Consider the following 111,142-nt stretch of genomic DNA (forward strand, 5'->3'; position numbering starts at 1 on the left):
GCCAAGGTTATAGACGTAGCCGCTCATCGTCTGGATACCGTTGAGCACGAACACCTGCTGGTTCTCCTGCGACAGCATGCTGCGTCCGGTCGGGTACTTGATGCAGCAGGTTTCGCATTCGTCCTTTGGCCGGTCTTCCGAGCGGGCGGTAAAGCAGCGCGCGGAATAGGCCAGCGGCAGATGGCCGTAGCTCAGCACTTCCACTTCAAACTGGTTGCGAATACCCAGCTCTTCGCACTGGGTCAGTAAATTTGCCAGCCAGTCGCGGGAAAGCTCTACCGGCATGCACCAACGCATCATGCCTTGTTTCAGCAGCAGGCGCAGAGTGACGGCGTTATAGCAGTTCAGCGCATGCCCGGCAACGAACGGCAGCTTGCGTTCGGCGCAGAGGTTCACCACGCCAAGGTCGCTGGCCTCAATCAGGAACTCGCCGTTAGCGACATAGCGCTTCAGTTCGCCCAGTTCGGAAGAGGCCTGCACCAGCGCGAGGGTAGACAGCACCACCTGTTTGCCGCTACCGGCCAGCGCTTTTGCCATCTCGATCCAGTCGCCAACTTTGGTGGCGCGGCGTTTGCTGCACACGGCTTCGCCGAGATAAATGGTGTCGGCGCTGCTGTTTGCCGCCTGCTGGTAAAAATCTTCCAGCGTCTCTTTTGGCCAGTAGTACAGCACCGGCCCTAATGAATATTTCATGTTTCTCACTGCCATTTACGGTGATAGGCGCCAAGGGTGGTTTGCGTCCCTTCGGACATCGAACCAAGGGTTTCCATCCAGGCGGATTGCGGCACAAAATTCTGCGGATCGGCTTTGCAGCGGTCGATCGCCTGGCGCCAGACTTTCGCCACCTGGGTGACGTACGCCGGGCTGCGCTGACGGCCTTCGATTTTCACCGAGGCGATATTGGCGGCCATCAGCTCCGGCAACAGCTCCAGGGTGTTTAGGCTGGTGGGTTCTTCCAGTGCGTGATAGCGCTCGCCATCGACCAGATAGCGGCCTTTGCACAGCGTCGGATAGCCGGCGTTTTCGCCATCCTGATAGCGGTCGATCAGCACCTCATTAAGGCGAGATTCCAGCCCCTGCGGCGTTTGCTGCCAACGCACGAAGCGGGCAGGTGAACAGGCGCCGACGGTATTCGGCGATTCGCCGGTCAGGTAGGAAGAGAGATAGCAGCGGCCTTCCGCCATGATGCACAGGCTACCGAAGGCGAAGACTTCCAGCGGCACCGGCGTGGCACGGGCCAACTGCTTCACCTGGTGAATAGATAACACTCGTGGTAGTACGACGCGTGCCACGTCAAAGTTGCGATGATAGAAGCGAATGGCCTCTTCATTGGTGGCGGAAGCCTGCACCGAAACGTGACGCTCAATGTGTGGATAACGCTCCGCGGCATACTCCAGCATGGCGATATCGGCCAGGATCAGCGCATCGGCGCCCAACTGGGCGGCCATGTCCACCGCGCGCTGCCAGCGGGCGTAGCCGTCGGGATGGGCGAAGGTGTTGATCGCAATATGTAGCTTACGACGGTGCTGATGCACAAAGCTGACGGCTTCCTGCAGTTTCTTTTCGGTGAAATTAAGGCCGGCAAAGTGGCGGGCGTTGGTGTCATCTTTCAGCCCGATATAGACGGCATCGGCGCCGTTTTCGATGGCCGCCTTAAGCGCCGGAAGGTTACCGGCTGGGCAGAGCAGCTCCATAATTTTTCCTGAAAAATGCGGCCCGTCAGGGACGCTGAATGGTTAACGAGCAGGGATTTTAGTTAACCTTCTGGTGACAATTTTTGATTTGAGGCAGTTAAAAGTGTATTGGTGGCGCCAATAACTGGCGGCCGTCATCGCGTTTTTGTTGATTTACGCCGCTATGTTGTTTATGTGATATGGCACAATAGCGGAACAATTGCATTCATGGAGTAAAGCTTGTGTTGGATAAACTGCGTTCCCGGCTGGTCCACTTTGGCCCGTCTTTACTGAGCGTGCCGGTTAAGCTGGCGCCTTTTGCCCTCAAGCGCCAGGTGCTGGAGCAGGTGCTAAGCTGGCAGTTCCGTCAGGCGCTGGCAGAGGGAGAACTGGCGTTTCTCGAGGGGCGCTGGTTAAGTATTCATGTGCGTGACATCGGTCTGCTGTGGTATACCTCGGTAGTCGATGGTCGCCTGGTGGTCAGCCAGCAGGCCGACGCCGACGTCAACTTCAGCGCCGACGCCAGCGATCTGTTAATGATTGCCGCGCGCAAACAGGATCCGGATACGCTATTCTTCCAGCGTCGTCTGGTGATTGAAGGCGATACGGAGCTGGGGCTGTACGTAAAAAATTTGATGGACGCCATTGAGCTCGAGCAGATGCCAAAAGCGCTGCGCGTGATGTTGCTGCAACTGGCGGATTTTGTCGAAGCTGGACTGAAGAGCCCGCAGAAACCTGAACAGACATCGGTAGGTGAGGCATGCTGATTCGAGTGGAGATTGGGATTGATGCACCGGGAATCGACGCGCTGCTGCGTCGTACCTTCGGCCGCGATGCCGAAGCGCAGCTGGTGCACGATCTGCGTGAAGATGGACTGATCACGCTGGGGGTGGTGGCAACGGATGATGAAGGCCAGGTGATCGGCTACGTTGCCTTCAGCCCGGTTGCAGTGGAAGGTGAAGAGCTGCAGTGGGTCGGTCTGGCGCCGCTGGCGGTGGATGAACACTATCGTGGACAGGGCATTGGCCGGCAACTAGTCTATGAAGGGCTGGATTCGCTGAATGAGTTCGGCTATGCCGCGGTGGTGACGCTGGGCGACCCGGATTTATACCGTCGCTTCGGTTTTGAGCCGGCCGCGCGCTTCGATCTCCGCTGCCGCTGGCCGGACAGCGCGGAGGCGTTCCAGGTTCACCGTCTGGCGGATGACGCTCTCGAAGGCGTCCACGGCCAGGTAGAATACAGCGACCATTTTAATCATCTTTGAGCCTCTCCAGCAGGGTATCGAAGGCATCCTCTCCGGCAACGAGGCGCTCTTTTTCGCGCTTCGTTAGCTGCTTAACGCGATATTCCAGTCGCAATGCAAGTGAGTGTTCACCAACCTCGTGGCTAAAGGCCAGCAGCAGGTCGCCTTTACCGCGCAACGCCTTCGCGCCTTTTCCCGCCTGATGCTGGCGAAAGCGGCGCGGCACATCGGTGGTGATGCCGGTATAAAGGCGATTATCCGCGGTTCGAATGAGATACAGAAACCAGCACACGGTCACAAAGTCACTATGGTAAGGTGTGTGCACCATAGCATAATGGAGAAGAAAGATGGAAACCCTTGCTGCCATTGGTCGCTGGCTGAGTAAGCAGCACGTCGTCACCTGGTGCGTCTCCCGCGACGACGAGCTGTGGTGTGCGAATGCCTTTTACGTCTATGACCCGGATACCGTGGCCTTTTATCTGCTCAGCGATGAGCACACCCGCCACGGTCAGATGACCGGCGAACGGGCGAAAGTTGCCGGTACGGTTAATGGCCAGCCAAAAACCGTGGCCCTGATCCGCGGCGTGCAGTTCAAAGGCGAGATCCGTCGTCTGAGCGGTGACGAAGAGGCGCGGATGCGCCAGCGCTACGTCAAGCGCTTTCCAGTGGCCCGCATGCTGTCGGCGCCGGTATGGGAGATTCGTCCGGACGAAATCAAGTTTACCGATAACACGCTGGGCTTCGGGAAAAAGTTACACTGGCGGCGTGATGCCGGCGCCGAGCAGGCGTAGCGCTTCGCGATTGAAGGCCGGCAGATCGTCCGGCGTTCTGCTGGTGACCAGCTGTTCGTTATCGACCACCACCTCCTGGTCGTAAAACTCGCCCCCGGCGTTTTTCACATCCACCACGATAGGCTTCACCGCCGTGAGCTTACGCCCGCGGATCACATCGGCGCTGATCAGCAGCTGTGGGCCATGGCAGATGGCGAAGACCGGCTTCCCGCCGTTGACGAAATCGCGGGTAAAGGTGACGAAGCGTTCATCCCCGCGCAACTGATCAGGGGAATAGCCCCCGGGCAGCAGCAAGGCATCAAATTCGCCCGGTGTGACGTCATCAATGGCTCTGTCGATGGCCACCTCCGCTTCTCCCTGTTTACCCTTCACCGTCTTGCCAGCCTGCTTTTCGATCGTGACGACCTGATGCCCGGCGAGCTTGAACGCGTCGGCGGGAGAGGTAAATTCAGAATCTTCAAAGTCGTCGGTAATGAGCACGGCTATCTTTTTACTCATGCTTCCTCCGCTATCTGGATGGTCAATGAGGTAATTCCATGATGATGGTGGATACTTACCTTGTAAGGTATTAAGCCTGGAACATGAGCCCGAAAGTGCAAGGCGGAGAATTCTGTAAAGGAGAATCAATGAGTCAGGTATTATTAACCGGTGCGACCGGGTTAGTTGGCGGTCACTTACTCCGGCTGCTGCAGAATGAGCCGAGCATCAGCACCATCGCCGCGCCGACGCGTCGCCCTCTGGCGCCGGCGGAAGGTGTCTTTAATCCCCACGATCCCCAGCTGACCGATGCCCTAGCGCAGGTAGTCGACCCGGTCGATATCGTCTTCTGTTGCCTGGGGACGACGCGTCGGGAAGCGGGAAGCAAAGAGGCCTTTGTCCATGCTGACTACACGCTGGTGGTTGATACCGCGCTGACCGGCAAACGACTTGGTGCGCAACATATGCTGGTGGTTAGCGCGATGGGCGCCAATGCCCACTCGCCGTTTTTCTACAATCGGGTGAAGGGGGAAATGGAGGCGGCGTTGATTGAACAGGCCTGGCCGCGGCTGACCATCGCCCGGCCGTCGATGCTGTCAGGCGAGCGGGAAAAAAAACGGGCCAATGAGACTTTCCTCGAACCGCTGTTCCGGCTGCTGCCAGGAAACTGGAAAGCGATTCCGGCCCGTGACGTGGCGATTGCCCTGCTGGCGGAGGCGCTGTCGCCCTCCCAGGAAGGCGTGCAAATTCTGACGTCATCCCAGCTGCGGGAGCGCGCCGCGCAGCAGGCTGAATAGCGTTTTGCAAACGCAAATATCCGGCGTACTATTCACGGCTTCAATTCATATCCACATTTCTTGCTGGGGAATGCTATGACTGGTCAGTCTTCATCTCAGGCGGCGTCACCGTTTCAATGGTGGAAATCCGCGCTTTTCTTTCTCGTCGTGATTGTCGGCCTGTGGTTCGTCAAATGGCAGCCCTATTACGGGAAAGCCTTCACCGCCGCGGAAACCCACAGTATCGGTAAATCCATTCTCGCCCAGGCCGACGCCAATCCGCTGAAAGCCGCGTGGGACTATGCGATGGTTTACTTCCTCGCCGTCTGGAAAGCGGCAGTGCTCGGCGTGCTGCTCGGGTCGCTGATTCAGGTGCTCATCCCGCGCGATTGGCTGCTGCGCACCCTGGGACAATCGCGTTTTCAGGGCACGCTGCTGGGGGCGATTTTTTCACTGCCTGGCATGATGTGCACCTGCTGCGCCGCGCCGGTCGCGGCCGGCATGCGTAAACAACAGGTGTCGATGGGCGGGGCGCTGGCGTTCTGGATGGGTAACCCGCTGCTCAACCCGGCGACACTGGTGTTTATGGGCTTTGTCCTGGGCTGGCAGTTTGCGCTGGTTCGCCTGGTCGCTGGCCTGGCGACGGTGCTGATTGTTGCGACCCTGGTGCAGAAATGGGTGAAAGAGGCGGCGACGCAGCCGATAGCGGTGCCTGCTGCACCGTCTGAAGCGGCCAGAGACAGCTTCTTTAGCCGCTGGCTGCGGGCGCTGTGGACCCTGTTCTGGAACACGATCCCGGTTTATATCCTCGCGGTACTGGTGCTGGGAGCGGCGCGGGTCTGGCTGTTCCCGCACGCCGATGGCGCGGTGGATAACACGTTGTTCTGGGTCATCGCGATGGCGATCGCCGGCTGCCTGTTTGTGATCCCTACCGCGGCGGAAATTCCGATTGTGCAGACGATGATGCTGGCCGGCATGGGGACAGCGCCCGCGCTGGCGCTGCTCATCACTCTGCCGGCGGTGAGCGTGCCGTCGCTGATTATGCTGCGCAAAGCCTTCCCGGCCAAAGCGCTGTGGCTGACGGGCGAACTGGTGGCGCTGTGCGGGGCGATTGTCGGTGCGCTGGCGCTGGTGTAGTTTGCCGTAAACGTATGGATAGCCGGATTGGCTGCCGGGCGGCGGCTACGCCTTACCCGGCACACAACGGACAGGGGACGGTAGCCCGGCTAAGCGCAGCGCCAGCCGGGAGACTGCAGGTTTATTTGATGTAGGTAAAGGCGGTAGTCACCCGGGACACGCCGCTCACCCGGCTGGCAATATCCGCGGCAGCCCGGCCTTCGCGCTCGGTCACCAGCCCCATCAGGAAGACTTCGCTGTTTTCCGTGGTCACCTTCACGTTCGAGGATTTGACCTGATCGGTGCTCAGGAGCTGCGAACGCACCTTGGTGGTGATCCAGGTATCAGACGAGGCGGTCCCTAAACCAATCGGCTGGCCCTGGCGCACTTCATTAAACACTTCCGTGGTCCCTTCCACGCCCATGGCGATTTGCTTGGCGCGGGCGGAGAGGTCCGGCGTCGGCGACTGGCCGGTCAGCAGGACTTTGCCCTGATAAGCCGTGACGTTGATGCGGGCCTGTTTCTTAATCTGTTCATCTTTCGACAAGGCGCTATTGACGCGCAGTTCCAGGGTGCTGTCATCGACCTGGGTTCCCACCGTACGCGGGTCCGTTGCGGCTTTAGTGCCGACAGCTGCCGTTCCGACTACCGCGGCGGCAACGCAGCCCTGCAGCAATAGTGCAGAAAGCAGGATGGCGAGGGGCGAGAGAGCCTTCATGTGTTCTCCTTAATCGTCCTGGTGTGGAAAAAGGGTGTTATCTATCAAATCGCACAGACAGTTGACGGTTAGCATATGCATCTCCTGAATACGCGCGCTGCGATGCGAGGGGATGCGGATTTCGACATCCTGCTGACCTAAGAGGCCAGCCAGCTCACCGCCGTCATAGCCGGTTAACGCGACGATAGTCATGTCGCGAGTCACGGCGGCTTCCACCGCTTTGACGATATCCCGGCTGTTACCGCGCGTAGAGATCGCCAGCAGCACATCGCCGGCGTGTCCCAGGGCGCGCACCTGCTTGGCGTAGATCTCGTCATGCAGACGATCGTTGGCGATGGCGGTTAAGACCACATTATCGGTATTAAGTGCAATGGCGGGTAAACCAGGGCGTTCCGTTTCAAAACGATTAATCATGCTGGCAGCAAAATGCTGTGCGTTGGCGGCGGAGGTGCCATTACCACAACAGAGGATTTTGTTGCCGTTGAGCAGGGACTGCACGAGCGTCATCGCCGCCCGGGAGATGGCGTCCGGGAGTGCTTCCGCTGCGGCAATTTGGGTTTGAATGCTTTCGGTAAAGCAGGCTTTGATTCTGTCGAGCACGGGATCCCTTACTTCTGGTATTACGCTATTCGCCAAAGGCGTTTTTTAGCCATTGGATGTCGTTTCCGGTGAAGGCTACCACATCGAAACGGCAATCCACAGTCTCAAAGCTCCCATTCTGTCGGCAGAGCCACAAACGGGCGGCTTTAAGCAGTCGTTGTTGTTTTTGCGGGGTGACGCTGGCCGCCGCGTCACCGTACCGGGCGCTACGGCGGTAGCGCACCTCGACAAAAACGGTGACGGCGCCGTCGCGCATGATGAGGTCAATTTCGCCGCCACGCTCGCGGGCATTGGCGGCGATAAAACGCAGGCCCTGGCCTTCCAGCCAGCGGCGAGCCTGGTTTTCCCAGGCATCGCCAGTCTGTTTGCTTAGCTGGCCGGAACGATTTTTCCCTGCTGGTACTTGAGCCATGACAGTTTCCTGTTAATCACGCAGTCCTGGGTGGCCGTCAGATCGCCGGTATTGCCGTTCAGCTCGAAGCCCGGCGTTTGGCGCATTTGCGTGAAGTGGTTCGCCAGTGACCAGGCGTCAGCCCCCATGGCATACAGGCGCGCCAGCGAGTAGTCATTACGTACAGCGGACAGCGCCTGCTGCATCAGCGCCGGGTTGCTGCCGGCCAGCATCGGGATCTCACTATACTGCAGCCCTTCCATCTCCAGACGGAAATCCGGCCCTGCGGTGCCCTGGGCGCTGCGCGAGCTGGCGTACAGGGTGACATTGTTTTGACTGCCGTTGCGCATGGCGATCATGGGTTTGATATAGGCAATCTGTTCCGGGGTGGCGAGGATATAGGCGGCGTCCACGCTGCCGCCGCTGCTCACCGGCATCTCATCCGCACTGCCGAGGGAACTGTTCTGGGCCGAAGGCAGGGTGGAGACCGGGGTGCCGGTCAGCGCAATGCCCCCTCCGCCGTTGACGCCGGCGCGCAGCTCGGCCGTGGATCCAAAACGCTGCTGCAGGACGCTGGCGCCGCCCAGCTTCAGCCATTCGTCGGCAAACGCGCTAACCACGCGATCGCCCAGCGCACCGCGCGGAACCAGCAGCAGTGGCGTCTGTTTGCCCTGTTGGTGGATATGTCGGGCCGCGTCACGCGCTTCGTCTTCAGGGGAAAGCGCGAAATAGCAGAGGTTAGCGCGGCTTTCGACTTTCTCCGGCTGGTTGAGGGCCAGTACATTGAGCGGCGTGTTGCTCTTAATCACATCATCTACGTTCTCTTTCAGCAGCGGCCCGACGACTAAAGTGGCGCCGTCCTGTTGAGCCTGGGCAAGCAACTGACTGATGGGCTGGCTGGTGGTGTCGTAAATTTTTAGTTCCGCAGAGGGGTTGGCGGCGCTGGCGACTGCGGGCTGAGGCTGTGCGGTCGGGGCGGTGACCGGCTGAGTGACCGGGGAAGCGGTGGTCTGCGGCGTGGCGGACGCTGCCGGCGCCTGGGCTGTAGGTTCCGCGGCAGGCGCCGCCTGGTCTTGTGCCGGGGCTTGCACCGGTTCAGCGCGGCTTCCGGTGGCGGTTAGATCGCTGACTTCTGCCTGCGACGGACTCACTACATCATCATTACCGGAGACATTCGCCGCCTGGGCAACCTGCGCGGGAACGGCGCTACCCGTCACCGACGGCGCACCATTTTTGGCGGCTTCAAAGCCCTGCTGGATAGTGCGGCCGAAGATCGACGCCTGACCGTTCAGCGGCAGAAAAAGCGCAATCTTGTTGGTGGACGCGGGCTTATAGTTTTGCATGTTCACCAGCGCCGTCGGCAGCATTTTGGCGCCCGGATTTTGCGGATAGCGCGTCTGCCAGTCTTTAACGCCTGCTTTCAGCAGCGTCGGATCGTTGCGGTTGTCAAACCACATCCGCTGCAGATCCAGCCAGCCCTGGAGGGTATTTTCATCGGCGTTGATCACCAGCGCATTGGCCTGGTCCTGGGGCATCGAGGTGAGCGCTTGCCACGTCGCATCAATATTTTTCTGACGCTGTTTCGCGTCACTCAGCAGCGGCTGCTGGGCGATTAAGGCGCGCAGCAGGGTCAGCGATGGTTTGCCCTGGCTGGCATCGATTTGCGCCTGCCAGTAGCGCGCCTGCTGGGGTTGATCCAGGCTTGTCGGGTCGAGCTTTGCCAGCAGAGTACGAGCGCCCTGATAGTCGTTTTGCGCCAGCTTCACTTCCACCGCCAGCAGCGACTGTTCACGGGCCTGGGTGCTGTTCAGGTTCGACGGCAGCTGGTTGTACAGGTCGATGGCCTGCTGCTTCTTCCCTTCCTGCAGCAGTGCACGAATGGCGAGTAATTGCCAGTTGGTCTTGCTATCATTCGTGCTTTGCTGCATCTGCTGTAGGTAGAAACTGGAGTTGGCCTGCGATGTACCCTGCATAAACGCCGTGCTTTGATCCTGCGTGTGGGTGCCGCAGCCAGCAAAAAGAAGCGTCGCCAGCAATACGGGCAGACAGCGCGCGGGCTTAGAACGAAGAAATGTTGACGGTACCATAAGTGTCCAGTGATATTTTTTTGGCTCAATGCTCAATATTAAATCGGCAATACGGACGAGACAATGAAACAACACGAATCAGCGGATAATTCTCAGGGGCAGCTCTATATTGTGCCCACTCCGATAGGGAATCTGTCTGATATCACGCAGCGCGCACTGGAAGTGTTGCAAGCTGTTGATTTAATTGCTGCGGAAGATACCCGCCACACCGGTTTGCTGCTGCAACATTTTGCGATTAACGCCCGCTTATTTGCGCTTCACGACCATAACGAGCAGCAAAAGGCGGAAACACTTCTCGCTAAACTGAAAGAAGGGCAAAACATCGCGCTGGTCTCCGATGCCGGCACGCCGCTGATTAACGACCCTGGCTATCATCTGGTGCGCACCTGCCGAGAAGCGAATATTCGCGTGGTGCCGCTGCCGGGTCCCTGTGCGGCCATCGCCGCCCTGAGCGCCGCCGGTCTGCCTTCCGACCGTTTCTGCTATGAAGGCTTCCTGCCGGCGAAATCGAAAGGCCGCCGCGATACCCTGAAGGCGCTGGAAGAAGAACCGCGCACTCTCATCTTCTATGAGTCAACGCACCGTCTGGTGGAGAGTCTGGAAGATATCTGCGCGGTACTGGGAGAATCCCGCTACGTGGTGCTGGCCCGCGAGCTGACCAAAACCTGGGAGTCTATCCACGGCGCGCCGATTGGCGAGCTGGTGGCGTGGGTGAAGGAAGACGAAAACCGCCGCAAAGGCGAGATGGTGTTGATTGTCGAAGGCTTTAAGGCCCAGGAAGAGGCGCTGCCGGCAGCCGCGCTGCGTACCCTGGCGCTGCTGCAAGCGGAGCTGCCGCTGAAGAAAGCCGCCGCGCTGGCCGCGGAGATCCACGGCGTGAAGAAAAATGCGTTGTATAAGTACGCCCTGGAGCAGCAGGGGGAGTAAGCCTGTAAACTGACTTTGGGAGCAGCAAGCCGCTCTTCAGAAATTGAAGGGCGGCTTGAACGTCATTCGATATGTCGGAAGAAATGTCGGAAGAAATGTCGGAAGAAAAGGGCAGAATCGCTTTCCTTGCCGCACAGCATCCGTAACCAACAAGCCCGGATAAATCCGGGCTAAAAGTAGTTAAATTCTCACGCTCTCGATCAGGTCACCGGCGCCGGGTTAAACACCGCCAGCTGGTTGTGCAGGCCCCATTGATCGGAGAAGGTTTTCTTGCGTCCGCTGGCGACGTCGAGAATAAATTCGAACAGCTTCCGCCCGACATCCTCAATCGTCTCTTCGCCAGTGGCGATGGTCCCGGCGTTAATGTCCATTAAATCATACCAGCGGTTGGCCAGCTCGGTACGGGTCGCCATTTTTATTACGGGTACCGCCATCAGGCCATACGGCGTGCCGCGACCGGTGGTGAACACCTGCACGGTAATGCCAGAGGCGACCTGCTGGGTGCCGCAGACAAAATCGCTGGCGGGGGTAGCGGCATAAATCAGGCCGCGTTTGGTCGGGCGCTGGCCTGGAGAGAGCACCTCGACGATGGCGCTTTTCCCTGATTTAGCAATAGAACCCAGCGCTTTTTCCACCACGTTAGCCAGGCCGCCTTTTTTGTTGCCGGGGGAGGGGTTGGCGCTGCGGTCGGTTTTGCCCATGTCGAGATAGTTATCGTACCAGGCCATCTCTTCCAGCAGGCGTTTGCCGACCTCTTCGTTAATCGCCCGCGGGGTTAACAGATGGATGGCGTCGCGGACTTCGGTCACTTCCGAGAACATCACCGTCGCGCCGCAGCGCACCAGCAGGTCGGATGCATAGCCCACCGCCGGGTTGGCGGTCACACCGGAGAAGGCGTCGCTGCCGCCGCACTGCATGCCGACCACCAGCTCTGAAGCCGGACAGGTTTCCCGCTGGCGCTGGTTCAGTTTCACCAGGTGGCGCTCGGCGACCTGCAGAATGTCATCGACCATCGATTTAAAACCAACATGCTTTTCATCCTGCAGGCTGACGATGCTGGCGCTGTCCACCGGGATACTTTTGACGTCTTCCGTGCCCTGCAGCAGGCGTTCCGGCTGCAGCTTTTCACAGCCGAGGCCAATGACCATCACCTCACCGCCGAAATTCGGGTTGAGGGCGATATTGTGGATAGTGCGAATTGGCACTACCGCCGCCGGTGCATTAATCGCCACGCCGCAACCGTAGAGATGGTTCAGGCCTACCACGCCGTCGACGTTGGGGTATTTCGGCAGCAGGTCGCGTTCAATGATTTTCACCACATAATCAACCACGCCCGCAACACAGTGCACGCTGGTGGTGATGCCCAGCAGGTTCTTGGTGCCCACGCTGCCATCGGCATTGCGGTACCCTTCAAAGGTATAGCCTTCCAGAGGCGGTAGGGGTTCAGGCACTTTGGTCGCCAGCGGCAGGGTGTTCAACGGCGGGGCGGTGGGCAGTTCCACCAGCGATTCGTCAATCCAGCTTCCCTGTGGGATGTCGCGCACGGCGAAGCCAATCACTTCTCCGTAGCGGATGATTTCACCGCGGGCAGGGATATCCACCAGGGCTACTTTATGACCCTGTGGGATGTGTTCGACGAGCGTCAGGCCGTCCGGGAAACGTGTTCCGGCGGTCAATCCCCGATCGTTGACAATAATCGCCACGTTATCTGCCGGGTCAACTTTAATATAAAACGCGGTTGGCGATTGTTGTCGAATTGCAATGTCAGCCATTGTCCAGTCATCTCCAAAAAGGTGCTAAAAAAAGAATGAAATGGTCATTCTGGTGCTGTAGAAAAGAATAATGAAATAAAGAATGTCAGGAGTAATGGCTTTAAAATGTGATCTGTATCACCCCTCTTTGCGACGACGCTCACGCACCGACAGGCAATCATGAGAACTGTGGATTAGCGCCCATGACTTGTGGCATTTGCCTAACTAAAGCGTCAGATAAGACATTTATATTGTGATTATGCATGGTGTCTGGCGATGGCAGGCTGATTATACTGTGTCATGATTTTAAGGTAGCCGATAGGCAATAAGAGAGCGTTGATATCGTCTATTTAACAAATAAAGAACCCGATTAAAAAAATAATAAAAGGTGTTCTGTGTTTGATGAATATCTTCATGATCCTGGATGGGATGAGAAACAAGGAATACCAACTCGCTATTTTATTCTGCTGATTATATTTATGGTTCGCGAGATTAAACGCCTGGAATTGCAGAAGTAAGCAACGATTAACGCAAGGTAAACATCATGGATAACGCAATTTTCCCGAACAAATTTAAGGCCGCGCTGGCGGCTCATCAGGTGCAGATTGGCTGCTGGTGCGCGCTGGCTAACCCGATCAGCACTGAGGTGCTGGGTCTGGCCGGTTTCGACTGGCTGGTGCTGGATGCGGAACACGCGCCGAACGACGTGACCACGCTTATCCCACAGCTGATGGCGCTGAAGGGCAGCTCCAGCGCGCAGGTAGTCCGTGTGCCGACCAATGAGCCGATCATCATCAAGCGCATGCTGGACATCGGCTTCTATAACTTCCTGGTGCCGTTTGTCGAGACGGCTGAACAGGCGGCGCAGGCGGTGGCGTCGACCCGTTATCCGCCGGAAGGGATCCGCGGGGTCTCCGTTTCCCACCGCGGCAATATGTTCGGCACCGTGGCGGACTACTTCGCCCAGTCCAACAAGAACATTTCCATTCTGGTGCAGATTGAGAGCCAGACCGGGGTGGACAACGTCGAGGCGATTGCCGCGACCGACGGCGTCGACGGCCTGTTCGTCGGCCCGAGCGACCTGGCCGCGGCCTTAGGTCATCTGGGCAATGCCGCCCATCCTGAGGTGCAGCGCGCTATCCAGCATATCTTCGCCAGCGCGAAGAAGCACGGTAAGCCAAGTGGCATTCTGGCGCCGGTGGAAGCCGATGCGCGCCGCTATCTGGAATGGGGCGCGACTTTCGTCGCCGTCGGCAGCGATCTGGGCGTCTTCCGCTCAGCAACGCAGAAACTTGCTGATGCGTTTAAAAAATAATCACCAGGATGAAGAGAGAGAACATTATGACAATCAAAGTGGGTTTTATCGGTCTTGGCATTATGGGCAAACCGATGAGCAAAAATTTGCTGAAAGCAGGTTATTCGCTGGTGGTGTCCGACCGTAACCCGGAAGCGATTGCCGACGTGATTGCCGCGGGTGCTGAGACCGCCACGACGCCGAAGGCGATTGCTGAGCAATGTGACGTGATCATTACCATGCTGCCAAACTCTCCGCATGTGAAAGAGGTGGCGCTGGGTGAAAACGGCATTATCGAAGGCGCAAAGCCGGGCACCGTGGTGATTGATATGAGCTCTATCGCGCCGCTGGCGAGTCGGGAAATCAGCGAAGCGCTGAAAGCCAAGGGTATTGATATGCTGGATGCGCCGGTGAGCGGCGGCGAACCAAAAGCCATCGACGGCACCCTGTCGGTGATGGTCGGCGGCGATAAGGCGATCTTTGATAAATACTACGATCTGATGAAAGCGATGGCGGGCTCCGTGGTGCATACCGGCGACATCGGCGCGGGCAACGTCACCAAACTGGCTAACCAGGTGATTGTCGCCCTGAACATCGCGGCGATGTCTGAAGCGCTGACTCTGGCGACCAAAGCTGGCGTCAATCCGGATCTGGTATATCAGGCGATCCGTGGCGGCCTGGCGGGCAGTACCGTGCTGGATGCCAAAGCGCCGATGGTGATGGATCGTAACTTCAAGCCGGGATTCCGTATCGACCTGCATATTAAAGATCTGGCGAACGCCCTGGATACGTCCCATGGCGTGGGCGCTCAGCTACCGCTGACGGCGGCGGTAATGGAGATGATGCAGGCGCTGCGTGCGGACGGTCTGGGCACCGCGGACCATAGCGCGCTGGCGTGCTATTACGAAAAACTGGCGAAAGTGGAAGTCACTCGCTAACAAGAAGGGCGCACCACGCGCCCTGTTATTCTTGCCTTGCGCGGCACGGTCAGGCTACAAACTTATGAAAATCGTCATTGCCCCAGACTCTTACAAAGAAAGCCTGTCTGCCGCCGAGGTAGCTCAGGCGATAGAAAAAGGATTCCGTGAAATTTTCCCCGACGCGCAGTATGTTTCCATGCCCGTCGCCGACGGCGGCGAGGGAACGGTGGAGGCGATGATTGCCGCGACGCAGGGAACGGAACATTCCGCATGGGTGACTGGCCCGCTGGGCGAGAAAGTGGAGGCCTGCTGGGGCATGTCCGGCGATGGCGTTACCGCGTTTATTGAGATGGCGGCGGCCAGCGGCCTGGGACTCGTTCCGCCCGAAAAACGCAACCCTCTCATCACCACTTCACGCGGTACCGGCGAGCTGATATTACAGGCGCTGGAACATGGCGCGAAACGGATCATTATCGGTATCGGCGTCAGCGCGACCAACGACGGTGGGGCGGGCATGATGCAGGCGCTAGGCGCCCGCCTTTGCGACGCCGAGGGACAAGAGATCGGCCATGGCGGCGGTAGCCTGAGCCGTCTGAGCCGGATCGATCTTTCCGCCATCGATCCACGCTTACGTGACAGGATGATCCACGTGGCCTGCGACGTCACTAACCCGCTGGTGGGCGAGCGCGGCGCGTCGCGGATCTTTGGCCCGCAGAAAGGGGCGACCGAGGCGATGATCGTTGAGCTGGATCGTAATCTGGCGCACTTCGCCGACGTCATTAAGGCGTCGCTGCAGGTGGACGTTAAGCCGATCCCCGGGGCGGGGGCGGCCGGCGGCATGGGCGCGGCGCTGATGGCCTTTCTTAATGCGGAACTGCGTAGCGGGATTGAGATCGTTACCGAGGCGCTGAAGCTGGAAGAGCAGATCCATGACTGCTCGCTGGTGGTCACCGGAGAAGGGCGGATCGATAGCCAGTCCATTCACGGTAAGGTGCCGGTGGGGATAGCCCGGGTGGCGAAAAAATACCGTAAGCCGGTGATCGGTATTGCTGGCAGCCTGACCCACGACGTCGGCGTGGTTCACCAGCACGGTATCGATGCGGTTTTCAGCGTGTTAACCACAGTTTCGACGCTGGAAGAGGCATTTCGCGGGGCGTTTGATAACATTTACCGCGCGTCGCGCAATATCGCCGCCACCCTGCAGGTTGGGATGACGACAGAAGGATGACAACGGGCGGTAAACCCTCTATACTGCGCGCCGAAGCTGACCAGACAGTCGCCGCTTCGTCGTCGTCCTCCTTCGGGGGGAGACGGGCGGAGGGGAGGAAAGTCCGGGCTCCATAGGGCAAGGTGCCAGGTAACGCCTGGGGGGTGTCACAGCCCACGACCAGTGCAACAGAGAGCAAACCGCCGATGGCCCGCGCAAGCGGGATCAGGTAAGGGTGAAAGGGTGCGGTAAGAGCGCACCGCGCGGCTGGTAACAGTCCGCGGCACGGTAAACTCCACCCGGAGCAAGGCCAAATAGGGGTTCATAAGGTACGGCCCGTACTGAACCCGGGTAGGCTGCTTGAGCCAGTGAGCGATTGCTGGCCTAGATGAATGACTGTCCACGACAGAACCCGGCTTATCGGTCAGTTTCACCTCTTTATGCAAAAACCCCGCTCCGGCGGGGTTTTTGCTATCTGAATCCGTGACTCGGATGAATAACTGTCCACGACGCTATACCAAAAGAACGCGGCTTATCGGTCAGTTACCGTTATTTAACCACCTTAGGATTCTGTAGCGTCGGGATCGTGGAATCTTGCACCTGATGAACCTGACCGACGATCGTGGCGATGCTGCCGTTGCTTAACGCCTCAACGTCTGCGCTGTTATGTGAGCCAAAATTGAAGGTCAGACGTTTATCCGTTTTATTCTGCTCATCTCGCATGGTCACGGTAAAATAGTAGCTGCCGGCGATACCGCTCATTCGGCGAATATCGACAATCACGCCGCGTACCTTGACCCATTTGCCCAGATAATCGCTGCTGGCCTTCGCCGGGTTGAGGGTAAACGGCTGCAGGAACTGGGCGACTGAATACGTCTGCATCGAAGCGACGGCGTCATCTCCCGGTTGAAATAATTTGTCTCCCGCGGAATAAAAGGCTTTAGAAGCCAGGCCGCAGCCGCTTAACAGCGAGATGACAAAAACCAGCGGTAATACGCGAGTGCGTAATAACATAATTATCTCCTTATATATTTTAAAAATGATATCCCTGCTTTTATGTATGACATCTTTCTCGCTAATTAAATAAAGCAACCGTGGCTGCTGTCAATTAATTTCCGTGATAAGCGCTAAAGTCATTTTTTACAAATGTGGTATTCTTCATGTGAATTTATTTGGTGATAATGTTTGAATTTCTTATGTATTGAATAGTTTGTGATCAGGTGCACGCTGTGAATAATCTTTAGGTATTATTTTTTACATTTATTCACTACCAACTGTAAAATAATAAACCGCTATTTCAGACACTTTCACTTCAGGATAAAACAATGAAATTAATGACCCGTATTGCGTTTGCAGCCCTTCTGACTACCGGTTTCTCTCTGTCTGCGCAAGCCGCGGACGTGCAGGCGGCGCCAGCGCCGGCGCAGGACCCTATTGTCCAGCACTTAAAACTCACCAGCGATCAGGTTGCGAAAATTAAAAGCCTGCATCAGCAACTGGAAAATAATGTTCAACAGATTTCGCAGCAAGACATTAAAGATGGCGCCCTGATTAACGTGATTGATTCCGGAAAATGGGATGAAAAGGCAGTCAAGGATCAGCTGGCTGCCTTCAGTAAGATCGATCAGCAGGTGCGTTATTACCGCGTGAAGTATTATTTCGATGTGAATCAGGTCCTGACGCCGGAGCAGCGTACCCAGGTGAAAAAAGATCTTGCCGACGCGCTGAGCGAATAATGTCATCGGCCCCTTTCGGGGCCGATATTATCTTCAGGCTATAAACGAAAATCGAATCATTGATATTGCCTTTTCAGGCGAGACTTTCTTCATCCCGCAGACGAATCTCCGCTTCGACAACAATGGCTTCCAGTTCGCTCAGCATCTCATCATAACCAAAGCTGACGACGCCGGCGGTTTCCGGCTGCGTCGGGGCTGATGGCGTCGGGGACGCCTTTTTTCTGTTTTTCTTTTTACTCACTGACAGACTCCATCCCTTCCGTTGTTACACCGGTAAATCTATCAGCAAAGCGCGCAGCGGCGTATCGGCGACGAGGGTAATGTTAGCTTCGTCACGAATAAATGCGCCGTCACCACAGGTGAGAGCCTGTTTTTGTTGTTCCTGCGCGACGGCATGGACGGTGCCGTGGATTGACTGCAGGTAAGCGCGTGGGCCATGCAGCTGCACGCTAATCTGCTCTCCTTTCTCCAGTGCGATATGGTAGACCCAGGCCTGCTGGCGAAGCTGGAGACTGCCGTTCTCTCCCTCCGGCGAGGCCAGCAGCTGCAGCGGTGCGCTCACCACTTCGGTTTTCTGCTGTAGCGGGTTTTCCCGCTGCGGGCAAGCGTCGAGCCACAGCTGCATTCGCGTTAACGACTGCTCTTTGCTCAGATTATGCTCGCTATAGCTCACGCCAGGCTGGGTGGCGATAAGCAGCGCTTCACCGGCTTTGGCCTGCACGTGGTTGCCGTCGCTGTCGCGATATTCTGCTTCGCCTTCCAGAATCAGGTTCAGGATATCGACTTTTGGGTACGTCCTGGCCTGGAAGGAAGCGCCGGGCGCCAGCACTTCCTGGTTGAGGACGCGCAAGGACGCGAAGCCCAGTAATTTCGGGTCGAAGTAGTGGCCAAAGGAGAAGGTGTAGCGGGCCTGCAGCCAGCCGAAGTCTGCTTGTCCGCATTGTTTGGCTGTTCGGGTAGTAATCATGTTCTTGACCTCTCTTTACACTAAATCAATGGTAAAGGTATGGACGCTGTATTGTTAGCCAGATATTCTGCCCGGTATGTTCAAATTTCCTGAATGAGAAAGCGATGGCCAAAGAGAGAGCATTAACGCTGGAAGCGTTGCGTGTGATGGATGCGATCGACCGCCGTGGGAGCTTTGCTGCCGCGGCTGATGAGCTGGGACGCGTGCCTTCCGCCCTGAGCTATACCATGCAAAAACTGGAAGAGGAGCTGGACGTGGTGCTGTTTGACCGCTCAGGTCATCGCACGAAGTTCACCAACGTTGGACGGATGCTCCTGGAACGCGGGCGCGTGCTGCTCGAAGCGGCGGATAAACTCACCACCGATGCGGAAGCGTTGTCGCGCGGTTGGGAAACCCACCTGACGATCGTCACCGAAGCGCTGGTGCCCACCCCGGATCTGTTTCCGCTAATTGAAAAACTGGCGACCAAATCTAATACGCAGTTGTCGATTATCACCGAGGTGCTGGCCGGCGCCTGGGAGCGGCTGGAGCAGGGGCGGGCGGATATTGTTGTCGCGCCGGATATGCATTTTCGTTCCTCCTCGGAGATTAACTCGCGCAAACTCTATTCGGTGCTCAGTGTGTACGTCGCGGCGCCGGATCACCCGATCCACCAGGAGCCGGAACCGCTCTCGGAAGTGACCCGCGTGAAATACCGCGGCGTCGCAGTAGCGGATACCGCACGCGAGCGGCCCGTCCTTACCGTTCAGCTGCTGGATAAACAGCCGCGCTTAACGGTGAGTACCATTGAAGATAAGCGCCAGGCACTGCTGGCCGGGCTAGGCGTGGCGACCATGCCCTATCCGCTGGTGGAGAAGGATATTGCCGAAGGGCGTCTGCGGGTCGTCAGCCCGGAATACACCAATGAAATTGACATAATCATGGCCTGGCGGCGGGACAGTATGGGCGAGGCGAAGTCCTGGTGTCTGCGCGAAATCCCTAAGCTGTTTGCGGGACGCTAGTCGAGAAGACGCTCCTCCCGCTAGCGGGAGGAGCGGGAAGATTAATAGGAGAAGGGTTTCGGATCGGGTCCGAAGCGATTGTTGCCTTCGGTGCCGCGCTGGCAGTTAAAGATCAGGATCACCAGCCAGCCGATGACCGGGATCAACAGCAGCAGCAGCCACCAGGCTGAGCGGTCGGTGTCATGCAGACGCCGAAACTGCACCGCCCACCACGGTAAAAAGACCAGTACGCCATAGATGGTCGTCAGAATGCCTTCGCCGCCCGCCCGCTGCCAGCCCAGCATTTTATCGATGATGCTCAATACGCCGGTCAGGATGAGGTTGACCAGAATAAACATCCAGTACTCTTTGCGCCGCGCACGGCCGCCAAATCCTATATAGTTTTTTAATGCCTTGAGATACCAGTCCATTTCTACGCCTCAATTAACCGTCAATCACTTGTTTTTTAAGCGATCGCAATAAGAATAGACGTGAATGAATGGTGGGTAAATATCTGTTTTCTGAATTATTGGGCGCCATCACTGGCGCCCGAAAGATCAACGGAAGCGCTGATCGCGGCCGTGGGGTTCGTTGAGATCCTGTTGCGGTCCAATGGAGATAATGCCGGTTGGATTAATGGTTTTATGGCTGCGGTAATAGTGGTGGCGGATATGCGGAATACTCACCGTCTCCGCGATGCCGGGCATCTGGTAGATATCGCGCAGAAAACCGTACAGGTTGAGGTAATCGCTAATGCGCCGTTTGTCGCATTTAAAATGCGTCACATATACCGGGTCGAACCGTACCAGCGTGGTCCACAGGCGAATATCGGCTTCCGTCAGCTGATTTCCCGTCAGGTAACGATGCTGACCGAGGATCTGCTCCATCCGCTCCAGTGAAGTAAAGACCGCCTCGACCGCTTCGTCGTAAGCCTGCTGGCTGGTGGCAAAGCCGGCCTTATACACGCCGTTGTTGACGTTGTCGTAGATCCAGCCGTTCAGTTCATCGATTTTTTCCCGCAGCGCCGGCGGATAGTAATCCCCGGCTCTGGCGCCCAGACCATCGAAGGCGGTATTAAACATGCGGATGATTTCTGCCGACTCATTGCTGACGATGGTCTGCTGCTTTTTGTCCCACAATACCGGGACCGTGACGCGACCGGTATAGTGCGGGTCAGCCTGCAGATAGAGCTGATAGAGGAACTGATGATGATAGAGCTGGTCGCCGGTAGCACCAGGGAAATCATCGGCGAAGGTCCAGCCGTTTTCCAGCATCAGCGGATTGACCACGGAGACGGATATAAAGGGTTCCAGTCCTTTCAGCTTGCGCAGAATTAACGTGCGGTGCGCCCACGGGCAGGCTAAAGAAACATACAGATGATAACGGTCTTTTTCCGCGGCAAAGCCACCTTCGCCCGCAGGCCCCGGCGCGCCATCGGCCGTGAGCCAGTTACGGAAGGCCGAAACGGAACGCTTGAATCGTCCTCCGGTGGATTTGGTGTCATACCAGGTATCTTGCCAGACGCCGTCGACTAATTGTCCCATTACTTCCTCCTGCAGATAGCAAAAGCGAGGAGATATCCCCTCGCTTTTTTTAGATTTTTACTCAGTATAGTGCGCTTACCACTTTTTATTCAGTACGCGGTCGATGCTGAATGCGCCCGGTCCGGTAATGGCCAGCAGCAGATAACCGCCAGCAATGGTCAGGTTTTTCATGAACATCAGCGAGTTCACGCCTTCCGCAAAGTTGCTGTGGAACAGGAACGCGGTCAGCAGCGTAAAGCCTGCGGTGAACAACGCGGTGGTACGGGTCAGGAAACCGAACAGAATCGCCAGACCGCCGCCGAATTCAAGGAGAATGGTCAGCGGCAGCAGTGCTCCCGGCACGCCCATGGCTTCCATATACTGCTGGGTTCCGGCGTAACCAGTGATTTTGCCCCATCCAGCAGTGATAAACAGAATCGGCATCAGAATACGCGCTACCAGTACACCAACATCTTCTAATTTTTTCATTTCTTACTCCAGAAAACCCAAAGGGCGGCAGTTTTGTTTTTTAGCGCAATCCCGCGTGGTTACACGGTGTTGCTGTCGATGGAGAGGATAGTAACGAGGCGGAGAGGGAATTGTTAGCAAGGAAAACTGTAGATCTTCTTCAAAGTTTCTGAGCAATATGTGCGGTGAGGAGAAATTTTCTGGCGACGAGGGGAACTACCCGTCCCGATATCGGGTGGCTGAGCGGAATGAATTGAGATCTGAGGGGGGCTAACCGCGGGTTGCGGCGAAGGCCCCGTCTGCCGCGAACGGCGTATTGTATCGGACGGGGAAATGGCAGAGCGGGGCGCCGGGATAAGCGCCCGCGCTCCGGGCTGCTAGTGTGTTGACGACTGGCGCAGGATCCCGCGGACCATCCGCCAGGTGCTCCACAGCCCGAGACCGCGTTTGGTCCAGCGCATCAAAAAGTGCGGGTGTCGTATGGACCAGACGGCCATCAAACCGCTGCCAACCATCAGCCACGAACGTAAACTCAGCAGCGTATGCCAGCCGCGATCGAGGGGCGCTGTCGCCTCCAGCCAGTGGCGACGACAGGCGCTAAGCTCCAGTCGTTGCTGCTGGATCTGGCGCAGCAGCAGCGCCTTTTGCCGTTCACGCTCCTGTCGGCCATTCACGGTTTATCGTCCTCCAGAAGGGCACGGTCGTTCTCCAGCTCTTTACGCGTCAGGCGCAGCAGCGTGGAGCGGCGCGCCTTACGTAGGGTAAGGATACCCACGATCGCGGCGGCGAGGAGCAGAACGACGGTGGTGGCGATCATGACGTGCAGGCGGTACTGGGCGTCAACGGCCCAGATAACCAGCACCAGCAGACTCATGAGGCCAAACGCGGCAAACAGCAGCGTCAGTCCGGTCATGATCAGCAGCTGGAAGAGGTTGGCTTTCTCCTCCTCCAGCTCCACGACGACCAGGCGCAGCCGTGTTTCCACCATTTCGGCCAGCAGCGTGACGATACGCTGGCCAATGGAGAACACGCGCTGGCCTGGCCCCTGCGTGTGTTGAGTATTCGCCATAATCAGCGACGCGACAGCAGGACACCCAGCACCAGCCCGACGGCGGCACCAATCCCGACTCCTGTCCACGGATTTTCGCGAACATAATCATCCGCCCGCGCGGCGGTCTCGCGCGTTTGACGCAAAATCGCATCGCTGGTTTCACCCAGGCGGGCACGACTCTCTTTTAGCGCGCTCTCTGCTTTACTACGCAGTTTACCAATCTCTTCTTTCGACTTGTCCGCTGAGGAATTCAGAACTTCCTCCAGGGTATCCGCCAGCGTTTTCAGTTCTGCACGAAGGTCGTCAGTCACATTCTCTTTAGCCATGTCGTTCTCCTGTAGCGTGGTCCGTGTTGCGAAAGTTAACTGTTATTAGTAGTCCCGAGACTCCAGCGTTTTTAACTCCTGTTGCGCTTCATTGAGTTTATGCTGGCGTTTGTTGATTTTGTCCGCATCGCCTTTCTTCCGGGCTTCCTGCAGATCGCGCTGACGTTCAGCGATCTCTTCCCGCTGTTTGGCAATTTTTTGCTGATGATCGGCTTTGAGTTTACTGTCGCTGCAGTTTTCCCGTACCTGACGTAGCGCGGTATTTAGCCCATCAATGCGACTTTGATTATGATGCTTTTCGGCATAGCTGATCTCTCGTTGAATATCCTGCTCTTTTTCCTGGCAGGGAGAGGCTGCTATGGCGCTGGCGCTAAGTGAAGTCAGGGCCAGAAGCAGAGCGATGCGGTGTTTCATGGATAGTACCTTCCATTGTCTGAGGGTATACCCGGAGGATATACCCGTTCCCGATGGTGAACGGGAATGCGTTGATTCCCGCAGGTTTAAGCATAGTAACAAATGCAGGAAACCACCAGACTGCGTAAAAAACGCAGTAAGGCGGTAGTTTACCCGAGCCGGTGAGGCGCGTCGCGCAGACGGGATAACCAGGCGGTGGCCGAGTTATCGTCCTCCAGCAGGGCAATAATATAACCATGTGGCAGAGCGCGACCGAGAACCTCTTTCGCCGCCGCGCCCTGGGCGGTGGAGTCGAACTTAATCAGCAGGCCATCTTTTTGCGGCGTAATGCTCTTAAAGCGGATACCGTTGGCGTCGAGATGATGCCAGACGGAGAAGCCGTCCGGCATGCTGACGCCCTGGCCAACCGGACGGATCGCCAGCGTGGCCTCCTGCTGCTGCACTGCCAGCCAGAGCCAGAACAGCGCGCAGAGCACAAGAGAGCCACCCAGCAGCCAGCTCAGCTGGCGCAGGGAGGGGCGTTTAATGACCATCATTAGCCCCGGCTTCTGTATTTTTTCTTCCACAGCACCACCAGCGAGCCGATCAGTCCGAAGACCAGCAGCGCGACCGGAAGGAGCATCAGGCAGGACATCAGCTGATCTTCATACTTGAGGAATACCGGGGTTTTGCCCAGCAGATAGCCCAGCGAGGTCAGGATGAGCACCCACAGCAGGCCGCTCATCCAGTTAAAGAACTGAAAGCGAGCGTTATTGAGGCCTGAAAGGCCGGCAATCGTCGGCAACAGCGTACGCACGAAGGCGATAAAGCGGCCGATCAGCAGCGCGGAGAGCCCATGCTTATGAAACAGGTGATGCGCGCGTTGATGATAGTGAGAGGGCAGATGCGACAGCCAGTTTTGCACGATCCGCGTATTGCCCAGCCAGCGCCCCTGAATGTAGCTCAGCCAACAGCCGAGGCTGGCGGCGGCGGTAAGCAGCAGCAAGGTTTCCGGAAAGCCCATCGCCCCTTTGGCGATCAGCACGCCCACGAGCACAAGCAGACTATCCCCCGGTAAAAACGCGGCAGGCAGTAACCCGTTCTCAAGGAACAAAATCATAAACAAGACAAAATACAGCATGCCAATCATGGAGGGATTCGCGAGCGTTTCGTAATCCTGAGCCCACAAGGCATTCAATAACTGGGTTAAAAGTTCCATTCACGATTCCTGGTACATCGGTTAACGGCACGTCTGAGCGCGTGGCATGTTGGGCGACAAGATTTTTATGAGATTTTGGTCGCTGCTTAGGCGCTCTGAACGCTTCCCTGTATAAGACTGAAGTAAGTAAACACTTACCCCCAGAACGGCAAAATGCATCTAATTGTAACAAATCAGCTGACTTTACGTCAGAGAAATTGCAAGGTGTTGCTCGTTGATTTTGCTGATTGCGGCGGTGGGAGGCGAGAGGATTTACACAGGCTGACACTATATATGTTTTACTTACTCCAGCCGGCCTGGGGGGCAGGCGCGCAGGGGCCGCGCGCCGTCAGGATAAGCGCTTATTTCGCGCTGTTGGCCGCCGTATCGAGATGAACTACCGGATTATCGGCAAATAAGTAGCGATCGGCATTAAATTCAAAGTCATCGCTGGTTTCGTTAAACAGCATTTGCTTGGTATTTTCCAGATGCTGCCACATCGCCAGCTTGGCGGCGTTGGGATCTTTACGCAGCAGGGCTTTCAGGATCTGATCGTGATCGTCGCACCAGTTATCGACCGTGCGCAGGTCGATATGCTCATGCAGCTTTTTCCAGTACGGGTTATGCACGCGCTGGGTCCACATTTTTTCCACGATCGCCGCCAGCGCACTGTTCTGCGTGGCCAGCGCCACCTGGACGTGGAACTGGAGATCCCACTCGGAGTCGCGGAAACACTTCTCGTTGCGCGCTTTCTCCTGAATCTCCATCAGCTTCATGATGTCCTGTTTGGTCACCTGAGTCGCCGCGAATTCAGCAATATTGCTTTCAATTAGCTGCCGCGCCTGCAGGAGTTCAAAAGGGCCATAGTTGGCGAATTCAAGGCTTTCATCGGCCACCTGCTGGTACTTGGGATGGTTGGAGATGACATGAATACCCGACCCTTTGCGGACTTCGACATACCCTTCCACTTCCAGCATGATAATGGCTTCACGAACCACGGTGCGGCTGACGTTTTTTTCATCGGCGATAAAGCGCTCGGCGGGCAGCTTATCCCCTACAAGGTAGACACCTTGTTCGATGCGCGTCTTCAGCTCAGCGGCAAGCTGCTGATACAGACGGCGTGGTTCAATGATTTCCATATTCGCTCCCGCAAGATGGCGACAATATTCGATTTGTTATACCACTTTTACACGCTTTCCACCACTGGCAGGCATGAAAAAGCCGCCTGAGAAGGCGGCTCGATAAGCGGTCATATCAGCACATGATCTAACTCTGCGTGGCGGGTTTGCGGCTGCTAAGCGGCGTCGAGTCATCGTCAGCCGGTTTGTTTTTCAGCACCGTCCAGATAACCAACGCGCCCAGCAGGTCAAAGACGGCCAGTACCGCAAACAGCGGGCTGAAGCCGATGGTGTCTGCCAGCGCGCCGACAACCAGGGCGAACATGGTGCTCGCCAGCCAGGCGGCCATCCCGGTCAGACCGTTGGCGGTAGCGACTTCGTTACGGCCAAAGACGTCGGAAGAGAGGGTGATCAGCGCCCCGGACAGCGCCTGGTGAGCGAACCCGCCGATGCACAGCAGGGCAATCGCCACGTACGGGCTGGTGAACAGGCCGATCATCCCCGGGCCAATCATCAGCAGGGCGCCCATGGTGACCACCATTTTACGCGACACGATCAGGTTGACGCCAAACCAGCGCTGGAACAGCGGCGGCAGGTAACCGCCCACGATGCAGCCGAGGTCGGCGAACAGCATCGGCATCCAGGCGAACATCGCGATCTCTTTCAGGTTAAAGCCGTAAACCTTAAACATGAACAGCGGGATCCAGGCGTTAAAGGTCCCCCAGGCCGGCTCGGCGAGGAAGCGCGGCAGGGCGATACCCCAGAACTGACGGTTGCGCAGGATCTGCCACGGCGACATTTTCTTCGCGTTATTGGTCTGATGCTGAGACTCCTGACCGCCAATGATGTAGTCGCGTTCTTCGTCAGATAATTTTTTCTGGTCGCGCGGGTGTTTGTAGAAGATAAGCCAGGCGATGGCCCAGGCGAAGCTCAATACCCCGGAGATGATGAACGCCATCTGCCAGCTGTGCATGACAATCGCCCACACCACCAACGGCGGCGCGATCATGGCGCCAATAGAGGAACCGACGTTGAAGTAGCCCACCGCGATAGAGCGCTCTTTTGCCGGGAACCATTCAGAACTGGCTTTCAGCCCGGCAGGGATCATCGCGGCTTCCGCTGCGCCGACTGCGCCGCGAGCCAGCGCCAGGCCGCCCCAGCTGCCTGCCAGCGCGGTTGAGCCGCAGAATATCGCCCAGGCGATAGCAAAGAAGGCATAGCCGATTTTGGTCCCGAGAATATCGAGGACGTAACCCGCGACAGGCTGCATGACGGTGTAGGCAGCGGAATAGGCTGCAATGATATAGGAGTACTGTTGAGTCGAGATGTGTAACTCTTCCATCAGCGTCGGCGCGGCCGCCGCCACGGTGTTACGGGTCAGGTAGCCCAGCACGGTGCCTAGCGTCACCAGCGCAATCATGTACCAACGTAACCCTTTAATTTTACGCATGTAAACCTCATCGTCTGTTATCTTTCCGCATCAGGTGCGGCCTTTCCTGACGGCAATACGCGGTCGGGAAAGCGAAACGGAGGGTTCAGGAGGGGGGATCCCCCTCTGGCCCGAACCTTACCATCAGTTGTTATGTTGAAAGTCGGTGTCCATTCCGTATAAGCCGATGCCATAAACACCGGTAATGCATTCCGTCGGTTTATATGTTGCGACGGCAGAAAGATAACTTGTCATACAACTTTAAAAGTTGAGTGCTGTCACAAAAGTGGGAAAGTTAGTGTGGTCTTTAGCCCTTACCGGCAAAGCCAGAGATGGCGCGCCCTGCCGGGGTATTTTCCAATGAGACGGTCGTTTTTTTATCGACGTTTATTGATCTAACTCACGAAAAACAGCTCGGTCTGTAGAAATTGGTGTGATAACTTTGTCAGCATTGTAGTCAATCATCTGAAAGGCTCCCGCTACGGAGCGAAGAGGACACGCGAATGACACCGTTTATGACTGAAGATTTTCTACTCGATACCGAATTTGCTCGCCGTCTGTACCACGATTACGCCAAAGATCAGCCGATTTTCGACTACCATTGCCACCTTCCGCCGCAGCAGGTTGCCGAAAACTATCGCTTCAAAAATCTGTATGACATCTGGCTGAAAGGCGATCACTACAAATGGCGCGCAATGCGCACTAACGGCGTACCGGAGCGTCTGTGTACCGGTGATGCGTCCGATCGCGAGAAATTTGACGCCTGGGCGGCAACGGTGCCGCACACTATTGGCAACCCGTTATACCACTGGACCCATTTAGAGCTGCGTCGCCCTTTTGGTATTACAGGTAAGCTGTTGTCTCCATCCACCGCCGATGAGATCTGGGACCAGTGCAATGATTTACTGGCTCAGGACGCCTTCTCCGCCCGCGGGATCATGAAGCAGATGAATGTGAAGATGGTCGGTACCACCGACGATCCGATTGATTCTCTCGAGCACCATGCGGTTGTCGCCAAAGATACCTCCTTTGATATCAAAGTGCTGCCGAGCTGGCGCCCGGATAAAGCATTCAACATTGAACAGGCGACCTTTAATGACTACATGGCGAAGCTGGGTGAGGTGTCCGATACCGATATTCGCCGTTTTGCGGACCTGCAAAGCGCTCTGACCAAACGTCTGGACCACTTTGCCGCACACGGCTGCAAGGTCTCCGACCACGCGCTGGACGTGGTGCTGTTTGCGGAAGCGACCGACGCCGAGCTGGACGCCATTCTGGCGCGCCGTCTGGCTGGCGAGACCCTCAGCGCACACGAAGTGGCGCAGTTCAAAACCGCGGTGCTGGTGTTCCTCGGCGCAGAATATGCCCGTCGCGGTTGGGTACAGCAGTACCATATCGGTGCGCTGCGCAATAACAACCTGCGTCAGTTCAAACTGTTAGGCCCGGACGTGGGCTTCGACTCGATCAACGATCGCCCGATGGCTGAAGAGCTGTCTAAGCTGCTGAGCAAGCAGAACGAAGAGAACCTGCTACCGAAAACCATTCTCTACTGCCTGAACCCGCGCGATAACGAAGTGCTGGGCACCATGATCGGTAACTTCCAGGGTGAAGGCATGCCAGGCAAGATGCAGTTCGGCTCCGGCTGGTGGTTCAACGATCAGAAAGACGGCATGGAGCGGCAGATGACCCAGCTGGCGCAGCTCGGCCTGCTGAGCCGCTTCGTCGGGATGCTGACCGACAGCCGCAGCTTCCTCTCCTACACGCGCCACGAATACTTCCGCCGCATTCTGTGCCAGATGATCGGCCGCTGGGTGGCTGCCGGCGAAGCGCCTGCGGATATCGCGCTGCTGGGCGAGATGGTGAAAAACATTTGCTTTAACAATGCGCGTGACTATTTCGCCATTGAACTGAACTAAGGCCAGAGGTCGGTTGATATGCAATACATTAAAATCCATTCGCAGGATAACGTCGCGGTCGCGCTGGCGGATATCGCTGCCGGTAGTGTGGTGACGATTGATAAGGATTCGGTCACCCTCGGCCAGGATATCGTTCGCGGCCACAAGTTTGCACTGCGCGCTATCGCGAAAGGGGAAAACGTCGTTAAGTACGGGTTGCCGATTGGCCATGCGCTGGCGGATATCGCGCCGGGCGAGCATGTTCATGCGCACAATACGCGCACCAATCTCAGCGACCTTGACGCGTATCGCTATCAACCGGACCGGGTTGCCCAACCGCCACAGCCTGCGGATCGCGAAGTGCAGATTTATCGTCGCGCTAACGGTGACGTCGGCGTGCGCAATGAGCTGTGGATCCTGCCGACCGTCGGCTGCGTCAACGCGATGGCCAGACAAATGAAGAACCGTTTCCTGAAAGAGACGTATGGCGCTGAGGATATCGATGGGGTGCATCTCTTCAGCCACACCTATGGCTGCTCGCAGCTTGGGGATGACCACATCAACACTCGCACCGTGCTGCAAAATATGGTTCGTCACCCGAACGCCGGGGCGGTACTGGTGGTTGGCCTTGGCTGTGAAAACAACCAGGTGGATGCCTTTCGCGAAACGCTGGGCGAGTTTGACCCGCAGCGTGTGCACTTTATGGTTTGCCAGCACCAGGACGATGAAGTGGAAGCGGGGGTTGCGCATCTGCATCAGCTGTATGAAGTGATGCGTCAGGATAAACGCCAGCCGGGTAAATTGAGCGAGCTGAAGTTTGGTCTCGAGTGCGGGGGATCGGACGGCCTGTCGGGCATTACCGCTAACCCGATGCTGGGCCGCTTCTCAGACTATGTGATCGCCAACGGCGGCACCACCGTGCTGACCGAAGTGCCGGAGATGTTCGGTGCTGAACAGCTGCTGATGAGTCACTGCCGTGACGAAGCGACCTTCGACAAGCTGGTGACCATGGTCAATGACTTTAAGCAGTACTTTATCGCACACGACCAGCCTATTTACGAAAACCCTTCCCCGGGTAACAAAGCCGGGGGGATCACCACCCTGGAAGATAAGTCGCTGGGCTGTACTCAGAAAGCGGGTTCCAGCCAGGTGGTGGATGTCCTGCGCTACGGCGAGCGCCTGAAGGTTCATGGTCTGAATTTGCTGAGCGCGCCGGGCAACGATGCGGTCGCCACCAGCGCGCTGGCCGGCGCCGGCTGTCATATGGTGTTGTTTAGCACCGGACGCGGCACGCCGTACGGCGGCTTTGTGCCGACGGTGAAGATCGCCACCAACAGCGAACTGGCGGCGAAGAAAAAGCACTGGATCGACTTTGATGCCGGGCAGCTGATCCATGGCAAAGCGATGCCGCAGCTGCTGGAGGAGTTTGTGGATGCCATTGTGGCTTTCGCTAACGGTAAACCGACCTGTAATGAACAGAATGACTTCCGCGAACTGGCCATCTTTAAAAGCGGTGTTACCCTGTAAAGGTGTATTCACATTGGCGCCCAGGGGCGTAGAACGTGTATCGGCCTGATAGCGTAACGCCATCGGGCTCGTAACAGCGGCGTTTCAGCCAGTGAAGCGCCGTTTGTTTTTTTCAGTCAGGGAGCTTTCATGACCGCGTATTGGCTGGCCCAGGGGGTCGGCGTCATCGCCTTTCTTATCGGCATTACCACCTTTATCAACCGCGATGAACGTCGTTTCAGGCTACAGCTGGCGGTCTATAGCGCTATTATCGGCGTCCATTTTTTCCTGATGGGCGCCGGGTCGGCCGGAATGAGCGCCGGGCTCAATGCGCTACGTACGGTCATTTCCTTACGCACCCGTAGCCTGTGGGTGATGACCGTCTTTATCCTCCTGACGTTGATCCTCGGCCTGGGCAAACTGCAGCATGCCATGGAGCTGCTGCCGATCATTGGCACCGTCGCCAGCACCTGGGCGCTGTTTCGTTGCAAAGGGCTGACCGTCCGCTGCGTGATGTGGTGCTCGACCGCCTGCTGGGTCACGCATAATCTGTGGCTGGGTTCGATTGGTGGGACGCTGATTGAAGGCAGTTTTCTGATCGTCAACGGGCTGAATATCATTCGCTTCCGCCGGATGCAAAAGCGCGGTATCGATCCGTTTAAGGTTGAAAACGCAGTCCAGGAAGAGAGCCCCTCCGCCCGATAGCGGAGGGGAAAGGCATCAGCTGCGCAGGGCGTTTTTCGCCAGCTGGTCATCTTCTGCTATGCAGGCCGCGGCGGTAAACAGGGCGTCGGTTGAGGAGTTGAGCGCCGTTTCGCAGGAATCCTGCAGCACGCCGATAATAAAGCCGACGGCAACCACCTGCATCGCCACATCGTTCGGGATCCCAAACATATTACAGGCCAGCGGGATCAGCAGCAGCGAACCGCCCGCCACGCCGGAGGCGCCGCAGGCGCACAGCGAAGCGACCACGCTCAGCAGCAGCGCCGTCGGCAGATCCACCGGAATATTCAGCGTATGCACCGCCGCCAGCGTCAGCACGGTGATCGTGATCGCCGCGCCCGCCATATTGATGGTCGCCCCCAGTGGAATGGAGACCGAATAGGTATCGCGATCCAGATTCAGCTTTTCACACAGCGCCATATTCACCGGAATATTGGCGGCGGAGCTGCGGGTGAAGAACGCGTAGACGCCGCTTTCGCGCAGGCAGGTCAGCACCAGCGGATAGGGGTTACGGCGGATTTTCCAGAACACCAGCAGCGGGTTAATCACCAGCGCTACCAGCAGCATACAGCCGACCAGCACCAGCAGTAGCTGGGCGTAGCCCCACAGGGTCTCGAAACCGGTGGTCGCCAGGGTGGAAGAGACCAGACCGAAGATCCCCAGCGGTGCAAAACGGATCACCACTTTGACGATGAAGGTCACCGCATGGGAGACATCGTTGATCAGGTTTTTGGTGGTGTCATTACCGTGACGCAGGGCGAAGCCCAGCCCCACCGCCCACACCAGAATGCCGATATAGTTGGCGTTCAGCAGGGCGTCGATCGGGTTAGATACCATGCTCATCAGCAGGCCGCGCAGCACTTCGACAATCCCCGACGGCGGCGTGATGCTGTCGGCGGCGGTGGTTAAATGCAGAGTCGACGGAAAGACAAAACTAAACAACACCGCGGTCAGCGCCGCGCTGAAGGTGCCCAGCAGATAGAGAAACAGAATGGGGCGAATACTGGTTTTTTGTCCGTGCTGATGGTTAGCGATGGAGGCCATCACCAGCATCAATACCAGCACCGGTGCCACCGCCTTTAACGCGCCGACGAACAGGGTCCCCAGCAGACCGACGGCAATGGCCGTTGGCTTAGAGACCAGCGCCAGCAGCACGCCAAGCACCAGACCGATTAAAATTTGTTTCACCAGGCTGCCTTGCGCCAGGCGTGAGATCCACCCCGATGGGGGAGTGCGTGTGGTCATAATTCATTCCTTCCAGTGATGTAGCAAGCCATCCCAGCCACGTATTATTTGTTACGTTTATGTCAGGATGTAAGTAGATGTTTGCATAGTCGAGTATACGGAAAGAATGGCGGGCGGGAAGCGTAAAATGCTGTGATTTTAATCTGGATCTTGTTTTTTAACTATGTAGTAACATAACTGTGACATGAGCAGAGATTGCCGTCGGCGATGGCCGACGGCGCGTTGTGCAGATTACTCAGGCAGTTTGCGCTGCTTGTCGTGTTGCTTGTTGACCCAGGCGTTAATCAGCAGCGTGACGGCCAGGATGCCTCCTACTACGCCCAGCGAGATGGCGACCGGGATATGGTAGAAGTCGACGATCAGCATCTTCACGCCAATAAACACCAGGATCACCGACAGACCGTATTTGAGCATCGAGAAGCGCTCGGCGACCCCCGCCAGCAGGAAGTACATGGCGCGCAGGCCGAGGATCGCGAACAGGTTTGAGGTCAGGACGATAAACGGATCGGTGGTGACCGCGAAGATCGCCGGGATACTGTCGACGGCGAAAATCACATCGCTCAGTTCCACCAGGATCAGCACCAGCAGCAGCGGCGTGGCGAACAGCACCCCGTTTTTACGGGTGAAGAAGCGCTCGCTCTCGATTTTATCCGTCATTCGCAGATGGCTGCGGATCCAGCGCACCAGTGGTTTATCGCCGATGCCGGAGTCATCTTCTTTCGCCAGCGCCATCTTCACGCCGGTAAAAAGCAGGAAGGCGCCGAAGACGTACAGCAGCCAGTCAAACTGGGAAATCAGCCAGCTGCCGGCGAAGATCATGATGGTACGCAGAACAATCGCGCCCAGCACGCCATACACCAGTACCCGGCGCTGCAGAGCAGGCGGTACGGCGAAATAGCTGAACAGCATCAACCAGACGAAGACGTTATCGACCGCCAGCGCTTTCTCAATCAGATAACCGGTGAGGAAGGCTAAGGCCTGCGGGTCAGCGACGGCCCGGCCCTGGGTTTGTACCAGATACCACCAGAAGGCGGCGTTGAACAGCAGAGAAAGCGTGACCCAGAGGATTGACCAGCCCGCGGCCTGCTTCATGGTCATGCTATGCGAACCGCGTCGTCCCTGAAGCAGCAGATCGATTGCCAACATGATCGCGACGACGACAGCGAATCCACCCCATAGCAACGGCGTGCCGACAGTATTCATTTGATATTCCTTACATAAAAACAAAACGGCTGACGTCGGAAGACGGCAGCCGCTGCGCTTTTATGCATAGACCTCGCCTTCCGGCAAGGTCTCACTTACAACAACCAAAGTACATCGCGATGGGCTTTGGTTATTGCCCGGCGACCGGATGCGGTATTGCACGCATCGTAATGACGATCAACCGGCAAGGAAGTTACTCCCCTTTGCACGTAACAAAATATGTCACAGGGCGGTTTTCGTCAATGGCGGCCGGTCCGGCCTTTACACTCTTTTACGCCAGCGGCTGCGTATCGGCCGGGAAGATCACTCCGGTCTGGCGACGAATTTCGCTCGACAGTTTTGCCGTAATACGGCTCACGGTCAGACCCGGGTGATTGACGTCCTGTGTCTCCACCAGGCGCGCAAAGGTCTCCGCCTCATACAGCATAGTATTAATGTGCTGGGGCTGCGTCAGGTCCTGGGCTTTGCCGCCGCGCGGCACAAACGCCAGCTTCTGGCATTCGGAGATTTTTTCGATCACTAATGTGCCGTCTTCGCCCTGGATTTCACTGGGGATCGCGGAATCGCTAACTTTGGAGTGATGCAGCGTCACGTCGAAGTCGCCATAGCTCAGCACCACGGTGCCCTGGGCGTCTACGCCGCTGTCCAGCAGGCTGGCGGTGGCAAGAACGGCCCGCGGTTCGCCCCATAACGCCACAGCGGACGCCAGGCAATAGAAGCCGATATCCATAATCGAACCGTTAGAGAACGCCGGGTTAAAGGTGTTGGGGTTTTCGCCGTCAAGGTAGCGCTGATAGCGCGAGGAGTACTGACAGTAGTTGATGAAGGCTTTGCGCAGTTTGCCCGCTTTAGGAAGCGTCTCTTTGAGTAGCAGAAAGTTAGGCAGGCTGGCGGTTTTAAAGGCTTCAAACAGCACAACGTTATTTTCTTTCGCCAGCGCTATCGCCGCCTCGACTTCCTGCAGGTTCGATGCCAGCGGCTTTTCGCAAATGACGTGCTTTTTGTGGCTCAGGAACAGCCGGGTCTGCGGGAAGTGCAGCGAGTTCGGGCTGGCAATATAGACCGCGTCAACGTCAGGGCTCTGTGCCAGTTCATCGAGCGAGGTAAACAGATGCTCGACCGGATAGTCATTGGCGAAGGCTTGCGCCTGTTCGAGGCTGCGGGAGTAGATGGCGGTAAGTTTATATTTGCCGGTTTCATGGGCGGCATCGACAAACTGCTTGGTGATCCAGTTTGTGCCAACAACTGCGAAACGTATCATAAACGTTGACGAACTCCATTAAAGGGAACCTGTCGTCACTCTATCATGCCATCATGACAAAACCAGTGCGTCACTACGCAGAACGATTTAACGAAAGGTGCGTCAGCCACAGGCGGGTATCGAACTCCAGTTGATGGTACTGCGGCTCCATATGGCAGCACAGTTGATAAAAGGCTTTGTTGTGATCTTTCTCTTTCAAATGCGCCAGTTCATGGACCACGATCATCCGCAGAAAGGCCTCCGGCGCGTCGCGAAACACCGTCGCCACGCGAATTTCCGCTTTGGCTTTCAGCTTACCGCCCTGAACGCGGGAAATCGCGGTATGCAGGCCGAGCGCATTGTTCAGCACGTGGATTTTACTGTCGTACATCACTTTGTTGATCGGCGCCGCTCCGCGCAGAAAGCGGGCCTTCAGATCCTGGGTGTACTGATACAGCGCTTTATCGCTGTTAACGTCATGGCCCTGCGGATAACGCTTTTGCAGCACCTCGCCGAGGCGGTCTTGCTCGATTAAAGCCGTGACCTGCGACAGCAGCGATTCAGGGTAGCCCTGAAGGTAAGGTAGCGTGTTCATGGTGAAAAAAGTTTACTTCTCCGGAGAATTGAGCGATAACACGCGCGAATTTTAGCATTTCGGAGGGGCGATGAGCCAGGCAGAGTTAAACGGTGAGTTATTCACATTAGAGCGGTTCCCACCTAACGCTGAAGAAGAAGCGCTACAGGCATGGGAAGCGGCGGATGAATATCTGCTGCAACAGGTGAATGACGTCGACGGCCTGACGCTCATCTTCAACGACGGCTTCGGCGCGCTCGCCTGCGCGCTGGCGGCGCGCAACCCGGTCAGCATCAGCGACTCCTTTATTTCCGAGCTGGCGACCCGCCACAACCTGCGGATGAACGGTATCGATGAAGAGAGCGTGCGCTTTCAGGATAGCCTGAGCCCGTTACCGGCCGCGCCGGCGCTGGTGCTGATTAAGGTGCCAAAACAGCTGGCGCTGCTGGAACAGCAGCTGCGCGCCCTGCGCGAAGTGGTCACGCCGGAAACCCGCATTATCGCCGCGGCGAAAGCCCGTGATGTGCACAACTCGACGCTGGCGCTGTTTGAAAAAATCCTCGGCACCACCACCACCTCGCTGGCGTGGAAAAAAGCGCGTCTGATCCACTGCGTTTTCACCGCCCCCAAGCTTGCCGATGCGCCGCAAACCTACAGCTGGAAGCTGGACGGCACGCCGTGGACCATCCATAACCACGCCAACGTTTTTGCCCGCAGCGGACTGGATATCGGCGCGCGTTTCTTCCTGCAGCATTTACCGTCTAATTTAGAAGGCGAGATCGCCGATCTCGGCTGCGGCAATGGGGTGATTGGCCTGCAGGCGCTGGCGCAAAACCCGAACGCGCGGGTCATGTTTACCGATGAGTCGCACATGGCGGTGGCTTCCAGCCGGTTGAACGTCGAGCGCAACCTGCCGGACGATATCGCACGCTGTGAATTTATGGTCAATAACTCGCTCTCCGGCATTGAGCCGGATCGCTTTACGGCGATCCTGTGTAATCCGCCGTTCCATCAGCAGCACGCGATTACCGACCATATTGCCTGGCAGATGTTTAACGATGCCCGCCGCAGCCTGAAATATGGCGGCGAGCTGTACGTCGTCGGCAACCGCCACCTCGATTACTTCCGTAAGCTGAAGCGCGCTTTTGGTAATTGCACGACGATTGCGACGAACAATAAGTTTGTCATTTTGAAAGCAACGAAGGTGCGTAAGCAGCGCTGATTTTTGTCGCGGTTTCCCCCGGCTCGCGGCTGTCGCCTTAGCCGGGCTACCGACTGTCGCCTTAGCCGGGCTAGCGTACGGGATTATCGTGGTAGCCCGGGGAAGGCGCATCGCGCCGCCCCCGGGACACGGCTAAATCGCCAGCGCCAGTTTAGTGCCCTGGGCAATCGCCCGGCGCGCATCCAGCTCCGCCGCCACGTCGCAACCGCCGATGAGATGCACCGTTTTCCCTGCCGCGCGCAGCGGATCCGCCAGCTCGCGGCGCGGTTCCTGACCGGCGCAGATCACCACCTGATCGACCGCCAACAGCTGGCGCTCGCCGCCGATAGTGACATGTAACCCTTCATCATCGATCTTTTCATAGCTGACCGCGGGGATCATTTTCACGCCGCGCGCCAGCAGCGTCGCGCGGTGGATCCAGCCGGTGGTTTTGCCGAGCCCTTCGCCCGGTTTGCTGGCTTTGCGCTGCAGCATCACAATCTGTCGCGGGCTTTTACTCAGTTGCGGGCCTTCAGGATGCAGCCCTCCCGCCGTTTGCAGGCTGGTATCGATACCCCATTCGCGGCAGAACTCGCCGATATCCTGGCTGGTGGCCGCGCCCGACTGGCTTAAATACATCGCGGTGTCGAAGCCGATGCCGCCGCAGCCGATAATCGCCACCTTCGCGCCAACCGGTGCTTTATCGCTCAAGACATCCAGGTAGCTCAGCACTTTGGGATGATCGATCCCGTCGATCGCCGGCAGGCGCGGGGCGATACCGGTGGCGAGGATCGTCTCATCGAACGTCAGCAGATCGTCTGCCGTGACGCGGGTGTTCAGGCGTAGATCGACACCATGAAGATCGAGCATGGTGCGGTAGTAGCGCAACGTCTCGTGAAACTCCTCTTTGCCGGGGATCTGTTTAGCGATATTAAACTGGCCGCCGATCTCCGGGAGCGCATCGAACAACGTGACGTGATGACCGCGAGCGGCAGCGTTAACGGCAAAAGCCAGACCGGCAGGCCCGGCGCCGACCACCGCCAGCCGTTTAGGCGCGTTGGCCGGCAGGACCGGCATCAGGGTTTCATGACAGGCGCGCGGGTTGACCAGACAGGAGGTGACTTTGCCGGCGAAGATCCGATCGAGACACGCCTGGTTGCAACCGATGCAGGTATTGATCTCCCCGGCGCGATCGCGCTGCGCTTTCGACATAAATTCGGCGTCGGCGAGGAACGGGCGGGCCATCGATACCATATCGGCATCGCCGCGAGCGAGAATATCCTCCGCGACCTGCGGATCGTTGATGCGGTTGGTGGTGATCAACGGGATCGACACCGCGCCCTTCAGCTTGCGGGTGACCCAGCTGAACGCTCCGCGCGGTACCGGTGTGGCGATGGTCGGAATGCGCGCTTCGTGCCAGCCAATCCCGGTGTTGATAATTGTCGCTCCCGCCGCTTCAATCGCTTTGGCCAGTTCGGTGACTTCCGCCAGCGTGCTGCCGTCGTTGACCAGATCGAGCATCGACAGGCGGTAGATGATTATGAAATCGTGGCCGGCGCGCTGGCGCACCGCCTTAACCACTTCAATGGCGAAACGCATGCGCCTGGCATAATCGCCGCCCCATTGGTCGTCGCGCTGGTTGGTGCGCGCGGCGAGAAATTCGTTAATCAGATAGCCTTCTGAACCCATCACTTCGACGCCGTCATAGCCCGCTTCACGCGCCAGCTGGGCGCAGTGGGCAAAATCATCGATCAGCGTCAGGATCTCATCGTGGCTCAGTTCATGGGGCGTAAAACGGTTAATCGGCGCCTGTAGCGCCGAGGGGGCCACCAGCGCGGGCTGGTAGCTGTAACGGCCGGTATGCAGGATCTGCAGGGCGATTTTGCCGCCTTCCTGATGTACCGCGTCGGTAATATGGCGATGGTGCGCCAGATGGCTGGCATCGTTGAGTACCGCGCCGCCGGCCATGGTGACGCCAGAGGGCGCCGGAGCGATGCCGCCGGTGACGATCAGCGCCACGCCGTGGCGGGCGCGCTCGGCGTAAAAGGCCGCCAGCCGCTGCGCGCCGTCCGGCAGCTCTTCCAGCCCGGTGTGCATCGAGCCCATCAACACGCGGTTTTTGAGCGTTGTGAAGCCCAGCTCAAGCGGGGCGAAAAGCGACGGATAGCGGCTCATAGTGGCTTCCAATGTAAAATTATTGTTATGTGGTCGGATGAGTTACTAATTTAGCCGTCGCGAAGAAAAAGGGAAAAGGGGAGTGCGGTGATTGTGATGGGATTCAAAGAACGGAACTCGTTGTCCCTCACCCCGGCCCTCTCCCAAAGGGAGAGGGGGAAAGGCGGATCGGTACCGGTGGTTAGGGTGACGGGGAAGACGCTACGCGCTGGCGGCGCTCCAGGCCCGGTGCCTGCCACATCGACGTTGTCAGCCCGCTATCGACAAGGCCAAGCTGATCGGCATACACCGTCTGCCACTTGCTCATCATCTCCTGATACAGCTCGCGATGCTGCGGATTCGGGGTGAACTCCCGGTGCCAGCTCACTAACCGTTCTCCTGTACTGGCCATATCGCCATACAGTCCGGCGCCGGTTCCGGCGGCGATGGCGCAGCCCAGCGCGGTGGCTTCGCGAACCACCGGCACCCGCACCGGCAGGCCGGTGACGTCGCTGAGGATCTGGCTCCACAGCGCGCCTTTAGAGCCGCCGCCGGCAAACACCAGACTCTCGAATGTCACCCCGGAGAACTGGGAGATCTGCGCGAGGTTGCAGGCGGAGACAATCGCTGCGTTCTCCTCCAGCGCGCGGAACAGGGTCGCTTTGTTGCACTTCTCCGGATCGATGGAGAGGTTAATAAACGACGGCGCGGCGTGGTACCACTGCTTAAAGTGCATGGCGTCGGAAAAAATAGGCATCACGCCGTGGGAACCGGCGGGGACGCGGCTGGCCATCTCCTCCAGCAGCGAATAGGCATCGACGCCGAGCCGCTCGGCAATCAGTTTTTCTTCAGCGCAGAAGGCGTCACGAAACCAGCGCATGGTCAGGCCGGTAAAGAAGCTGATCGATTCCGCCTGCGCCATGCCGGGAATGACATGAGGATTAACACGAATATTCATCTGCGGATCGGTGCGCACCTGCGGCAGGTTGACCACCTGCTGCCAGAAAGTGCCGCCGAGTACCGCAGTTTGCCCGGCGCGCACCACCCCAAGGCCCAGGCAGCCGAGCTGGACGTCGCCGCCGCCCATCACCACCGGCGTCCCGGCGCGCAGGCCGCTCTCATGCGCCGCCGCTTCGGTGACGGCGCCCAGCAGGGTACCGGTCTCTTTGACCGGCGACAGCATATCGGCGCGCAGCCCGGCCATATCCAGCAGCGCCGGACGCCAGTCGCGGCTGAACAGGTCGAGCATGCCGGTGGTGCCGGCGTTTGACGGGTCGACCGCCAGCTCGCCGGATAGCTTCGCCGCCAGCCAGTCGCTGATCATGGTGATGGTTGCCGCTTTGCGGTAGATATCGGGGCGGTGGTGCGCCAGCCACAGCAGGCGCGGCATGGCGCTAAGCGCCAGGGTTTGTCCCGAGACCTCGTATACCTCGGATTCAAAACGATAGTCGTGGATCTCCTTAAGCTCCGCCACTTCGCGGCTGGCGCGGGCATCGACGTTGGCGCAGGCCCAGATGGCCTCGCCGTCGCGGTCATAGAGAACGATCCCTTCGCGCATCGAACAGCAGGCGACGGATTGAATATCGGCGGCAGAGAGCCCGGCGGCGTTGAGCGCCTGGCGAATACACTGGCAGGCCAGCTGCCAGTTGGTGGTAAGGTCGAACTCCATCGAGCCGGGGACGTTATCGACGCTCAGGTGTTTCCATTCGGCCTGGCCTACCGCCAGCTGGCGGCCATTAAGATCGAAAATGACCGCCCGAATGCTGCCGGTCCCGGCATCTAACGCTAACAGGTAACTCATGACATGCGCCTCGCTGTTGTCGCGCGGCGCCTGGCCGTCAGGAGGCCAGCGCGAGTACCGCGCGTGCTGTTGTCTCTTCCGTTACCAGGCCATTAATGCGCTTTCCAGTCAGAGCGGCATAAATCGCCTGCGCTTTTTCTTCTCCCCCGGCGACGCCGACGATGGTTGGCAGCTGCGCCAGCTCATCCAGGGTTACGCCGAGCAGTTCCCGATGGATCTCCAGTCCTTCTACCGGCCGGCCGTCGGCCTGCAGGAAATAACCTAAAATGTCGCCGACCGCGCCTTTGCGCGCGTACATCAGCTGTTCGCCCTCGCTGATATAGCCGGAGCGTAAAATCGTGGCGTCGCGCCGCTGATCGATGGCGCCAATGCCGACCACCGCCGCGTCCGCCGCCGTTGCCGCGAGGATCACGTCGCGCACGCTCGACTCACGGCGCAGGATCTCGGCGACCTCCGCTGAAGAGACCCGCAGCGGCGCCGGAATAATGCTGACGCTGCAGGCGGCATCAAGCTGGCCGATGCCGGTCATATAGGGGCCGACGCCGCCGGAGAGGGTCACCAGCCGCACCTGCTGCGAGCCGATAAAGCCGCTGAGATGCTGCAGGCAGCTCATGGTGGCCTCACCGAAGCCGACCGCCAGCAGCTGTCCCGGCTGCAGAATGCCCATCAGCGATTGCGCCGCGCCGATCCCCAACCGGGTATTCATCGGCGGGGTGTTGAGCGCCGGCAGCACGCGGGCAATCTTGAGGCCAAAGCGCTGCTGGAGTTCACTTTCCAGCGCCAGACAGCCCTCATAGCGCGAGTTGATCTGCACGCGGATCACCCCGGACTGGCGGCCTTTCTCCAGCAGACGGGAAATCTTCAGCCGCGGCAGCCCCAAACGCTCGCCGATGTCATTTTGCGTCAGGCCGTCGTGGTAGTAGCACCACGCCACCCGCGCCACCAGCTCTTCCTCGGCTAACGCCAGCCCGGCGTAGCGGTTCTCTTCCGTAATGCGTTTTTCGCTCATAAATTGAACTCTTATAAAAATTTAGATCATATGTTCGCTATTGCGCGGTCGGAAAGTGTGAGCCGACTGGCAAAACGGATCTTTCATCGCTGGCCCATTTTTTCCTGAGGATCTAAAGCGCCAAACTGTGATCTTCGCACGGTTGTAAATATAGTTCACCGTCTACGCTTTTGAACATTATTAAATTTAAAAATAATTTGTTCAATCGAGGCGCGATGATGAAGCCACTGCTTGAAGCTCGCCAGATTTGCAAACAGTTCTCCGGCGTTGCGGTGCTCAAGGGCATTGATTTCACGCTAGGCGCGGGCCAGGTGCATGCGCTGATGGGCGGCAACGGCGCGGGTAAATCGACGTTGATGAAGATCATCGCCGGCGTTGAAACGCCGGATAGCGGTGAACTGACGATCGGCGACCGCGCGTTTGCGCGTCTCAGCCCGGCGCTGGCGCACCAACTGGGCATCTATCTGGTGCCACAGGAGCCGATGCTGTTTCCCAACCTCAGCGTGCGCGAGAACATTCTCTTTCGTTTGCCGAAGCGGGCGGATACCGCCCCGCGGTTGCAGGAAAAACTGCGGCAGCTGAACTGCCAGATCAACCTCGATGCCAGCGCCAGCACGCTTGAAGTGGCCGATCAACAGATGGTCGAGATCCTGCGCGGGCTGATGCGCGAGGCCAAGATCCTGATCCTGGATGAGCCCACCGCCTCTTTAACGCCGGGTGAAACCGAGAGGCTCTTTAGCCAGATCCGCGCGTTACAGGCGCTGGACGTTGGGATCGTCTTTATCTCACACAAATTGCCCGAAATCTGCCAGCTTGCCAGCCATATTTCGGTGATGCGCGATGGCGCGGTGGTGCTGAGCGGCGAGACCGCGGCATACCGCGACGAGCAACTGATTAACGCGATGACGCCGGTCAGCCGCGACCATGCGCTGAGCGACACGCAAAAGCTGTGGCTGTCGCTACCGGGTAACCGCCGTACGCAACCGCAGGACTTTCCCGTGCTGCGGGTGGAGGATCTCACCGGAGAAGGTTTTATCGATCTCAATCTGGAGATCCGCGCCGGAGAGATCGTCGGTCTGGCCGGGCTGGTAGGATCCGGGCGCACCGAATTTGCCGAAACCCTATACGGCCTGCGTCCACCGCGCGCCGGGCGGATCTGGCTGGAGAACCGCGAGATTAGCCGCGACAGCACCCGCGCCAGGCTAGCCAGCGGGCTGGTCTATCTGCCGGAAGACCGCCAGGTCTCGGGGCTGTTTCTCGATGCGCCGGTGCGCTGGAACACGGTGATGTTCAATCAGCCGTCGTGGTGGCAGCAGGGGAAACGGGAGGCGGCGGTGGTTGAGCGCTATCACCGGGCGCTGGGGATCAAGCTGGCCGATGGCGATCAGCCGGTGCGCACTCTCTCTGGCGGCAACCAGCAGAAGGTGCTGCTGGCGCGCTGTCTGGAAGCTAATCCGTTGCTGCTGATTGTCGATGAGCCGACGCGCGGCGTGGATGTCTCCGCCCGCGCCGATATCTATCAACTGCTAAAAAGCGTTGCCGCGCAAAACGTGGCGGTGCTGATGATCTCCAGCGATCTGGATGAGTTCGTTGGCCTGGCCGACCGGGTGCTGGTGATGCATCAGGGCCGCTACAGCGGTGAGCTGGCGCGACAGGCGGTGACCGTCGATCGCATGATGACCCTGGCCTTCGGAGGGCAGGCATGAAAACGTTACTGAAGAATCGCGAACTGAGCGCCTTCTTTGCCATCGTGGCGCTCTTTGCCGTGCTGGTGGCGCTCAATCCAGCCTATTTCAGCCTGCAGACCCTGGCGATGATTTTCGCCAGCTCGCAGATCCTTTGCCTGCTGGCATTGGGCGCGACGCTGGTGATGCTGACCCGCAATATTGACGTGTCGGTAGGCTCCACCGTTGGGCTGTGCGCCATCGCCGTCGGCGTGGCGCTGAACAACGGTTACGGGCTGGCGACGGCTATCGCCTTTGCGCTGGCGATTGGCGCGCTGGCCGGGGCGTTTAACGGCCTGCTGGTAGTGGGACTGCGCATTCCGGCGATCGTCGCCACCCTCGGCACGCTGGGGTTGTATCGCGGGGTGATGCTGCTGTGGACCGGCGGGAAATGGATCGAGGGCTTGCCCGACAGCCTGAAGTCGCTCTCGGAGCCGGCGTTTATCGGCGTGTCGCCGCTGGGCTGGCTGGTGCTGGCGCTGCTGCTGGCGGGCGGCTGGCTGCTGTCGCGCACCGCCTTTGGTCGTGATTTTTACGCCGTCGGCGATAACCTCGCCGCCGCGCGCCAGTTGGGCGTGGCGGTCAATCGCACGCGGATGCTGGCCTTTACCCTCAACGGCATGCTGGCGGCCTGCGCCGGGATTGTCTTCGCCGCGCAGATTGGTTTTGTGCCTAATCAGACCGGCAGCGGGCTGGAGATGAAAGCCATCGCCGCCTGCGTACTGGGCGGGATCTCGCTGCTCGGCGGTACCGGCACGCTGCTCGGCGCGTTTCTCGGCGCCTTTTTCCTTACCCAAATCGACACCGTGCTGGTGCTGTTCCGCCTTCCCGCCTGGTGGAATGACTTTATCGCCGGCCTGGTGCTGCTCGGCGTGTTGGTGCTCGATGGCCGCCTGCGCCAGGCGCTGGCCCGCCATCAGCGGGCGCTAAAGTACAGCCGTTTCCAGCCCGGTAATAAAGGGGGCAAACAGGTTGCCCGCTTTCCCGAACGCAAAAGCAAAGAGGTGGCTTAAATGAAGCTGAAGCTTAACTGGGAAAGCGCGCTGCTGGCGTTGCTGATCGCGGAAATCCTGCTGTTCGGCGCCTTGAATCCGCGCATGCTGGATCTCAATATGCTGCTCTTTAGCACCAGCGACTTTATCTGCATCGGTATTGTCGCGCTGCCGCTGACGCTGGTGATCATCAGCGGCGGGATCGATATTTCGCTGGGCTCGACCATCGGCCTGTGCGCCATCGCCCTCGGAGTGATGACCCAGGCGGGCTGGCCGCTGTGGCTCGCGGTATCGCTGACGTTGCTGTTGGGGCTGCTGTGCGGGTTATTTAACGCCGCGCTGATCCACTACACCGGCATCAGCCCGCTGGTGATCACGCTTGGTACGCTATATCTGTATGGCGGCGGCGCGCTGCTGCTTTCCGGGATGGCCGGCGCGACCGGTTACGAGGGGATTGGCGGTTTTCCCGATAGCTTCACCGCCATCGCCAATTTAACCCTCGCCGGACTGCCGCTGCCGCTGGTGCTGTTCGCGATTATCACCTTTCTCTTCTGGCTGCTGGCCCATCGCGGGCGCTTTGGCCGCCATCTCTTTTTACTCGGGCAAAACCCGCGCGCCGCGCGCTATGCCGCGCTGTCGGTGAACGGCATCCCGTACGTGCTGTATGGCCTGGTGGGCGTCGCCTCGGCGGTCGCGGCGCTGGTGATGGTCTCCTATTTCGGCTCGGCGCGTTCGGATTTAGGCCGCGACCTGCTGATGCCGGCGCTGACCGCGGCGGTGCTCGGCGGGGCCAATATTTACGGCGGCTCGGGATCGATACTGGGTACCGCGCTGGCGGCATTGCTGGTGGGGTATCTGCAACAGGGTTTACAGATGGTCGGCATCCCCAACCAGGTGTCGAGCGCGCTGTCAGGGGCGCTGTTGGTTGTGGTGGTGATGGGGCGTTCGCTGAGCCTGCACCGTGAATGGGTGCGCGCGACCTGGCGGCGTCTTTTCTCGCATAGAACAATCGGAGCACAACAATGAAAACAAAACGTATCCTGCAGGTCAGCGCGCTGGCGCTGGCGATGAGCGTGGTTACCGCGCAAGCGGCGGACCGCATCGCCTTTATTCCTAAGCTGGTCGGCGTCGGCTTCTTTACCAGCGGCGGCAACGGCGCGAAAGAGGCGGGGAAAGCGCTGGGCGTTGATGTCACCTATGACGGCCCCACCGAGCCCAGCGTCTCCGGCCAGGTGCAGCTTATCAACAACTTCGTCAACCAGGGCTACAACGCGATTATCGTCTCCGCCGTTTCGCCGGACGGCCTGTGCCCGGCGCTGAAGCGGGCGATGCAGCGCGGGGTGAAAGTCCTGACCTGGGATTCCGATACCAAACCGGAGTGCCGCAGCATCTATATCAACCAGGGTACGCCGCAGCAGCTCGGCGGCCTGCTGGTGGAGATGGCGGAAAAGCAGGTCAGCAAACCTGCCGCCAAAGTCGCGTTTTTCTACTCCAGCCCGACGGTGACCGACCAGAACCAGTGGGTGAAGGAAGCCAAAGCCAAAATCGAAAAAGAGCATCCGCAGTGGCAAATCGTCACCACCCAGTTTGGCTATAACGATGCCACCAAATCGCTGCAAACCGCCGAGGGGATCTTAAAAGCGTATCCGGATCTCGACGCCATTATCGCGCCGGATGCCAATGCGTTGCCGGCGGCGGCGCAGGCGGCGGAGAACCTCAAGCGTCAGGGCGTGGCGATTGTCGGCTTTAGTACACCGAATGTGATGCGCCCGTACGTTGAGCGCGGCACGGTGAAAGCGTTCGGCCTGTGGGATGTGGTTCAGCAGGGCAAAATTGCGGTTAACGTCGCCGATCGATTGCTGAAAAAGGGCGATCTTAACGTAGGCGACAGCGTTGAGGTGAAAGATATCGGCTCGCTGAAGGTCGAACCGAATAGCGTGCAGGGCTACCAGTATGAGGCGAAGGGCAACGGTATCGTGCTGCTGCCGGAGCGCGTGGTGTTCAGCAAAGAGAACATCAACAACTACGACTTCTGACGGAGGAAAAGATGGCTGATTTAGACGATATCAAAGAGGGTAAGGACTTCGGCATCGACTGCCCGCAGCAGAATACGCTGTATACCCTGAAAGGCTGTGGTTCACTGGATTGGGGCATGCAGTCGCGGCTGGCGCGCATCTTTAATCCGCACAGCAACCGCACGGTGATGCTGGCTTTCGATCATGGCTACTTCCAGGGGCCAACCACCGGGCTGGAGCGTATCGACCTGTCGATTGCGCCGCTGTTTGCCGACACCGATGTGCTGATGTGCACCCGCGGCGTACTGCGCAGCCAGGTACCGGCGGCCACCAATAAGCCGGTGGTGCTCCGCGCCTCCGGCGGCAATTCGATTTTGAGCGAACTCTCCAACGAATGCGTGGCGGTGGCGATGGAAGACGCGCTGCGTCTCAACGTTTGCGCGGTGGCGGCGCAGGTCTATATCGGCAGCGAATACGAACATCAGTCGATCAATAACATCATCAAACTGGTGGATGCCGGCAATCGCTACGGTATGCCGGTCCTGGCGGTTACCGGCGTCGGCAAAGAGATGACCCGCGATGCGCGCTACTTCTCGCTGGCCAGCCGGATTGCCGCCGAAATGGGGGCGCAGTTTGTGAAGACCTATTTCGTTGAGGAAGGCTTTGAAAAAGTGACCGCCAGCTGTCCGGTGCCGATCGTGATTGCCGGCGGTAAAAAACTGCCGGAGCATGAGGCGCTGGAGATGTGCTGGCGGGCGATCGATCAGGGGGCGTCCGGGGTGGATATGGGGCGCAATATTTTCCAGTCCAGCGCCCCGCGCGCGATGCTGAAGGCGGTGAAAAAGGTGGTGCATGAGAATCTGAACGCGCGCGAAGCGTATCAGTTCTGGCAGGAAGAGAAACAGGGAGAGCTGAAATGAATGTGACGCTGGTGGAGATCAATATTAAACCCGAGCGGGTGGATGAGTTTCTTGAGGTGTTTCGCGCCAACCACGAAGGCGCGCTGCAGGAGCCGGGCAACCTGCGCTTTGATGTCCTGCAGGATCCCGAGGTGAAAACCCGCTTTTTTATCTACGAAGCCTATAAAGACGATGAGGCGGTGCTGGCGCATAAGAAGACGCCGCACTATTTAGCCTGCGTCGAAAAGCTGGAGGAGATGATGTCGCAGCCGCGTCAGAAACGCAGCTTTATCGGCCTGTTGCCGCAGGTATGAGGATTTTCCTTCCCCCTCTCCCTGTGGGAGAGGGGGAAGGGCACTTATTACGCTTCTTCAACCGAGACGCGCAGGGCCGCCAGCGCCTTACGCGCCGCTTTCAGCACCTGCTCACACTGCTCCAGGGTGAGGGTCAGCGGCGGTTCAACGCGGATCGTCTTGGCGTTGTTTAACGTCCCGGCGACCAGCACCCGCTGTCTGAACATCTCGCTGGCAAAGTCGTAGCCAATCTCGTTATCGACAAACTCGATGGCCATCAGCATGCCTTTCCCGCGCACTTCATTCACCAGGTCCGGATACTCCTGCGCCAGCAGGCGGAACCCGTCCAGCAGCATATCGCCTTTCTGCGCCGCCTGCGCCGGCAGGTTTTGCGTCAACAGCACGTTGATCGTCGCCAGCGCCGCCGCACAGGCCAACGGGTTGCCGCCGAAGGTGGTGGTGTGCAGGAACGGGTTGTCGAACAGCACCGAGAAGACCTCTTCCGTCGCCACCGTCGCGCCGATCGGCATCACACCGCCGCCGAGCGCTTTCGCCAGACACAGAATATCGGGCTGAACGTTCTCATGCTCGCAGGCGAACATCTTGCCGGTGCGGCCCATGCCGGTCTGCACTTCGTCGAGGATCAGCAGGGCGCCAAACTCATCGCACAGCTTACGCACCGCCGGCAAATACCCCTGCGGCGGGAGGATCACGCCCCCTTCGCCCTGAATCGGCTCGAGGATCACCGCCGCGACGTCGTCGCCGGTTTTCTTGCACTCGCTCAGCATGGTGCGCATGGCGTTGATATCGCCGAACGGCACGTGGCGGAAGCCCGGCAGCAGCGGCATAAAGGGTTTGCGGAAGGTCGACTTGGCGGTGGCCGACAGCGCGCCCAGCGATTTACCGTGGAAGGCGCCGCTGGTGGCGATGAAGGTAAATTTACCGCGCGGCGACTGATAGGCTTTCGCCAGCTTGATGGCCGCCTCTACCGATTCGGTACCGCTGTTGCAGAAGAAACTGTACTTTAGTTTGCCGGGCGTTAAGGCTGCCAGGGTTTTCGCCAGCATCGCGCGTAGCGGATCCAGCAGTTCCTGACTGTGAAGCGGTTGTTTCGCGAGTTGATTCTCGACGGCGGATACCACAACTGGATTACGGTGCCCTACATTGAAGATGCCAAACCCACCAAGGCAGTCGATAAATTCCTGTCCCTGGGTGTCGACAAGCGTATTTAACCCTCCCGCTTGCCACTCTACGGCTCCGTAATCCCCGCCGGCTGTGACCGATTTTCGATACTCTAAAAACCCCGGATTCACATGCTCTTTAAAGTATTCCCTGACCTCCTGGTTAAGTGCTTTCATTTCCTCATGATCAAGCGTGCGCTTTTCAATGAGATTCAGTGCGTGTGCGCTGCAGGCCAGAGCCGATGCGCTGGAAGGTAACCTGTTCAAAATGTGCTCCTGGGGCGGACGTATCACACGATACTGGATTAAGTATTGCAGGGATTACGCCAGTTCGGCAGAAGCGGTGAAAATCGGGATAAATGCAAGGTAAAAGACGAAATGTGTAAAATTTAATCTCATTGCGCCACTATTGGCATGTTTTATTCCTGAGCTGACAAGATTTTCTGCCTGGCAGCAATGGACGGGGCGATCCGCCGTGGTGCGGGCTGCCCCAGCGCGGGGCAGCCGGTGGTGAAAAAAGAGGCTTAGTCGAGCTGAGAGATCTCCATCGCCGCCCGGTCGATAATGCCGATGATCTGCTTGAGCTGGGCGGCACTGCTGGCCTGCTGGTTCACTTTCAGGTCGAGCACCGCTTTGAAGTTTTCCAGCGCGCGCTTCATCTGCGGATCCCGGCGCAGCTCGCAGCCGACCATCCGCGCCTGGAGACGCTCCTGGATATGGGCCAGGTGCTCCTGGTTCTCGGCGTGCAGCTGTTTTCCTTCCTCGCTGATAACGATTTTTTTACGTCCGTTGTCATCTTCCACGCTGATAAGGCCCTGGTCCTGGAGCAGATCCAGCGTCGGGTAGATCACCCCCGGGCTGGGGCTGTAGTTCCCCTGGGTAAGCGTTTCGATCTCTTTGATCAGCTCATAGCCATGGCTGGCGTTGCGGCTGAGGATATCCAGAATGATCAGCCGCAGTTCACCGTGGCCAAAGAAACGCTGGCGACGTCCGCCGCCGCGGCGGCCATGGTCGCCGTGTTCGCTGGGGTCACCGTGGCGCCCGCGTGGCCCACGCCCCTCTTCATGATGATGTCGCATGGTTACCTCCTGCTGTTTTTGATATATCTAATTTATATCTAAAAAATGAATTTTCGCAATGCTGGTTGCTATTTATTTTTTAATATATTGATATATATGTAATTATTTTCTGGTTGTGGATTTTGATGCGGTTTGTTTTGACTATATCAAAAAAAGACTTGCATTCTTTTTAGTTGGCAATCATTATCATTTGCATCAAGTTTAGATATATCTATTTACCGTTCACGAAGGCAATCGATGATGACAAAAACCAAAGCAGACAAGTACCCGCAGCGTGTCCGCAATGAGCTGCGTTTCCGTGAGCTGACGGTGCTGCGCGTGGAGCGCGCAGGCGCGGCGTTCCAGCGTATCGTGCTGGGAGGCGAGGCGCTGGAAGGCTTCGCTTCTCACGGCTTTGACGACCATACCAAGCTTTTTTTCCCCGAGCCGGGCGCGGCATTTACCCCGCCGCAGGTGACCGAGGAGGGGATTGACTGGGGCGAGGGCGTGCGGCCTGCCACCCGTGACTATACGCCGCTGTACGATGCCGAACGTCACGAGCTGGCTTACGATTTCTATATCCACGATGGCGGTATTGCCAGCCGCTGGGCGCTGGAAGCAAAAGTGGGCGATAAGCTGGTGATCGGCGGCCCGCGCGGCTCGCTGGTGGTGCCGGAAGATTATGCCTGGCAGCTGTATGTTTGCGATGAGTCCGGCATGCCGGCGCTGCGCCGTCGTCTGCTGGGGTTACGCCAGCTGCCGGCAAGGCCGCAGGTGACGGCCATCGTTACTATCGCCGATGCGTCGTATAAAGATTATCTGGCGGATCTCGACGGCTTTAACATCGAGTGGGTGGTGGGCCACAACCCGGCCTTCGTCGCCGAGCGTCTGGCCCAGGTGAAGGTGCCGGCGGAGGATTATTTCATCTGGCTGACCGGCGAAGGCGCGGTGGTGAAATCGCTGCTGGCGCGCTTTGAAGACGAGAGTATCGATCAGCAGCTGGTGCGTTCCCAGGCGTACTGGCACAGCAAGTAAAAAGCCATCGTGGTAAAACCCGGATAGCGGCTTGCGCCTTATCCGGGCTACGGTTGGCGCCGTTTTTTGTCGGGTGGCGGCTTACGCCTTACCCGACCTTCTCTTCGGCGGTGTGACGTCGCCCCAGTAAAACCCGGATAGCGGCTTGCGTACGGTTGGCGCCGATTTGTAGCCCCGGTAAGCGCAGCGCCACCGGGGAAGGCTTATCGTTCCGCCAGGGCCTTAAACACCATCGCTACCGCATGGGCGCCGGGGTCCATGTTGCCGAGCAGGCTATCGCTATTGAGATAGGACGCGCGTCCGGCGCCAGCTTTGCCCGACTGGCAGGTGCGATCCGCCCCGGCCTGCGCCGCGGCAAAAGCGGCCTGCAGGTTCTCCGGTTCGGCCAGCAGCGCCGCCAGCGCCGGCTGCAGAGCGTCGATCATCGTCCGGTCTCCCTCATCGGCGCCGCCGTAAAACTTCATCTGTTCCAGACCGGCGTTCAGCGCCTCGGCCACGCTGGCGCCTTGTCCCAGCTTCTGCCCGGCAGCGGTGAAGAAGATAGACATCAATACCCCGCTGGAGCCGCCCATCACCACCGTCAGACGTTCGCCGATCAGCGCGAAGAGCGTTGGCAGATCGTTTAGCGGCAGCTGCTGGCGCTGCAGCAGGTCGGCAATCTCACGCGCCCCGGCGGCGAAGGTGGAGCCGGTATCCCCATCGCCCACTTTGGCGTCCAGCGCGTTGAGATGGGCTTCAAGGCCGGAGAGGGCGCCGGTCACCTGCGCGACGTAATCGCCCACCTGCGGGTTGGTTGAGGGCGTAAAGTCGACGCGCGCGCTGGCGAGAGTGGACGGCATGATGTTAACTGCCCGCGGCTGCACCGGCTTCTGCCAGCCGGCGGTTTCCACGTCCGACAGCAGCGCTTTTTCAATACCCTCCTCCAGCACGATGGCGCTCAGCGAGAAGCCTTTCATATCCAGCGCCGTCACCAGCGAGGCCGGACCTATTAACCAGTCAACGCGCGCCTGCAGCGGGGTGTTGGCCAGCTCGCGGGTCAGGATCGCCATCTCAGCCTCCGACACGCCGCCGAGGTTATTAAGCATCACTGCCAGGCGGCCGGTTTCCGGCAGGGCGGCAGTCAGTTTTTCCACCATCAGGTTGACGATTTCCGCACTGTTTTGCGTGGCGATCGTCGAGGCGCCCGGCTCACCGTGGATGCCCATTCCCAGCTCGGCGTGACCGGCCTGATGGCGCGGCGCGCTGTCGGCTTCCTGCGGCAGGTGGCAGCTGGCCAGCGCCACCCCGATGCTGGCGGTATGGCTGGCGGCGTATTGCGCTTCACGCAGGACGGTGGCGAGGTTGAAGCCGCGCTCGGCGAAATAGCCCGCCACTTTATGCACCAGAATGGTCCCGGCGATGCCGCGCGGATGCTTGTTATCCGGCAGCGAAATGTCGTCGCCGACGATCAGCATCTCCACGTTGTAGCCGAGACGGCGCGCTTTCTCCGCCGCCAGGCCGAAGTTAAGCCGATCGCCGGTGTAGTTTTTGACGATCAGCAGGCAGCCCGCCTCGCCGGTCACCGCCTGAATGGCGGTAAGCACCGCGTCGACGCTCGGCGAGGCGAACAGATCGCCGCAGACCGCGGCGGTCAGCATGCCTTTACCAATAAAGCCGACGTGCGCCGGTTCATGGCCGGCGCCGCCGCCGGAGATCACCGCCACGTTGTTTTTATTCAGATCGCGACGGACCACCACCCGGATCGCCGGGTCGCTCTCCAGACGGGCGAGGTTATTCCACGGGCTGGCGATAATGGTACCCTCAATCACATCGTTGACGAGGCTGGCGCGCTGGTTAAAAAAGAATTGAGACATAGTGGTTCCTGAAGAGTAAGCGAAAACTCACCCTCCGGAGGCAGGCCTCCGGAGCGGTAACGGTCAACGTGAATTTTAGTCACGGATAAGGCGTTGGTTACGCATATCGAGCGCGATGGCTTCGCCAGGCTGAATATCCTTCAGCGCCTCGCCCTGCTGGCACAGCCACACGATCCCCGCGGCGCGGGCGATAATCGCGCCGTGAGCCTGTTCGCTGCCATCGCGCAGGCACAGGCCTTTAATGAGGCTGGCATCCAGTTGTAAGACGGTTGAGGGATAAATGTTGTCGGCAATAATAATTGTTGGCTCGCCGGGCGTCGGCAGCGTCTCCTGAATACCCTGCAGATGGCGCAGGGTGCGCTGCAGAATATCTTCGATATCGATATAGCGCGCCTGCAGGTAGGGGTCATCCAGCTGGCGATACTGCTGGCTGAGCTCCATTAGCACCTGATGCCACGCCCATTCCGCCGAGCATTGTTCGGTGAGCAGACGATCGTTGGCGGCATCAAACAGATCGTCATCGTCGAGCAGGGTGTGGTGCCCGGCGAAGATCGCCGCGATATCGGCGTTAAATTTATTTTCCGCCAGCTCGGTCAGGGCGATAAGATCCGCCAGCGTCTGGTCGATGGCCTGGCGCAGGCGCTGCTGCTCGCGGGCGGCATCGGCGGCAGCCGGGCGGAGCGGCTGGATCAGGGCCAGCGGATAGCGCAGGGCTGCGCCTTCGACGCGCTCGGGCGTTGCCGGAGCCGCTGCCGGTTGCCCCGCAGGCGATTCACCGAAGTTATCGGCGGCCAGCGTCTGAAACGCCGCCAGCGCCGCGTCGGCATCCGGACCGCGGGCCAGCAGGCGCAGCTTATCGTTGCGGCGGACCTGCAATAGCGCGATTTGGTTGAGGCTGTCCGGTTTGACGCACTTCCCGTTTTTCTCCAGCAGCAGATCGGCGTTAAAACCCGCCAGCGCGGCGACCAGCTTCGACGCTGGACGCACGTGCAGGCCGTTGTGGTTGTTAATAATAACTGAAACCGATTTTGTGTCGCCATCGTCGGCAAGCGTCGGCGCCGGCGCGGCGTCAGAAGTTGGCGAAGGTAAACCCAGCTGAACCCGCTTGGCCTCCAGGGCGCTCATGGCGTCGGCGATCACCTTGTCGATCCCGGCGCCGGAGGCAGCGCTGACGGTGGCCGCCAGCGTCCCTTCCACCAGCGGCGCGGCGCACAGCCGCACCTTCGCGGCAATCGTCGGATCGAGCAGATCGAGGGCGGTTTCGGCGCTGAGCAACGCGCTGCCGATATCCATCATCACCAGCACGTGATCGGTATCGGCGACAGATTCGATCGCCTCCATGACTTTAAGCGGATCGGTGCCGATCGGGCTGTCGGGATCGTCGATCCCGGCGGCGATCGCCAGTTTGCAGCCATCGTTCATTAACATCTGCCGGGCCAGTTCTCCGACACCTTCGCCCAGCCGGGCGCTATGAGAAACAATAACCAGGTTTACCATCGCGATTTCCTTACTCTTTGGCGGCGGCGGCCAGCATCTGAACCATAAATAGCACCGAGGTTGCGCCGGGATCCTGATGTCCGATGCTGCGCTCGCCGAGATAGCTGGCGCGGCCTTTACGCGCCTGCATGGTGATGGTGGCGTGGGCCGCACGCTCGGCCACTTCGCAGGCGGCATCCAGCGCGGCGGCGATCGACAGGTGCTGCTCGCTGGACTGGCGCAGGGAGTCCGCCACCGGCAGCCAGACGTCGCACATGGTTTTATCCCCTGGCTCCGCTTTGCCGCGGTTGACCACCCCGTCCGCGCCTTCGCGGATCATCAGGTACAGTTCGTCGAGGGTCAGGCTCTGGTGGGCCTGAGTGACCTGCGCGGCGCGAATAAAGAAGGTGCCGAACAGCGGGCCGCTGGCGCCGCCGACGTTGGAGAGCAGCGTCATGCCGGTATTTTTCAGGATAAAGCCAATATCTTTATCGGCGATCGACGGCAGCTTTTCGACCACTTTACTAAAGCCGCGGTGCATATTGAGACCGTGGTCGGCGTCGCCGATCTCTTTATCGAGGCCGGTGAGAAAATCGCTCTCTTTGGTGAAAATGTCGCCGCAGCGGTATAGCCAGTCGACGATTTGCGTTCTGTTCAGTGACATGTCGTGCTCCTTAGTTTCCCCAGTTCAGCGCCGGGGTATGAACCGGGGCGTCCCATAGCGCCAGCGTCTCATCATCCACTTTCAGCAGGGTGATGGAGAAGCCCGACATATCCAGCGAGGTGCAGTAGCTGCCGATGAGGTTGCGTTCGATGATGATGCCAGACGCTTCGCAGCGCTGGGCGAGACGGTGATACACGCCGTACAGTTCGGACAGCGGGGTGGCACCGAGGTTATTGACCAGCGCGATGACCCGGTCGCCGTTTTGCAGCGCGGTTTTGCTCTGCTTCACTTCCTGCCACGCGCCCTTGACGGTATCCCACTGGCGCAGCGTGCGGCTGTAGGCGCCATTCTCCAGCAGGGTATCGAACATCTCATCGACGGTTTGGTCCAGCGAGCTGAAGTGGCGGCGGTCGATGCCCGGCTCGCCGTGAATGCCGACGCCGAACTCCATCTCGTCATCTTTCAGCGTAAAGGAGGGCTGCCCGGCGGCCGGTACGGTGCAGGCGCCGAGAGCGATACCAATCGAGTGGCCGAGATTGTTCAGGCGGCGGCCCAGTTCAGCGCAGGCTTCCAGCGAGTCACCGCGCTCGGCGGCGGCGCCGACCAGTTTTTCGATCAACACGGTATTGGCGACGCCGCGGCGACCAGCGGTATAGAGACTGTCTTTCACCGCCACGTCGTCGTCGACCACCACGGTGGTGACTTTAATGCCGCTCTCATGCAGCAGCTCGGTGGCGGTTTCGAAGTTCAGGATGTCGCCGGTGTAGTTTTTGATAATCAGCAGAACGCCTTCGCCGCCGTCAATTTGCATCGCGCATTCGAACATTTTGTCCGGCGTCGGCGAGGTGAAAATTTCCCCCGGGCAGGCGCCAGAGAGCATGCCCTGGCCGATATAGCCGCAGTGCATCGGCTCATGTCCGCTGCCGCCGCCGGAGAGCAAGGCCACCTTGCCGGCCACCGGCGCGTCGGTGCGGGTCACATATAGCGGGTCCTGATGCAGGGTCAGCTGCGGATGGGCTTTAGCCAGCCCCTGTAATTGTTCATTCAGTACATCTTCAACACGGTTAATCAGCTTTTTCATTATTCAGTGCTCCGTTGGAGAAGGTTCGATGCGGCCTCTCTGCTGGCGGAGGCGGTCATCGCGTAGGGGTATCGTCTGACGGTGGAGCGTGCCTGGCGATATGATGATTCTGGCTGAGCGGACGAAAAAAAGAATGCCCCGACGATCGGGTTTCATTACGAAACATTGCTTCCTGATTTTGTTTCTTTATGGAACGTTTTTGCCGAGGATACGGTGAAAATGCGAGCTGGCGCGCTTTTTTTCTTCTGTCATAAGCGGCGGTCAGGATGGCTGGCGAAGCGGGTGGGAAAAAATTTTTGCTGATTTTCTGCCGGCTGCGGGAGAAAAAAAGGCCGAAAAGGGGGGATGGTAAGGGCATTATGCGGCAGATGAGCGGATCGGGATCGCAATCCTGACAGAGAACAGGGTTTTTTGTTCCAATATGGAACGTAAAAATTTAAGCTGTGTTTCATATCAGAACAAAAAGGCGAAAGATTTTTTTGTTCCCTGCCGGCCCTACAGTGATCGCACTGCTCCGGTACCGTTCCGTTCAGGCCGCGTTTTCCGGCCGGCGCGGATAACGCCAGGGCTCTTCATGTCTACATGCGCACTTATTTGAGGGTGAAAGGAATGCTAAAAGTTATTCAATCTCCAGCCAAATATCTTCAGGGTCCTGATGCTGCTGTCCTGTTCGGTCAATACGCCAAAAACCTGGCGGAGAGCTTCTTCGTCATCGCCGACGATTTCGTGATGAAGCTGGCGGGAGAGAAAGTGGTGAATGGCCTGCAGAGCCACGATATTCGCTGCCATGCGGAACGGTTTAACGGTGAATGCAGCCATGTGGAAATTAACCGTCTGATGGCGATTTTGCAAAAACAGGGCTGCCGCGGCGTGGTTGGCATCGGCGGCGGTAAAACCCTCGATACCGCGAAGGCGATCGGTTACTACCAGAAGCTGCCGGTGGTGGTGATCCCGACCATCGCCTCGACCGATGCGCCAACCAGCGCGCTGTCGGTGATCTACACCGAAGCGGGCGAGTTTGAAGAGTATCTGATCTATCCGAAAAACCCGGATATGGTGGTGATGGACACGGCGATTATCGCCAAAGCGCCGGTACGCCTGCTGGTCTCCGGCATGGGCGATGCGCTCTCCACCTGGTTCGAGGCCAAGGCCTGCTACGATGCGCGCGCCACCAGCATGGCCGGGGGGCAGTCCACCGAGGCGGCGCTGAGCCTCGCCCGCCTGTGCTATGATACGCTGCTGGCGGAGGGCGAAAAGGCCCGTCTGGCGGCACAGGCCGGGGTGGTGACCGAAGCGCTGGAGCGCATCATCGAGGCGAACACCTACCTCAGCGGCATTGGCTTTGAAAGCAGTGGCCTGGCCGCCGCCCACGCGATCCACAACGGTTTCACCATTCTGGAAGAGTGCCACCATCTGTATCACGGTGAGAAAGTGGCCTTCGGTACCCTGGCGCAGCTGGTGCTGCAGAACAGCCCGCTGGACGAAATTGAAACGGTGCTGGGCTTCTGCCAGCGCGTCGGCCTGCCGGTGACCCTCGCGCAGATGGGCGTCAAAGAGGGGATCGACGCGAAAATCGCCGCGGTGGCGAAAGCCACCTGCGCGGAAGGGGAGACCATCCACAATATGCCGTTCGCGGTGACCCCGGAGAGTGTGCACGCCGCTATCCTCACCGCCGATCTGTTAGGCCAGCAGTGGCTGGCGCGTTAATTCGCGGTGGCTAAACCGCTGGCGCCGGTCGGCGGTTTTTCTTTCTCCCCTCTGGCAGTGGCTGCCGGAGGGGTTCTCTATGGTAAAACGCGGAAAACAGTATGACTGTTCAGACTCAGGATACCGGGAAGGCGGTCTCTGCCGTCATCGCCCAGTCATGGCATCGCTGCAGCAAGTTTATGCAGCGTGAAACCTGGCAAACGCCGCACCAGGCCCAGGGCCTGACCTTTGACTCGATCTGTCGGCGTAAAACCGCGCTGCTGACCATCGGTCAGGCGGCGCTGGAGGACGCCTGGGAGTTTATGGACGGTCGCCCCTGCGCGCTGTTTATTCTTGATGAGACCGCCTGCATCCTGAGCCGCTGCGGCGAACCGCAAACGCTGGCCCAGCTGGCTGACCTGGGGTTTCGCGACGGCAGCTACTGTGCGGAGAGCATTATCGGCACCTGCGCGCTGTCGCTGGCCGCGATGCAGGGGCAGCCGATCAACACCGCCGGCGATCGGCATTTTAAGCAGGCCCTGCAGCCATGGAGCTTTTGTTCGACGCCGGTGTTTGATAATCACGGGCGGCTGTTCGGCTCTATCTCGCTTTGCTGTCTGGTGGAGCACCAGTCCAGCGCCGACCTTTCCCTGACGCTGGCCATCGCCCGCGAGGTGGGCAATTCACTGCTCACCGACAGCCTGCTGGCGGAGTCCAACCGCCACCTCAATCAGATGTACGGCCTGCTGGAGAGCATGGACGATGGGGTGATGGCGTGGAACGAGCAGGGCGTCCTGCAGTTTCTCAATGTTCAGGCGGCGAGACTGCTGCATCTTGATGCCCAGGCCAGCCAGGGGAAAAATATCGCCGATCTGGTGACCCTCCCGGCGCTGCTGCGCCGCGCCATCAAACACGCCCGCGGCCTGAATCACGTCGAAGTCACCTTTGAAAGCCAGCATCAGTTTGTCGACGCGGTGATCACCTTAAAACCGATTGTCGAGGCGCAAGGCAACAGCTTTATCCTGCTCCTGCACCCGGTGGAGCAGATGCGGCAGCTGATGACCAGCCAGCTCGGTAAAGTCAGCCACACCTTTGAGCAGATGTCTGCTGACGATCCGGAAACCCGGCGCCTGATCCACTTTGGCCGCCAGGCGGCGCGCGGCGGCTTCCCGGTGCTGCTGTGCGGCGAAGAGGGGGTCGGGAAAGAGCTGCTGAGCCAGGCCATCCACAATGAAAGCGAGCGGGCGGGCGGCCCCTACATCGCCGTCAACTGCCAGCTGTATGCCGACAGCGTGTTGGGCCAGGACTTTATGGGCAGCGCCCCCACTGATGATGAGAATGGCCGCCTGAGCCGGCTTGAGCTGGCCAACGGCGGCACCCTGTTTCTGGAAAAGATTGAGTATCTGGCGCCGGAGCTGCAGTCGGCTCTGCTGCAGGTCATTAAGCAGGGAGTGCTCACCCGCCTTGACGCCCGGCGCCTGATCCCGGTGGATGTGAAGGTGATCGCCACCACCACCGTCGATCTGGCCAACCTGGTGGAGCAGAACCGCTTTAGCCGCCAGCTGTACTATGCGCTGCACTCGTTCGAGATCGTCATCCCGCCGCTGCGCGCCCGACGCAACAGCATTCCGTCGCTGGTGCATAACCGCCTGAAAAGCCTGGAGAAGCGTTTCTCTTCGCGACTGAAAGTGGACGATGACGCGCTGGCGCAGCTGGTGGCCTACTCGTGGCCGGGGAATGATTTTGAGCTCAACAGCGTCATTGAGAATATCGCCATCAGCAGCGACAACGGCCACATTCGCCTGAGTAATCTGCCGGAATATCTCTTTTCCGAGCGGCCGGGCGGGGATAGCGCGTCATCGCTGCTGCCGGCCAGCCTGACCTTTAGCGCCATCGAAAAGGAAGCTATTATTCACGCCGCCCGGGTAACCAGCGGGCGGGTGCAGGAGATGTCGCAGCTGCTCAATATCGGCCGCACCACCCTGTGGCGCAAAATGAAGCAGTACGATATTGACGCCAGCCAGTTCAAGCGCAAGCATCAGGCCTAGTCTCCTCGATACGCGCCATGGAGAACAGGGTATCCGACAGGCGATTGCTGTAGCGTAGCGGTATCGTTAAGTGAGACGGGGCCCGCCGCGTCACGGCGGGTAACGAGGTTAACTTTCCCCGGCGGGACGCCGGGGAGCAGGGTTATTTTTTGATGACCGTGCTGAGATCGCCAAGTTTAGCGGCGGGGTTCTTGTGGCACTGCTGCAACATTTTTGGTACCGAGACGGTTTCGACTTCATGCCAGTCGACATAGTCGCCGCCGCTGAAGTCGGTGTTGCGATTCACGACCCAGAAGGCCACGGGGGTCATGCTTTTCGGGTTCATATCCATAAACTCCTGACAGGTCATATTCTGCGGTGTGGTTTCCTGAACCGCGAACGCCGGGCTGGTCATCAGACAGAATGTGGTGGCCGCCGCGGTCAACACGAGTGCTTTAGGTAAATTCATTTTCTTCTCCAGTGATAAAATACGGCTTAAGCCTGGGCGTGCTTCATCTTATTGCGCAGGACCAGAAAGCCGATGGCGCTAAATATCATTTCAACGCCGATAAATGCGGTGATAAATAACCAGCTTTGCTGCGGATTCATGGCCAGCCACAGACAGGCGATAAGTAAATCCAGCAGGCCAATAAAAATATTCCAGCCAGCGCCGCTTTGTTTTCGGGTTTTACATCCGCTGACGATGCGGGAAATACCGCCGAGAACAAATAAAAAGCCAAATAAAATGGCCAGACTGCTCATACCGTTGAGGGGATTGACGACAAAGCTCAGGCCGAGCACGATCCAGGCGATGGCGAAGATCAGCGCCACCAGGCGTGATTTCCAGTGCTGCTGGCGGAAGACAATCAAGCTGTACAGTGAATAGAAGCCACAGATCATCAACAACATGCCGGTTACCACGGCGAGATACCAACCGGCGACCAACGGCCAGGCCAGGCAACAGGCCCCGCAGATAAACAGCAGGGCGGCCATCATGCCGGCATGCCGTTTATATCGTAAGAAGATGCGTGGACTAAACGCATTTAAAGTGTAATGGCTAAACATAAACATAATTGCTCCGCAGATCCCGGTAGGCGGCCTGGCGCTGAAATAAACGTATGGTTTATTCCGCGGGCCAAAAAAAATATCTGAGAAAAATAGTAGGCCGCGGTATCGCCAGGCGTAAATAAGAGCGCCGAGGTCACTTTATACGCCTGGTCTGACAGCTGTCAGACCAGGCCCGCAATATCGCTTCCGGGCTCTTATTCTCAATAACCACGATATTTTTTAAGCTGGCTGCGTTTGGTGATGCTTACCGATTTTAATCAGGAGTTAACAATGAAAAAAGTCATTCTGGCTAGCCTGCTGGCAACCATGATGGGTACCTCTCCGGTGTGGGCGGCAGACAGCGCGACGGCAGCGCCAACCGCGGCAGCCACGGCGCAGGTACAGAAAGAAGCTGCCGATGTGCTGCAGGTGGCGGTGCAGGGCGCGAACGCGATGCGCGACGTCCAGTTCGCCCGTCTGGCGCTGTTCCACGGCCAGCCGGAGAGCGCCAAAAAACTGACAGACGACGCCGCCGCGCTGCTGGCCGCCGATGACGCCAGCTGGGCGAAGTTCGTGAAAACTGACGCCACAGCAAAAATGATCGCCGATCGCTATGTGGTGATCAACGCGACCGTCGCCCTGTCTGAAGACTACGTGGCCACACCGGAAAAAGAGAGTGCCATTAAATCTGCCAACGAAAAGCTGGCGAAAGGTGACCAGAAAGGGGCTATCGATACCCTGCGTCTGGCCGGCATCGGCGTGATCGAGAACCAGTATCTGATGCCGCTCAACCAGACCCGTAAAGCGGTGGCGCAGGCGCAAAAGCTGCTGAAAGCCGGGAAGTATTACGAAGCGAATCTGGTGCTGAAGGGCGCTGAAGAGGGCATTGTGGTGGATAGCGAGATGCTGGTGGCAGGCAACTGATCCTCGTTCCACCCTGATAGAGCGCAGAGGAAGAAACTGACATGGATGTCCCCTTAACGCTCGGGCAGGCGGACTGCCCGAGCGGAACGGCTAGCGGCCGATCAGGGCGTTGATTTCGCCGTCGATCTCGCGCATGACGCCGGTGATGTGCTGTACCACCTCCAGACAGCTTGCCGGCGTCAGCGAATCAGGTCGCTTAGCCTCAAAAGGGGCGCACAATTGTTGTAGCGCAGTAATCCCCAGAATTTGTGCTGAACCGTGCAGACGGTGCAGCGCTCGCAGAAAGGTCTGCGGTTCATGCCGGGCGATAGCCTGTCCGGCGGCCTGCAAATCTGTGGCCGACGCATCGCGGAACGTCTCCAGTATTTCAGTCATCAGCGCCTGGTCTCCCCCCGTATTTTCGGTCAGCACGTTGAGCTTCAGGTGCCGGGTGACGTTAGGTGATGCGCGGCCCTCCGCTAAACGGCTGAGCTCATGGCTCAGCGTCTGAACCGACACCGGCTTAAACAGACACATATTCATGCCGCTGGCCAGACACGCCTCCCGTGACTGCGGCAGCGCGCTGGCGGTCACGCCCCAAATGACCAGGCCCGGATAGCGACGGCGTAACGAGGCCGCCAGCGCCAGACCATCTTTCCTGGGCATATTGAGGTCCGTGATCAGCAGATCGTAATGTTTGCTGGCGAGCTTATTCTCCGCCTCTTCACCGTCGCAGGCTTCATCGACGCTATAGCCGATGGTGCTGAGCTGGCGTTTAAGCAGCAGCCGGTTGGTGGGGTGGTCGTCCGCTATCAATATCGCCAGCCCGGGCAGGGCCTGCGGCCTGGTGGGCAATGCCTGCGGCGCATGAAGCGCGCAGTGACTCGCCTTGACCGGCAGGGTGATGGTGAAAGTTGTCCCCACCCCCGGGTGACTGACCATCTCCAGTCGACCCTGCATCAGCGCAACCAGCTCTTTGCAAATGACCAGCCCCAGTCCGGAGCCGGTCTGCTGGCGCCCCTGGCGCGCCTGAGCATAGCGGTGGAAGAGAGTAGCCTGCTCTGCTTCACTGATCCCGCAGCCGCTGTCGCTGACGATGAGCGTCAGCTCCCCCTGCGTCTCATCCGCTTGCACCAGCCGGCAACTGACCTGAATCGCACCCTCGGCGGTAAACTTCAGCGCATTGCCGATGAGATTATTGAGGATTTGCCGTAGCGCCTGCGGGTCGAGCCACAGCATGATCCCTTCCTGCAGCGCGTTATGGTGGTGCAGAACGATGCCCTTTTGCTGCGCCAGCGCGTCGAAGGTGTGGCATTGCTGCGACACTAACTGTGCGACATCGCTCCACTGCGGGGTGATCTGGTATTTTCCCGACTCAATCTTGTCGATATCGAGAATATTACCGATCAGCCCCAGCAGAGTTTGCGCCGTCGATCCCGCCAGCTCGATCGCCTCTTTACGCTGGCCGCCGTTCAGCTCCGGTTTCGCCAGCAGCTCCAGAAAGCCGACGATGGCGCTCACCGGCGTGCGCAGCTCGTGGCTCATGCTGGCCAGAAAGCGACTCTTTGCTTTTGTCGCCTGAATCGCTTTGTCTTTTTCGCGCTCCAGCGCACAGGAGAGCGCCTCCTTCTGCGCCAGCTCGTCCTCCAGCCGCTGTTGGGAGTCTTTGCGTTTGCGCACTTCCCGGCACAGGGAGAGTCCCCAGCCGAGACTGATGGCGATCAGCACCAGCGCAAAGGCGATCAGCTGGTAAAACTGGCGGCTGTACTGGCTCCAGTTCTCTATTTGCTGGCTGGATATTTTCGACCACTTCTCGGTCATCTGCAGAATATCCCGTGGTGGAATCGCCTGCAGCGCTTTGCCAAGAATGGCGGCCAGCACCGGTTCATCGCGCGGGATGGCCAGCCGAATGGCGGCGACCGGGAGTCCGTCGATGCGGGTGTAGTGCAGGCCCTGCGGATAGTAGTGATCGATCATATAGCGGGCGGAGAGTTCCGAGGCCACGGCGGCATCCACTTCGCCTTCTTCCACCATCTTCATGGCGATACCAACGTTATCTGTCTCCACCCAGTTGACCTGTGGAAAGCGCGTTTTCAGGTCGTGGGCGGCAATCGGCCCCACCGGCAGGGCGATCCGCGCCGATCGCGTCAGCAGATGCGGGTCGGGCGCGCTGCCGCGAGCGACCAGCACAAAGGCCACGTTAATGAGCGGATCGCTGAGGGTGACGTAGGCCTGCGGCTGCGAATTGAGGGTGGCGGCGGGCATGATCGCCCAGTCCTCTTTTTCCATGCGCTTTGCCAGATCGTGGCGATTGCGCACCAGGATGGGTTCAAACTGTAGTCCGGTCTGCAGTGAGAAAATATTCAGCATATCGGCCATGATGCCGCGCAGCTCATCTTCGTCATCCACCAGGGTAAACGGCGGAAAGTAGGGGTTGACCAGCAGGCGGACGCGACGATGCTTCTGTAGCCAGCGCTGCTCCTCGGCGCTAAAGGGGAGGGGGGTATTGAGAAACGACAGATCGCCGCGGTTGAGCCAGTTTTGCATGATCCGCATCGCGGTATCGCTGTCGATGGCATGAATGAAACGATCGAGGATCTGGTGTAACTCCGGCCGATCGTCGCGGGTGACGAAGCGGTTGTGTTGCTCCTGCTGACGAAAATAGTGCGCAATGACCAACGATTGCGAGAAATATTTCGAGATGCAGTGGCCAGTGGTGATGTTGTTGCCGATAAAATACTGATTCTCGCCGCTGACCACCGAGGCGAGAGCCTGATAGTCGCTATCATAAAGGGTGATTTTGGCGTTGGGAAACGCCTGCTGAATAATATCGAAAAAAGCGCAATCGCGGGTGCAGGCCAGCGTAACGCGGCGGTCAGTGGTCAGCGGCGGCAGGGGGGATTTCAGCGAGGTCACCAGCGCCGGCCAGGTTTTAAGCAGCGGCGCGGATTGATCCAGGCCCGGGGCGAGCGCATCCCGGTGCGCCACCTGAGTGAGCAGGGTATCCACCTGCCGGTCGGCCAGGGCGGTGAGCGCCTGCTGCTCGGTGTCATACTGGCGGATAATCACCTTCAGTCCGAGGCTGTGCGCCATCAGCGCCAGATAGTCGGCGTTAATGCCCTGATAACTTTTCTCGTCGCCGTCATAGACGATGGGCGTCCTCTCGGGAAGCCAGGTCCCGACGGTCAGCGTAGGCTGCGCCGCCAGCCATGCTTTCTCCTTACCGCTAAGCGGGATATCGATCGCCGCGATATGAGAATGGCTCTTCAGCTCCAGCTGTTTCATGGCATACGTGGCAGGAGAGAGACTCAGCGCCAACCCGACAACGACGGATAAAATAAGACGAACCGCCATGCCATCACCCTATTTTATTGCGTTGCGCAAAGTCATATAGCTCAAGCAGGGTGCTGCAGCCTAATTTATCCATCAGACGGACCTTATAGGTACTTACCGTTTTATTGCTGATATTCATTTTGCTGCCGATGGTGGTGTAGTCGACGCCGCTGAGAATATAGCGGAACACCTTCATCTCCTGCGTTGACAGCGTATCCAGCCGGTCCTGATCGGTGATGCCGTGGGTGCAGAAGCGTTCCAGTGAAAAGGGGAAATAGCTGTAGCCATTATTGGCTGCGTCGATTGCGGCGAGGATATTATTCATTCCCTCTTTTTTACTCACAAAACCATTTGCTCCGCAGTCGGCGCTGCGTTTGCCGTAGAACAGTTCATTCTTCGCGGAAATGACGATAATTTTTCCCCGGTAACGGCGTTTGCGCAGCTGCTCCAGAACGTCGATGCCGCTGAGCTCCGGAATATCGACATCGACAATCAGCAGGTCAGGCTGCATGCTCTCTGCGGTCTGCACCGCATGGGCGCCGCTGTCGAGTTCTGCCGCGACGGTAATGCCGTTGGTGTCGAGAAGATTGCGAATGGCGATACGTGCCAATGGATGATCGTCAATGATTATCGCATTCATGGGGGCGTAAATCCTGATATGAAAAAAGAAGGGCGATGCCTGGTGCAGGTGCGGCGGAGGTTATTTTTATCGGTGCCGTAATAAGGCGCAATTGTAACACAAATCGTTTTCGGCCGGGAAAATATTGTGGATGAGTGCTTGTTGAATATATTTGCATATCTGGATGACAGCTGTAGGAACAGGCGTTCACTGACTTCAGCGCTGTCTGCTGTTAAAAAAAATGCAAACGATTAATCTGCTCTTTTTAAGGTGAGTAGCCCGGAATTCCCTCCGGCAACAGCTGGCAGGTAAATAATAACAATGGCAAAAGAAAAGCGCGCCCTCTGGCGAAAATGGGGTTGGAAACGTCTGATGGCAGGAATAATCATTCTGGCAATAAGTAGCGTCGCGGCGGGAAAGAATATCGCACCCGATGAGGTACGGACTCGCGATATGATGCGCTGTCAGGATTATCTGCAACTGGACCCGCGCACCTGGACGCCGATGGTGATCTGGTTGATGAACGATCCTTTTTCTCTGCAGCCGCCGGAGTGGACCGACTTTCATGAAGCTGAACTGGTGCTGACGCCGATCCTCACCGAAATCTGCCGCCAGGAGCCAGATGCCTGGCTGACTTCGCTGCGTGAACGGCTCAATTCTTATCAGCAGGTGCGGTCGCTGAATTAAGCGACCGCGGTAAAGCGGCAGGAAAAGTGACTAAGTGTGCAGTCAGCGGCCTTCTCCTGCGCAAAGGCTCAGCAGCGGCCCGCTTTTTTCGACAGGGCGTCGCAGGTTTTGCTCGCTGGCGTCGGGTTGCTGCCGGCACAGATGGCATCCGAGACGGTACTGCCGCCGCCCAGTGGGATCAGTCCGTAAAGTTTCGGCTCGGCGGCTTTCGTCACATAGCATCGATGGCTGGTTTTGCCGATGGTGGCCACAAAATTGGTTTTCACATCCTGCTGCTTCGCATCGGAAATTGTCACCTGTGAAGCATCGACATTAAAAGCAAAGGCGGCGGCCTCTTTCATTTCACTTTCCGTCGCCATTGGCGGTTTAGCTACGCAACCCATTAATAACAGTGCCAGACAGGTACTGATTGATATATCCCGTATTTTCATCATTTCATCCTTTTTGTGAGTCAACGGGTTATATATAAGAGGGGCGAGAGGGGAGTATTGATTTCGATCAGCTGGCGCAGGCTATGGTTATTTTTCAGATATTGACCTGAATTTTAACGAGCCTGGTTGCTGCCGCTGCTGCCGTTTGCTCTCCCGCATGCCGGCAGCCCTCTTTTGCATTCATTTCCCGGCGGCAGAAAAATCTAGTTTTAGCCCAACGCCGACCTCGTTGATTTTGATAAAACGCGCCAGGCTAATCTTAGCCGCAAGATCGGTACAATGGCATGGATAGAGGGAATCTGGGGATAATGCTTTAAGATAATCCCCTGTCTGCGTGAGGCGATCTTCATCGGCATCTTGCAGATGGAATCCGCCAATGACCGACACAATGTGATTCTCTCCGGTAACCTGTTTGGCATATTCGATAATGTTAGCTATTCCCGCGTGAGAACAGCCTGTGACTACCACCAGTCCCTCTTCTGTCTTTATTGCCAACGCAGAATCATCCATAACGTAATCATCAGTGATTTCGCCGTTATCATCCACCGTTTGGCCTACCGGTGTCAGCATCTCGAATTTATTGTCCCTTGGTATTTGACCAAGAAAGATGATGTTTTCAGTGAGTGGATAAGGTTTTTTGCTGCAAATTTTATCGAAGAAGAGATCATTTTGATCGAATCTGTAGTTGATCCCTATAGATTTTGCATCAAAATACTTTGGGTTTAATGCATCTGGATGGCAAACTAAGTTTATCTTTCTCTCAGGCGTGAAATTTAGGCGATCATAATGTTGGGTTAAATGATTGAGGCCCCAGGTATGATCGTTATGCCCATGCGATAAAACGATACTATCGATAGTGGTTAAATCAATTTGCAACGTTTGCGCATTCTGCAAAAAAACATCCGAATATCCGGTATCGAAAAGGATTTTTTGTCCATCATGCTCAATCAGATAGGATACACCAGGCTCACCGACAAGATACCTGTCAATTAATGTATTATTATCAACCAGAACCGTTAATTGCATCAGCAAATCCTCGATGTTGCGCCAACAATATGAAAAGGAAACTCTTTCTATTATGGACCGGTGTTATGCCACATTCATTGCGGATAAGCAATTCACCAACATTTGGCTTGCACGTTAATGCTGGCTAGCCACCTGCAGGAAAAAGAATGGGCACAGCTAAAAAATTCGCAAAGCCCGCTTCTTGCTTGAGTTAGCTATTAATGCAGACGCGGCAACTATCGTGTCAATGGCAGCGGTGGCAGGGCAATCACTGTCTTTCATTCCTGACAACTTAACCTGTCTATGAGTATGCCGGTATTACGCCACGCCCTCGTGGTAGACCGAATGAACGCGACCGTCAGGTCGGGCCGTTCGACATCCACGATCCTGAGGGCTGCAGGGATGGAAATGCGCAATTGCCCGCATCGCTGAACTGACTTGAGAAACGTCGTGTCCAGTAGCATTGCTAATGTTGATATATCTTATTTCTATTTGTTATTAATGAATTGTTGACAATATTTAGCTGAACTGATTCAGCTTTATCCCGGCAGGATAAAGTTTTATAAAAATTATGTAGTTAAAATTTAAAGGATTGTAATCAGCTCGCAAGGTAGAAAGATCGTCTGGATTTTATCCGCTATCTTGAAGGGGTTAATAAATCTGCGTTATAAATTGACCGCACTATTTAGAATGAAATGGAAATATCTGAATGCGTTATTCAGATAAATAGTGAAACAAATCTTATTATACTGGTAGCTTCAGGACAGGGTATGTTTATGAAGAATGGAATTATTCTATCAATCGCCGATCGTATCAAAGACGCGCTTCCCATACCAACAGACGAATTCAGGAAAAGGCTTGAAGAGGACTGTTATGTAATATGGAAACTACCGCAATTTTATATCCGGCAAATCACCCAGTCCTCCATCATTCCCGCCTGTACTGATTATATTGAAGCAAAAAATGCAGAGGTACATGGCGCTTATGGTTCTGCCCGCCATTAAAACCAATGGTGAAATCATTCGCAAAATTCTGTTTGTCACCGTCGGTGCGATGATGGTGACGCTTTCAGTAAAATATTTTACAGGAGTATGAAATGGCAATGGTCAATGAAAATATCGTCATTCGTCTGGCGCAAGACGTAGACATCCCTGAGGTGAAACAATTGCTGGAGCGCTATCACGCTAAAAATCTTGCAGGCGAGCAGCGGGCGAATGGATTTGTCACCACCGATATGACGCAGCAGCAATTAAGCGAACTGAGTTCAGCCGAAAGTGGTGTAGTGATCGCTGTTGATCGTTCATGTAACAAGGTTATTGGCCTGTTGCTCGGCGGATCGTGGGAATTTCTCAGCCCCTGGCCCATGTTTAAATATATGGCAAGTATTCTCAACGAATATCGCTACCAGGGAAAAAAACTGGATGCGGCTAGCTCATATCAGTATGGCCCCATCTGCGTCGCAGAAGAGTATCGTGGTCAGGGCGTGGGCGAGTTGCTGCTTGCGTATCAGCGCAAGGTGTTCGCCCCGCGTTATCCCGTCATCGTTACTTTCGTCAATGTACTGAACCCGCGCTCGTATGCGTTTCATACCCGCAACCAGTTCGAAGACGTCGGTTTCTTTAACTTCAATGGCAATAAGTACCACATGATGGCATTACCGACCTCCTGAGCGTTGGGCTGAAATAGTGCGGTATACCCGGCGGGCGTCTTCGGCGCCTGTCGGCATAAGCGCAGGTCCAGGTTAAGCCAGTGGTTTGCCGATCGCTGTTCTCTTCAGGGAAGGCTGAAAAGGAAAAGGGCCTGCGTTTGCACGTAAGCCCTTGATATCTGGTGGCCCCTGTTGGGTTTGAACCAACGACCAAGCGATTATGAGTCCCAAATTGAAGTGTTTTAAATCAGTAACTTACTGATTTTCAAGTTGTCTTTAGGCCGAATAGTGGCAGACAGTGGTAAATAGTGTTGCGCTCTGCTGCCACTTTTACTCTTTTTTAGCATTTACTCCATGTCTTTTAGGATTTGACTATTTAACTTGAATTTTGCTTCGAATTTTTGAGTCTCCGTAATATTTTTCTGTGCATCAGCTTTTGCTTTTTCTGCTGCAGTTATATTTTTCTCACTCTCCGAGTTATTTTTGGCTGCCTCAGCTAAGTGTTTCGCTGATTCTGCTGCATCGATCTCTATTTTAGATATTTCCATAGTTGCTGTAATTATTAATTTAAAAAGGTCATTGGCATGTTCTTCAGAAATTGAACCATTCATAGTAAGAAAGCAAAGGCTATTTAGTGAATAGACTAAAACATTCGTTGCACTGTTTCTATTTGAGAGGTTAACTACTAAGGATTTTAAGGCTCCTTCAGCGGAAACATCGTTTCCGGTAACATCTTTTACCGATGCTTTTCCATTGCTATCATATGATCTAGCAATTTCCGCTGGAGCATCTGGACAGTACATGTAACCGCTCTTTTTGGATAGTAAAATGCTGTTTCTTTGAGAACCATCACTCTGGATAATCGCTGCTGCATAATCCCCATCAATTTTTTTGGTCTGAATACACCCAGATAAAATAATGCTACAGAATACTGCAATGATCAGTTTCATTTATAAGCCATATGTGTAGTTGGATTTTTAATGTAATGTTTGTATTTTATTTTTTTATTTGATTGTCTGTGATTATCTTCCTACATGGTGCAAGTTAATATTTTTTCTTTTCCTCCTATCTCATTTAATTTTCTTTCCGCCATGCTCTTTAATTCGATGTATGATACAGGCCATGATGGTTTCTTGGCGGAGCCAGGAAACACTATAAATATAACTTTCCCTTTTGGTAATCCACTTCCGGTTCTTGCGTTTAAATTATTACCTCCAAGAGCTGATGCTAAAAAAAATGAAATTTCTCCTAGATTAGATTTTTTAGGGCCAGTTTCAGCTATTATGAATGGTGATTCAAGCCCATTGGTAACATTCACTGCATAACCAACATCTCCAAGCATACCAGTACCTTTCATACTATATAATGTGCTGGGGATCACTATGTATGGTATTTTAAGTGAATTGACATATTTGTTTATGTCGGTATTGATCTTGCTGTGATCTTTCAGGGATGTTTGTGATACAAAATACCCTTTATATTCTCCGCTTGGCTGTACATATCCTTCATCAGAATTTATGGGGGCCGGTATGATTATAGACTTCCAGTTTCCATTTTTATAACCAGCATTCTGTAGGCAATCCAAGCCTAAAAAATCCGTACTGGATTTGCAATTTTTCCCTTTATCCTGAGGGTGGTAGGCATTTGGTGCACCATCTACATCTAATGAGAATTTTTCTATTGAATATATATATGATGAATTTTCTTTATGCTTAAGTATCATGGTGTTGTTATGTGTCTTCCATTTTTCAAATGCGCAATCGGCATTGGAATAAAATGGAATTGTTAGTGTGCTAATGAATGTGATGTAAATCATTCCCTCTTTAAAACTCATAACTTTCATTTTAAACTCCTCACTAACTAGTCAAAGGAAGGTTTATTTTGTATAGCTGAAATCCTGATAACTTGCCAATGAGGGTTTAAAATTTAACTTTCAGTTGATAGTCGGTTTTTTATCGCGTGATAAATTATGTCATAAGTCATCTAATGGAATTGAGAAGAGGTTGTAATTTCTTAGCTTGCTAAGAAATCAGTATGCAGAATATATTTTCGCAGTTTAATTTAAAAGCGCGTCAATATTCAGGCGCATAAAGTCATTTTTCTAAAGAGCAACAGCCTGTTGAAGCCGCTGGCGGCGAAAGCGGCCACCATTGAGGGGACTAACCCCAGCCTGGCGATTGTCGATGAATACCATCTTCACTCCGATAACGGCGTTTATTCCGCGCTTGAGCTGGGTATGGGTGCACGACCGGAGGCGATTTTGTTCGCCATCACAACCGCCGGAAGTAACGTTGTCTCCGCCTGCAAACAGCATTATGACTACTGCTGCCAGATTCTGGCCAGGGAAGAGAGTAACGATTCGCTGTTTGTCCTGATCTACGAGCTGGATGACGAAAGCGAGGTTGAGCATGGATCAAGGCTAACCCTAACCTGGATGTGTCCGTTGACGCGGCGAAACTGGAGTCCACCATCCAGAAAGCGCGAGGCATACCGTCGCAGTGGGTGGAAATGCTGACCAAACGTTTCAATATCTGGTGTCAGGGCTCCACGCCGTGGATGGGGGCCGGTGCATGGGACGCCTGTGCGCTCGACTATACCGAAGAAGATCTTGCAGGGATGGAGTGCTACGCAGGATTTGACCTGTCCTCAACCAGCGATATCACCAGCGTGAGCTACGCTTTCCCGTTCGACAGGAAGATCCGGCTTCTGACCCGTCACTATCTGCCGGAAGCGCAGTTGCTTAACGTCGCCAACAAAAACCGAGCCATCTATCGCCAGTGGGTAAAAGCGGGCTGGATACGCACCACACCCGGCGACTGTATCGACTATGATCGCATTCGTGACGATATCCTGCGCGATGCTGAAACCTTCAATAACCGGCTGGTGGGCTTCGATACCTGGAACGCCACACACCTGCGCACCCAGCTACAGGGAGCTGGCCTCGATGTGGAGCCGTTCCCGCAAACCTATCTCAGGTTCAGCCCGGTAGCGAAATCCTTTGAGGTATTCGTCAACCGCAGGGTTGTGTGTCATCGTGGTGATCCTGTTCTGTCTTGGGCAATGGGTAATGTGGTTATGGAGTCTGACGCCAACGCCAACATCAAGCCGAACAAAAAAAAATGCTCCAACAAGATAGACCCGGCGGTATCTGCGCTGATGGCGTTCGGCACCTTCCAGGCTGAGCACGAGGATTTTGCATTCGATATGAGCGACAATCATAGAGCACGACTTGCAGCGTTTGATGGCCTCTAAGTTTTAACTTGATTCATACGTTTCTGCGTATATTATCTAAACTGAAAGATATATTGAGAGGTTTGCCTTGTATATTAAATAACATCACTCTTGACTTAAAAAACTAAAACACAATCAAAGGTAAGGGGACGGTAAGTCTTGATAAGCATTGAAAAGGCTTTAAGCGTTAAAGAAATTGGGTGTGAATGTTATAACCTAATCATTTCAATATCCGCTGTTGTTTAAATAATTAAGGAGATAAAATGTCATTTGAGGATTTTTTTTAAAATTGATGACGACATAGTGAAAGCTAAATCAACTGAAGTTGCAGGTGAAGATGCGAAGGCTCAGAGGAAGTTATTTTTAAATGAGGTTGTTGTTAGGCTTAAGCCAGTCTCTGAAAAATATAAAGATGAATTAATAAAGCGTGATGTTGAGGTAGATATCACTTCTTCACCAGTTGGGCTGTTTTTCTCTATGAAAAAAAAGAATACAAGATATACACATGCCTTGGATATGTCTGAAAGCAATTCTTTTGATGGGGATTTTACCTTCATAACACATTCAACCAATGATGATGGAAGAAAGTTCCAGTCCACAGATGGTGCTATGTATAATAATTCTAATTGGAAAGATGATGTTTTCACAGAGAAGCTTAAAAAACATATTACAGATTACTTTTTCTATTCAAAAAGGCACTCGTCCTGAATGGTATTTTATGCGAGGTGTTTTACTCGAACCCCTGATGGGGCTTTTTATTTGATTTGATTAAAATTATTCCATGGGAGGTTATTTGTGTTAATATAAAGAGGATTACTCCTCTTTATATTTTTAATTTATCTGTGTTTTTTTAAGAATTCTGCCACGGAACTTTCATATGATTTGGGGAAGATCCAACCTTTTAATGAGTTGTTCCATTTTCCACCCAGTTCTTTTAAATCATTTTTTATTGGTGCTGTGTTCCCTTTGACTAAAAAACTTTTTATTTCGCCATTTTTTTCGTAGTCTTCAATGAAAACACTGTCATCTTTAAGTATCTCATTTTTTTGTTTTTCCGTATATTTCTCAGGGACTATGCTTACGCCACTTATAATTTTCTCAAGATGAAGGTTAAGTTGATGAGCAAATTTTTCTCTGAAATCCTGTGGGTTTGTATATCCTTCTACTAAACCAAGAGGTCTCATTTTTTCCTTAAAATCTTTGAGTCGCTGATATTGTTGTAAATCAATTTTTTCTGGATCGATAGGAGAAGAAGAAAAATAGAGCATTACTGGTTTATTTTGTTCAATAAAGTACTCAATTTCTTCTGTGGTACCACTTTCAGATACACCTGTATGTGTTCCGATTCGTGTCCAAAAGAGACCAACGAGCAGATCGCATGTACTAACTAGCTGTTGGTTTATTACTTCCTGAGGTCTTGAGCCCATCATTGGCGCAGAATGAGTTTCCCATTTAACGGGTAATACTACTGTTTTACTGCTTTCGGAACGAACTGCGTTCCACTGAGAAATGACCTCAGGAATGATGTTCCTTTCCTCTCCTAAGTCTCCGGGTGAAGCTATGAGGATTCGGTATACAGTGGCTTGGTACGACATCTTTCTTCCTCTTAGGGTTTTGACTTGAGCTACAAGATAAATGTAAACATACAAAAAAAGGAAGAGAAAAAGAATCGCAGTAAATCACTATAACCAAGAATACTTCTCTAAAGTATCCTATAGGTATCCTAGAAAAGACTAAGGGCCTGCATTTTGATGCAAGCCCTTGATTTTATGGTGGCCCCTGTTGGGTTTGAACCAACGACCAAGCGATTATGAGTCGCCTGCTCTAACCACTGAGCTAAGGGGCCGTGGCGAGGGATTATAAAGTAACTGACGGTTGCAATCCAGCGTAAAGCGCGCAGCTGCTGTTTTTATAAACAATGCATTTTCAATCCTTTATAATCATGTTTTAGCCATACAGCCGGAGAAAACATGATTAGCGATATCCTTGCGCCGGGCCTGCGCGTTGTCTTTTGCGGTATCAACCCGGGGAAGTCCTCCGCCCATACCGGCTTTCATTTTGCCCATCCTGGCAATCGCTTCTGGAAGGTCATCCATCAGGCCGGATTCACCGATCGGCAGCTCAGGCCGGAAGAGGAGCTGCAGCTGCTGGATACGCGCTGCGGCATCACCATGCTGGTAGAGCGTCCGACGGTGCAGGCCAGCGAGGTCGCCCTGCAGGAGTTGCGCAGCGGCGGCCGTGAGCTGGTGAGGAAGATTGAGGAGTATCAGCCGCAGGCGCTGGCGGTGCTCGGCAAGCAGGCCTTCGAGCTGGCCTTTAACCAGCGCGGCGCGAAGTGGGGGAAACAGGCTATGACCATCGGGACGACCCAGGTCTGGGTGCTGCCCAATCCCAGCGGCTTAAACCGGGCGACGCTCGATAAGCTGGTGGCGGCCTATCGTGAACTGGATGATGCCCTGGCGACCCGCGGCCAGTAGCGGAGAGAGGCGACTTTCCCCGGATGGCCACCTGAACGCCATAAAAAAAGCTCCCCGCAGGGAGCTTTTTAACCGGCTGTGGACGATGTCCCGCGACGATTAATCGTCGAGGAAGCTACGCAGCACTTCAGAACGGCTCGGGTGGCGCAGTTTACGCAGCGCCTTCGCTTCGATCTGACGGATACGTTCGCGGGTAACGTCGAACTGTTTACCCACTTCTTCCAGCGTGTGGTCGGTGTTCATGTCGATACCGAAACGCATACGCAGGACTTTCGCTTCACGAGCGGTAAGGCCGGCCAGCACGTCGTGCGTTGCCGCACGCAGGCTCTCGGTGGTCGCGGAATCCAGCGGCAGCTCGAGGGTGGTATCCTCGATGAAATCTCCCAGATGCGAATCTTCATCGTCGCCGATCGGCGTTTCCATGGAGATAGGCTCTTTGGCGATCTTCAGCACCTTACGGATTTTGTCTTCCGGCATCAGCATACGCTCAGCCAGCTCTTCCGGGGTCGGTTCACGGCCCATCTCCTGCAGCATCTGACGGGAGATACGGTTGAGCTTGTTAATGGTCTCAATCATATGCACCGGAATACGGATGGTGCGCGCCTGATCCGCGATGGAGCGGGTGATCGCCTGACGGATCCACCAGGTCGCGTAGGTCGAGAACTTGTAGCCGCGACGGTATTCGAACTTATCAACCGCTTTCATCAGACCGATGTTGCCTTCCTGAATCAGATCGAGGAACTGCAGACCACGGTTGGTGTATTTCTTGGCGATAGAGATAACCAGACGCAAGTTCGCTTCCACCATCTCTTTCTTCGCACGGCGGGCTTTCGCTTCACCGATGGACATGCGACGGTTGATGTCTTTCACCTGTTCGATGGTCAGGCCGGTCTCTTCTTCGATCTGCTGCAGCTTCTGCAGGCCGCGCTGCACGTCTTCTTTCACTTCCAGCAGCTTCTCGGACCACGGCTTGTTCATTGCCACCGCAGCGTTGAACCAGGTTTCGCTGGTTTCGTTGCCGGTGAACAGCGTGATGAAGTTTTTCTTCGGCATTTTGCACTGCTCAACGCACAGCTTCATGATGATACGTTCCTGAGTACGAACGCGATCCATCATGCTGCGCATGCTGTTGACCAGGTAATCGAACTGCTTCGGCACCAGGCGGAACTGTTTGAAGACTTCAGACAGCTTCAGGATCTCTTCCTGGGCGGCGGCATGGCTACGACCTTTGGCTTTGATGGTGTCGCGCGTCAGCTCGTACTGGGTACGCAGCTCGGCGAACTTCTCACGGGCCAGCTCTGGGTCGATGCTGTTGTCGTCATCGCTGTTGTCGTCGGCGTCGTCATCTTCATCTTCGTCTTCGTCGTCATCCATCTCTTCCTGAGACAGCTCGGAGCCAACGTGCGTGGCGGTCGGCGCCATGTCTTCTTCGGCGTTCGGATCGACGAAACCGGTGATCAGATCGGACAGACGGGCTTCTTCCGCTTCGACGCGGTCGTACTGCTCAAGCAGGTAGGTGATCGCTTCCGGGTATTCGGCAACGGAGCACTGGACCTGGTTGATCCCATCTTCGATGCGTTTGGCGATGTCGATTTCGCCTTCACGGGTCAGCAGCTCTACGGTACCCATTTCACGCATGTACATGCGCACCGGGTCGGTCGTGCGTCCGATTTCGGATTCCACGCTGGAGAGCACCTGCGCGGCAGCTTCGGCAGCATCTTCATCCGCGGTGTTTTCGGCAAGCATCAGATCATCGGCATCCGGTGCTTCTTCCATCACCTGAATACCCATGTCGTTGATCATTTGGATGATGTCTTCGATCTGATCGGAATCGACGATATCTTCCGGCAGATGGTCATTGACCTCGGCATAGGTCAGATAGCCTTGCTCCTTACCACGTTGGACAAGAAGCTTCAGCTGTGACTGCGGGTTTTGCTCCATAAGACGGTATCCACACTTAATTCGTTTGATTGGTGTCGGCAGGCGGGCTGTCGACATTTAAAGCGAGGGCGTACTTATATTATTGCCGCTGCGCCTCTGCGCGGCTGTCGGGGGCTTCCCGATCGATACTCGGCACTTAAGCCGTTAAATACTTTTCCCTCGCGTTGTTCTGCGTTTTCTTACTGCTTTGATACAACGTGAAGGATATTGTCTGTCATTTATTTTTTCGCCAGCTCCTGGCTGATGGTCCAGAGTTCCCGGCGTTCTTCACTGCTTAAACCGTGTGTGCGATCGCGAGCTATCAACTCTTCCTGTCGCAGTTCCAGCAGTGAATCAAACATATGGTTAAGCGAGTCGGTGAAGGTTTTTTCAGCGATATCTTTATCTGCTATATCGTCCCACATCGACAGTTTTTCAAGGGTTGCAGCCTCTTTTGTGCCGCGATATTGCTCTAAAAGTTGCCCGGTCGTCAGACCAGGCTGCGCCAGACAGCTTTTCACCAGCTCGCTGAACAGGCTAAGGCCTGGCATTTTGCGCGAGTCCAGTCCCTCCAGCGGCGGGACTAACGGCGCCAGATCCGGGTTTTGCACCAGCAGTCCTATCAGTATACGCATGGTCGTGCGTTTTAGCTGTGGCGCGGGACGCGGCGCGCCATTTTCAGACTGTTTTGGCATTAAACGTTCAAGCTGTGCGTCATCTAAAATGCCCAGCTTGTTGCCCAGCTCCTGACGCAAGTAGATGCGCAGCGTTTCGCCCGGGACCTGGGTTATCAGCGGCAGCGCCAACGTGCTCAGCTGCGCGCGCCCGTCCGGGGTACTCAGATCGACCTGCGGCAGCAGGCTGTTAAACAAGAACGTGGAGAGCGGCTGAGCCTGCTCCATCCGCGCCTCAAACGCCGCTTTGCCCTCTTTACGCACCAGCGTATCCGGGTCTTCGCCGTCAGGCAGAAACATAAAACGCAGCTGGCGGCCATCGGTCATGTACGGCAGCGCCGTCTCCAGCGCGCGCCAGGCGGCATCGCGGCCGGCCCGGTCGCCGTCGTAGCAGCAGATGACGTTATTGGTCACCCGAAACAGCAGCTGGATATGGTCGGCCGTGGTCGAGGTGCCCAGCGAGGCCACGGCATAGTTGATGTCGTATTGCGCCAGCGCCACGACGTCCATATACCCTTCGACAACCAGCAAACGCGGTGGTTCGGGATTGTCCTGCTGCGCTTCATACAGGCCATACAGCTGACGGCCTTTATGGAATATGTCGGTTTCCGGGGAGTTCAGATACTTCGGCAGGGCATCGCCCAGCACTCGTCCGCCAAACCCAATTACCCGGCCTCGCTTATCGCGGATGGGGAACATCACCCGTTCGCGGAAGCGGTCGTAACTGCGTCCCTGATCGTTGGTGACCAGCATGCCGGCATCAATAAGCGACTGGCGGTTTTCCTGATTGCCGCCAAAACGTTTTAAAACGTTATCCCAACCCGGGGGAGCATAGCCGATGGCAAAGCGCGTAATCACCTCGCTGCTTAACCCCCGTTTTGCCAGGTACTGGCGCGCAGGGTCGGCGGCGGGCTGCATCAGAGACTGTTGGTAAAACGCATTCAGCCCATCCAGTAACTGGTAGAGGTTCTGCCGTTGATGGCGCTCTATCTGGCTGGGTCCATTGCCTGCTTCATAAGGCACTTCAAGGTTGTGCATGGCGGCCAGCTCTTCGACCGTTTCCACGAACTCGAGCTTGTCGTAGTTCATCAGGAAGTCGATAGCATTGCCGTGCGCCCCGCAGCCGAAGCAGTGGTAAAACTGTTTTTCACCGTTGACGGTGAAAGAGGGGGTTTTTTCGTTATGGAACGGACAGCACGCGTGAAAATTTTTGCCCTGCTTTTTCAGCTTTACCCGCGCATCGATCAGATCGACGATGTCGGTTCTGGCAAGCAGATCGCTAATAAATACACGTGGAATTCGTCCAGCCATAAGCCCCGTTATTTCTGATGACTATAAACGAAAATAAGCCGCGCATTCCTTTCGGAAGCACGGCCTTACAACTACAACTCGGTCTGAATTGAGAGCGTCGCTCTCAACAGATTAGTACAGACGAGTACGGCGTGCGTTTTCGCGAGCCAGTTTCTTCGCGTGACGTTTCACTGCAGAAGCTTTAGCGCGCTTACGTTCGGTAGTCGGTTTTTCATAGAACTCACGACGACGAACTTCCGCCAGAACACCTGCTTTTTCGCAGGAACGCTTGAAGCGACGCAGAGCTACGTCGAACGGCTCGTTTTCACGTACTTTAATTACCGGCATGTGCCTCTCACCTTTGATTAATTCGGTTTGCCGCTGGCCGCAATGCCAGCTTATTTCAAAATGGTGCGGAATTTTACTGCAACTACTGCTGCTTTGTAAAGCACCGGCGCCTTTTTTGAAAGGGACTTTTATAAGGGTGAGGAGTATACACGAAGAGAGCACCAGGGGTGAGCAAAGTTTTACATCGCCGGTCATTGGACCTACACTGCGCGGTATTGAAGCGAGGTAAAACAACTCATGCGTGTACTGGGCATTGAAACATCCTGCGATGAAACCGGCATCGCGATTTATGACGACCAGCAAGGTCTGTTAGCCAACCAACTGTATAGTCAGGTGAAACTGCATGCGGACTACGGCGGCGTGGTGCCGGAGCTGGCATCGCGCGACCACGTGCGCAAAACGGTGCCGCTGATCCAGGCGGCGCTGAAAGAAGCCGGTCTGACGGCGAAAGATATCGACGCCGTCGCCTATACGGCGGGTCCTGGCCTGGTCGGCGCGCTGCTGGTCGGGGCGACCGTTGGCCGGTCGCTGGCCTTCGCCTGGAACGTGCCGGCGATCCCGGTACACCATATGGAAGGGCACCTGCTGGCGCCGATGCTGGAAGATAACCCACCGGCGTTCCCGTTCGTCGCGCTGCTGGTTTCCGGCGGCCACACCCAGTTGATTAGCGTCACTGGTATTGGTCAGTATGAACTGCTGGGCGAGTCGATTGACGATGCGGCGGGCGAAGCCTTTGATAAGACGGCGAAACTGCTGGGACTGGATTATCCCGGCGGGCCGATGCTGTCGAAAATGGCCGCTCAGGGCACCGAAGGCCGCTTTGTCTTCCCGCGGCCGATGACCGACCGCCCGGGGCTCGATTTCAGCTTCTCAGGCCTGAAAACTTTCGCCGCCAACACCATTCGTAATAATGGCGACGATGAGCAAACCCGCGCCGACATCGCCCGGGCATTTGAGGATGCGGTCGTCGATACGCTGATGATTAAATGTCGCCGCGCGCTGGAGCAAACCGGCTTTAAGCGTCTGGTGATGGCGGGAGGCGTGAGCGCCAACCGTACCCTGCGGGCGAAGCTGGCGGAGATGATGCAAAAACGCGGCGGCGAGGTGTTCTACGCCCGCCCTGAGTTCTGTACTGACAACGGCGCGATGATCGCCTACGCCGGCATGGTGCGTCTGCAAACCGGCGCCAAAGCCGAGCTCGGCGTGACGGTTCGCCCGCGCTGGCCGCTGGCCGAGCTGCCTGCCGCCTAACGCATCCTGAAACAGGCCGACGTCACGTCGGCCTGCCTTGCTGACTACTCCATACTTTTACACAGCGAGCAGATGGCTCCCTGATGCTTGTGTGAGTGCATCACATCCGGGCGCTCGTACTCTTCCTCACAGCTAACGCATTGATACACGGTGGTGGAGGCGTTCCCCGCCGCGTCATAGCGCGGCTCGGCGATGCCGTCATCCACCTGCTTAATATAGTAGCGCCCGCGGGTAAGGAGTCCCATCAGCGGGGTCATGACAAAGGCGACGACCAGCGCAATCAGCGGCGAGAACGGCGCCAGCGTCGCGCCCAGCAGGCCGAAGAAGGCGCAGATCGACAGCCCGGCGGCCAGACCAAAGGAGACCACGCCCACCGGGTTAACGTTGTAGATCATGCCGCGACGATACTCCGGCTGCGCCGGGGCCAGCTTGAGCAAGCCTTTATTAAAGGTGATGTCGGTCGCCACCACCACGACCCAGGCGATGGCGAAGTTGGAGTAAAAGCCGAGGATCCACGACAAGGCGCTGAACATATCGCCTTCCATCAGCGCCAGGGCAATCGCCAGGTTGACCACCACAAAAATAATCCGTCCCGGATAGCGTTTGGTGGTGCGGGTCCAGGCGCTGGTCCACGCCAGCGAGCCGGAGTAGGCATTGGTGACATTAATTTTGATCTGCGAGATCACCACCAGCACCACCGCCAGCGTCAGGGCCAGCCAGCCGGGCACCAGGTTATCGAAGACGCTGACGAACTGCTGCACCGGTTCGGTATTGTGCACCGCCGGGAAACGGGTCAACAGATAGAAGCCGAGGAAGGCGCCGATGATCTGTTTGATCGCGCCTAACACCACCCAGCCCGGGCCGGCGGAAAAGACCGCCAGCCACCAGCTTTTACGGTTCTCCGCGGTCTTAGGCGGCATAAAGCGCAGGTAATCAATTTGCTCGCCAATCTGCATGATCAGCGACAGGCATACCCCGGCGCCGAGCATGATGGCGGTGATATCCACCGTCGACGCGCTGTTTTTACCGGCGAAATGCAGGAAGCCGTCCACCAGCTGCGGATCTTTGACAATCAGCCACACCACCGGCACCACCATCAGCACCAGCCACAGCGGGGTGGTCCATACCTGCAGGCGGGTCAGGGCTTTCATGCCATAGACCACCAGCGGGAGCACCATCAGGGTGGCGATCAGATACCCCACCCACAGCGGGATCCCGAGGCCCACCAGCAGCCCCTGGGCCATGATCGAGCCTTCGAGGGCGAAGAAGATAAAGGTGAAGCCGGCAAAAATAATGCTGGTGATCACCGAGCCGAAATAGCCGAAGCCGGCGCTGCGGGTGATCAGGTCAAGGTCAATGTTGTAGCGCGCGGCGGTGATCGCCAGCGGAATGCCGGTGAGGAAGATCACCAGCGCCGCCACCAGGATCGAATAGATGGCGTTGCTGGTGCCCCAGGCCATACCGATGCTGGCGCCGATGGAAAAGTCGGCCAGGTAGGCGATGCCGCCCAGCGCCGTGACCGCGACGACGCCCGGTCCCCAGCGGCGGAAGCTCAGCGGGGCATAACGTAAGGTGTAATCTTCTAAGGTTTCCCGGGAGCCGGAAGTCCGCGTTGTCGCAGGTAATTCAGGGTTGAGATCCAGTGATGACATAGTCATTCCTTAATGGTTAGGCATGACTTGAATTAGCAAACCTTATGCCATATTGCAGGGCAGGCGTGGCGGGGAGGGTGGTGCAGGGTGATAGAAGAGAGAGCAGGGGTTGCACCATCCGGACGCGCCTGCGCCCGGCTGGTGCAACAGGCCTATTTGCCGAGCATGCCTTTGTCTTCGAGGAAGGCGATAATGGTGCTCAGGCCGTCGCCCTGCTTCAGGTTGGTGAAGGTCCATGGGCGATCGCCGCGCATACGCTGGGTATCGCTTGCCATCACCTCCAGCGACGCGCCCACATAGGGGGCAAGGTCGGTTTTATTGATCACCAGAAAATCGGATTTGGTGATCCCCGGTCCGCCTTTGCGCGGGATCTTCTCCCCTTCGGCCACATCGATGACGTAGATGGTCAGATCCGCCAGCTCCGGGCTGAAGGTGGCGCTCAGGTTATCGCCGCCGCTTTCCACGAAGATAAGGTCGAGGTTACCGAACTTTTCACTCAGCGCTTCCACGGCGGCGAGGTTCATTGAGGCATCTTCGCGGATCGCCGTATGCGGGCAGCCGCCGGTTTCCACACCGACGATGCGTTCAGGCGCCAGCGCGCCCGCTTCGGTGAGGATGCGCTGATCTTCTTTGGTATAGATGTCGTTAGTGACCACCGCCAGCTGCCAGGTATCACGCATCGCTTTGCACAGCGCTTCCAGCAGAGCGGTTTTACCGGAGCCGACCGGGCCGCCGACGCCGACGCGCAGCGGGTGTTTATAAGAGTTCATGGCTTCTCCTAGGAACGGAATAATCGGGAGTATTGGGTTTCATGCCGGGCCGAGGCGATAGCGGCGAGCGGGGTGGCCGATCCGATATCGCCGTCCGGCGCGGCCAGCGCGCGGGGCATCTCGGCCGCGTAGTGGTCGCAAAGACGTAAAATCAGCTGCTGGGCGGCCTGCTGACCGAAGGGCACCAGCTTGACGCCGGCCATCACGGCGCTCTCAATCCAGCTGTAGCCCAGGCTGAGGGCCATCTCGGGCAGTGCGATGCGCCAGCGCACGCCGAGCCAGGCCATCCCGGCGAGCTGGCTTTGCTGGCACAGCGTGCGCCACGTCGGCGGACAGTCCGGCTGCCAGTCGCTCAGCAGACGGGCAAACGCCGCGCCGCGGTTGCGCTCTTCCTCCCGCAGTTCACGAGTTTCCCGGCAGGCCAGCAGATAGGCGGTCCAGCGCTGGGCCGCAGCGATATCGCCTTGTTCGCAGGCGCGGTACAGGCGGGCGAACAGCGGCAGGTCAACGGTAAAAAAGCCTTCCGTCATCTGGCGTCGCTGCCAGCGCTCGAAGGCCGCGACGTCCGGCACCCAGCCGGCTTCCACAGCCCACTCCAGCCCCTGGGACCAGCTGTAACCGCCTATCGGCAGGTTGCTGCTGGCCAGCTGCATCAGCCGCAGGCGTTGTTCCGCTGTCGACATGCTAGTGGCTGTGAGCGTGGTGGGCATGATGAGCATGATGATGACCGTGGCTTTCGCTGGCGTAAGCGCCGGCTTCCGGCTCGAACGGCAGCTGGCCAAAGGTCACCGTCAGGCCGAACTGGCGCAGCATATCGTCCAGCACGTGATCGTGATGGTAGCGCAGCTCGCCCGGCATGATCTGCAGCGGCACGTGACGGTTGCCGAGGTGGTAGCAGGCCTTCGCCAGCATAAACGGATCGTCGCAGCGCACTACCGACACCCCTTCATCAGCGGCAATCACCTGCACAAACTCGGTGCCTTCTTCGTTGCTGAGCACATCGCCGCCGCGCAGCAGCAGGCCGCGGGGCAGCAGCAGACCGGCTTCCCGGCCATCGTTGAGGGTGACCTTAACCCGGCTTTTGACGCGAACATCAATCGGCAGCGTAACGCTGGCGGTCGCGGCGCTGGGGGTCTCCAGACGTTGAGTTAAATAAAGCATCCGCTCTCCTTAAAACAGAAAATATCGTTGCGCCATCGGCAGAACGTCTGCCGGCTCGCTGGTGATGAGTTCGCCATCCACCCGCACCTCATAAGTCTGCGCGTCGACGGTGATATTAGGCTGCAGGCTGTTGTGCACCATGTCGGCTTTCTGCACCGTACGGCAGCCTTTCACCACGGCGATCGCGCTGCGCAGGTTCAGCCGCTCGGCTACGCCATTGTCCGCCGCCGCCTGCGACAGGAAGGTGAGGCGGCAGTGATGGCGGGCGCTGCCCAGGGCGCCAAACATCGGACGGTAGTGCACCGGCTGCGGGGTCGGAATCGAGGCATTGATATCGCCCATCGGCGCGATAGCGATCATGCCGCCTTTGAGCACGGTGGCCGGTTTCACGCCGAAGAAGGCTGGCGACCAGACCACGAGGTCCGCCAGCTTACCCACCTCAATGGATCCGACTTCGTGCGCGATGCCGTGGGTCAGCGCCGGGTTGATAGTGTATTTGGCGATGTAGCGCTTCACGCGGAAGTTGTCGTTATCCCCGGTCTCCTCCGTCAGCGCTCCGCGCTGTACCTTCATGCGATGCGCCACCTGCCAGGTGCGGAGAACCACTTCCCCGACGCGACCCATGGCCTGCGAATCGGAGGAGGTGAGCGAGAAAGCGCCGAGGTCGTGCAGCACGTCTTCCGCGGCGATGGTTTCCCGGCGAATGCGCGATTCGGCAAAGGCCACGTCCTCAGCAATGTCCGGGTCCAGATGGTGGCAGACCATCAGCATATCGAGATGTTCATCGATGGTGTTGAGGGTGTAGGGCAGCGTTGGGTTGGTGGACGACGGCAAAATGTTCGGATGGGCGCAGGCGGTGATGATGTCCGGCGCATGGCCGCCGCCGGCCCCTTCGGTATGGAAGGTGTGAATAGTGCGCCCGCCGATGGCGGCGAGGGTATCTTCCACAAAACCGGACTCATTGAGGGTGTCGCTGTGCAGGGCGACCTGAATGTCCATTTCATCGGCGACGGTTAACGCACAGTCGATCGCCGCCGGCGTGGCGCCCCAGTCCTCGTGGATTTTCAGGCCAATGACGCCCGCCGCCACCTGCTCGCGCAGGGCATCCGGCTGAGAAACGTTGCCCTTGCCCAGCAGGCCGATATTGACCGGCAGGCTGTCGGCCGCCTGCAGCATGCGTGAGATATACCACGGGCCCGGAGTACAGGTGGTGGCGTGGGTGCCTGCGGCCGGGCCGGTGCCGCCGCCGACCATGGTGGTCACGCCGGAGACCAGCGCCTCTTCCGCCTGTTGCGGACAGATCCAGTGAATATGGGTATCGATCCCGCCGGCGGTGACGATCTTGCCTTCGGCGGCAATCACTTCCGTCGCGGCGCCGATGGGGATGGTGACGTTGGGCTGGATATCGGGATTGCCGGCTTTGCCGATGGCGAAGATCCGGCCGTCCTTCACGCCGATATCGGCCTTGACGATCCCCCAGTGATCAACGATCAGCGCGTTGGTGAGCACCAGGTCGACACAGTCGGCGGCCAGCATCTGTCCCTGACCCATCCCGTCGCGGATCACTTTGCCGCCGCCGAATTTGACCTCTTCTCCGTAGGTGGTCAAATCATCTTCCACCTCGATCCACAGCTCGGTATCGGCCAGGCGCACCTTGTCGCCGACGGTGGGGCCGAACATATCGGCATAGGCCTGGCGTGAAATATTACTCATCGTTTGCCTCCAGAGGGCCCATGACCTCGCCGCGGAAGCCGAAGACAGCGCGGTGACCGGCGAAGGCCACCAGCTCGACCTCGCGTTTCTGGCCGGGTTCAAAACGTACCGCCGTGCCGGCCGGGATATTCAGGCGATAGCCAGTGACCTGCTGACGGTCGAACTTCAGCGCCGGGTTGACCTCGGCGAAATGGTAGTGCGAACCGACCTGAATCGGTCGATCGCCGTGGTTCTCAACGACCACGCGGCAGGTCGCCCGGCCGGTATTCAGGGCTATCTGACCGGGCTTAACGTGATATTCACCGGGGATCATGGCGCTACCTCAGATTATCGGGTTGTGAACGGTGACCAGCTTCGAACCGTCCGGAAAGGTGGCTTCGACCTGGATATCCGGGATCATTTCCGGGACGCCCTCCATCACCTGCTCGCGGGTCAGGACGTGACGGCCTTCCTCCATCAGTGAGGCCACGCTTTTGCCGTCGCGGGCGCCTTCCATAATAAAGGCGCTGATGAGGGCCACGGACTCCGGATAGTTGAGCTTCAGGCCGCGGGCCAGGCGGCGTTCCGCCACCAGCGCGGCGGTAAACAGCAACAGCTTGTCTTTTTCTCGGGGGGTCAGTTCCATAACGTTCTCTTAAGTCAGCCAGATTCGGGGAAGTACGGGGGATTTGCCGGTGAGATGAGGGCGCAGAAACTGCCAGACGTCGCGCATCACCTGTTGGCAAATCAGATTATCGTCACTGAGGAAACGCACCGTCAGCAGGCGGTCGGTCAGGCTGGCGCCAGCGTAGAGACCGAGCGGCGCCAGCGCGTCGCGCACCCCGTCGAGCAGGGCATCGGTAGCCGGATAGCACAGCAAAGTGCCGACCCAGGGACGTTCGGCGACGCTGGACAGCTCTCCCTCCTGCAGGTGCAGGCGCTCAACCAGCAGCGGTATCTCATCCACCCACACTTCCAGCCGGTTGCTGAGGGTGCCGTGGCTGAAGGTTTCACCAATCACCGGGCGGCCAAGGCAGAGTAGATCCCATGCCAGCAGCGTGCTGGAGGCGCAAAGATGAAAGGTGGTGGACAGCCGGGCATTGGCCCCGGGAAAGAAGATGGCATCCTGCGGGAGCCACTCCAGGGTCGTCTGCGGGGCGAGGGTCAACTGCTGGCGCAATAGCGCTTGCGCACCGCTGCTGCGGTAAAACTTGCTGGCGCCAGGCATGGTTATCAGCGTATGGCAGCCGGGGTCAAGATGGGCGCTAATTGTCAGCTCATCACCGCCGACGATGCCACCGGGCGGGTGAAGCAGATAGAGGTGACAGGTCTCTTCTTCCGGGTAAAACGGGCGCTGGACGGTCAGCGGGCCGACGTGTTGGGCGCTGGCGAGAACGGTCTTGCCTCCGGCCTGCTGAAAGCGGAGATCCAGCGTAGCCTGCCAGCCTTTTTTGAGTGGTGGTAACACGGTGCCGTGCAATGTTGCGCCCCTGCAAAATCAAGATAAAACAGCAGCAATGAGTATTGATCGGCGGGAGTTTATCCCGGTCATACGAAACGCTTATGTCATTCGTTACCCGGCGCGTCGCGACGGGCGCGAGGGGAAAGCGGTATAACCGCTCCGGATTATTCACCCGGATAATCTTTGCCGTCAATATCCTTATCCGCTGACTGGCCGCGGCGGATAAAGCGGGAGGGCGGGCCCGTCCCCGATGCCAGCAGGCGGCGGAACTTTTGCTTTTAGTTGCCGATAACGCGTTGTTATAAAAGGGGGATGCGGCGATTACCGCGTATCATGACGACGTGGAGCAAAAGTGCGGGTGAGATGGGCAAACAGGCCCGGGGATCCTCCCGGCAGACGGGGCCGGGAGGGGAGATTATTTCTGCTCTGGCGCTTTTTTCTTCTTCATCTGGGTCCAGATTTTGCTCTCCTGGCGGCGCCACAGACGCTGAATATTGTCATGATGGCGCAGGAGGATCAGGCAGGAGAGCATCGACACCGGAAAAGTGTACTGCGGTTTAAACCACCAGACGTAGAAAGGCGCGATAAGCGCGCTGACGATAGCGCCAAGGGATGAGTAGCCGCTGAGCAGGATGGTCAGCAGCCAGGTCCCGGCCATCACCCCGGTCAGATCAAGACCGATGGGGGCGATAGCGCCGAAGGCCGTGGCGACGCCTTTACCGCCGCGGAAATGAAAGAAGACTGGCCAGATATGGCCCACGCAGGCGGCAATCGCCACTAACCCCAGCCAGAATGGCGTAAGGCCCAGCGCCCAGGCGCCCCACACCGGGAGCATACCCTTCAGCACATCAAAAATAAGTACCGCTACGGCCGCCCCTTTTCCGCCAATTCGTAGTACGTTAGTGGCCCCGGGGTTGCCTGAGCCGCTGTCGCGTGGGTCGGGCAGGCCAGCAAGGCGACATACCAGAATGGCGCTGGAAATGGAGCCGCAGAGGTAGGCGAGGAGTACCAGTCCAGGCGCGATTGCACTCATAACGCTGTTCCGTTTTGAAAATGTCGTTGTATTCTCTGCATCTGTGGATAATACGCATAATTCGCCGGAAGTGGTATCCGGTTTAGCTAAAAAGCAGGCAGGGCGTGATGGATATTGTATTTATAGAGCAACTTTCGGTAATCACCACCATTGGTGTTTATGACTGGGAACAAACCATTGAGCAGAAGCTGGTGTTCGATATCGAAATTGCATGGGATAACCGCAAGGCGGCCGCCAGCGATGATGTCAGCGACTGCCTCAGCTATGCTGATATCAGCGAGCGAGTGATCGCGCATGTGGAGGGGGGAAAATTCGCGTTAGTGGAGCGGGTGGCTGAAGAAGTGGCCGACCTGCTGCTGGAAACATTCCAGTCGCCATGGGTGCGTATTAAAGTCAGCAAACCTGGCGCCGTGGCCCGCGCGGCAAATGTCGGTGTGATTATTGAACGTGGCCTTAATCTGAAACAAAACTTTTCAGGTCATACTTGTTAAACAAATTGCGTTTATACCGGTCATAGCATCCGGTCATCAGGCAATTTTACTGGCGATGTCCTTCCAGAACGGTGGACGAATCCGCGTGTACTTCCTGTACGCTGCGGATTACGCGCGCTCTGGCTGTCGGGTTGCGCCTGTTGATCGATAATGTGTTCCTGGTTTTTTTCATTTTACTTTTTAAAGGGTTTAATTGAATGAGCGATATACACTCGCTGCTGGTGGCGGCAATATTGGGTGTGGTTGAGGGGTTGACAGAGTTTTTACCTGTTTCCAGTACCGGTCATATGATTATTGTTGGTCACCTGCTGGGGTTTGAAGGTGATACGGCAAATACCTTTGAAGTGGTTATTCAGCTAGGCTCGATACTCGCCGTAGTGGTGATGTTCTGGCGTCGTTTGTTCGGTCTGATCGGCATCCATTTCGGCAGGCCGCCGGAGCATGAAGGCAAAGGCAGCGGTCGCTTGTCGCTTATCCATATCCTCCTCGGCATGATCCCCGCGGTGGTGCTGGGGCTGATTTTCCACGACACCATTAAATCCTTATTTAACCCGGTAAACGTGATGTACGCCCTGATTGTCGGCGGCGTATTGCTGATTGCGGCGGAAGTACTCAAGCCGAAACAGCCGCGCGCGGTCGGGATTGACGATATGACCTATCGTCAGGCGTTTGTCATCGGCTGCTTTCAGTGTCTGGCGCTGTGGCCGGGGTTCTCGCGCTCGGGGGCGACTATCTCCGGCGGCATGCTGATGGGCGTCAGCCGCTACGCGGCGTCGGAGTTCTCTTTCCTGCTGGCGGTACCGATGATGATGGGCGCCACCGTGCTGGACGTCTACAAGAGCATCGGCTTCCTGAACATGGGCGATGTGCCGATGTTTGCCGTCGGCTTCGCGATGGCGTTTATCGTGGCGCTGATTGCGATTAAAACCTTCCTGCAGCTGATCAAGCGGATCTCGTTTATCCCGTTCGCTATCTACCGCTTTATCGTGGCGGCAGCCGTTTACGTGGTCTTCTTCTAAGACCAGTGCCCTCAGCCTTGCGGCTGGGGGCAACGCTGTTCCTTCCACTGCGCCACCGCAGCAATTCTCCGCCGCGTCAGCTCTTCGCGAATTTCCGCCCCTTTAAAGCCCGCCGCCACTACCTCTTTGGTGGAGACAGACTGCGCCACTTCCCAGGCCTCCAGAAGCAGGCGCCCTTGCGGGTAATCGCTGGCCTCGAAACCGGTGCGTCCGCGGACGTCGGCTTCGCTGGTGAGGGCGATCTGCTGCACGCGCTGCGGTTTGCGCCAGGCGTCAATGCTGTCGAAGAGTTTGACGAGGGTTTTCGGCTGCAGGATCGGCAGGGTGTGGATCAAGTCATGGTACTCCGCCACCAGTTTCGCGAGATCGCGGATATCGTTTGGCACCCGCAGACGCGCGCAGATCTGTTCTACCAGCTTGACGCCCGCCGGGCCATGGCCGTGGTGACGCGGCCAGAGCGCTTTCGGCGTCAGTCCTTTACCGAGGTCATGACACAGGGTGGCGAAACGCACGTCGACATCCGGCGACAGCATCGCGGCCATCGTGACGGTCATCAGGGTGTGCAGGCCGGTATCGATTTCCGGGTGCCACTTCGCCGGGGCCGGCACGCCGTACAGCGCGTCAATTTCCGGAAACAGCACCTTAAGAGCCTGGCAGTCGCGCAGCGTCTGGAAAAAGACCTGCGGATTGCGGGTGGTTAACGCGCTTTCCGTCTCTTTCCACACCCGCTCCGGCGTTAAATGCGCCAGCTCACCGGCCTCAACCATCGCATGCATCAGGGCCTGGGTTTCTTCGGCAATGCGAAAGCCCAGATGCGCATAGCGGGCAGCAAAGCGCGCCACACGCAGCACGCGCAGCGGATCTTCGCTAAAGGCGGGAGAGACATGGCGCAGCAGGCGCAGGCGAAGATCGTTTTGCCCGCCGTAGGGGTCGATGATCGTGCCATCGGCGTCCTGGGCGAGGGCGTTGACCGTCAGGTCGCGGCGCAGCAGATCGGCTTCGAGGGTCACGTCCGGGGCGGCATAGCAGGTAAAACCGGTATAGCCCGCGCCGGATTTGCGCTCGGTACGGGCCAGGGCATACTCCTCCCGGCTTTGCGGATGGAGGAACACGGGAAAGTCGCGGCCTACCTGTTGGTAGCCCGCGTCAAGCATCTGTTGCGGGGTGGCGCCCACCACCACCCAGTCTCGGTCTTTGACCGGCAGCCCTAATAGCGCATCGCGCACCGCACCGCCGACCAGATAGCTCTTCACGCCCGATTCTCCCGTATCTGTTTTTCGCAAGATGATACGTAAGTCTGGCAGAGAAGACGAATTAGTTCATCCACCGGTCTTTACGTTTGCGGCTTGGCACCAGATGCGGCAGCACCAGACCCAGCAGCAGACCGACGCCGAGCACGCCGCCGCCGTACATGAACCACTGCATGATAATGGTGCGCTGTTTGTCATCAAGCTGCAGATTCGCCGCATTCACCTTCTTCTGCGCGACCACCAGCTCGTTTTTCAACTTCTGGTTCTCGTCCTTCAGCGCGTTAATCGCGCTGTCGCTGCCGGCGACTTTCTTCTGCATATCCGCCGTACGCTGGTTCCAGGTGGCGTCGATGTTGTTCAGCTTATCGGTCAGCGTTTTGACCTGGTTTTCCAGATCCGGGACGCGGGTGCGCAGGCTGGGCTCATTGCTCAGCTCTTTCAACGGGATCCAGGCGGTACGGCCATTGCTGTCGCGGACCTGCGCGTAACTGGTGCTGTCGTTCGTTTGCAGCACCGACACTTCTTCCCCGGCGTTGATGGTGCCGACCAGACGATAATTATCGCCCGGGCCGCTGCGAACCCAGGTGTTCAGCTCATCGGAAACGTAGCGCTTTTCTTCTGCGTGAACCGCCGTAGCGGCGCTAAGCGCGAGCAAAGTAAAAGTAATCAGGCGTAATTTTGGCATCAGGTCATCGTTTGGTCATAAAAAGTGGAACGATAGTAGAGGCATCGCCAGAGCGACGCAAAGTTTTCCACCACAATCGGAATCATCCAGGAGGTGGCCCGGCAAAAAGCGCGTTGCATGGCGATTCGCCGCAAAATACTATCTACTGACAAAAAATATCGTCGTAAGTTCGCCGCAATTTGTCGGCGCAGCACAGAAGCGGAAGAATTCAGTCATGGCTCAAGAAATCGAACTCAAGTTTATCGTCGCTCAGAATGGGGTAGAGACGCTGCGCGAGCAGCTCAATGCGCTCGAGGCGAAACATACGCCTGCGGGCCAGTTACTGAACATTTATTACGAAACCGCCGATAACTGGCTGCGTCGTCACGATATGGGGCTGCGCATCCGCGGCGACCAGGGGCGTTATGAAATGACGCTGAAAATTGCCGGCCGGGTGGTAGGGGGGCTGCACCAGCGTCCGGAATACAATATCCCACTGGATAAACCGGAGCTGGCGCTTGAGCGCCTGCCGGCGGAGGTCTGGCCGCAAGGCGAGCTCCCGGCCGCGCTGGCGGAGCATGTCCAGCCGCTGTTCAGCACTGATTTTGCTCGTGAACGTTGGGTGATACAGGAAGGGAATAGTGAGATTGAGATCGCCCTCGATCGCGGCGAAGTGAAGGCTGGCGAACATCAGGAGCCGATCTGCGAACTGGAGCTGGAGCTGCTTGCCGGGGAGACTGCCGATCTGCTGCGCCTTGCGCACCGTCTGCTGGAGAGCGGCGTCCTGCGTCAGGGGAGCCTGAGCAAAGCCGCGCGCGGGTATCATCTGGCGCAAGGCAATGGCGAGCGTCCCGTCACCTCGCTGACGGTGCTGGCGGTGGCGGCGAAGGCCAGCGTGGAGCAAGGGCTGGAGGCGGCGCTGGAGAGCGCCCTGGCGCACTGGCTGTATCACGACGAAGTATGGCTGCGCGGCAATGCGAAAGCCAAAGCGGAAATCCTGCTGGCGTTAGCCCGCGTGCGCCATACCCTCGTGCTGTTCGGCGGCATCGTGCCGCGTAAGGCGACCACCCAGCTCCGCGCGTTGCTGAACGACGCCGAAGCCGTTCTGCTGGCCGCGGACACCGCCGACGAGGCGTTATTCCGCACCGAGGTCGTCGGCGCCAAACTGGCCCTGACTGAATGGCTGGTCCAGCGCGGCTGGCGTCCGTTCCTCAACGAGGCGGGAGAGAAAAAAATAGCCGGATCGTTCAAACGGTTTGCCGATATTAACCTCTCGCGGGTGGCAGCCGAGCTGCGCGGCGCCGTGCAGCATCTGGCGGTCGAAGATGCCGCCGACCAGTTGCCGAAGCTGTCCCGTGACATCGACAGCGTCCAGCTGCTGGCGGGCGCCTATGGCGACGCCGTCGCGCCGTGGCTGGAGAACTGGCAGGAGCTTCACCGTGCAATAGCACATGACGATCGCAGCGTCTTTGAATATTTCCGTCGCCAGGCGCTGGCTGCCGAGCCGTTCTGGCTGCATAGTGGAAAACGATAATTTCAGGCCAGGGAGCCCTTATGATGCCGCTTTCTCCGCAATTACAGCAGCACTGGCAGACGGTCGCTGACCGTCTGCCAGCGGATTTTCCCATTGCCGAACTGAGCCCACAGGCCAGGTCGGTCATGGCGTTCAGCGATTTTGTCGAACAGAGTGTGATCGCCCAGCCGGGCTGGCTGAATGAGCTTGCGGACTCCTCGCCGGAGGCGGAAGAGTGGCGGCATTACGAGGCCTGGCTGCAGGATCGCCTGCAGGCCGTCACTGACGAAGCGGGGTTGATGCGAGAGCTGCGTCTCTTCCGCCGCCAGATGATGGTCCGCATCGCCTGGGCGCAGGCGCTGTCGCTGGTGAGCGAAGAAGAGACCCTGCAGCAGCTGAGCGCCCTGGCGGAGACCCTGATTGTCGCCGCCCGCGACTGGCTATACGCCGCCTGCTGTAAGGAGTGGGGAACGCCATGCAATGCCGAGGGCCAGCCGCAGCCGCTGCTGATCCTCGGGATGGGAAAGCTGGGCGGCGGCGAGCTGAACTTCTCTTCCGATATCGATCTGATCTTTGCCTGGCCTGAGCATGGCGCCACCCGCGGCGGCCGCCGCGAGCTGGATAACGCCCAGTTCTTTACCCGTCTGGGGCAGCGGCTGATCAAGGCCCTTGACCAGCCGACGCAGGATGGCTTTGTCTATCGGGTTGACATGCGCCTGCGGCCGTTTGGCGACAGTGGGCCGCTGGTACTCAGCTTTGCGGCACTGGAAGATTATTACCAGGAGCAGGGTCGGGACTGGGAACGCTATGCGATGGTGAAAGCGCGGATCATGGGCGATAACGACGGCGTGTACGCCAGCGAGTTGCGCGCGATGCTCCGTCCTTTCGTCTTCCGCCGTTATATCGACTTCAGCGTGATCCAGTCGCTGCGTAACATGAAAGGCATGATCGCCCGCGAAGTGCGGCGTCGCGGGCTGAAAGACAACATCAAGCTCGGCGCCGGCGGGATCCGTGAAATTGAGTTTATCGTTCAGGTCTTTCAGCTGATCCGCGGTGGTCGCGAACCTGCACTGCAGCAGCGCGCCCTGCTGCCGACGCTGGCGGCGATTGATGAGCTACATCTGCTGCCGGAAGGCGACGCGGCGCTGCTGCGCGAGGCCTATCTGTTCCTGCGCCGGCTGGAAAACCTGCTGCAAAGCATCAACGATGAACAGACCCAGACCCTGCCGCAGGATGAACTTAACCGCGCCAGGCTGGCGTGGGGGATGCATACCGAAGACTGGGAGACGCTGAGCGCGCAGCTGGCGAGCCAGATGGCCAACGTGCGGCGAGTGTTTAATGAACTGATCGGCGATGATGAGGATCAGTCCCCGGATGAGCAACTGGCCGAGTACTGGCGCGAGCTGTGGCAGGATGCGCTGGAAGAAGATGACGCCAGCTCGGCGCTGGCGCATTTAAACGATACCGACCGCCGTAGCGTGCTGGCGCTGATTGCCGATTTTCGTAAAGAGCTGGATCGGCGCACCATCGGCCCGCGCGGCCGCCAGGTGCTGGATCAGCTGATGCCGCATCTGCTGAGCGAAATCTGCTCGCGCGCCGATGCGCCGCTGCCTCTGGCGCGGATCACGCCGCTGTTGACCGGGATCGTCACCCGTACCACCTATCTTGAGCTGCTGAGCGAATTCCCCGGCGCGCTGAAGCACCTGATCACGCTCTGCGCGGCGTCGCCGATGGTCGCCAGCCAGCTGGCGCGCCACCCGCTGCTGCTGGATGAGCTGCTGGATCCCAACACCCTCTATCAGCCGACGGCGACCGATGCCTATCGCGACGAGCTGCGCCAGTACCTGCTGCGCGTGCCGGAAGAGGATGAAGAGCAGCAGCTGGAGGCGTTGCGCCAGTTTAAGCAGGCGCAGCAGCTGCATATCGCGGCGGCGGATATCGCTGGCACCCTGCCGGTGATGAAGGTCAGCGATCACTTAACCTGGCTTGCCGAAGCGATCCTCGACGCGGTGGTGCAGCAGGCATGGGGGCAGATGGTCGCTCGCTACGGCCAGCCGACCCACCTGCACGATCGCCAGGGTCGCGGCTTCGCCGTTGTCGGCTACGGTAAGCTCGGCGGCTGGGAGCTGGGCTACAGCTCCGATCTCGATCTGGTGTTCCTCCATGACTGCCCGGCGGAGGTGATGACCGACGGCGAGCGGGAGATTGACGGCCGTCAGTTCTACCTGCGGCTGGCCCAGCGGATCATGCACCTGTTCAGCACCCGCACCTCGTCCGGTATTCTCTACGAAGTGGACGCCCGGCTGCGTCCTTCTGGCGCGGCGGGGATGCTGGTCACCACCGCCGACGCGTTTGCTGACTATCAGCAGAACGAAGCCTGGACGTGGGAACATCAGGCGCTGGTGCGCGCCCGCGTGGTCTATGGCGACCCGGCGCTGCAGGCGCGCTTTGACGCCATTCGTCGCGATATCCTGACCACCCCGCGGGAGGGGACGACCCTGCAGACCGAGGTTCGCGAGATGCGCGAGAAGATGCGCGCCCACCTTGGCAACAAACATCCCGATCGTTTTGATATCAAAGCCGATGCCGGCGGGATCACCGATATTGAATTTATTACCCAGTATCTGGTCCTACGCTATGCCAGTGACAAGCCGAAGCTGACCCGCTGGTCTGACAACGTGCGTATTCTTGAGCTGCTGGCGCAGAACGACATCATGGACGAGGAGGAGGCGCGCGCCTTAACGCATGCATACACCACCTTGCGTGATGCGCTCCATCACCTGGCCCTGCAGGAGCAGCCGGGACACGTGGCGCCAGAGGCTTTCAGCCGGGAGCGTCAGCAGGTCAGCGCCAGCTGGCAGAAGTGGCTGATGGCTTAACTATAAAATCGGGTGTGCTATTATCGCGCGCAAAGTTTGCGTCTCGCAGGAGAGAGTCATGAAAGTAACGCTGCCGGAGTTTGAACGTGCAGGAGTGTTGGTGGTGGGTGATGTGATGCTGGACCGCTACTGGTACGGCCCCACCAGTCGTATTTCCCCGGAAGCCCCGGTGCCGGTGGTGAAGGTGGAAAATATCGAAGAACGTCCTGGCGGCGCGGCAAACGTAGCGATGAACATCGCCTCCCTGGGGGCAACGTCGCGCCTGGTGGGATTGACCGGGATTGATGACGCTGCCCGCGCGCTGAGCCAGGCGCTGGCCAATGTGAATGTGAAGTGCGACTTCGTCTCCGTCCCGACTCACCCGACCATCACCAAGCTGCGGGTGCTGTCGCGCAACCAGCAGCTGATCCGCCTCGACTTTGAAGAGGGCTTCTCCGGCGTGGATCCGCAGCCGATGCACGAGCGCATTCAGCAGGCGCTGGGCTCCATTGGCGCGCTGGTTCTCTCGGACTACGCCAAAGGGGCGCTGACCAGCGTCCAGACGATGATCAAGCTCGCCCGTGAAGCGGGCGTGCCGGTGCTGATCGATCCGAAAGGCACCGATTTCGAACGCTACCGCGGCGCGACGCTGCTCACCCCGAACCTCTCTGAGTTTGAAGCGGTGGTGGGCAAGTGTCAGGATGAAGCGGAGATCGTTGAGCGCGGCATGAAGCTCATCGCCGAATTCGAACTGTCAGCGCTGCTGGTGACGCGCTCTGAGCAGGGGATGACGCTGCTGCAGCCGGGGCGTCCGCCGCTGCATATGCCGACCCAGGCCCAGGAAGTGTACGACGTGACCGGTGCCGGCGACACGGTGATTGGCGTGCTGGCGGCGACCCTGGCCTCCGGCAACACCCTGGAAGAGGCCTGCTATTTCGCCAACGCCGCGGCGGGCGTGGTGGTCGGTAAGCTGGGGACCTCCACCGTTTCCCCTGTCGAGCTGGAAAACGCGGTCCGCGGCCGGGCTGAGACCGGCTTTGGCGTGATGAGCGAAGAGGAACTCAAACAGGCGGTTGCGGCAGCGCGCAAGCGCGGTGAGAAAGTGGTGATGACCAACGGGGTCTTCGACATTCTGCATGCCGGCCATGTCTCCTATCTGGCGAATGCGCGCAAGCTGGGCGACCGTCTGATCGTGGCGGTCAACAGCGATGCCTCAACCAAACGTCTGAAAGGCGAAACCCGCCCGGTGAACCCGCTGGAACAGCGGATGATCGTGCTGGGGGCGCTGGAGGCCGTCGACTGGGTGGTCTCCTTCGAGGAAGACACCCCGCAGCGGCTGATTGCCGGTATCCTGCCGGACCTGCTGGTCAAAGGCGGCGATTATAAGCCGGAACAGATCGCCGGCAGCGAAGAGGTCTGGGCTAACGGCGGCGAAGTGCTGGTGCTCAACTTTGAAGATGGTTGCTCGACCACCAATATTATTAAGAAAATACAAAAAGATAGCGATAAATAATCTTTTCGCTATTCACCGGCTTGTACGGTGAAGCATCACGGCCCGCGATGGAGATATCGCGGGCCGTTTTTATTTAATCATGTGGAAAATGATTTAGCGCAATAAATAATCATATTAAGCGCATTTTTCGTACAAATCGCGTTAAGGTAAGCGTAAATACTGAAGTGAGTAAAGGCATATGACTGATCAGAACATCCACCGCTGAAGGAGTATGCGCATGAACCATAACGATATGTATTCAATGAAGAATTTTGATTTTTTGGCGCGGAGTTTCGCCAGAATGCACGCGCAAGGCCAGCCAGTTGATCTTCAGGCTATTGTCGGCAATATGGATGAAGAGCATCGTGAATGGTTTTGCCAGCGTTATGAACTTTACTGTCGTCAGGTAAACAGCCCGGCGGAAGCCGCCCACTAAGCCAAACGCAAAACGGGCCCCTGAGGGCCCGTTTTTTACGGCTGCTCTTCGCTGCCAGGCGTCGCTGCCTGGCGGTTTTCGAGGTCATTCAGACGCTGCTCCAGCAGCGCCAGTTTTTCGCGGGTCCGCAGCAAAACCTGAGTCTGTACGTCAAACTCTTCGCGGCTGACCAGATCCAGGCGGGTCAGCTGCGACTGTAGCGCCTGGCGGATTTTCTTCTCAACATCCTCACCCAGATCGCGAAGTCCTTTTGGCATCGACTCATGGACCTGGCGGGCGATTTGTTCAATTTTTTTCGGGTCAATCATGGTGGTTTCCTGCTCGGGTCGGATGATTGATCATTGTAGTGCGAACCAGGCCGCCTATAAACCAGAAATGTTTGAAGCTTATGCATTGCCGAGGATAGTCAATAGCGTTATAGTTATCTCGCTTATTCTCAGGGCGGGGCGAAATTCCCCACCGGCGGTAAATCAACCATTGCGTTGAAAGCCCGCGAGCGCTTCCCGTGACTACGGGAAGGTCAGCAGATCCGGTGTAATTCCGGGGCCGACGGTTAAAGTCCGGATGGGAGAGAGTAACGGCACAGTCGGGCCCAGGCCCGCTCGCGTTGACTTTTGCCGCTAAACCGGCGCTCCTAAGACTGCCCTGATTCTGGTAACCATAATTTTAATGAGGTTTTTTTACCATGAATCAGACGCTCCTTTCTTCTTTTGGTACCGCTTTTGAACGTGTGGAACACGCTTTGGACGCCCTGCGCGAAGGCCGCGGCGTGATGGTGCTTGATGATGAAGACCGTGAAAACGAAGGCGATATGATCTTCGCCGCCGAAACCATGACCGTTGAGCAGATGGCGCTGACCATTCGTCACGGCAGCGGCATTGTGTGCCTGTGCCTGACCGAAGATCGCCGCAAACAGCTGGATCTGCCGATGATGGTTGAGAACAACACCAGCGCCTACGGCACCGGCTTTACCGTGACCATCGAAGCGGCCGAAGGTGTGACCACCGGCGTCTCCGCTGCCGACCGCGTGACCACCGTCCGCGCGGCCATTGCCGACGGCGCGAAACCTTCCGATCTCAACCGTCCTGGCCACGTTTTCCCGCTGCGTGCGCAGCCGGGTGGCGTACTGACCCGCGGCGGCCACACTGAAGCTACTATCGACCTCGTGACCCTGGCTGGCTTTAAACCCGCAGGCGTGCTGTGCGAGCTGACCAACGACGATGGCACCATGGCGCGCGCGCCGGAGTGCATCAAGTTCGCTCAGCAGCACAATATGGCGGTAGTCACGATTGAAGATCTGGTGGCCTATCGTCGCGAACATGAGCGTAAAGCCAGCTAAATAGCGGTTCGCTACGCCCGACCACAGCCCACTTCTTAGTGGGCTGTGTTGTTTCTGCGCTTTAACCGATGCCCATCGTCTGGAGTACCACCAGGCTCAACCCCATGACCGACATCCCGCACAAAACGCCATAGCTTGGGTTGCTTTGCGGATCGATCTCTTTCGCCAGCGGCATCAGTTCATCGACGGACAGTGCCACCATAATCCCGGCGACGGCAGCCATGATCGCTCCCATCACCAGCGGTGAGACCAGACTCCCCAGAATCAGCCACGCCAGCACGCCGCCCAAAATTTCCGCCATGCCGGAAAGCCCGGCCCAGAGCACCGCCTTGCTGCGCGATCCGGTGGCGGCATACACTGGCCCGGCAACGGCCAGTCCTTCAGGAATATTGTGCAGGGCAACGGCGAGGGCCACGCCCATGCCGAGTTCCAGGTTGTTGCTGGCCGTGACATAGGTGGCGATCCCTTCCGGGAAGTTATGCAGGCTGATACCTAACGTCAGCAGAATAGCGGTGCGACGTAAATTACGTGGACGCGGCGTGGCGGGGGTCATCAGATCCTGCGGGTGGGCGTGCGGCAGGAGGCGGTCAAGGCCGAAATAGCCCAGCAGGCCGATGACAAACATCCCGTAACCGAGCAGCGGCGACATGCCTTCGGCGGTCAGCGCGGCAGGCAGCATTTCCATCAATGAAATCAACAGCATGATCCCGGCGGCAAAGCCGAGGGAGAAGCCAAGCAGACGGTTAGAGGGTTTCTGACCAATCACGCCGAATATGGCGCCAATAAAGGTTGCGCTACCGGCTAACAGCGTCAATATTAAGGGTGATGACATCGCTACTCTCCCTGTGAAAATAAGTGCATATGAGTATATTGCCTGAGGATGCGCGTACGGGACACGTCCCTTTACCGCGACTTACATTCAAATTTTCTGACGATCATCATCATGGTTATCTGAGTTTATCCTGGCGCAAAAGCGCGTAATGTGAGCACATCACATTGACACCCTAAGGATATCATCATGTCCCCTACCCGAATGCCCGCGTTGTTTCTCGGCCATGGCAGCCCAATGAACGTGCTGGAAGACAACATTTATACTCGCGCCTGGGCTCACCTGGGCGAAACCCTGCCGCGTCCGAAGGCGATTGTGGTGGTCTCTGCGCACTGGTTCACGCGCGGTACGGGCGTGACGGCGATGGAGGCCCCGAAGACCATTCACGACTTCGGCGGTTTCCCACAGGCGCTGTATGACACCCATTATCCGGCGCCGGGCTCTCCGGCGCTGGCGCAACGACTGGTGGAGCTGCTCTCGCCTGTGCCGGTCACTCTCGACAAAGAAGCCTGGGGATTTGACCATGGCTCGTGGGGCGTGCTGATTAAAATGTATCCGCAGGCGGATATCCCGATGGTTCAGTTGAGCATCGACAGCACCAAACCGCCGGCCTGGCATCTCGAAATGGGGCGGAAACTGGCCTCGCTGCGTGATGAAGGCATTATGCTGGTGGCCAGCGGCAACGTGGTGCATAACCTGCGCACCGCCCGCTGGCACGGCGAGAACACGCCATACCCATGGGCAGAGTCCTTCAATAACTACGTGAAGGCGAATCTGCAATGGCAGGGGCCGGACGAGCAGCACCCGCTGGTTAACTACCTGGCACACGAAGGAGGCTCGCTCTCCAACCCAACGGCGGAGCATTTCCTGCCGCTGCTATATATCCTGGGGGCGTGGGATGGTGTTGAAGCGATTACGATCCCGGTCGATGGCATCGAGATGGGCTCGCTGAGTATGCTGTCGGTGGTGGTTGGCGCCTGATGATAGTGCGCTCCGGCGATATCGTCGCCGGAGCGCGACATTATTCGACGAAAATGTGCGGATAGAAGCGCGACAGATCCTGAGTGATCAGCGCCCGATCTTCGCGAATGCCGATCCCGGCGGGCTGATCGTTGATGAGCCAGCTGCCAATCAGCGTGTAGCTGTCACCAAACTTCGGCAGGGGGTAAAACTCCTGCACGATGGTTCCTTCTTCCCCGTACGGACCTTCCACCGACTCCACGACCTTGCCCTGCTCAACAATGGAGACGTTGGCCCCTTCACGAGAGAAGATCGGCTTAATGACGAACTTCTCCATCTCCGGGTGGGCATCTTCGCTGAAGTAGGCCGCCAGCAGATTCGGGTGATTGGGGAACATTTCCCACAGCATCGGCAGCAACGCTTTGTTGGAGATAATGCTTTTCCACGCGGGCTCCAGCCAGCGCACGCCGGCGTCTTCCAGCTTGGTGGAGAACATCTCCCGCAGCATAAACTCCCACGGATAGAGCTTGAACAGGTTACCAATCACCTGATCCTGCAGATCGGTAAACTGACCTTTTTCGCCCAGACCGATATCTTCGATATAGAGGAATTCCGTCGCCAGGCCTGCTTCCGCGGCGCAGTCCTGCAGATACTGCACGGTGCCGCGATCTTCAACGGTATCGCGGCAGCAGGCCATATGCAGCAGCTGGAAGCCAAACTGCTCGCGCAGCTCGCCGAAGCGATCGATGAGCTTTTCCTGCAAACTATTGAACTGGTCGCTGCCCGCCGGCAGCTTGCCGGCGTTGAGCTGGTCTTCCAACCAGATCCACTGGAAGAAGGCCGCTTCATACAGCGAGGTCGGGGTGTCGGCATTGTTCTCCAGCAGCTTCGGCTCGCCGACGCCATCCCATGCCAGGTCGAGACGCGAGTAGAGCGACGGCTGGTTGGTTTTCCACGACTGGCGCACAAAGCCCCAGGTGTGTTTAGGGATGCGGAATTTAGTCATCAGCTCATCGCTGGCGATCACTTTCTCCACCACCTGGAGGCACATTTGATGCAGCTCGGCGGTGACTTCCTCCAGTTTTTCCACCTGCGCGAGGGTCAGCTTGTAATACGCCTCTTCGCTCCAGTAGGGCTCACCGTACATGGTGTGGAAGTTGAAACCGTACTCGGTCGCTTTCTCACGCCAGTCCGGGCGCTCGGTAATACTGACTCTTTCCATGTGAGTTAGCCGCCCATCGAGCGAGAAGAGGACGTTGAGCCTGCGGCGCTACGCTGCATAGTCGACTGCTTCGCCACCGACTCGCCAAAACCACCGCGGGTAACGGTGGTGGTGGTCGCTGGCTTCGGCGCCATCGCGGTTTTCGGCACGTTCATGGTGCGACCCGGCTGGGCGGCGCCATAGCTTTTGCCGCTCGCATCGGTGTATTGACCATAGGCCGGGCTGGCCGGGTTTTTCGAGCTGAACAGCGGCTGCTGTTGCGCCATGCCGCCGCCCATTAGGCGGCCCATCATATAGCCGGCCATCAGCGGCATCCAGAAGCTGCCGCTGCTTTGCGCCTGCGCCTGGTTTTCCGGGGCGACGCCCGCCTGGGCTGGCGTCTGCTGGCACTGGCCTTCGCCAAACTCGGCGACGCAGTCTTCCCGGGTGGCATATTTCGGCGCGGTGCGTTCTGCCTCTTTTACCGCGTTGGTGTAAGCCGTGGTGCACTCGGCTGCTTTGCCCGGATTGGCGGCGGAGCAGTCATCGGCGTTCTGGTATAGCGACACCGTTTCATCGCTTTTTTCACAACCGGCAAGCATAAAGACCGCGGTGACGGCCAGCGCGACCGGCGTCAGATGGCGTGCGCTCCAGCTTTTGCGGAACGACGAATGATTAATTTTTTTTGTCCGTTTCATATTTGTCTTCCAGGACCCAGTGGTATGGCGTGTGTTAACGCTCAGGATAGAGGATGAGTGGTGGAAAATGAAGCGAAGAGGGGCGCTAAGCGGGGGATCTTTACGTTGCCTTACGTTTAACGCATCGCCTGTCCGACGGACAGGCGATGCGCGTCACAGTATGGGTATTACTGACGGAACGGATTGCTGCCGCTGCTCTGGGTGGTCCGTGCGGACGCCGGTTTCACCGCTGCGGTAGTGTTGCCGTAGCCATCGGCGGTGGCATCCTGCTGTGGATTTTCCGGCGCGACGCTGTCTGCGGAGGTGGGGATCGGTTTGCCCAGCGTGTTGTTCAGGGCGACCAGATCCTGCTCGTTCAGGGTACCTAACGCCGACTTAATGTTCAGCTCGTTGATCAGGTAGTTATAGCGCGCATTGGAGAGCTGCTGCTTGGCGTTATACAGCGTGGTGGTGGCGTCGAGGACGTCAACGATGGTACGCGTACCCACCGAGTAGCCTGCTTCCATCGCATCCAGGGAGCTTTGCGCAGAGACCACCGCCTGTTTGTAGGCATTGATGCTGCTGATGGAGGCGTTCACGTTGTTAAACGACGAACGTACAGTCTGCACGACGCTGCGGTGGGCGCTTTCCAGCTGCTCGCTGGCGCCAACGAAGTTGTATTGCGCCTGTTTGACCTGCGAGGTCACCGCGCCACCCTGATACAGTGGCAGAGAGAAGTTCAGGCCGATTTGGTTCTGCCCGGCATCGTTATCCTGGTATTGCTGAGGATTATTATGGGTTTTTGAACCACTGTAGCTAGTATTCGATACCCCACTCGACGCGGATAGGCTGAGCGTCGGCAAATGCCCGTCCTGCGCCTGGCGAATCTGCTCGCGAGCCAGGTCCTGGTTCAGACGCGCCTGCAGCAGCGACAGGTTGCGGTTCTCCGCTTCCTTCAGCAGGGCGTTGACCGCCTGCGGCTTGTTGGTTTTGAAGCCATTCACATTCAGCGAGGCCAGCTCCGGATAGTAGTTACCGGTGACCTGGCGCAGTTCTTCGACGGCGTTGTCGAGATCGTTACGCGCGGTGACTTCGTTCGCCAGCACGGCGTCGTATTGTGAACGGGCGTTCTGTACGTCAGTGATCGCCACCAGGCCTACGTTAAAGCGCTGCGTGGTTTGATCCAACTGGCGGTAAATGGCCTGTTTCTGCGCTTCGGTATAGGAGAGCGTGTCGATGGCGGCCAGCACTTTAAAATAGGCCGTCGCGGTATTCAGAATCAGCGTTTGCTGATCGGTCTGATACGTGACATCCTGAATGCCTGCCGTTTTTTCCTGCAGCGTCAGGGCGCGCCATTTCGACATATCAAACAGAACCTGCGTTAACTGCAGCGAACCGCTGGTGACGTTTGAATTGATGCCGTTGCTGTCGCGATAGCCATTGTTATAGGTATAATCCGCTCCCAGCCCAAGCTGAGGCAGTAATGGACTGCGCGCTTCATTGATCTTTTCGAACGCGGCGTCACGATCGGCTGCCGATTTACGCAGATCGGGGTTGCTGATGCGCGCCTGCTGGTAAACCTGAAGCAGGTTTTCCGCCTGGCTCATGGCGCTGAACCCGGTCAGGCTCAGGCCGATAAGAATGGGGAGCAATTTCTTCATTTGCATTCCTTGTTGTGAAGCATTTAGCGCTGGTCTAATTCTAAGAAAAATTCCGCTGATTGTATCGATTCTGCCGCCGTAAAAAGTTGGCGTTACGTGCCATCCGGCGGTAATTTGCACCAATCTAACATACGGACCGTAAAACGGTAGCCAAACGGTCTGGAAATCCCTAATTTCGGATTAGCAGGACATGACAATGAGCAAACCCATTCAGCAGGGAATTACCTTCTTCAAAAATGATGTAGAAATTATTGCACGCGAAACGCTGTATCGTGGTTTTTTTTCGCTCGATTTATACCGTTTTCGCCACCGCCTGTTTAACGGCGGCATGAGCGGCGAAGTCACCCGTGAAATTTTTGAGCGCGGGCATGCCGCCGTCTTGCTACCCTTTGACCCGGTGCGGGACGAAGTGGTGCTCGTCGAACAAATCCGTATTGCCGCCTATGATACCAGCGAGAGCCCGTGGCTGCTCGAAATGGTCGCCGGCATGATCGAAGCGGGGGAAACGGTGGAAGACGTTGCCCGTCGGGAAGCGCTGGAGGAGGCCGGACTTGAAGTTGGGCGGACGAAACCAATATTAAGCTATCTGGCCAGTCCTGGCGGCACCAGCGAACGGTTATCGATCCTGGTGGGAGAAGTTGATGCATCCACGGCGAAAGGCATTCATGGCCTGGCCGAGGAAAACGAGGATATTCGGGTGCATGTGGTGAGCCGGGAACAGGCTTACCAGTGGGTAGAAGAGGGGAAAATCGATAACGCAGCCTCTGTCATCGCCTTGCAATGGCTGCAATTGCATTATCACAATTTACGAAACGAGTGGACAAAATGAAGCGTTATACACCTGACTTCCCTGAGATGATGCGCCTGTGCGAGACCAACTTCGCGCAGTTGCGCCGCCTGTTGCCGCGAACGGATGCAGCGGGTGAGAAGGTAAGTTATCAGGTGGGAAGCGCGCAGTATCGGTTAACGATAGTTGAATCGACCCGCTACACTACTTTGGTGGCGATAGAACAGACTCTGCCTGCGGTAAGCTACTGGAGCCTGCCGTCGATGACCGTTCGTCTCTACCATGACGCCATGGTGGCCGAAGTGTGTTCGAGTCAGCAGATCTTTCGCTTCAAAGCGCGGTATGATTATCCTAATAAAAAGTTGCATCAACGCGACGAAAAGCATCAAATTAACCAGTTTCTGGCCGACTGGCTGCGTTACTGTTTAGCACATGGAGCGATGGCGATTCCGGTTTGTTAGCGTCGTTAAACCTAAGGACACCATTTGGAAAGCCTGTTAAACCTACCTCTGGCTGGTGAGGCCAGAGTCAGGATCTTACAAATTACTGATACTCACCTGTTTGCTGAAAAACATGAAACGTTGTTAGGCATTAATACCTGGGAAAGTTATCAGGCCGTACTGTCGGCTATTCATGCCTCACAGCGTCCATGCGATCTGATTGTCGCAACAGGCGATCTGGCGCAGGACCACTCCTCCGCGGCCTATCAGCATTTTGCTGAGGGTATCGCGAGTTTTGCTGCACCCTGCGTCTGGCTACCGGGTAACCATGATTTCCAGCCGGCGATGTACAGTACGCTGCAGGCGTCAGGCATTTCACCCGCCAAGCGCGTGTTTCTCGGCGACCACTGGCAGATCCTGCTGCTGGACAGCCAGGTGTTTGGCGTTCCCCATGGCGAGCTGAGCGACTTCCAGCTGGAGTGGCTCGAACACAAGCTGGCAGAAGCGCCGGAGCGTTATACCTTACTCCTGCTGCACCACCATCCGCTGCCTGCTGGCTGTAGCTGGCTGGACCAACACAGCCTGCGCAACGCTGGCGCGCTGGACCGCGCGCTGAGCGCCTGGCCGCGGGTGAGACATCTGCTGTGCGGCCATATTCATCAGGAGCTGGATCTGGACTGGAATGGCCGGCGCATGATGGCGACGCCGTCGACCTGCGTCCAGTTCAAACCACACTGCGCCAATTTCACTCTGGATACCGTCTCACCCGGCTGGCGCTGGCTGGAGCTGCATCCTGACGGGACGCTGACCACCGAAGTGTGCCGCCTGGAAGGCGCCGAGTTCCACCCGGATATTGCTTCAGAAGGCTACTGATGGCGACGCTTCTTTATCTGCACGGCTTTAACAGTTCCCCGCGCTCGGCGAAGGCGATGGCGTTAAAGACCTGGCTGTCGCAGCAGCACCCCGACATCACCATGGTGGTACCGGAGCTGCCGCCTTATCCGGCTGAAACGGCAGAGCTGCTGGAATCCATTGTGCTGGAGCATGGCGGCGAGCCACTCGGGGTTGTGGGGTCGTCGCTGGGCGGCTACTACGCGACCTGGCTGTCGCAGTGCTTTATGGTGCCGGCGGTGGTCGTCAACCCGGCGGTGCGCCCGTTTGAACTGCTGAACAATTTTCTCGGCCACAATGAGAATCCATACACCGGGCAGCAATATGTGCTAGAGTCTCGCCATATTTACGATCTCAAGGTCATGCAAATCGACCCGCTTGAAGCGCCGGATTTACTCTGGCTGCTGCAGCAGACCGGGGATGAAGTGCTTGATTACCGCCAGGCCGTTCATTACTACGCCTCCTGCCGGCAAACGGTGGAGGAGGGCGGTAATCACGCATTTGTCGGCTTTGACGATCATTTCACTCAGATTATCGAATTTCTCGGCCTGTGCTAAACGGCCCTGAACGACCTACGAATACACACCATGACGCAATCTTCATATAACGCTGATGCCATTGAGGTACTCACCGGGCTAGAGCCGGTGCGCCGCCGTCCGGGCATGTATACCGACACCACCCGTCCTAACCATCTTGGTCAGGAAGTTATTGATAACAGTGTCGATGAAGCGCTGGCAGGCCACGCCAAACGCGTGGAAGTTATCCTTCATGCCGACCAGTCCCTGGAAGTCATTGACGACGGGCGCGGCATGCCGGTCGACATTCACCCGGAAGAAGGGGTGCCGGCGGTTGAGCTGATCCTCTGCCGACTGCACGCGGGCGGTAAGTTTTCCAACAAAAACTACCAGTTTTCCGGCGGCCTGCACGGGGTGGGGATCTCGGTGGTCAACGCCCTGTCAAAACGCGTAGAGGTAACGGTTCGTCGCGACGGTCAGGTCTACAGCATCGCCTTTGAAAACGGTGAAAAAGTAGAAGATCTACACGTCACCGGTACCTGTGGCAAACGCAATACCGGGACCAGCGTCCATTTCTGGCCGGACGAAAGCTTCTTCGACAGCCCGCGTTTCTCCGTTTCGCGTTTGACCCATCTGTTAAAAGCGAAAGCGGTGCTGTGCCCCGGCGTGGAAATCGTGTTTCGCGATCAGGTCAACGACAGCGAGCAGCGCTGGTGCTATGCCGATGGCCTTAACGACTACCTGTGCGAAGCCGTAAACGGCCTGCCGCTGCTGCCGGAAAAACCGTTCGTCGGCACATTCTCCGGCGAGACGGAAGCCGTGGACTGGGCGCTGCTGTGGCTGCCGGAAGGCGGCGAATTGCTGACCGAAAGCTACGTCAACCTGATCCCGACCATGCAGGGCGGGACGCACGTTAACGGTCTGCGTCAGGGACTGCTGGATGCGATGCGCGAGTTCTGCGAATACCGTAATATCCTGCCGCGCGGCGTGAAGCTGTCAGCGGAAGATATCTGGGATCGCTGCGCCTACGTGCTGTCGGTGAAAATGCAGGATCCGCAGTTCGCCGGGCAAACCAAAGAGCGTCTGTCGTCGCGCCAGTGCGCGGCGTTCGTCTCCGGCGTGGTGAAAGATGCCTTCAGTCTGTGGCTGAACCAGAACGTACAGGCTGCCGAACTGCTGGCGGAGATGGCTATCTCCAGTGCCCAGCGTCGTCTGCGCGCCGCCAAGAAAGTGGTGCGTAAAAAGCTGACCAGCGGTCCGGCATTGCCGGGTAAGCTGGCAGACTGCACCGCCCAGGACCTGAACCGCACCGAGCTGTTCCTCGTCGAAGGGGACTCGGCGGGCGGTTCAGCCAAGCAGGCGCGCGATCGCGAATATCAGGCGATCATGCCACTGAAAGGCAAGATCCTGAATACCTGGGAAGTCTCGTCCGATGAAGTGTTAGCTTCGCAAGAAGTGCACGACATTTCGGTGGCGATTGGTATTGACCCGGATAGCGATGATTTAAGCCAGCTGCGCTACGGCAAAATTTGTATTCTGGCGGATGCCGATTCCGATGGCCTGCACATTGCCACCCTGCTGTGCGCGCTGTTTGTGAGACATTTCCGTACCCTGGTGAAAGAGGGGCACGTCTACGTGGCGCTGCCGCCGCTGTACCGTATCGATCTCGGTAAAGAGGTCTACTACGCGCTGACGGAAGAAGAAAAAACCGGCGTGCTGGAGCAGCTGAAGCGTAAGAAGGGCAAGCCAAACGTCCAGCGCTTTAAAGGTCTGGGTGAGATGAACCCAATGCAGCTGCGGGAAACCACGCTTGATCCGAATACCCGCCGGCTGGTGCAACTGGTGATCAGCGATGAGGATGAGCAGCAGACCACGGCGATGATGGACATGCTGCTGGCCAAGAAGCGTTCCGAAGACCGTCGCAACTGGCTGCAGGAGAAGGGCGATATGGCGGATCTGGAAGTGTAAGTCTGTACGCTGCGCCTGACGTAAAAGGGAGCCTCAGGCTCCCTTTTTCATTTCACGACTGCGTCGGCGGGCTTAGACGCCAGGCTGCAGGATACGGATGGTGGTCTCCAGCACATCGCCTTTGACCGCTTCCGACCAGGCTTTCATGTGCGGCGTTTGCAGGTGCGCTTCAAGATGCGCGACGCTTTCCCACTGCTCCACCATGACGATAGAGTCGGGGGCCGTGGTCTGGAAGCTGACGCCGGCGGCATGATCTACCATGGGCGCGTAGCCGTGGCAGCCGGCCTCCTGCAAAACGGTCGGAATGATTTTCGCGAACTGATCGAGAACCGCCTGACGGTGGTGCTGGCCCGGGCGGGTACGGATTTCTGCAATCACTGTTAACATGGTTAACTCAACTCCTTCTGTGTGTATCTCGTCATACTCCAGGTTCGAATAACTCGAAATATGTAGAGCGTAGACCTGTAGTTAACCAAAAATTTCCGCCAGATGCTTGCGATATTCTGCGATATACCGTGGGACATCAGGCATTTTAATCACGTCGTTGGCGATAAAGGTCGGCAGCGCTTCCATTCCCAGGAACTGGTTAGCCTTATGGAACGGCAGGTAAACGCCGTCAACGCCGACGCCGTGGAAGAACTGGTCTTCGTCGGTGAAGGCTTCCATCGGCGCGTTCCAGGTCAGGGAGAGCATATATTTTTTCCCCTGCACCAGGCCGCCGGAGCCATATTTTTTGCTGGCGTCGGAGCGGGTACGACCGTCGCTGGCGTACAGCGAGCCGTGGCCTTCGGTAAAGACATCATCCATATATTTCTTCACCGTCCACGGGGCGCCCATCCACCAGCCCGGCATCTGCCAGATCACCACATCGGCCCAGAGGAAATTCTGCACTTCTGCTTTTACGTCGTACTCGCTTTCGGCGCGAACGCTTTTAACATCGTGCCCGGCGTCGCGCAGATAACTCTCCGCGACCTCGGTCAGGGTGTCGTTCAGCTGGCCATTCGAGTGCGCGAACTTTTTTGCGCCATTGATAATCAGGATGTTGCTCATCATTTGTCCTCAATCTTGAAAATTTGCCGATGATCTTACCCCGCGAAGCGGGGCAGTAAAATGAGCAAAATGTGCAAAGTCTTTTGCCAAATGAGCAATAATCTCGCTACCAGTACACGCGGGCTTCGAAGCCGCCGTCGCGCGCGTTGGCGAAATCAACCTGCATGCCGTGCAGCGAGGCGATGCGTCGGACGATAGACAGGCCCAGGCCGCTGCCCGGCGCCTCCTGCCCCGGCGGGCGATAAAAACGCTCGCCGATGCGCGCCAGCGCCTGCGGGCTAATGCCTGGGCCGTTATCACGCACCCGAAACTCGCGGGCGTTGAGGGTGATATCAACCTGGCTGCCGCGCGGGCTATAGCGTACGGCATTATCCAGCAGGTTGCGCACCAGCAGGCTGAGCAGCAGCGGCTGGCCGGTGTGAACGATATGACTGGCATTCAGGTGTAGGCGTAGTTCAATGGCGGACTGCTGCGCATGGTGATACATCTCCATGACCGCCGACTGCAGCAGGTCGTCGATGGCGACCGGCTGCACGTCGTCCAGTTGGGCGAGTGAGTCCAGCCGCGACAGCGTCAGCAGTTGATCGACCAGCCGGGTGGCGCGATCGATCCCCTGGTGGAGCTGGGCCAGCGCTTTCTCACGTCCTTCTGCATCGTCCATAGAGAGCTGGGCGACGTCGGTCTGTACCTTCAGCGCCGCCAGCGGGCTGCGCAGCTCATGGGCGGCATCAGAGGTAAACCGACGTTCGCGCAGCATGGCGTCATGGGTGCG

113 protein-coding genes, 1 tRNA gene, 1 other RNA gene, 4 pseudogenes and 1 riboswitch (2 of these 120 cut by a window edge) are annotated in these 111,142 nt (G+C 57.4%); of the genes and pseudogenes, 47 read left to right on the forward strand and 72 right to left on the reverse strand.

Going from position 1 to position 111,142, the window contains the following annotated elements:
• On the reverse strand, nt 1-693 hold the 5' portion of the coding sequence (locus AS136_RS00565) for a U32 family peptidase (RefSeq protein ID WP_008806623.1). It extends 186 nt beyond the left edge of the window; 693 of the gene's 879 nt are visible here — the first part of the coding sequence; the start codon lies at nt 691-693; the stop codon falls past the left edge of the window.
• 5 nt (nt 694-698) lie between these two features.
• A complete protein-coding gene (gene ubiU, locus AS136_RS00570; protein ID WP_004206164.1) occupies nt 699-1,694 on the reverse strand; it encodes a ubiquinone anaerobic biosynthesis protein UbiU in 996 nt (331 codons plus the stop codon).
• Between the two features lie 221 nt (nt 1,695-1,915).
• On the opposite strand from ubiU, the gene ubiT reads away from it, so the two are divergent.
• Both ubiT and AS136_RS00580 read left to right on the forward strand, forming a co-directional pair.
• Nucleotides 1,916-2,440, forward strand: coding sequence for a ubiquinone anaerobic biosynthesis accessory factor UbiT (gene ubiT, locus AS136_RS00575; RefSeq protein ID WP_063266634.1), 525 nt, complete (start codon nt 1,916-1,918; stop codon nt 2,438-2,440).
• Nucleotides 2,434-2,937, forward strand: a complete 504-nt coding sequence (locus AS136_RS00580; protein WP_023298265.1) for a GNAT family N-acetyltransferase — start codon at nt 2,434-2,436, stop codon at nt 2,935-2,937. Before ubiT ends, AS136_RS00580 begins: the two co-directional genes overlap by 7 nt.
• Here the strand turns inward: AS136_RS00580 and AS136_RS00585 are convergent.
• Complete coding sequence (locus tag AS136_RS00585) at nt 2,924-3,214, reverse strand: GIY-YIG nuclease family protein (protein ID WP_032737192.1); 291 nt, start codon at nt 3,212-3,214, stop codon at nt 2,924-2,926. The two genes, AS136_RS00580 and AS136_RS00585, sit on opposite strands and share 14 nt — an antisense overlap.
• 49 nt (nt 3,215-3,263) lie before the next feature.
• Here AS136_RS00585 and AS136_RS00590 point away from each other — a divergent pair, with 49 nt between their 5' ends.
• Nucleotides 3,264-3,707, forward strand: coding sequence for a YhbP family protein (locus AS136_RS00590; protein ID WP_008806619.1), 444 nt, complete (start codon nt 3,264-3,266; stop codon nt 3,705-3,707).
• On the opposite strand, the gene AS136_RS00595 is transcribed toward AS136_RS00590, so the two are convergent.
• Complete coding sequence (locus tag AS136_RS00595) at nt 3,669-4,205, reverse strand: type 1 glutamine amidotransferase domain-containing protein (protein WP_008806618.1); 537 nt, start codon at nt 4,203-4,205, stop codon at nt 3,669-3,671. The genes AS136_RS00590 and AS136_RS00595 overlap by 39 nt on opposite strands.
• A 128-nt stretch (nt 4,206-4,333) precedes the next feature.
• On the opposite strand from AS136_RS00595, the gene AS136_RS00600 reads away from it, so the two are divergent.
• Both AS136_RS00600 and AS136_RS00605 read left to right on the forward strand, forming a co-directional pair.
• Nucleotides 4,334-4,981, forward strand: a complete 648-nt coding sequence (locus AS136_RS00600; RefSeq protein WP_016161870.1) for an NAD(P)H-binding protein — start codon at nt 4,334-4,336, stop codon at nt 4,979-4,981.
• A gap of 75 nt (nt 4,982-5,056) precedes the next feature.
• A complete protein-coding gene (locus tag AS136_RS00605) occupies nt 5,057-6,097 on the forward strand; it encodes a permease (protein ID WP_023323316.1) in 1,041 nt (346 codons plus the stop codon).
• A 121-nt stretch (nt 6,098-6,218) separates the two neighbouring features.
• Here AS136_RS00605 and dolP read toward each other — a convergent pair whose 3' ends face one another.
• From dolP to AS136_RS00625, 4 genes are read right to left on the reverse strand one after another with little or no spacing between them, the layout of a single operon-like run.
• Complete coding sequence (gene dolP, locus AS136_RS00610) at nt 6,219-6,794, reverse strand: division/outer membrane stress-associated lipid-binding lipoprotein (protein ID WP_008806615.1); 576 nt, start codon at nt 6,792-6,794, stop codon at nt 6,219-6,221.
• 9 nt (nt 6,795-6,803) lie between these two features.
• On the reverse strand, nt 6,804-7,394 hold the full coding sequence (gene diaA / locus AS136_RS00615; RefSeq protein WP_002918211.1) for a DnaA initiator-associating protein DiaA: 591 nt from the start codon (nt 7,392-7,394) through the stop codon (nt 6,804-6,806).
• Nucleotides 7,395-7,419: 25 nt separating this feature from the next.
• Nucleotides 7,420-7,806 (reverse strand): YraN family protein, encoded by a 387-nt coding sequence (locus AS136_RS00620; protein WP_008806614.1) that lies wholly within the window; start codon nt 7,804-7,806, stop codon nt 7,420-7,422.
• On the reverse strand, nt 7,764-9,872 hold the full coding sequence (locus tag AS136_RS00625) for a penicillin-binding protein activator (RefSeq protein WP_023323315.1): 2,109 nt from the start codon (nt 9,870-9,872) through the stop codon (nt 7,764-7,766). The genes AS136_RS00620 and AS136_RS00625 overlap by 43 nt, the downstream gene beginning before the upstream one ends.
• A gap of 63 nt (nt 9,873-9,935) precedes the next feature.
• On the opposite strand from AS136_RS00625, the gene rsmI reads away from it, so the two are divergent.
• Complete coding sequence (gene rsmI, locus AS136_RS00630; RefSeq protein WP_004144878.1) at nt 9,936-10,799, forward strand: 16S rRNA (cytidine(1402)-2'-O)-methyltransferase; 864 nt, start codon at nt 9,936-9,938, stop codon at nt 10,797-10,799.
• A gap of 200 nt (nt 10,800-10,999) precedes the next feature.
• Here rsmI and garD read toward each other — a convergent pair whose 3' ends face one another.
• The gene (gene garD / locus AS136_RS00635; RefSeq protein ID WP_023323314.1) at nt 11,000-12,571 is read right to left on the reverse strand and encodes a galactarate dehydratase; all 1,572 of its coding nucleotides are present in this window, start codon (nt 12,569-12,571) and stop codon (nt 11,000-11,002) included.
• Between the two features lie 523 nt (nt 12,572-13,094).
• On the opposite strand from garD, the gene garL reads away from it, so the two are divergent.
• The 4 genes from garL (at nt 13,095) to rnpB (ending at nt 16,407) form a co-directional block, all read left to right on the forward strand.
• A complete protein-coding gene (gene garL / locus AS136_RS00640; RefSeq protein ID WP_023298255.1) occupies nt 13,095-13,865 on the forward strand; it encodes a 2-dehydro-3-deoxyglucarate aldolase in 771 nt (256 codons plus the stop codon).
• A gap of 26 nt (nt 13,866-13,891) precedes the next feature.
• On the forward strand, nt 13,892-14,782 hold the full coding sequence (gene garR, locus AS136_RS00645; RefSeq protein ID WP_012540492.1) for a 2-hydroxy-3-oxopropionate reductase: 891 nt from the start codon (nt 13,892-13,894) through the stop codon (nt 14,780-14,782).
• 64 nt (nt 14,783-14,846) lie between these two features.
• Nucleotides 14,847-15,992, forward strand: a complete 1,146-nt coding sequence (gene garK, locus AS136_RS00650) for a glycerate 2-kinase (RefSeq protein WP_063266635.1) — start codon at nt 14,847-14,849, stop codon at nt 15,990-15,992.
• Nucleotides 15,993-16,024: 32 nt separating this feature from the next.
• An RNA gene (gene rnpB / locus AS136_RS00655) (RNase P RNA component class A) lies at nt 16,025-16,407 on the forward strand.
• Nucleotides 16,408-16,520: 113 nt separating this feature from the next.
• Here rnpB and AS136_RS00660 read toward each other — a convergent pair.
• Nucleotides 16,521-16,985 carry an OB-fold putative lipoprotein gene (locus AS136_RS00660; protein WP_008806594.1) on the reverse strand — a complete coding sequence of 155 codons (465 nt, stop codon included), beginning with the start codon at nt 16,983-16,985 and terminating at the stop codon, nt 16,521-16,523.
• Nucleotides 16,986-17,296: 311 nt separating this feature from the next.
• Here AS136_RS00660 and AS136_RS00665 point away from each other — a divergent pair, with 311 nt between their 5' ends.
• Nucleotides 17,297-17,707: a Spy/CpxP family protein refolding chaperone gene (locus AS136_RS00665; protein WP_008806593.1), complete on the forward strand. Its 411-nt coding sequence runs from the start codon at nt 17,297-17,299 to the stop codon at nt 17,705-17,707.
• Nucleotides 17,708-17,780: 73 nt separating this feature from the next.
• Here the strand turns inward: AS136_RS00665 and AS136_RS28525 are convergent, their stop codons facing one another.
• Nucleotides 17,781-17,948: a hypothetical protein gene (locus AS136_RS28525; protein WP_008806592.1), complete on the reverse strand. Its 168-nt coding sequence runs from the start codon at nt 17,946-17,948 to the stop codon at nt 17,781-17,783.
• Between the two features lie 24 nt (nt 17,949-17,972).
• Nucleotides 17,973-18,674, reverse strand: a complete 702-nt coding sequence (locus AS136_RS00670) for a pirin family protein (RefSeq protein ID WP_008806591.1) — start codon at nt 18,672-18,674, stop codon at nt 17,973-17,975.
• Nucleotides 18,675-18,778: 104 nt separating this feature from the next.
• Between AS136_RS00670 and AS136_RS00675 the strand changes: the two genes are divergently transcribed.
• On the forward strand, nt 18,779-19,675 hold the full coding sequence (locus tag AS136_RS00675; RefSeq protein WP_004144865.1) for a LysR family transcriptional regulator: 897 nt from the start codon (nt 18,779-18,781) through the stop codon (nt 19,673-19,675).
• Nucleotides 19,676-19,716: 41 nt separating this feature from the next.
• Here AS136_RS00675 and AS136_RS00680 read toward each other — a convergent pair whose 3' ends face one another.
• The 11 genes from AS136_RS00680 to AS136_RS00730 form a co-directional block, all read right to left on the reverse strand.
• Nucleotides 19,717-20,085: a DUF805 domain-containing protein gene (locus tag AS136_RS00680; RefSeq protein WP_008806590.1), complete on the reverse strand. Its 369-nt coding sequence runs from the start codon at nt 20,083-20,085 to the stop codon at nt 19,717-19,719.
• Nucleotides 20,086-20,211: 126 nt separating this feature from the next.
• Nucleotides 20,212-21,198, reverse strand: coding sequence for a glutathione S-transferase family protein (locus AS136_RS00685; RefSeq protein ID WP_063266636.1), 987 nt, complete (start codon nt 21,196-21,198; stop codon nt 20,212-20,214).
• 75 nt (nt 21,199-21,273) lie between these two features.
• A complete protein-coding gene (locus AS136_RS00690; RefSeq protein WP_002917920.1) occupies nt 21,274-21,666 on the reverse strand; it encodes a DoxX family protein in 393 nt (130 codons plus the stop codon).
• Between the two features lie 356 nt (nt 21,667-22,022).
• Nucleotides 22,023-22,319, reverse strand: a complete 297-nt coding sequence (locus AS136_RS00695; protein ID WP_008806588.1) for a YqjK-like family protein — start codon at nt 22,317-22,319, stop codon at nt 22,023-22,025.
• Nucleotides 22,316-22,714, reverse strand: coding sequence for a phage holin family protein (locus tag AS136_RS00700; RefSeq protein ID WP_008806587.1), 399 nt, complete (start codon nt 22,712-22,714; stop codon nt 22,316-22,318). The genes AS136_RS00695 and AS136_RS00700 overlap by 4 nt, the downstream gene beginning before the upstream one ends.
• Nucleotides 22,715-22,716: 2 nt before the next feature.
• Complete coding sequence (locus tag AS136_RS00705; protein WP_008806586.1) at nt 22,717-23,022, reverse strand: ElaB/YgaM/YqjD family protein; 306 nt, start codon at nt 23,020-23,022, stop codon at nt 22,717-22,719.
• 45 nt (nt 23,023-23,067) lie between these two features.
• Entirely contained in the window at nt 23,068-23,436 is a 369-nt protein-coding gene (locus AS136_RS00710; protein WP_008806585.1) for a DUF1090 domain-containing protein, read from the reverse strand.
• Nucleotides 23,437-23,585: 149 nt separating this feature from the next.
• Nucleotides 23,586-23,963, reverse strand: a complete 378-nt coding sequence (gene mzrA / locus AS136_RS00715; protein ID WP_162493301.1) for an EnvZ/OmpR regulon moderator MzrA — start codon at nt 23,961-23,963, stop codon at nt 23,586-23,588.
• A gap of 8 nt (nt 23,964-23,971) precedes the next feature.
• Nucleotides 23,972-24,634 (reverse strand): DedA family general envelope maintenance protein YqjA, encoded by a 663-nt coding sequence (yqjA, locus tag AS136_RS00720; RefSeq protein WP_004206121.1) that lies wholly within the window; start codon nt 24,632-24,634, stop codon nt 23,972-23,974.
• 341 nt (nt 24,635-24,975) lie between these two features.
• Nucleotides 24,976-25,752 carry a transcriptional regulator ExuR gene (exuR, locus tag AS136_RS00725; protein ID WP_012967188.1) on the reverse strand — a complete coding sequence of 259 codons (777 nt, stop codon included), beginning with the start codon at nt 25,750-25,752 and terminating at the stop codon, nt 24,976-24,978.
• 127 nt (nt 25,753-25,879) lie between these two features.
• Entirely contained in the window at nt 25,880-27,181 is a 1,302-nt protein-coding gene (locus tag AS136_RS00730) for an MFS transporter (protein ID WP_008806582.1), read from the reverse strand.
• Nucleotides 27,182-27,663: 482 nt separating this feature from the next.
• On the opposite strand from AS136_RS00730, the gene uxaC reads away from it, so the two are divergent.
• The 3 genes from uxaC (at nt 27,664) to AS136_RS00745 (ending at nt 31,266) form a co-directional block, all read left to right on the forward strand.
• A complete protein-coding gene (uxaC, locus tag AS136_RS00735) occupies nt 27,664-29,076 on the forward strand; it encodes a glucuronate isomerase (protein WP_008806581.1) in 1,413 nt (470 codons plus the stop codon).
• An 18-nt stretch (nt 29,077-29,094) separates the two neighbouring features.
• Nucleotides 29,095-30,582 carry a UxaA family hydrolase gene (locus AS136_RS00740; protein WP_063266637.1) on the forward strand — a complete coding sequence of 496 codons (1,488 nt, stop codon included), beginning with the start codon at nt 29,095-29,097 and terminating at the stop codon, nt 30,580-30,582.
• Between the two features lie 129 nt (nt 30,583-30,711).
• The gene (locus AS136_RS00745; RefSeq protein WP_008806579.1) at nt 30,712-31,266 is read left to right on the forward strand and encodes a YgjV family protein; all 555 of its coding nucleotides are present in this window, start codon (nt 30,712-30,714) and stop codon (nt 31,264-31,266) included.
• Between the two features lie 15 nt (nt 31,267-31,281).
• Here AS136_RS00745 and sstT read toward each other — a convergent pair whose 3' ends face one another.
• The 4 genes from sstT to AS136_RS00765 form a co-directional block, all read right to left on the reverse strand.
• Nucleotides 31,282-32,529 (reverse strand): serine/threonine transporter SstT, encoded by a 1,248-nt coding sequence (gene sstT, locus AS136_RS00750; protein WP_008806578.1) that lies wholly within the window; start codon nt 32,527-32,529, stop codon nt 31,282-31,284.
• 231 nt (nt 32,530-32,760) lie between these two features.
• Nucleotides 32,761-33,732 (reverse strand): TerC family protein, encoded by a 972-nt coding sequence (locus tag AS136_RS00755; protein WP_008806577.1) that lies wholly within the window; start codon nt 33,730-33,732, stop codon nt 32,761-32,763.
• Between the two features lie 271 nt (nt 33,733-34,003).
• The gene (locus tag AS136_RS00760) at nt 34,004-34,993 is read right to left on the reverse strand and encodes a Gfo/Idh/MocA family protein (RefSeq protein ID WP_012967191.1); all 990 of its coding nucleotides are present in this window, start codon (nt 34,991-34,993) and stop codon (nt 34,004-34,006) included.
• Nucleotides 34,994-35,066: 73 nt separating this feature from the next.
• Nucleotides 35,067-35,567, reverse strand: coding sequence for a M48 metallopeptidase family protein (locus AS136_RS00765; RefSeq protein ID WP_016161861.1), 501 nt, complete (start codon nt 35,565-35,567; stop codon nt 35,067-35,069).
• 70 nt (nt 35,568-35,637) lie between these two features.
• Here AS136_RS00765 and rlmG point away from each other — a divergent pair, with 70 nt between their 5' ends.
• Nucleotides 35,638-36,768: a 23S rRNA (guanine(1835)-N(2))-methyltransferase RlmG gene (gene rlmG / locus AS136_RS00770; protein WP_016161860.1), complete on the forward strand. Its 1,131-nt coding sequence runs from the start codon at nt 35,638-35,640 to the stop codon at nt 36,766-36,768.
• Nucleotides 36,769-36,900: 132 nt separating this feature from the next.
• Here the strand turns inward: rlmG and AS136_RS00775 are convergent, their stop codons facing one another.
• The 3 genes from AS136_RS00775 to lsrR form a co-directional block, all read right to left on the reverse strand.
• Nucleotides 36,901-38,922: an NADPH-dependent 2,4-dienoyl-CoA reductase gene (locus AS136_RS00775; RefSeq protein ID WP_023323310.1), complete on the reverse strand. Its 2,022-nt coding sequence runs from the start codon at nt 38,920-38,922 to the stop codon at nt 36,901-36,903.
• 181 nt (nt 38,923-39,103) lie between these two features.
• Nucleotides 39,104-40,702 carry an autoinducer-2 kinase gene (gene lsrK / locus AS136_RS00780; RefSeq protein WP_016161858.1) on the reverse strand — a complete coding sequence of 533 codons (1,599 nt, stop codon included), beginning with the start codon at nt 40,700-40,702 and terminating at the stop codon, nt 39,104-39,106.
• Nucleotides 40,703-40,739: 37 nt separating this feature from the next.
• Entirely contained in the window at nt 40,740-41,711 is a 972-nt protein-coding gene (gene lsrR, locus AS136_RS00785) for a transcriptional regulator LsrR (RefSeq protein ID WP_012540508.1), read from the reverse strand.
• Between the two features lie 218 nt (nt 41,712-41,929).
• On the opposite strand from lsrR, the gene lsrA reads away from it, so the two are divergent.
• From lsrA to lsrG, 6 genes are read left to right on the forward strand one after another with little or no spacing between them, the layout of a single operon-like run.
• On the forward strand, nt 41,930-43,417 hold the full coding sequence (lsrA, locus tag AS136_RS00790) for an autoinducer 2 ABC transporter ATP-binding protein LsrA (protein WP_063266638.1): 1,488 nt from the start codon (nt 41,930-41,932) through the stop codon (nt 43,415-43,417).
• Nucleotides 43,414-44,448 carry an autoinducer 2 ABC transporter permease LsrC gene (gene lsrC, locus AS136_RS00795; RefSeq protein WP_016161856.1) on the forward strand — a complete coding sequence of 345 codons (1,035 nt, stop codon included), beginning with the start codon at nt 43,414-43,416 and terminating at the stop codon, nt 44,446-44,448. Before lsrA ends, lsrC begins: the two co-directional genes overlap by 4 nt.
• Nucleotides 44,449-45,453: an autoinducer 2 ABC transporter permease LsrD gene (gene lsrD / locus AS136_RS00800; RefSeq protein ID WP_023323308.1), complete on the forward strand. Its 1,005-nt coding sequence runs from the start codon at nt 44,449-44,451 to the stop codon at nt 45,451-45,453.
• Entirely contained in the window at nt 45,450-46,463 is a 1,014-nt protein-coding gene (gene lsrB / locus AS136_RS00805) for an autoinducer 2 ABC transporter substrate-binding protein LsrB (protein WP_008806564.1), read from the forward strand. Before lsrD ends, lsrB begins: the two co-directional genes overlap by 4 nt.
• An 11-nt stretch (nt 46,464-46,474) precedes the next feature.
• Nucleotides 46,475-47,362, forward strand: a complete 888-nt coding sequence (gene lsrF / locus AS136_RS00810; protein ID WP_023323307.1) for a 3-hydroxy-5-phosphonooxypentane-2,4-dione thiolase — start codon at nt 46,475-46,477, stop codon at nt 47,360-47,362.
• The gene (lsrG, locus tag AS136_RS00815; protein ID WP_002917723.1) at nt 47,359-47,655 is read left to right on the forward strand and encodes a (4S)-4-hydroxy-5-phosphonooxypentane-2,3-dione isomerase; all 297 of its coding nucleotides are present in this window, start codon (nt 47,359-47,361) and stop codon (nt 47,653-47,655) included. Before lsrF ends, lsrG begins: the two co-directional genes overlap by 4 nt.
• Nucleotides 47,656-47,702: 47 nt before the next feature.
• On the opposite strand, the gene ygjG is transcribed toward lsrG, so the two are convergent.
• Both ygjG and AS136_RS00825 read right to left on the reverse strand, forming a co-directional pair.
• Nucleotides 47,703-49,082 (reverse strand): putrescine aminotransferase, encoded by a 1,380-nt coding sequence (gene ygjG / locus AS136_RS00820; RefSeq protein ID WP_012540512.1) that lies wholly within the window; start codon nt 49,080-49,082, stop codon nt 47,703-47,705.
• 257 nt (nt 49,083-49,339) lie between these two features.
• Nucleotides 49,340-49,894 carry a PadR family transcriptional regulator gene (locus AS136_RS00825; protein WP_008806562.1) on the reverse strand — a complete coding sequence of 185 codons (555 nt, stop codon included), beginning with the start codon at nt 49,892-49,894 and terminating at the stop codon, nt 49,340-49,342.
• Nucleotides 49,895-50,131: 237 nt separating this feature from the next.
• On the opposite strand from AS136_RS00825, the gene AS136_RS00830 reads away from it, so the two are divergent.
• On the forward strand, nt 50,132-50,908 hold the full coding sequence (locus AS136_RS00830; RefSeq protein WP_004144829.1) for a siderophore-interacting protein: 777 nt from the start codon (nt 50,132-50,134) through the stop codon (nt 50,906-50,908).
• Nucleotides 50,909-51,111: 203 nt separating this feature from the next.
• Here AS136_RS00830 and AS136_RS00835 read toward each other — a convergent pair whose 3' ends face one another.
• The 5 genes and pseudogenes from AS136_RS00835 to AS136_RS28530 form a co-directional block, all read right to left on the reverse strand.
• Nucleotides 51,112-52,761 (reverse strand): glycerone kinase, encoded by a 1,650-nt coding sequence (locus tag AS136_RS00835; protein WP_023323306.1) that lies wholly within the window; start codon nt 52,759-52,761, stop codon nt 51,112-51,114.
• Between the two features lie 75 nt (nt 52,762-52,836).
• The gene (gene dhaM, locus AS136_RS00840; protein ID WP_023323305.1) at nt 52,837-54,258 is read right to left on the reverse strand and encodes a dihydroxyacetone kinase phosphoryl donor subunit DhaM; all 1,422 of its coding nucleotides are present in this window, start codon (nt 54,256-54,258) and stop codon (nt 52,837-52,839) included.
• A gap of 10 nt (nt 54,259-54,268) precedes the next feature.
• Complete coding sequence (dhaL, locus tag AS136_RS00845) at nt 54,269-54,901, reverse strand: dihydroxyacetone kinase subunit DhaL (protein ID WP_008806558.1); 633 nt, start codon at nt 54,899-54,901, stop codon at nt 54,269-54,271.
• A 10-nt stretch (nt 54,902-54,911) separates the two neighbouring features.
• Entirely contained in the window at nt 54,912-55,982 is a 1,071-nt protein-coding gene (dhaK, locus tag AS136_RS00850) for a dihydroxyacetone kinase subunit DhaK (RefSeq protein ID WP_023340739.1), read from the reverse strand.
• A 155-nt stretch (nt 55,983-56,137) separates the two neighbouring features.
• Nucleotides 56,138-56,340 (reverse strand): annotated as a pseudogene (locus tag AS136_RS28530) (hypothetical protein).
• A gap of 251 nt (nt 56,341-56,591) precedes the next feature.
• On the opposite strand from AS136_RS28530, the gene AS136_RS00855 reads away from it, so the two are divergent.
• Entirely contained in the window at nt 56,592-57,689 is a 1,098-nt protein-coding gene (locus AS136_RS00855) for a glycerol dehydrogenase (RefSeq protein ID WP_063266639.1), read from the forward strand.
• 101 nt (nt 57,690-57,790) lie between these two features.
• Nucleotides 57,791-59,716, forward strand: a complete 1,926-nt coding sequence (gene dhaR, locus AS136_RS00860) for a dihydroxyacetone kinase operon transcriptional regulator DhaR (RefSeq protein WP_032733834.1) — start codon at nt 57,791-57,793, stop codon at nt 59,714-59,716.
• Here dhaR and AS136_RS28055 read toward each other — a convergent pair.
• The 3 genes and pseudogenes from AS136_RS28055 to AS136_RS00870 form a co-directional block, all read right to left on the reverse strand.
• Nucleotides 59,694-59,771, reverse strand: a pseudogene (locus AS136_RS28055) (cob(I)yrinic acid a,c-diamide adenosyltransferase); the annotation flags it as partial. The gene dhaR and the pseudogene AS136_RS28055 overlap by 23 nt on opposite strands.
• 87 nt (nt 59,772-59,858) lie before the next feature.
• A complete protein-coding gene (gene hdeB, locus AS136_RS00865; RefSeq protein WP_023323303.1) occupies nt 59,859-60,164 on the reverse strand; it encodes an acid-activated periplasmic chaperone HdeB in 306 nt (101 codons plus the stop codon).
• Between the two features lie 26 nt (nt 60,165-60,190).
• On the reverse strand, nt 60,191-60,766 hold the full coding sequence (locus AS136_RS00870; RefSeq protein WP_012967205.1) for an HdeD family acid-resistance protein: 576 nt from the start codon (nt 60,764-60,766) through the stop codon (nt 60,191-60,193).
• A 237-nt stretch (nt 60,767-61,003) separates the two neighbouring features.
• Between AS136_RS00870 and AS136_RS00875 the strand changes: the two genes are divergently transcribed.
• Nucleotides 61,004-61,666: a YfdX family protein gene (locus AS136_RS00875; protein ID WP_162493302.1), complete on the forward strand. Its 663-nt coding sequence runs from the start codon at nt 61,004-61,006 to the stop codon at nt 61,664-61,666.
• Between the two features lie 90 nt (nt 61,667-61,756).
• Here the strand turns inward: AS136_RS00875 and AS136_RS00880 are convergent, their stop codons facing one another.
• Nucleotides 61,757-64,999: an ATP-binding protein gene (locus AS136_RS00880; protein ID WP_023323302.1), complete on the reverse strand. Its 3,243-nt coding sequence runs from the start codon at nt 64,997-64,999 to the stop codon at nt 61,757-61,759.
• A 4-nt stretch (nt 65,000-65,003) separates the two neighbouring features.
• Nucleotides 65,004-65,618 carry an acid-sensing system DNA-binding response regulator EvgA gene (gene evgA, locus AS136_RS00885; protein WP_008806546.1) on the reverse strand — a complete coding sequence of 205 codons (615 nt, stop codon included), beginning with the start codon at nt 65,616-65,618 and terminating at the stop codon, nt 65,004-65,006.
• 300 nt (nt 65,619-65,918) lie between these two features.
• On the opposite strand from evgA, the gene AS136_RS00890 reads away from it, so the two are divergent.
• Nucleotides 65,919-66,284 (forward strand): HdeA/HdeB family chaperone, encoded by a 366-nt coding sequence (locus tag AS136_RS00890; protein ID WP_162494467.1) that lies wholly within the window; start codon nt 65,919-65,921, stop codon nt 66,282-66,284.
• A 68-nt stretch (nt 66,285-66,352) separates the two neighbouring features.
• Here the strand turns inward: AS136_RS00890 and AS136_RS00895 are convergent, their stop codons facing one another.
• The gene (locus tag AS136_RS00895; protein WP_032691249.1) at nt 66,353-66,625 is read right to left on the reverse strand and encodes a hypothetical protein; all 273 of its coding nucleotides are present in this window, start codon (nt 66,623-66,625) and stop codon (nt 66,353-66,355) included.
• 270 nt (nt 66,626-66,895) lie between these two features.
• Nucleotides 66,896-67,741 carry an MBL fold metallo-hydrolase gene (locus AS136_RS00900; RefSeq protein WP_023323301.1) on the reverse strand — a complete coding sequence of 282 codons (846 nt, stop codon included), beginning with the start codon at nt 67,739-67,741 and terminating at the stop codon, nt 66,896-66,898.
• A 749-nt stretch (nt 67,742-68,490) separates the two neighbouring features.
• Between AS136_RS00900 and AS136_RS26105 the strand changes: the two genes are divergently transcribed.
• Both AS136_RS26105 and AS136_RS00905 read left to right on the forward strand, forming a co-directional pair.
• Entirely contained in the window at nt 68,491-68,724 is a 234-nt protein-coding gene (locus tag AS136_RS26105; protein ID WP_008806542.1) for a hypothetical protein, read from the forward strand.
• Between the two features lie 92 nt (nt 68,725-68,816).
• A complete protein-coding gene (locus AS136_RS00905; protein WP_023323299.1) occupies nt 68,817-69,389 on the forward strand; it encodes a GNAT family N-acetyltransferase in 573 nt (190 codons plus the stop codon).
• 326 nt (nt 69,390-69,715) lie between these two features.
• Here the strand turns inward: AS136_RS00905 and AS136_RS00910 are convergent, their stop codons facing one another.
• Together AS136_RS00910 and AS136_RS26110 are read right to left on the reverse strand one after the other, a co-directional pair.
• Nucleotides 69,716-70,318 carry a hypothetical protein gene (locus tag AS136_RS00910; protein WP_063266640.1) on the reverse strand — a complete coding sequence of 201 codons (603 nt, stop codon included), beginning with the start codon at nt 70,316-70,318 and terminating at the stop codon, nt 69,716-69,718.
• An 80-nt stretch (nt 70,319-70,398) separates the two neighbouring features.
• Nucleotides 70,399-71,211 carry a glycoside hydrolase family 75 protein gene (locus tag AS136_RS26110; RefSeq protein ID WP_086631393.1) on the reverse strand — a complete coding sequence of 271 codons (813 nt, stop codon included), beginning with the start codon at nt 71,209-71,211 and terminating at the stop codon, nt 70,399-70,401.
• Between the two features lie 222 nt (nt 71,212-71,433).
• On the opposite strand from AS136_RS26110, the pseudogene AS136_RS00915 reads away from it, so the two are divergent.
• Both AS136_RS00915 and AS136_RS00920 read left to right on the forward strand, forming a co-directional pair.
• Nucleotides 71,434-72,620, forward strand: a pseudogene (locus AS136_RS00915) (terminase large subunit); the annotation flags it as partial.
• Between the two features lie 282 nt (nt 72,621-72,902).
• A complete protein-coding gene (locus AS136_RS00920) occupies nt 72,903-73,307 on the forward strand; it encodes a hypothetical protein (RefSeq protein WP_129678518.1) in 405 nt (134 codons plus the stop codon).
• A gap of 128 nt (nt 73,308-73,435) precedes the next feature.
• On the opposite strand, the gene AS136_RS00925 is transcribed toward AS136_RS00920, so the two are convergent.
• Complete coding sequence (locus tag AS136_RS00925) at nt 73,436-74,194, reverse strand: hypothetical protein (RefSeq protein WP_063266642.1); 759 nt, start codon at nt 74,192-74,194, stop codon at nt 73,436-73,438.
• Between the two features lie 175 nt (nt 74,195-74,369).
• Nucleotides 74,370-74,445 (reverse strand) — tRNA-Ile (locus tag AS136_RS00930).
• A 124-nt stretch (nt 74,446-74,569) separates the two neighbouring features.
• Here AS136_RS00930 and mug point away from each other — a divergent pair.
• The gene (gene mug, locus AS136_RS00935) at nt 74,570-75,076 is read left to right on the forward strand and encodes a G/U mismatch-specific DNA glycosylase (RefSeq protein WP_002917636.1); all 507 of its coding nucleotides are present in this window, start codon (nt 74,570-74,572) and stop codon (nt 75,074-75,076) included.
• 99 nt (nt 75,077-75,175) lie between these two features.
• Here the strand turns inward: mug and rpoD are convergent, their stop codons facing one another.
• The 3 genes from rpoD to rpsU form a co-directional block, all read right to left on the reverse strand.
• Nucleotides 75,176-77,017, reverse strand: coding sequence for an RNA polymerase sigma factor RpoD (rpoD, locus tag AS136_RS00940; RefSeq protein WP_008806539.1), 1,842 nt, complete (start codon nt 77,015-77,017; stop codon nt 75,176-75,178).
• A 218-nt stretch (nt 77,018-77,235) separates the two neighbouring features.
• The gene (gene dnaG, locus AS136_RS00945; RefSeq protein ID WP_008806538.1) at nt 77,236-78,981 is read right to left on the reverse strand and encodes a DNA primase; all 1,746 of its coding nucleotides are present in this window, start codon (nt 78,979-78,981) and stop codon (nt 77,236-77,238) included.
• 111 nt (nt 78,982-79,092) lie between these two features.
• Nucleotides 79,093-79,308 (reverse strand): 30S ribosomal protein S21, encoded by a 216-nt coding sequence (rpsU, locus tag AS136_RS00950; protein WP_001144069.1) that lies wholly within the window; start codon nt 79,306-79,308, stop codon nt 79,093-79,095.
• Nucleotides 79,309-79,545: 237 nt separating this feature from the next.
• Between rpsU and tsaD the strand changes: the two genes are divergently transcribed.
• Complete coding sequence (gene tsaD / locus AS136_RS00955) at nt 79,546-80,559, forward strand: tRNA (adenosine(37)-N6)-threonylcarbamoyltransferase complex transferase subunit TsaD (RefSeq protein WP_008806537.1); 1,014 nt, start codon at nt 79,546-79,548, stop codon at nt 80,557-80,559.
• Nucleotides 80,560-80,603: 44 nt separating this feature from the next.
• Here the strand turns inward: tsaD and AS136_RS00960 are convergent, their stop codons facing one another.
• From AS136_RS00960 to AS136_RS00995, 8 genes are all read right to left on the reverse strand, one after another.
• On the reverse strand, nt 80,604-82,211 hold the full coding sequence (locus AS136_RS00960; protein WP_032733830.1) for a purine-cytosine permease family protein: 1,608 nt from the start codon (nt 82,209-82,211) through the stop codon (nt 80,604-80,606).
• 152 nt (nt 82,212-82,363) lie between these two features.
• Nucleotides 82,364-82,981, reverse strand: a complete 618-nt coding sequence (ureG, locus tag AS136_RS00965; RefSeq protein WP_002916877.1) for an urease accessory protein UreG — start codon at nt 82,979-82,981, stop codon at nt 82,364-82,366.
• An 8-nt stretch (nt 82,982-82,989) separates the two neighbouring features.
• Nucleotides 82,990-83,664, reverse strand: coding sequence for an urease accessory protein UreF (locus AS136_RS00970; RefSeq protein WP_032739005.1), 675 nt, complete (start codon nt 83,662-83,664; stop codon nt 82,990-82,992).
• A gap of 1 nt (nt 83,665) precedes the next feature.
• The gene (ureE, locus tag AS136_RS00975; protein WP_023323289.1) at nt 83,666-84,142 is read right to left on the reverse strand and encodes an urease accessory protein UreE; all 477 of its coding nucleotides are present in this window, start codon (nt 84,140-84,142) and stop codon (nt 83,666-83,668) included.
• A gap of 9 nt (nt 84,143-84,151) precedes the next feature.
• Nucleotides 84,152-85,855 carry an urease subunit alpha gene (gene ureC, locus AS136_RS00980; protein ID WP_023323288.1) on the reverse strand — a complete coding sequence of 568 codons (1,704 nt, stop codon included), beginning with the start codon at nt 85,853-85,855 and terminating at the stop codon, nt 84,152-84,154.
• Nucleotides 85,848-86,168 carry an urease subunit beta gene (locus tag AS136_RS00985; RefSeq protein ID WP_008806532.1) on the reverse strand — a complete coding sequence of 107 codons (321 nt, stop codon included), beginning with the start codon at nt 86,166-86,168 and terminating at the stop codon, nt 85,848-85,850. Before AS136_RS00985 ends, ureC begins: the two co-directional genes overlap by 8 nt.
• A gap of 9 nt (nt 86,169-86,177) precedes the next feature.
• Nucleotides 86,178-86,480 carry an urease subunit gamma gene (locus AS136_RS00990; protein ID WP_002916871.1) on the reverse strand — a complete coding sequence of 101 codons (303 nt, stop codon included), beginning with the start codon at nt 86,478-86,480 and terminating at the stop codon, nt 86,178-86,180.
• 9 nt (nt 86,481-86,489) lie between these two features.
• The gene (locus AS136_RS00995) at nt 86,490-87,314 is read right to left on the reverse strand and encodes an urease accessory protein UreD (protein ID WP_022064950.1); all 825 of its coding nucleotides are present in this window, start codon (nt 87,312-87,314) and stop codon (nt 86,490-86,492) included.
• Between AS136_RS00995 and AS136_RS28535 the strand changes: the two genes are divergently transcribed.
• Nucleotides 87,304-87,450 (forward strand): hypothetical protein, encoded by a 147-nt coding sequence (locus AS136_RS28535; protein WP_012540536.1) that lies wholly within the window; start codon nt 87,304-87,306, stop codon nt 87,448-87,450. The two genes, AS136_RS00995 and AS136_RS28535, sit on opposite strands and share 11 nt — an antisense overlap.
• A gap of 10 nt (nt 87,451-87,460) precedes the next feature.
• On the opposite strand, the gene AS136_RS29295 is transcribed toward AS136_RS28535, so the two are convergent.
• Together AS136_RS29295 and plsY are read right to left on the reverse strand one after the other, a co-directional pair.
• Nucleotides 87,461-87,556 (reverse strand): hypothetical protein, encoded by a 96-nt coding sequence (locus tag AS136_RS29295; protein ID WP_046621578.1) that lies wholly within the window; start codon nt 87,554-87,556, stop codon nt 87,461-87,463.
• 155 nt (nt 87,557-87,711) lie between these two features.
• A complete protein-coding gene (plsY, locus tag AS136_RS01000; protein WP_063266643.1) occupies nt 87,712-88,329 on the reverse strand; it encodes a glycerol-3-phosphate 1-O-acyltransferase PlsY in 618 nt (205 codons plus the stop codon).
• Nucleotides 88,330-88,436: 107 nt separating this feature from the next.
• Here plsY and folB point away from each other — a divergent pair, with 107 nt between their 5' ends.
• Nucleotides 88,437-88,820, forward strand: a complete 384-nt coding sequence (folB, locus tag AS136_RS01005) for a bifunctional dihydroneopterin aldolase/7,8-dihydroneopterin epimerase (RefSeq protein WP_004150923.1) — start codon at nt 88,437-88,439, stop codon at nt 88,818-88,820.
• 197 nt (nt 88,821-89,017) lie between these two features.
• Entirely contained in the window at nt 89,018-89,839 is an 822-nt protein-coding gene (gene bacA / locus AS136_RS01010) for an undecaprenyl-diphosphate phosphatase (RefSeq protein WP_023323287.1), read from the forward strand.
• An 11-nt stretch (nt 89,840-89,850) separates the two neighbouring features.
• On the opposite strand, the gene AS136_RS01015 is transcribed toward bacA, so the two are convergent.
• Both AS136_RS01015 and AS136_RS01020 read right to left on the reverse strand, forming a co-directional pair.
• A complete protein-coding gene (locus tag AS136_RS01015; RefSeq protein WP_008806528.1) occupies nt 89,851-91,092 on the reverse strand; it encodes a multifunctional CCA addition/repair protein in 1,242 nt (413 codons plus the stop codon).
• 61 nt (nt 91,093-91,153) lie between these two features.
• Nucleotides 91,154-91,774 (reverse strand): TIGR04211 family SH3 domain-containing protein, encoded by a 621-nt coding sequence (locus AS136_RS01020; RefSeq protein ID WP_008806527.1) that lies wholly within the window; start codon nt 91,772-91,774, stop codon nt 91,154-91,156.
• 214 nt (nt 91,775-91,988) lie between these two features.
• Here AS136_RS01020 and AS136_RS01025 point away from each other — a divergent pair, with 214 nt between their 5' ends.
• Genes AS136_RS01025 through hldE form a run of 3 tightly spaced genes read left to right on the forward strand, consistent with a single transcriptional unit; the run spans nt 91,989 to nt 97,637 of the window.
• On the forward strand, nt 91,989-93,287 hold the full coding sequence (locus AS136_RS01025; protein ID WP_022064948.1) for a CYTH domain-containing protein: 1,299 nt from the start codon (nt 91,989-91,991) through the stop codon (nt 93,285-93,287).
• 20 nt (nt 93,288-93,307) lie between these two features.
• The gene (gene glnE / locus AS136_RS01030; protein ID WP_023323286.1) at nt 93,308-96,145 is read left to right on the forward strand and encodes a bifunctional [glutamate--ammonia ligase]-adenylyl-L-tyrosine phosphorylase/[glutamate--ammonia-ligase] adenylyltransferase; all 2,838 of its coding nucleotides are present in this window, start codon (nt 93,308-93,310) and stop codon (nt 96,143-96,145) included.
• Between the two features lie 58 nt (nt 96,146-96,203).
• The gene (gene hldE, locus AS136_RS01035; protein WP_012540541.1) at nt 96,204-97,637 is read left to right on the forward strand and encodes a bifunctional D-glycero-beta-D-manno-heptose-7-phosphate kinase/D-glycero-beta-D-manno-heptose 1-phosphate adenylyltransferase HldE; all 1,434 of its coding nucleotides are present in this window, start codon (nt 96,204-96,206) and stop codon (nt 97,635-97,637) included.
• A gap of 77 nt (nt 97,638-97,714) precedes the next feature.
• Here hldE and AS136_RS28540 read toward each other — a convergent pair.
• Nucleotides 97,715-97,863: pseudogene (locus AS136_RS28540) on the reverse strand (hypothetical protein).
• Between AS136_RS28540 and glgS the strand changes: the two are divergent.
• Entirely contained in the window at nt 97,855-98,052 is a 198-nt protein-coding gene (glgS, locus tag AS136_RS01040; protein WP_004205248.1) for a cell surface composition regulator GlgS, read from the forward strand. The pseudogene AS136_RS28540 and the gene glgS sit on opposite strands and share 9 nt — an antisense overlap.
• A 35-nt stretch (nt 98,053-98,087) precedes the next feature.
• On the opposite strand, the gene ubiK is transcribed toward glgS, so the two are convergent.
• Nucleotides 98,088-98,360 carry a ubiquinone biosynthesis accessory factor UbiK gene (gene ubiK, locus AS136_RS01045; RefSeq protein WP_008806522.1) on the reverse strand — a complete coding sequence of 91 codons (273 nt, stop codon included), beginning with the start codon at nt 98,358-98,360 and terminating at the stop codon, nt 98,088-98,090.
• Nucleotides 98,361-98,480: 120 nt separating this feature from the next.
• Nucleotides 98,481-98,632, forward strand: a riboswitch (FMN riboswitch).
• A 105-nt stretch (nt 98,633-98,737) separates the two neighbouring features.
• On the opposite strand from ubiK, the gene ribB reads away from it, so the two are divergent.
• On the forward strand, nt 98,738-99,391 hold the full coding sequence (gene ribB, locus AS136_RS01050; protein WP_004174356.1) for a 3,4-dihydroxy-2-butanone-4-phosphate synthase: 654 nt from the start codon (nt 98,738-98,740) through the stop codon (nt 99,389-99,391).
• A gap of 61 nt (nt 99,392-99,452) precedes the next feature.
• On the opposite strand, the gene zupT is transcribed toward ribB, so the two are convergent.
• The gene (gene zupT / locus AS136_RS01055; protein ID WP_008806521.1) at nt 99,453-100,223 is read right to left on the reverse strand and encodes a zinc transporter ZupT; all 771 of its coding nucleotides are present in this window, start codon (nt 100,221-100,223) and stop codon (nt 99,453-99,455) included.
• 186 nt (nt 100,224-100,409) lie between these two features.
• On the opposite strand from zupT, the gene ygiD reads away from it, so the two are divergent.
• Nucleotides 100,410-101,201 (forward strand): 4,5-DOPA-extradiol-dioxygenase, encoded by a 792-nt coding sequence (ygiD, locus tag AS136_RS01060; protein WP_008806520.1) that lies wholly within the window; start codon nt 100,410-100,412, stop codon nt 101,199-101,201.
• A 40-nt stretch (nt 101,202-101,241) separates the two neighbouring features.
• Here ygiD and AS136_RS01065 read toward each other — a convergent pair whose 3' ends face one another.
• The 3 genes from AS136_RS01065 to tolC all read right to left on the reverse strand — a co-directional run bounded on the left by AS136_RS01065 (nt 101,242) and on the right by tolC (nt 104,719).
• Nucleotides 101,242-102,402 (reverse strand): glutathionylspermidine synthase family protein, encoded by a 1,161-nt coding sequence (locus tag AS136_RS01065; RefSeq protein ID WP_016161840.1) that lies wholly within the window; start codon nt 102,400-102,402, stop codon nt 101,242-101,244.
• 5 nt (nt 102,403-102,407) lie between these two features.
• A complete protein-coding gene (locus AS136_RS01070) occupies nt 102,408-103,079 on the reverse strand; it encodes a DUF1190 family protein (protein WP_008806518.1) in 672 nt (223 codons plus the stop codon).
• 167 nt (nt 103,080-103,246) lie between these two features.
• Nucleotides 103,247-104,719: an outer membrane channel protein TolC gene (tolC, locus tag AS136_RS01075; RefSeq protein WP_008806517.1), complete on the reverse strand. Its 1,473-nt coding sequence runs from the start codon at nt 104,717-104,719 to the stop codon at nt 103,247-103,249.
• 196 nt (nt 104,720-104,915) lie between these two features.
• Here tolC and nudF point away from each other — a divergent pair, with 196 nt between their 5' ends.
• From nudF to parE, 5 genes are read left to right on the forward strand one after another with little or no spacing between them, the layout of a single operon-like run.
• Complete coding sequence (nudF, locus tag AS136_RS01080; RefSeq protein WP_008806516.1) at nt 104,916-105,548, forward strand: ADP-ribose diphosphatase; 633 nt, start codon at nt 104,916-104,918, stop codon at nt 105,546-105,548.
• Nucleotides 105,545-105,967, forward strand: a complete 423-nt coding sequence (locus AS136_RS01085) for a DUF1249 family protein (RefSeq protein ID WP_002916847.1) — start codon at nt 105,545-105,547, stop codon at nt 105,965-105,967. The genes nudF and AS136_RS01085 overlap by 4 nt, the downstream gene beginning before the upstream one ends.
• A gap of 24 nt (nt 105,968-105,991) precedes the next feature.
• Complete coding sequence (gene cpdA, locus AS136_RS01090; RefSeq protein ID WP_008806515.1) at nt 105,992-106,819, forward strand: 3',5'-cyclic-AMP phosphodiesterase; 828 nt, start codon at nt 105,992-105,994, stop codon at nt 106,817-106,819.
• A complete protein-coding gene (gene yqiA, locus AS136_RS01095; RefSeq protein WP_008806514.1) occupies nt 106,819-107,394 on the forward strand; it encodes an esterase YqiA in 576 nt (191 codons plus the stop codon). The genes cpdA and yqiA overlap by 1 nt, the downstream gene beginning before the upstream one ends.
• A gap of 30 nt (nt 107,395-107,424) precedes the next feature.
• Nucleotides 107,425-109,320 (forward strand): DNA topoisomerase IV subunit B, encoded by a 1,896-nt coding sequence (gene parE / locus AS136_RS01100; RefSeq protein WP_008806513.1) that lies wholly within the window; start codon nt 107,425-107,427, stop codon nt 109,318-109,320.
• A 72-nt stretch (nt 109,321-109,392) separates the two neighbouring features.
• On the opposite strand, the gene AS136_RS01105 is transcribed toward parE, so the two are convergent.
• The 3 genes from AS136_RS01105 to qseC form a co-directional block, all read right to left on the reverse strand.
• Entirely contained in the window at nt 109,393-109,707 is a 315-nt protein-coding gene (locus tag AS136_RS01105) for a putative quinol monooxygenase (RefSeq protein WP_008806512.1), read from the reverse strand.
• An 81-nt stretch (nt 109,708-109,788) separates the two neighbouring features.
• A complete protein-coding gene (locus AS136_RS01110) occupies nt 109,789-110,370 on the reverse strand; it encodes an NAD(P)H-dependent oxidoreductase (protein WP_008806511.1) in 582 nt (193 codons plus the stop codon).
• Nucleotides 110,371-110,476: 106 nt separating this feature from the next.
• Nucleotides 110,477-111,142, reverse strand: partial view of a quorum sensing histidine kinase QseC gene (qseC, locus tag AS136_RS01115; protein ID WP_063266644.1) — the 3' end only. Its footprint extends 684 nt past the window's final position; the window shows 666 of its 1,350 coding nt (coding positions 685-1,350); its start codon lies beyond the right edge, outside the window; it ends in the stop codon at nt 110,477-110,479.

This window comes from Klebsiella sp. D5A (assembly GCF_001620885.1).
Taxonomy (GTDB): Bacteria; Pseudomonadota; Gammaproteobacteria; order Enterobacterales; family Enterobacteriaceae; genus Klebsiella; species Klebsiella variicola.

Coding starts and splice junctions, on each gene's coding strand:
- ubiU (WP_004206164.1), bottom strand. CDS start 1,694: ATGGAGCTGCTCTGCCCAGCCGGTAACCTTCCGGCGCTTAAGGCGGCC.
- AS136_RS00580 (WP_023298265.1), top strand. CDS start 2,434: ATGCTGATTCGAGTGGAGATTGGGATTGATGCACCGGGAATCGACGCG.
- AS136_RS00590 (WP_008806619.1), top strand. CDS start 3,264: ATGGAAACCCTTGCTGCCATTGGTCGCTGGCTGAGTAAGCAGCACGTC.
- AS136_RS00595 (WP_008806618.1), bottom strand. CDS start 4,205: ATGAGTAAAAAGATAGCCGTGCTCATTACCGACGACTTTGAAGATTCT.
- AS136_RS00600 (WP_016161870.1), top strand. CDS start 4,334: ATGAGTCAGGTATTATTAACCGGTGCGACCGGGTTAGTTGGCGGTCAC.
- AS136_RS00605 (WP_023323316.1), top strand. CDS start 5,057: ATGACTGGTCAGTCTTCATCTCAGGCGGCGTCACCGTTTCAATGGTGG.
- dolP (WP_008806615.1), bottom strand. CDS start 6,794: ATGAAGGCTCTCTCGCCCCTCGCCATCCTGCTTTCTGCACTATTGCTG.
- AS136_RS00620 (WP_008806614.1), bottom strand. CDS start 7,806: ATGGCTCAAGTACCAGCAGGGAAAAATCGTTCCGGCCAGCTAAGCAAA.
- AS136_RS00625 (WP_023323315.1), bottom strand. CDS start 9,872: ATGGTACCGTCAACATTTCTTCGTTCTAAGCCCGCGCGCTGTCTGCCC.
- rsmI (WP_004144878.1), top strand. CDS start 9,936: ATGAAACAACACGAATCAGCGGATAATTCTCAGGGGCAGCTCTATATT.
- garD (WP_023323314.1), bottom strand. CDS start 12,571: ATGGCTGACATTGCAATTCGACAACAATCGCCAACCGCGTTTTATATT.
- garL (WP_023298255.1), top strand. CDS start 13,095: ATGGATAACGCAATTTTCCCGAACAAATTTAAGGCCGCGCTGGCGGCT.
- garR (WP_012540492.1), top strand. CDS start 13,892: ATGACAATCAAAGTGGGTTTTATCGGTCTTGGCATTATGGGCAAACCG.
- garK (WP_063266635.1), top strand. CDS start 14,847: ATGAAAATCGTCATTGCCCCAGACTCTTACAAAGAAAGCCTGTCTGCC.
- AS136_RS00660 (WP_008806594.1), bottom strand. CDS start 16,985: ATGTTATTACGCACTCGCGTATTACCGCTGGTTTTTGTCATCTCGCTG.
- AS136_RS00665 (WP_008806593.1), top strand. CDS start 17,297: ATGAAATTAATGACCCGTATTGCGTTTGCAGCCCTTCTGACTACCGGT.
- AS136_RS00670 (WP_008806591.1), bottom strand. CDS start 18,674: ATGATTACTACCCGAACAGCCAAACAATGCGGACAAGCAGACTTCGGC.
- AS136_RS00675 (WP_004144865.1), top strand. CDS start 18,779: ATGGCCAAAGAGAGAGCATTAACGCTGGAAGCGTTGCGTGTGATGGAT.
- AS136_RS00680 (WP_008806590.1), bottom strand. CDS start 20,085: ATGGACTGGTATCTCAAGGCATTAAAAAACTATATAGGATTTGGCGGC.
- AS136_RS00685 (WP_063266636.1), bottom strand. CDS start 21,198: ATGGGACAATTAGTCGACGGCGTCTGGCAAGATACCTGGTATGACACC.
- AS136_RS00690 (WP_002917920.1), bottom strand. CDS start 21,666: ATGAAAAAATTAGAAGATGTTGGTGTACTGGTAGCGCGTATTCTGATG.
- AS136_RS00700 (WP_008806587.1), bottom strand. CDS start 22,714: ATGGCGAATACTCAACACACGCAGGGGCCAGGCCAGCGCGTGTTCTCC.
- AS136_RS00705 (WP_008806586.1), bottom strand. CDS start 23,022: ATGGCTAAAGAGAATGTGACTGACGACCTTCGTGCAGAACTGAAAACG.
- AS136_RS00710 (WP_008806585.1), bottom strand. CDS start 23,436: ATGAAACACCGCATCGCTCTGCTTCTGGCCCTGACTTCACTTAGCGCC.
- yqjA (WP_004206121.1), bottom strand. CDS start 24,634: ATGGAACTTTTAACCCAGTTATTGAATGCCTTGTGGGCTCAGGATTAC.
- exuR (WP_012967188.1), bottom strand. CDS start 25,752: ATGGAAATCATTGAACCACGCCGTCTGTATCAGCAGCTTGCCGCTGAG.
- AS136_RS00730 (WP_008806582.1), bottom strand. CDS start 27,181: ATGCGTAAAATTAAAGGGTTACGTTGGTACATGATTGCGCTGGTGACG.
- uxaC (WP_008806581.1), top strand. CDS start 27,664: ATGACACCGTTTATGACTGAAGATTTTCTACTCGATACCGAATTTGCT.
- AS136_RS00740 (WP_063266637.1), top strand. CDS start 29,095: ATGCAATACATTAAAATCCATTCGCAGGATAACGTCGCGGTCGCGCTG.
- AS136_RS00745 (WP_008806579.1), top strand. CDS start 30,712: ATGACCGCGTATTGGCTGGCCCAGGGGGTCGGCGTCATCGCCTTTCTT.
- sstT (WP_008806578.1), bottom strand. CDS start 32,529: ATGACCACACGCACTCCCCCATCGGGGTGGATCTCACGCCTGGCGCAA.
- AS136_RS00755 (WP_008806577.1), bottom strand. CDS start 33,732: ATGAATACTGTCGGCACGCCGTTGCTATGGGGTGGATTCGCTGTCGTC.
- AS136_RS00760 (WP_012967191.1), bottom strand. CDS start 34,993: ATGATACGTTTCGCAGTTGTTGGCACAAACTGGATCACCAAGCAGTTT.
- AS136_RS00765 (WP_016161861.1), bottom strand. CDS start 35,567: ATGAACACGCTACCTTACCTTCAGGGCTACCCTGAATCGCTGCTGTCG.
- rlmG (WP_016161860.1), top strand. CDS start 35,638: ATGAGCCAGGCAGAGTTAAACGGTGAGTTATTCACATTAGAGCGGTTC.
- AS136_RS00775 (WP_023323310.1), bottom strand. CDS start 38,922: ATGAGCCGCTATCCGTCGCTTTTCGCCCCGCTTGAGCTGGGCTTCACA.
- lsrK (WP_016161858.1), bottom strand. CDS start 40,702: ATGAGTTACCTGTTAGCGTTAGATGCCGGGACCGGCAGCATTCGGGCG.
- lsrR (WP_012540508.1), bottom strand. CDS start 41,711: ATGAGCGAAAAACGCATTACGGAAGAGAACCGCTACGCCGGGCTGGCG.
- lsrA (WP_063266638.1), top strand. CDS start 41,930: ATGAAGCCACTGCTTGAAGCTCGCCAGATTTGCAAACAGTTCTCCGGC.
- lsrC (WP_016161856.1), top strand. CDS start 43,414: ATGAAAACGTTACTGAAGAATCGCGAACTGAGCGCCTTCTTTGCCATC.
- lsrD (WP_023323308.1), top strand. CDS start 44,449: ATGAAGCTGAAGCTTAACTGGGAAAGCGCGCTGCTGGCGTTGCTGATC.
- lsrB (WP_008806564.1), top strand. CDS start 45,450: ATGAAAACAAAACGTATCCTGCAGGTCAGCGCGCTGGCGCTGGCGATG.
- lsrF (WP_023323307.1), top strand. CDS start 46,475: ATGGCTGATTTAGACGATATCAAAGAGGGTAAGGACTTCGGCATCGAC.
- lsrG (WP_002917723.1), top strand. CDS start 47,359: ATGAATGTGACGCTGGTGGAGATCAATATTAAACCCGAGCGGGTGGAT.
- AS136_RS00825 (WP_008806562.1), bottom strand. CDS start 49,894: ATGCGACATCATCATGAAGAGGGGCGTGGGCCACGCGGGCGCCACGGT.
- AS136_RS00830 (WP_004144829.1), top strand. CDS start 50,132: ATGATGACAAAAACCAAAGCAGACAAGTACCCGCAGCGTGTCCGCAAT.
- AS136_RS00835 (WP_023323306.1), bottom strand. CDS start 52,761: ATGTCTCAATTCTTTTTTAACCAGCGCGCCAGCCTCGTCAACGATGTG.
- dhaM (WP_023323305.1), bottom strand. CDS start 54,258: ATGGTAAACCTGGTTATTGTTTCTCATAGCGCCCGGCTGGGCGAAGGT.
- dhaL (WP_008806558.1), bottom strand. CDS start 54,901: ATGTCACTGAACAGAACGCAAATCGTCGACTGGCTATACCGCTGCGGC.
- dhaK (WP_023340739.1), bottom strand. CDS start 55,982: ATGAAAAAGCTGATTAACCGTGTTGAAGATGTACTGAATGAACAATTA.
- AS136_RS00855 (WP_063266639.1), top strand. CDS start 56,592: ATGCTAAAAGTTATTCAATCTCCAGCCAAATATCTTCAGGGTCCTGAT.
- dhaR (WP_032733834.1), top strand. CDS start 57,791: ATGACTGTTCAGACTCAGGATACCGGGAAGGCGGTCTCTGCCGTCATC.
- hdeB (WP_023323303.1), bottom strand. CDS start 60,164: ATGAATTTACCTAAAGCACTCGTGTTGACCGCGGCGGCCACCACATTC.
- AS136_RS00870 (WP_012967205.1), bottom strand. CDS start 60,766: ATGTTTATGTTTAGCCATTACACTTTAAATGCGTTTAGTCCACGCATC.
- AS136_RS00875 (WP_162493302.1), top strand. CDS start 61,004: ATGCTTACCGATTTTAATCAGGAGTTAACAATGAAAAAAGTCATTCTG.
- AS136_RS00880 (WP_023323302.1), bottom strand. CDS start 64,999: ATGGCGGTTCGTCTTATTTTATCCGTCGTTGTCGGGTTGGCGCTGAGT.
- evgA (WP_008806546.1), bottom strand. CDS start 65,618: ATGAATGCGATAATCATTGACGATCATCCATTGGCACGTATCGCCATT.
- AS136_RS00890 (WP_162494467.1), top strand. CDS start 65,919: ATGGCAAAAGAAAAGCGCGCCCTCTGGCGAAAATGGGGTTGGAAACGT.
- AS136_RS00895 (WP_032691249.1), bottom strand. CDS start 66,625: ATGAAAGAGGCCGCCGCCTTTGCTTTTAATGTCGATGCTTCACAGGTG.
- AS136_RS00900 (WP_023323301.1), bottom strand. CDS start 67,741: ATGCAATTAACGGTTCTGGTTGATAATAATACATTAATTGACAGGTAT.
- AS136_RS26105 (WP_008806542.1), top strand. CDS start 68,491: ATGTTTATGAAGAATGGAATTATTCTATCAATCGCCGATCGTATCAAA.
- AS136_RS00905 (WP_023323299.1), top strand. CDS start 68,817: ATGGCAATGGTCAATGAAAATATCGTCATTCGTCTGGCGCAAGACGTA.
- AS136_RS00910 (WP_063266640.1), bottom strand. CDS start 70,318: ATGAAACTGATCATTGCAGTATTCTGTAGCATTATTTTATCTGGGTGT.
- AS136_RS26110 (WP_086631393.1), bottom strand. CDS start 71,211: ATGAAAGTTATGAGTTTTAAAGAGGGAATGATTTACATCACATTCATT.
- AS136_RS00925 (WP_063266642.1), bottom strand. CDS start 74,194: ATGTCGTACCAAGCCACTGTATACCGAATCCTCATAGCTTCACCCGGA.
- mug (WP_002917636.1), top strand. CDS start 74,570: ATGATTAGCGATATCCTTGCGCCGGGCCTGCGCGTTGTCTTTTGCGGT.
- rpoD (WP_008806539.1), bottom strand. CDS start 77,017: ATGGAGCAAAACCCGCAGTCACAGCTGAAGCTTCTTGTCCAACGTGGT.
- dnaG (WP_008806538.1), bottom strand. CDS start 78,981: ATGGCTGGACGAATTCCACGTGTATTTATTAGCGATCTGCTTGCCAGA.
- rpsU (WP_001144069.1), bottom strand. CDS start 79,308: ATGCCGGTAATTAAAGTACGTGAAAACGAGCCGTTCGACGTAGCTCTG.
- tsaD (WP_008806537.1), top strand. CDS start 79,546: ATGCGTGTACTGGGCATTGAAACATCCTGCGATGAAACCGGCATCGCG.
- AS136_RS00960 (WP_032733830.1), bottom strand. CDS start 82,211: ATGTCATCACTGGATCTCAACCCTGAATTACCTGCGACAACGCGGACT.
- ureG (WP_002916877.1), bottom strand. CDS start 82,981: ATGAACTCTTATAAACACCCGCTGCGCGTCGGCGTCGGCGGCCCGGTC.
- AS136_RS00970 (WP_032739005.1), bottom strand. CDS start 83,664: ATGTCGACAGCGGAACAACGCCTGCGGCTGATGCAGCTGGCCAGCAGC.
- ureE (WP_023323289.1), bottom strand. CDS start 84,142: ATGCTTTATTTAACTCAACGTCTGGAGACCCCCAGCGCCGCGACCGCC.
- ureC (WP_023323288.1), bottom strand. CDS start 85,855: ATGAGTAATATTTCACGCCAGGCCTATGCCGATATGTTCGGCCCCACC.
- AS136_RS00985 (WP_008806532.1), bottom strand. CDS start 86,168: ATGATCCCCGGTGAATATCACGTTAAGCCCGGTCAGATAGCCCTGAAT.
- AS136_RS00990 (WP_002916871.1), bottom strand. CDS start 86,480: ATGGAACTGACCCCCCGAGAAAAAGACAAGCTGTTGCTGTTTACCGCC.
- plsY (WP_063266643.1), bottom strand. CDS start 88,329: ATGAGTGCAATCGCGCCTGGACTGGTACTCCTCGCCTACCTCTGCGGC.
- folB (WP_004150923.1), top strand. CDS start 88,437: ATGGATATTGTATTTATAGAGCAACTTTCGGTAATCACCACCATTGGT.
- bacA (WP_023323287.1), top strand. CDS start 89,018: ATGAGCGATATACACTCGCTGCTGGTGGCGGCAATATTGGGTGTGGTT.
- AS136_RS01020 (WP_008806527.1), bottom strand. CDS start 91,774: ATGCCAAAATTACGCCTGATTACTTTTACTTTGCTCGCGCTTAGCGCC.
- AS136_RS01025 (WP_022064948.1), top strand. CDS start 91,989: ATGGCTCAAGAAATCGAACTCAAGTTTATCGTCGCTCAGAATGGGGTA.
- glnE (WP_023323286.1), top strand. CDS start 93,308: ATGATGCCGCTTTCTCCGCAATTACAGCAGCACTGGCAGACGGTCGCT.
- hldE (WP_012540541.1), top strand. CDS start 96,204: ATGAAAGTAACGCTGCCGGAGTTTGAACGTGCAGGAGTGTTGGTGGTG.
- glgS (WP_004205248.1), top strand. CDS start 97,855: ATGAACCATAACGATATGTATTCAATGAAGAATTTTGATTTTTTGGCG.
- ubiK (WP_008806522.1), bottom strand. CDS start 98,360: ATGATTGACCCGAAAAAAATTGAACAAATCGCCCGCCAGGTCCATGAG.
- ribB (WP_004174356.1), top strand. CDS start 98,738: ATGAATCAGACGCTCCTTTCTTCTTTTGGTACCGCTTTTGAACGTGTG.
- zupT (WP_008806521.1), bottom strand. CDS start 100,223: ATGTCATCACCCTTAATATTGACGCTGTTAGCCGGTAGCGCAACCTTT.
- ygiD (WP_008806520.1), top strand. CDS start 100,410: ATGTCCCCTACCCGAATGCCCGCGTTGTTTCTCGGCCATGGCAGCCCA.
- AS136_RS01065 (WP_016161840.1), bottom strand. CDS start 102,402: ATGGAAAGAGTCAGTATTACCGAGCGCCCGGACTGGCGTGAGAAAGCG.
- AS136_RS01070 (WP_008806518.1), bottom strand. CDS start 103,079: ATGAAACGGACAAAAAAAATTAATCATTCGTCGTTCCGCAAAAGCTGG.
- tolC (WP_008806517.1), bottom strand. CDS start 104,719: ATGAAGAAATTGCTCCCCATTCTTATCGGCCTGAGCCTGACCGGGTTC.
- nudF (WP_008806516.1), top strand. CDS start 104,916: ATGAGCAAACCCATTCAGCAGGGAATTACCTTCTTCAAAAATGATGTA.
- AS136_RS01085 (WP_002916847.1), top strand. CDS start 105,545: ATGAAGCGTTATACACCTGACTTCCCTGAGATGATGCGCCTGTGCGAG.
- yqiA (WP_008806514.1), top strand. CDS start 106,819: ATGGCGACGCTTCTTTATCTGCACGGCTTTAACAGTTCCCCGCGCTCG.
- parE (WP_008806513.1), top strand. CDS start 107,425: ATGACGCAATCTTCATATAACGCTGATGCCATTGAGGTACTCACCGGG.
- AS136_RS01105 (WP_008806512.1), bottom strand. CDS start 109,707: ATGTTAACAGTGATTGCAGAAATCCGTACCCGCCCGGGCCAGCACCAC.
- AS136_RS01110 (WP_008806511.1), bottom strand. CDS start 110,370: ATGAGCAACATCCTGATTATCAATGGCGCAAAAAAGTTCGCGCACTCG.